This window comes from Streptomyces sp. HD, assembly GCF_028369295.1.
In the GTDB taxonomy this organism is placed as follows: domain Bacteria; phylum Actinomycetota; class Actinomycetes; order Streptomycetales; family Streptomycetaceae; genus Streptomyces.
The window spans coordinates 56,091-170,130 of sequence record NZ_JAQMYP010000010.1; the positions used below are offsets into that span (position 1 = coordinate 56,091).

The 114,040-nt window shown below is 70.4% G+C and carries 101 protein-coding genes and 2 pseudogenes (2 of these 103 only partly in view); 37 read left to right on the forward strand and 66 right to left on the reverse strand.

Features of this window, described 5'->3' with window-relative positions; all coding sequences use genetic code 11:
• Window positions 1-165, forward strand: the 3' portion of a protein-coding gene (locus POF73_RS12375) for a lysophospholipid acyltransferase family protein (RefSeq protein WP_334313595.1). It extends 510 nt beyond the left edge of the window; only the last 165 of its 675 coding nucleotides appear in the window; its start codon lies beyond the left edge, outside the window; the stop codon is at window positions 163-165.
• Between the two features lie 115 nt (window positions 166-280).
• Here POF73_RS12375 and POF73_RS12380 read toward each other — a convergent pair whose 3' ends face one another.
• The 5 genes from POF73_RS12380 to argH all read right to left on the reverse strand — a co-directional run bounded on the left by POF73_RS12380 (window position 281) and on the right by argH (window position 5,983).
• Window positions 281-1,807, reverse strand: coding sequence for an MFS transporter (locus POF73_RS12380; protein ID WP_272114704.1), 1,527 nt, complete (start codon window positions 1,805-1,807; stop codon window positions 281-283).
• The gene (locus tag POF73_RS12385) at window positions 1,804-2,373 is read right to left on the reverse strand and encodes a TetR/AcrR family transcriptional regulator (protein WP_272114705.1); all 570 of its coding nucleotides are present in this window, start codon (window positions 2,371-2,373) and stop codon (window positions 1,804-1,806) included. The genes POF73_RS12380 and POF73_RS12385 overlap by 4 nt, the downstream gene beginning before the upstream one ends.
• Before the next feature lie 91 nt (window positions 2,374-2,464).
• A complete protein-coding gene (locus POF73_RS12390; protein ID WP_272114706.1) occupies window positions 2,465-3,436 on the reverse strand; it encodes an aldo/keto reductase in 972 nt (323 codons plus the stop codon).
• A gap of 63 nt (window positions 3,437-3,499) precedes the next feature.
• Window positions 3,500-4,330 (reverse strand): alpha/beta fold hydrolase, encoded by an 831-nt coding sequence (locus tag POF73_RS12395; RefSeq protein ID WP_272114707.1) that lies wholly within the window; start codon window positions 4,328-4,330, stop codon window positions 3,500-3,502.
• A gap of 222 nt (window positions 4,331-4,552) precedes the next feature.
• On the reverse strand, window positions 4,553-5,983 hold the full coding sequence (argH, locus tag POF73_RS12400; RefSeq protein ID WP_272114708.1) for an argininosuccinate lyase: 1,431 nt from the start codon (window positions 5,981-5,983) through the stop codon (window positions 4,553-4,555).
• Between the two features lie 253 nt (window positions 5,984-6,236).
• On the opposite strand from argH, the gene POF73_RS12405 reads away from it, so the two are divergent.
• The 7 genes from POF73_RS12405 to POF73_RS12435 all read left to right on the forward strand — a co-directional run bounded on the left by POF73_RS12405 (window position 6,237) and on the right by POF73_RS12435 (window position 12,689).
• On the forward strand, window positions 6,237-7,100 hold the full coding sequence (locus POF73_RS12405; protein ID WP_272114709.1) for a hypothetical protein: 864 nt from the start codon (window positions 6,237-6,239) through the stop codon (window positions 7,098-7,100).
• 117 nt (window positions 7,101-7,217) lie between these two features.
• Window positions 7,218-7,805, forward strand: a complete 588-nt coding sequence (locus POF73_RS12410; RefSeq protein ID WP_272114710.1) for a pyridoxamine 5'-phosphate oxidase family protein — start codon at window positions 7,218-7,220, stop codon at window positions 7,803-7,805.
• A 3-nt stretch (window positions 7,806-7,808) separates the two neighbouring features.
• Window positions 7,809-8,510, forward strand: coding sequence for a L,D-transpeptidase family protein (locus POF73_RS12415; RefSeq protein ID WP_272114711.1), 702 nt, complete (start codon window positions 7,809-7,811; stop codon window positions 8,508-8,510).
• Between the two features lie 47 nt (window positions 8,511-8,557).
• Window positions 8,558-9,457: an MBL fold metallo-hydrolase gene (locus POF73_RS12420; RefSeq protein ID WP_272114712.1), complete on the forward strand. Its 900-nt coding sequence runs from the start codon at window positions 8,558-8,560 to the stop codon at window positions 9,455-9,457.
• Between the two features lie 221 nt (window positions 9,458-9,678).
• A complete protein-coding gene (locus tag POF73_RS12425; RefSeq protein ID WP_272114713.1) occupies window positions 9,679-11,061 on the forward strand; it encodes a ferredoxin reductase family protein in 1,383 nt (460 codons plus the stop codon).
• 37 nt (window positions 11,062-11,098) lie between these two features.
• A complete protein-coding gene (locus tag POF73_RS12430; RefSeq protein ID WP_272114714.1) occupies window positions 11,099-11,893 on the forward strand; it encodes an FMN-binding protein in 795 nt (264 codons plus the stop codon).
• Window positions 11,894-11,948: 55 nt separating this feature from the next.
• Window positions 11,949-12,689 carry an FAD:protein FMN transferase gene (locus POF73_RS12435; RefSeq protein WP_272114715.1) on the forward strand — a complete coding sequence of 247 codons (741 nt, stop codon included), beginning with the start codon at window positions 11,949-11,951 and terminating at the stop codon, window positions 12,687-12,689.
• A 106-nt stretch (window positions 12,690-12,795) separates the two neighbouring features.
• On the opposite strand, the gene POF73_RS12440 is transcribed toward POF73_RS12435, so the two are convergent.
• The 5 genes from POF73_RS12440 to argC form a co-directional block, all read right to left on the reverse strand.
• Window positions 12,796-13,350: an arginine repressor gene (locus POF73_RS12440; protein ID WP_272114716.1), complete on the reverse strand. Its 555-nt coding sequence runs from the start codon at window positions 13,348-13,350 to the stop codon at window positions 12,796-12,798.
• Between the two features lie 19 nt (window positions 13,351-13,369).
• Entirely contained in the window at window positions 13,370-14,557 is a 1,188-nt protein-coding gene (locus tag POF73_RS12445) for an acetylornithine transaminase (protein ID WP_272114717.1), read from the reverse strand.
• Window positions 14,554-15,465 carry an acetylglutamate kinase gene (argB, locus tag POF73_RS12450; protein ID WP_272114718.1) on the reverse strand — a complete coding sequence of 304 codons (912 nt, stop codon included), beginning with the start codon at window positions 15,463-15,465 and terminating at the stop codon, window positions 14,554-14,556. The genes POF73_RS12445 and argB overlap by 4 nt, the downstream gene beginning before the upstream one ends.
• On the reverse strand, window positions 15,462-16,613 hold the full coding sequence (gene argJ, locus POF73_RS12455) for a bifunctional glutamate N-acetyltransferase/amino-acid acetyltransferase ArgJ (protein WP_272114719.1): 1,152 nt from the start codon (window positions 16,611-16,613) through the stop codon (window positions 15,462-15,464). Before argJ ends, argB begins: the two co-directional genes overlap by 4 nt.
• A gap of 88 nt (window positions 16,614-16,701) precedes the next feature.
• The gene (argC, locus tag POF73_RS12460; RefSeq protein WP_272114720.1) at window positions 16,702-17,742 is read right to left on the reverse strand and encodes an N-acetyl-gamma-glutamyl-phosphate reductase; all 1,041 of its coding nucleotides are present in this window, start codon (window positions 17,740-17,742) and stop codon (window positions 16,702-16,704) included.
• 111 nt (window positions 17,743-17,853) lie between these two features.
• Here argC and POF73_RS12465 point away from each other — a divergent pair, with 111 nt between their 5' ends.
• Both POF73_RS12465 and POF73_RS12470 read left to right on the forward strand, forming a co-directional pair.
• The gene (locus POF73_RS12465) at window positions 17,854-19,869 is read left to right on the forward strand and encodes a hypothetical protein (RefSeq protein WP_272114721.1); all 2,016 of its coding nucleotides are present in this window, start codon (window positions 17,854-17,856) and stop codon (window positions 19,867-19,869) included.
• 48 nt (window positions 19,870-19,917) lie between these two features.
• On the forward strand, window positions 19,918-21,699 hold the full coding sequence (locus POF73_RS12470; protein ID WP_272114722.1) for an SMI1/KNR4 family protein: 1,782 nt from the start codon (window positions 19,918-19,920) through the stop codon (window positions 21,697-21,699).
• 57 nt (window positions 21,700-21,756) lie between these two features.
• Here POF73_RS12470 and POF73_RS12475 read toward each other — a convergent pair whose 3' ends face one another.
• A complete protein-coding gene (locus POF73_RS12475; protein ID WP_272114723.1) occupies window positions 21,757-24,240 on the reverse strand; it encodes an alpha-L-arabinofuranosidase C-terminal domain-containing protein in 2,484 nt (827 codons plus the stop codon).
• Between the two features lie 137 nt (window positions 24,241-24,377).
• Here POF73_RS12475 and POF73_RS12480 point away from each other — a divergent pair, with 137 nt between their 5' ends.
• Window positions 24,378-24,821 carry a DUF6314 family protein gene (locus tag POF73_RS12480; RefSeq protein WP_272114724.1) on the forward strand — a complete coding sequence of 148 codons (444 nt, stop codon included), beginning with the start codon at window positions 24,378-24,380 and terminating at the stop codon, window positions 24,819-24,821.
• Here the strand turns inward: POF73_RS12480 and POF73_RS12485 are convergent.
• Both POF73_RS12485 and POF73_RS12490 read right to left on the reverse strand, forming a co-directional pair.
• Window positions 24,803-25,396 (reverse strand): histidine phosphatase family protein, encoded by a 594-nt coding sequence (locus tag POF73_RS12485; RefSeq protein ID WP_272114726.1) that lies wholly within the window; start codon window positions 25,394-25,396, stop codon window positions 24,803-24,805. The two genes, POF73_RS12480 and POF73_RS12485, sit on opposite strands and share 19 nt — an antisense overlap.
• Before the next feature lie 185 nt (window positions 25,397-25,581).
• Window positions 25,582-26,016 carry a GNAT family N-acetyltransferase gene (locus tag POF73_RS12490; protein WP_272114727.1) on the reverse strand — a complete coding sequence of 145 codons (435 nt, stop codon included), beginning with the start codon at window positions 26,014-26,016 and terminating at the stop codon, window positions 25,582-25,584.
• Between the two features lie 89 nt (window positions 26,017-26,105).
• Between POF73_RS12490 and POF73_RS12495 the strand changes: the two genes are divergently transcribed.
• Complete coding sequence (locus tag POF73_RS12495) at window positions 26,106-26,738, forward strand: DUF6461 domain-containing protein (protein ID WP_272114728.1); 633 nt, start codon at window positions 26,106-26,108, stop codon at window positions 26,736-26,738.
• Here the strand turns inward: POF73_RS12495 and POF73_RS12500 are convergent.
• Window positions 26,735-28,177, reverse strand: coding sequence for an aminotransferase-like domain-containing protein (locus POF73_RS12500; protein WP_272114729.1), 1,443 nt, complete (start codon window positions 28,175-28,177; stop codon window positions 26,735-26,737). The genes POF73_RS12495 and POF73_RS12500 overlap by 4 nt on opposite strands.
• On the opposite strand from POF73_RS12500, the gene POF73_RS12505 reads away from it, so the two are divergent.
• Window positions 28,176-29,168, forward strand: a complete 993-nt coding sequence (locus POF73_RS12505) for a DMT family transporter (protein WP_272114730.1) — start codon at window positions 28,176-28,178, stop codon at window positions 29,166-29,168. The two genes, POF73_RS12500 and POF73_RS12505, sit on opposite strands and share 2 nt — an antisense overlap.
• Window positions 29,169-29,262: 94 nt before the next feature.
• Window positions 29,263-29,463 carry a DUF1918 domain-containing protein gene (locus POF73_RS12510; protein ID WP_272114731.1) on the forward strand — a complete coding sequence of 67 codons (201 nt, stop codon included), beginning with the start codon at window positions 29,263-29,265 and terminating at the stop codon, window positions 29,461-29,463.
• A gap of 31 nt (window positions 29,464-29,494) precedes the next feature.
• Here the strand turns inward: POF73_RS12510 and POF73_RS12515 are convergent, their stop codons facing one another.
• Window positions 29,495-30,757: a glycoside hydrolase family 10 protein gene (locus tag POF73_RS12515; RefSeq protein WP_272114732.1), complete on the reverse strand. Its 1,263-nt coding sequence runs from the start codon at window positions 30,755-30,757 to the stop codon at window positions 29,495-29,497.
• A gap of 196 nt (window positions 30,758-30,953) precedes the next feature.
• On the opposite strand from POF73_RS12515, the gene POF73_RS12520 reads away from it, so the two are divergent.
• Both POF73_RS12520 and POF73_RS12525 read left to right on the forward strand, forming a co-directional pair.
• Window positions 30,954-31,826 carry a 3-hydroxybutyryl-CoA dehydrogenase gene (locus POF73_RS12520; protein WP_272114734.1) on the forward strand — a complete coding sequence of 291 codons (873 nt, stop codon included), beginning with the start codon at window positions 30,954-30,956 and terminating at the stop codon, window positions 31,824-31,826.
• Between the two features lie 180 nt (window positions 31,827-32,006).
• On the forward strand, window positions 32,007-32,264 hold the full coding sequence (locus POF73_RS12525) for a hypothetical protein (protein ID WP_272114735.1): 258 nt from the start codon (window positions 32,007-32,009) through the stop codon (window positions 32,262-32,264).
• Between the two features lie 29 nt (window positions 32,265-32,293).
• On the opposite strand, the gene POF73_RS12530 is transcribed toward POF73_RS12525, so the two are convergent.
• From POF73_RS12530 to infC, 10 genes and pseudogenes are all read right to left on the reverse strand, one after another.
• Window positions 32,294-32,839: an NUDIX hydrolase gene (locus POF73_RS12530; protein ID WP_272114736.1), complete on the reverse strand. Its 546-nt coding sequence runs from the start codon at window positions 32,837-32,839 to the stop codon at window positions 32,294-32,296.
• A gap of 85 nt (window positions 32,840-32,924) precedes the next feature.
• Window positions 32,925-34,265 (reverse strand): transcriptional regulator, encoded by a 1,341-nt coding sequence (locus tag POF73_RS12535; RefSeq protein ID WP_272114737.1) that lies wholly within the window; start codon window positions 34,263-34,265, stop codon window positions 32,925-32,927.
• Between the two features lie 291 nt (window positions 34,266-34,556).
• Window positions 34,557-35,630, reverse strand: a complete 1,074-nt coding sequence (locus POF73_RS12540) for a PP2C family protein-serine/threonine phosphatase (protein WP_272114738.1) — start codon at window positions 35,628-35,630, stop codon at window positions 34,557-34,559.
• Window positions 35,631-35,880: 250 nt separating this feature from the next.
• Entirely contained in the window at window positions 35,881-38,394 is a 2,514-nt protein-coding gene (gene pheT / locus POF73_RS12545) for a phenylalanine--tRNA ligase subunit beta (RefSeq protein WP_272114739.1), read from the reverse strand.
• Window positions 38,394-39,515 carry a phenylalanine--tRNA ligase subunit alpha gene (gene pheS, locus POF73_RS12550; RefSeq protein WP_272114740.1) on the reverse strand — a complete coding sequence of 374 codons (1,122 nt, stop codon included), beginning with the start codon at window positions 39,513-39,515 and terminating at the stop codon, window positions 38,394-38,396. The genes pheT and pheS overlap by 1 nt, the downstream gene beginning before the upstream one ends.
• Window positions 39,516-39,662: 147 nt before the next feature.
• The gene (locus POF73_RS12555; protein WP_272114742.1) at window positions 39,663-40,799 is read right to left on the reverse strand and encodes a sensor histidine kinase; all 1,137 of its coding nucleotides are present in this window, start codon (window positions 40,797-40,799) and stop codon (window positions 39,663-39,665) included.
• Window positions 40,800-40,852: 53 nt separating this feature from the next.
• A complete protein-coding gene (locus POF73_RS12560; RefSeq protein ID WP_272114743.1) occupies window positions 40,853-41,701 on the reverse strand; it encodes a TrmH family RNA methyltransferase in 849 nt (282 codons plus the stop codon).
• 183 nt (window positions 41,702-41,884) lie between these two features.
• The gene (gene rplT / locus POF73_RS12565; protein ID WP_006141703.1) at window positions 41,885-42,268 is read right to left on the reverse strand and encodes a 50S ribosomal protein L20; all 384 of its coding nucleotides are present in this window, start codon (window positions 42,266-42,268) and stop codon (window positions 41,885-41,887) included.
• Between the two features lie 100 nt (window positions 42,269-42,368).
• Window positions 42,369-42,563, reverse strand: a complete 195-nt coding sequence (rpmI, locus tag POF73_RS12570) for a 50S ribosomal protein L35 (protein ID WP_003977225.1) — start codon at window positions 42,561-42,563, stop codon at window positions 42,369-42,371.
• 110 nt (window positions 42,564-42,673) lie between these two features.
• Window positions 42,674-43,355, reverse strand: a pseudogene (gene infC / locus POF73_RS12575) (translation initiation factor IF-3).
• Between the two features lie 337 nt (window positions 43,356-43,692).
• Between infC and POF73_RS12580 the strand changes: the two are divergent.
• The gene (locus POF73_RS12580) at window positions 43,693-44,070 is read left to right on the forward strand and encodes a DUF1844 domain-containing protein (protein ID WP_272114745.1); all 378 of its coding nucleotides are present in this window, start codon (window positions 43,693-43,695) and stop codon (window positions 44,068-44,070) included.
• Window positions 44,071-44,083: 13 nt separating this feature from the next.
• Here the strand turns inward: POF73_RS12580 and POF73_RS12585 are convergent, their stop codons facing one another.
• Window positions 44,084-44,812 (reverse strand): SseB family protein, encoded by a 729-nt coding sequence (locus tag POF73_RS12585; protein WP_272114746.1) that lies wholly within the window; start codon window positions 44,810-44,812, stop codon window positions 44,084-44,086.
• Window positions 44,813-44,961: 149 nt separating this feature from the next.
• On the opposite strand from POF73_RS12585, the gene POF73_RS12590 reads away from it, so the two are divergent.
• From POF73_RS12590 to POF73_RS12600, 3 genes and pseudogenes are all read left to right on the forward strand, one after another.
• Entirely contained in the window at window positions 44,962-45,945 is a 984-nt protein-coding gene (locus POF73_RS12590) for a serine hydrolase (RefSeq protein WP_272114747.1), read from the forward strand.
• Between the two features lie 9 nt (window positions 45,946-45,954).
• Window positions 45,955-46,539, forward strand: a pseudogene (locus tag POF73_RS12595) (HD domain-containing protein); the annotation flags it as partial.
• Between the two features lie 507 nt (window positions 46,540-47,046).
• The gene (locus tag POF73_RS12600; protein ID WP_272114837.1) at window positions 47,047-47,307 is read left to right on the forward strand and encodes a DUF4253 domain-containing protein; all 261 of its coding nucleotides are present in this window, start codon (window positions 47,047-47,049) and stop codon (window positions 47,305-47,307) included.
• On the opposite strand, the gene mycP is transcribed toward POF73_RS12600, so the two are convergent.
• A complete protein-coding gene (gene mycP, locus POF73_RS12605) occupies window positions 47,304-48,656 on the reverse strand; it encodes a type VII secretion-associated serine protease mycosin (protein ID WP_272114748.1) in 1,353 nt (450 codons plus the stop codon). The genes POF73_RS12600 and mycP overlap by 4 nt on opposite strands.
• Entirely contained in the window at window positions 48,653-50,401 is a 1,749-nt protein-coding gene (locus tag POF73_RS12610; protein WP_272114749.1) for a hypothetical protein, read from the reverse strand. The genes mycP and POF73_RS12610 overlap by 4 nt, the downstream gene beginning before the upstream one ends.
• A gap of 735 nt (window positions 50,402-51,136) precedes the next feature.
• Here POF73_RS12610 and POF73_RS12615 point away from each other — a divergent pair.
• A complete protein-coding gene (locus POF73_RS12615) occupies window positions 51,137-52,339 on the forward strand; it encodes an amino acid deaminase/aldolase (RefSeq protein WP_272114750.1) in 1,203 nt (400 codons plus the stop codon).
• 166 nt (window positions 52,340-52,505) lie between these two features.
• On the opposite strand, the gene POF73_RS12620 is transcribed toward POF73_RS12615, so the two are convergent.
• From POF73_RS12620 to POF73_RS12630, 3 genes are read right to left on the reverse strand one after another with little or no spacing between them, the layout of a single operon-like run.
• The gene (locus POF73_RS12620; protein ID WP_272114751.1) at window positions 52,506-53,288 is read right to left on the reverse strand and encodes a 3-oxoacyl-ACP reductase; all 783 of its coding nucleotides are present in this window, start codon (window positions 53,286-53,288) and stop codon (window positions 52,506-52,508) included.
• The gene (locus tag POF73_RS12625; protein WP_272114752.1) at window positions 53,285-54,673 is read right to left on the reverse strand and encodes an aldehyde dehydrogenase family protein; all 1,389 of its coding nucleotides are present in this window, start codon (window positions 54,671-54,673) and stop codon (window positions 53,285-53,287) included. The genes POF73_RS12620 and POF73_RS12625 overlap by 4 nt, the downstream gene beginning before the upstream one ends.
• 8 nt (window positions 54,674-54,681) lie before the next feature.
• The gene (locus tag POF73_RS12630) at window positions 54,682-56,046 is read right to left on the reverse strand and encodes a glutamine synthetase family protein (RefSeq protein ID WP_272114753.1); all 1,365 of its coding nucleotides are present in this window, start codon (window positions 56,044-56,046) and stop codon (window positions 54,682-54,684) included.
• Between the two features lie 86 nt (window positions 56,047-56,132).
• On the opposite strand from POF73_RS12630, the gene POF73_RS12635 reads away from it, so the two are divergent.
• The 3 genes from POF73_RS12635 (at window position 56,133) to POF73_RS12645 (ending at window position 59,186) form a co-directional block, all read left to right on the forward strand.
• Window positions 56,133-56,879 carry a FadR/GntR family transcriptional regulator gene (locus POF73_RS12635; RefSeq protein ID WP_272114754.1) on the forward strand — a complete coding sequence of 249 codons (747 nt, stop codon included), beginning with the start codon at window positions 56,133-56,135 and terminating at the stop codon, window positions 56,877-56,879.
• Between the two features lie 146 nt (window positions 56,880-57,025).
• Window positions 57,026-58,474, forward strand: coding sequence for an ethanolamine permease (gene eat, locus POF73_RS12640; RefSeq protein ID WP_272114755.1), 1,449 nt, complete (start codon window positions 57,026-57,028; stop codon window positions 58,472-58,474).
• Between the two features lie 25 nt (window positions 58,475-58,499).
• Entirely contained in the window at window positions 58,500-59,186 is a 687-nt protein-coding gene (locus POF73_RS12645) for a gamma-glutamyl-gamma-aminobutyrate hydrolase family protein (RefSeq protein ID WP_272114756.1), read from the forward strand.
• 161 nt (window positions 59,187-59,347) lie between these two features.
• Here POF73_RS12645 and POF73_RS12650 read toward each other — a convergent pair whose 3' ends face one another.
• On the reverse strand, window positions 59,348-60,271 hold the full coding sequence (locus tag POF73_RS12650) for a LysR family transcriptional regulator (protein WP_272114758.1): 924 nt from the start codon (window positions 60,269-60,271) through the stop codon (window positions 59,348-59,350).
• A gap of 34 nt (window positions 60,272-60,305) precedes the next feature.
• Here POF73_RS12650 and POF73_RS12655 point away from each other — a divergent pair, with 34 nt between their 5' ends.
• A complete protein-coding gene (locus POF73_RS12655) occupies window positions 60,306-61,619 on the forward strand; it encodes a TDT family transporter (RefSeq protein ID WP_443049502.1) in 1,314 nt (437 codons plus the stop codon).
• Here the strand turns inward: POF73_RS12655 and POF73_RS12660 are convergent.
• The 4 genes from POF73_RS12660 to POF73_RS12675 all read right to left on the reverse strand — a co-directional run bounded on the left by POF73_RS12660 (window position 61,531) and on the right by POF73_RS12675 (window position 66,288).
• On the reverse strand, window positions 61,531-62,250 hold the full coding sequence (locus POF73_RS12660) for a helical backbone metal receptor (RefSeq protein ID WP_272114760.1): 720 nt from the start codon (window positions 62,248-62,250) through the stop codon (window positions 61,531-61,533). The genes POF73_RS12655 and POF73_RS12660 overlap by 89 nt on opposite strands.
• Window positions 62,250-62,819 carry a helix-turn-helix domain-containing protein gene (locus tag POF73_RS12665; protein WP_272114761.1) on the reverse strand — a complete coding sequence of 190 codons (570 nt, stop codon included), beginning with the start codon at window positions 62,817-62,819 and terminating at the stop codon, window positions 62,250-62,252. The genes POF73_RS12660 and POF73_RS12665 overlap by 1 nt, the downstream gene beginning before the upstream one ends.
• Before the next feature lie 585 nt (window positions 62,820-63,404).
• A complete protein-coding gene (locus POF73_RS12670; RefSeq protein ID WP_272114762.1) occupies window positions 63,405-65,219 on the reverse strand; it encodes an ABC transporter permease/substrate binding protein in 1,815 nt (604 codons plus the stop codon).
• Window positions 65,212-66,288, reverse strand: coding sequence for a quaternary amine ABC transporter ATP-binding protein (locus POF73_RS12675; protein ID WP_272114763.1), 1,077 nt, complete (start codon window positions 66,286-66,288; stop codon window positions 65,212-65,214). The genes POF73_RS12670 and POF73_RS12675 overlap by 8 nt, the downstream gene beginning before the upstream one ends.
• A gap of 258 nt (window positions 66,289-66,546) precedes the next feature.
• Here POF73_RS12675 and POF73_RS12680 point away from each other — a divergent pair, with 258 nt between their 5' ends.
• Window positions 66,547-67,476: a 5'-3' exonuclease gene (locus POF73_RS12680; protein WP_272114838.1), complete on the forward strand. Its 930-nt coding sequence runs from the start codon at window positions 66,547-66,549 to the stop codon at window positions 67,474-67,476.
• Window positions 67,477-67,665: 189 nt separating this feature from the next.
• Window positions 67,666-68,511 (forward strand): siderophore-interacting protein, encoded by an 846-nt coding sequence (locus POF73_RS12685; protein WP_272114764.1) that lies wholly within the window; start codon window positions 67,666-67,668, stop codon window positions 68,509-68,511.
• A 150-nt stretch (window positions 68,512-68,661) separates the two neighbouring features.
• Here the strand turns inward: POF73_RS12685 and POF73_RS12690 are convergent, their stop codons facing one another.
• The 3 genes from POF73_RS12690 to POF73_RS12700 all read right to left on the reverse strand — a co-directional run bounded on the left by POF73_RS12690 (window position 68,662) and on the right by POF73_RS12700 (window position 71,265).
• The gene (locus POF73_RS12690) at window positions 68,662-69,438 is read right to left on the reverse strand and encodes an ABC transporter permease (protein ID WP_272114765.1); all 777 of its coding nucleotides are present in this window, start codon (window positions 69,436-69,438) and stop codon (window positions 68,662-68,664) included.
• Window positions 69,435-70,475: an ATP-binding cassette domain-containing protein gene (locus POF73_RS12695; RefSeq protein WP_272114767.1), complete on the reverse strand. Its 1,041-nt coding sequence runs from the start codon at window positions 70,473-70,475 to the stop codon at window positions 69,435-69,437. The genes POF73_RS12690 and POF73_RS12695 overlap by 4 nt, the downstream gene beginning before the upstream one ends.
• 166 nt (window positions 70,476-70,641) lie before the next feature.
• Window positions 70,642-71,265 (reverse strand): PadR family transcriptional regulator, encoded by a 624-nt coding sequence (locus POF73_RS12700; protein WP_272114768.1) that lies wholly within the window; start codon window positions 71,263-71,265, stop codon window positions 70,642-70,644.
• Window positions 71,266-71,498: 233 nt separating this feature from the next.
• On the opposite strand from POF73_RS12700, the gene POF73_RS12705 reads away from it, so the two are divergent.
• Window positions 71,499-73,052, forward strand: a complete 1,554-nt coding sequence (locus POF73_RS12705) for an amino acid permease (protein WP_272114769.1) — start codon at window positions 71,499-71,501, stop codon at window positions 73,050-73,052.
• Window positions 73,053-73,086: 34 nt separating this feature from the next.
• Here POF73_RS12705 and POF73_RS12710 read toward each other — a convergent pair whose 3' ends face one another.
• Both POF73_RS12710 and POF73_RS12715 read right to left on the reverse strand, forming a co-directional pair.
• Window positions 73,087-74,421 (reverse strand): cytochrome P450, encoded by a 1,335-nt coding sequence (locus POF73_RS12710; RefSeq protein WP_272114770.1) that lies wholly within the window; start codon window positions 74,419-74,421, stop codon window positions 73,087-73,089.
• Between the two features lie 61 nt (window positions 74,422-74,482).
• Window positions 74,483-75,511: a terpene synthase family protein gene (locus POF73_RS12715; RefSeq protein ID WP_272114839.1), complete on the reverse strand. Its 1,029-nt coding sequence runs from the start codon at window positions 75,509-75,511 to the stop codon at window positions 74,483-74,485.
• 650 nt (window positions 75,512-76,161) lie between these two features.
• Between POF73_RS12715 and POF73_RS12720 the strand changes: the two genes are divergently transcribed.
• Complete coding sequence (locus tag POF73_RS12720; protein ID WP_272114771.1) at window positions 76,162-77,103, forward strand: RluA family pseudouridine synthase; 942 nt, start codon at window positions 76,162-76,164, stop codon at window positions 77,101-77,103.
• Between the two features lie 19 nt (window positions 77,104-77,122).
• Here POF73_RS12720 and POF73_RS12725 read toward each other — a convergent pair whose 3' ends face one another.
• The 6 genes from POF73_RS12725 to POF73_RS12750 form a co-directional block, all read right to left on the reverse strand.
• Complete coding sequence (locus POF73_RS12725; RefSeq protein ID WP_272114772.1) at window positions 77,123-78,547, reverse strand: cytochrome P450; 1,425 nt, start codon at window positions 78,545-78,547, stop codon at window positions 77,123-77,125.
• Window positions 78,548-78,665: 118 nt separating this feature from the next.
• A complete protein-coding gene (locus POF73_RS12730; protein ID WP_272114773.1) occupies window positions 78,666-79,286 on the reverse strand; it encodes a GTP-binding protein in 621 nt (206 codons plus the stop codon).
• Window positions 79,267-79,674, reverse strand: coding sequence for a DUF742 domain-containing protein (locus POF73_RS12735; protein WP_272114774.1), 408 nt, complete (start codon window positions 79,672-79,674; stop codon window positions 79,267-79,269). The genes POF73_RS12730 and POF73_RS12735 overlap by 20 nt, the downstream gene beginning before the upstream one ends.
• Complete coding sequence (locus tag POF73_RS12740) at window positions 79,671-80,078, reverse strand: roadblock/LC7 domain-containing protein (protein ID WP_030946521.1); 408 nt, start codon at window positions 80,076-80,078, stop codon at window positions 79,671-79,673. Before POF73_RS12740 ends, POF73_RS12735 begins: the two co-directional genes overlap by 4 nt.
• A complete protein-coding gene (locus POF73_RS12745; RefSeq protein ID WP_272114775.1) occupies window positions 80,075-81,667 on the reverse strand; it encodes a sensor histidine kinase in 1,593 nt (530 codons plus the stop codon). The genes POF73_RS12740 and POF73_RS12745 overlap by 4 nt, the downstream gene beginning before the upstream one ends.
• A 298-nt stretch (window positions 81,668-81,965) precedes the next feature.
• Complete coding sequence (locus POF73_RS12750) at window positions 81,966-82,601, reverse strand: TetR/AcrR family transcriptional regulator (protein ID WP_272114776.1); 636 nt, start codon at window positions 82,599-82,601, stop codon at window positions 81,966-81,968.
• 248 nt (window positions 82,602-82,849) lie between these two features.
• Here POF73_RS12750 and POF73_RS12755 point away from each other — a divergent pair, with 248 nt between their 5' ends.
• The 6 genes from POF73_RS12755 to helR all read left to right on the forward strand — a co-directional run bounded on the left by POF73_RS12755 (window position 82,850) and on the right by helR (window position 93,130).
• On the forward strand, window positions 82,850-83,674 hold the full coding sequence (locus POF73_RS12755) for an urea amidolyase associated protein UAAP1 (RefSeq protein WP_272114777.1): 825 nt from the start codon (window positions 82,850-82,852) through the stop codon (window positions 83,672-83,674).
• Complete coding sequence (locus tag POF73_RS12760; protein ID WP_272114778.1) at window positions 83,671-84,318, forward strand: urea amidolyase associated protein UAAP2; 648 nt, start codon at window positions 83,671-83,673, stop codon at window positions 84,316-84,318. Before POF73_RS12755 ends, POF73_RS12760 begins: the two co-directional genes overlap by 4 nt.
• Window positions 84,315-87,857 carry a 5-oxoprolinase/urea amidolyase family protein gene (locus POF73_RS12765; protein WP_272114779.1) on the forward strand — a complete coding sequence of 1,181 codons (3,543 nt, stop codon included), beginning with the start codon at window positions 84,315-84,317 and terminating at the stop codon, window positions 87,855-87,857. Before POF73_RS12760 ends, POF73_RS12765 begins: the two co-directional genes overlap by 4 nt.
• 17 nt (window positions 87,858-87,874) lie before the next feature.
• Window positions 87,875-89,539: an allophanate hydrolase gene (gene atzF, locus POF73_RS12770; protein WP_272114780.1), complete on the forward strand. Its 1,665-nt coding sequence runs from the start codon at window positions 87,875-87,877 to the stop codon at window positions 89,537-89,539.
• 151 nt (window positions 89,540-89,690) lie between these two features.
• Window positions 89,691-90,947, forward strand: a complete 1,257-nt coding sequence (locus tag POF73_RS12775; RefSeq protein WP_272114781.1) for a glycosyltransferase — start codon at window positions 89,691-89,693, stop codon at window positions 90,945-90,947.
• Window positions 90,944-93,130: an RNA polymerase recycling motor ATPase HelR gene (helR, locus tag POF73_RS12780; protein WP_272114782.1), complete on the forward strand. Its 2,187-nt coding sequence runs from the start codon at window positions 90,944-90,946 to the stop codon at window positions 93,128-93,130. Before POF73_RS12775 ends, helR begins: the two co-directional genes overlap by 4 nt.
• Before the next feature lie 108 nt (window positions 93,131-93,238).
• Here the strand turns inward: helR and POF73_RS12785 are convergent, their stop codons facing one another.
• From POF73_RS12785 to POF73_RS12835, 11 genes are all read right to left on the reverse strand, one after another.
• On the reverse strand, window positions 93,239-96,091 hold the full coding sequence (locus tag POF73_RS12785; RefSeq protein WP_272114783.1) for a DEAD/DEAH box helicase: 2,853 nt from the start codon (window positions 96,089-96,091) through the stop codon (window positions 93,239-93,241).
• 131 nt (window positions 96,092-96,222) lie between these two features.
• Window positions 96,223-97,176 carry a twin-arginine translocase subunit TatC gene (gene tatC, locus POF73_RS12790; protein ID WP_272114784.1) on the reverse strand — a complete coding sequence of 318 codons (954 nt, stop codon included), beginning with the start codon at window positions 97,174-97,176 and terminating at the stop codon, window positions 96,223-96,225.
• A 46-nt stretch (window positions 97,177-97,222) separates the two neighbouring features.
• Window positions 97,223-97,510, reverse strand: coding sequence for a Sec-independent protein translocase subunit TatA (gene tatA, locus POF73_RS12795; protein ID WP_272114785.1), 288 nt, complete (start codon window positions 97,508-97,510; stop codon window positions 97,223-97,225).
• Between the two features lie 258 nt (window positions 97,511-97,768).
• Window positions 97,769-97,963 carry a hypothetical protein gene (locus POF73_RS12800; protein WP_272114786.1) on the reverse strand — a complete coding sequence of 65 codons (195 nt, stop codon included), beginning with the start codon at window positions 97,961-97,963 and terminating at the stop codon, window positions 97,769-97,771.
• A gap of 20 nt (window positions 97,964-97,983) precedes the next feature.
• The gene (locus POF73_RS12805) at window positions 97,984-98,277 is read right to left on the reverse strand and encodes a hypothetical protein (protein ID WP_272114787.1); all 294 of its coding nucleotides are present in this window, start codon (window positions 98,275-98,277) and stop codon (window positions 97,984-97,986) included.
• A gap of 51 nt (window positions 98,278-98,328) precedes the next feature.
• Complete coding sequence (locus POF73_RS12810) at window positions 98,329-99,357, reverse strand: helix-turn-helix transcriptional regulator (RefSeq protein WP_272114788.1); 1,029 nt, start codon at window positions 99,355-99,357, stop codon at window positions 98,329-98,331.
• A gap of 19 nt (window positions 99,358-99,376) precedes the next feature.
• Window positions 99,377-100,330 carry a helix-turn-helix transcriptional regulator gene (locus POF73_RS12815; RefSeq protein ID WP_272114789.1) on the reverse strand — a complete coding sequence of 318 codons (954 nt, stop codon included), beginning with the start codon at window positions 100,328-100,330 and terminating at the stop codon, window positions 99,377-99,379.
• Window positions 100,331-100,496: 166 nt separating this feature from the next.
• Window positions 100,497-100,868: an FKBP-type peptidyl-prolyl cis-trans isomerase gene (locus tag POF73_RS12820; protein WP_272114791.1), complete on the reverse strand. Its 372-nt coding sequence runs from the start codon at window positions 100,866-100,868 to the stop codon at window positions 100,497-100,499.
• 64 nt (window positions 100,869-100,932) lie between these two features.
• The gene (locus POF73_RS12825) at window positions 100,933-101,934 is read right to left on the reverse strand and encodes an FKBP-type peptidyl-prolyl cis-trans isomerase (protein WP_272114792.1); all 1,002 of its coding nucleotides are present in this window, start codon (window positions 101,932-101,934) and stop codon (window positions 100,933-100,935) included.
• A 155-nt stretch (window positions 101,935-102,089) separates the two neighbouring features.
• Complete coding sequence (pafA, locus tag POF73_RS12830) at window positions 102,090-103,451, reverse strand: Pup--protein ligase (protein ID WP_009297738.1); 1,362 nt, start codon at window positions 103,449-103,451, stop codon at window positions 102,090-102,092.
• 9 nt (window positions 103,452-103,460) lie between these two features.
• Complete coding sequence (locus tag POF73_RS12835; protein WP_272114794.1) at window positions 103,461-104,720, reverse strand: MFS transporter; 1,260 nt, start codon at window positions 104,718-104,720, stop codon at window positions 103,461-103,463.
• A 99-nt stretch (window positions 104,721-104,819) separates the two neighbouring features.
• Here POF73_RS12835 and POF73_RS12840 point away from each other — a divergent pair, with 99 nt between their 5' ends.
• Entirely contained in the window at window positions 104,820-105,836 is a 1,017-nt protein-coding gene (locus POF73_RS12840; protein ID WP_272114795.1) for a LacI family DNA-binding transcriptional regulator, read from the forward strand.
• A 128-nt stretch (window positions 105,837-105,964) separates the two neighbouring features.
• Here the strand turns inward: POF73_RS12840 and prcA are convergent, their stop codons facing one another.
• The 6 genes from prcA to arc form a co-directional block, all read right to left on the reverse strand.
• The gene (gene prcA / locus POF73_RS12845) at window positions 105,965-106,735 is read right to left on the reverse strand and encodes a proteasome subunit alpha (RefSeq protein WP_272114796.1); all 771 of its coding nucleotides are present in this window, start codon (window positions 106,733-106,735) and stop codon (window positions 105,965-105,967) included.
• 59 nt (window positions 106,736-106,794) lie between these two features.
• Window positions 106,795-107,640 carry a proteasome subunit beta gene (gene prcB / locus POF73_RS12850; RefSeq protein WP_272114797.1) on the reverse strand — a complete coding sequence of 282 codons (846 nt, stop codon included), beginning with the start codon at window positions 107,638-107,640 and terminating at the stop codon, window positions 106,795-106,797.
• The gene (locus POF73_RS46210) at window positions 107,592-107,825 is read right to left on the reverse strand and encodes an endonuclease VII domain-containing protein (RefSeq protein ID WP_443049503.1); all 234 of its coding nucleotides are present in this window, start codon (window positions 107,823-107,825) and stop codon (window positions 107,592-107,594) included. Before POF73_RS46210 ends, prcB begins: the two co-directional genes overlap by 49 nt.
• A gap of 248 nt (window positions 107,826-108,073) precedes the next feature.
• Window positions 108,074-108,292, reverse strand: a complete 219-nt coding sequence (locus POF73_RS12860) for a ubiquitin-like protein Pup (protein ID WP_030955201.1) — start codon at window positions 108,290-108,292, stop codon at window positions 108,074-108,076.
• A 189-nt stretch (window positions 108,293-108,481) separates the two neighbouring features.
• Window positions 108,482-109,993: a depupylase/deamidase Dop gene (gene dop / locus POF73_RS12865; protein ID WP_443049500.1), complete on the reverse strand. Its 1,512-nt coding sequence runs from the start codon at window positions 109,991-109,993 to the stop codon at window positions 108,482-108,484.
• A gap of 245 nt (window positions 109,994-110,238) precedes the next feature.
• A complete protein-coding gene (gene arc, locus POF73_RS12870) occupies window positions 110,239-112,005 on the reverse strand; it encodes a proteasome ATPase (protein ID WP_190073533.1) in 1,767 nt (588 codons plus the stop codon).
• A gap of 245 nt (window positions 112,006-112,250) precedes the next feature.
• Between arc and POF73_RS12875 the strand changes: the two genes are divergently transcribed.
• Window positions 112,251-112,556, forward strand: coding sequence for a ferredoxin (locus tag POF73_RS12875; RefSeq protein ID WP_272114799.1), 306 nt, complete (start codon window positions 112,251-112,253; stop codon window positions 112,554-112,556).
• 59 nt (window positions 112,557-112,615) lie between these two features.
• Here POF73_RS12875 and POF73_RS12880 read toward each other — a convergent pair whose 3' ends face one another.
• Entirely contained in the window at window positions 112,616-113,194 is a 579-nt protein-coding gene (locus POF73_RS12880; protein WP_272114800.1) for a hypothetical protein, read from the reverse strand.
• A 258-nt stretch (window positions 113,195-113,452) separates the two neighbouring features.
• A protein-coding gene (locus tag POF73_RS12885; protein WP_272114801.1) for a tRNA (adenine-N1)-methyltransferase crosses the window boundary here: on the reverse strand, window positions 113,453-114,040 show its 3' portion. 315 nt of this gene lie beyond the right edge of the window; 588 of the gene's 903 nt are visible here — the last part of the coding sequence; its start codon lies off the right edge, out of view; its stop codon occupies window positions 113,453-113,455.

Here is a 114,040-nt window from a genome sequence, read left to right on the forward strand (position 1 = left end):
ACGGTGCGGTTCGGTGAGGCGATGGAGTTCTCCCGGTACGAGGGGATGGACCGGGACCGTTACGTCCTGCGGGCCGTCACCGACTCCGTGATGACCGAGGTCATGCAGCTGTCCGGGCAGGAGTACGTGGACATGTACGCCAGCAAGGCCAAAGAGGCCGCGTAGCTCCGCCGGTCGGGCCGAGGGGTTCTTGGGGCTTCGGGCTGTTTGTCGACTGCCGGTTCGTGGCGGCCGAGCGCGCCCACGCGGCGGAGCCGCAGTTTGATGCAGCCCCGCGCCCCTAGGGTCGGCCGTCCAGCCGTTGGCCGCGGAGGAGGAACCATGCTGCGACCGCCGCAGTGATCAGCACCGCTGCCCCGACCCCCGCCGCGAGCGCCAAGCCGTCCACGAAGGACTGGCGGGCCGCGTCCAACATCGCCTCTGCCGTCTGCGGCGGCAGCCCCGCCGCCGCTTCCACCGCGCCGCCCAGTGACTCGTGTGCCTCCGTCGGCGTGCCCGCCGGGCCGGTGAAGCCCCGGTATACGCCGGTCACGATCGAGCCCAGTACGGCGATTCCCAGGGCCGCGCCCAGTTCGTACGCCGTCTCGGACACCGCGGACGCCGCTCCCGCCTGCTCCTTCGGTACGGAGGAGAGGATCACGTCGGACGTCACCGTGAAGGAGAAGCCCGCGCCGACGCCGACCACCAGCAGGGCGGCGCCGAGGAGCGGATAGCCCGTCGAGCGGTCGATCACCGTGAGCACGGCCAAGGCGACGCCGATCGCCGCGAGACCGCCGGAGACCACGACCCGTACCGAGAAGCGGCGGGCCGCACGGCCGGCGATCAGACCGGCCACGACCGCGCCGATCGCGGCGGGCAGTTCGGCGAGCCCCGCCTCGAACGGGCCCCTGCCCTGCACGAGTTGCAGGAACTGGGAGAGGAAGAACACCAGGCCGGACAGGCCGAGGATGGTCAGCAGATCGGCCAGCACGGCACCGCTGAAGCCACGGCTGCGGAACAGCCGCATGTCCAGCAGCGGGACCGGCAGGGTGAGCTGGCGGCGGACGAAGCCGTACAGCGCGGCGGCGCCCAGCAGGCCCACGGCCACGGTGGTCCGGGTGAAGCCGTGCGAGGCGGCTTCCTTGACGGCGTAGACGATGGCGACCATGCCTACGAGCGACAGCGTGACGCTGATCAGGTCCCACGGTCCGGGACTCGGGTTTCGCGATTCGGGCAGCAGCTTGATGCCGACGAGGACCAGGACCGCCATGACCGGCAGGTTGATCAGGAAGACCGAACCCCACCAGAAGTGTTCGAGCAGAAAACCGCCCGCTATCGGGCCGATGGCCGTACCGGCGGATGCGGTCGCGCCCCAGATGCCGATGGCGAGGCTGCGTTCGCGCGGGTCGTGGAAGAGGTTGCGGATCAGGGCGAGGGTCGCCGGCATCAGGGTCGCGCCCGCGACACCGAGCAGCGCCCGGGCGACGATCAGCATCTCAGGTGTCGTCGCATAGGCGTTGAGGACGGATACCGCGCCGAACGCCGTGGCGCCGACGAGCAGGATCCGCTTGCGGCCGATGCGGTCGCCGAGGCTGCCCATCGTCACGAGCAGGCCGGCGATCACGAAGGAGTAGACGTCGCCTATCCACAGGAGCTGGGTGCCGGAGGGCTTCAGGTCCTCACTGATGTAGGGGGTCGCCAGGCCGAGGACGGTCGCGTCGACGGCCACCAGCAGCACGGCGAGCACGAGGACGGACAGCGCGAGCCAACGGCCGGGGCGCTTGGTCACCGCCTCGGTCGTCGTCGCCGGCTGCAGGGTGCTGGTCATGATTCCTCTCTCTGTCCAGGGGTGTGATGCCGTAGTGCGCCGCCGAGCAGCAGCTCGACGATCATGTGGGTGAAGTCGTTGCGGGCGACCCTGCCCTCGGAGACCGCCCAGGCCCCGGAGGCCAGCAGGCCGTAGAGCGCCTCGGTGAGCCAGGCCGGGGTGAGGTCGATGCGGAACTCGCCGCTCTGCTGGCCGCGCCGGAAGAGGGCCGCGATGCGCTCGTCGATGCGGGCCCAGCCCGCGTTCTGCTCCTCGCCCTCGAACAGCTGGTTCTCGGTGTAGAGGAACGCGAGCAGTCCGGCCGCCGGCTCGATCTCCCGGACCAGCCGGTGCACGGCGTCACGCGCCGCGCCCTCGTCCAGCCGGGCCGTCTCCAGCGCGGCCTCGCACTCCGCGATACCGAGCGACTCCAGCGCCCGCACGAGAGCTTCCCGCCCCGCGAACTGCCGGTGCAGGGTGGCCCGGCTGATCCCGGCCGCCTTGGCGACCTCGTCCATGGTCGCGGTGGACTTACGGGTCAGCAGGGCTGCGGCGGTGCGCAGTACGTGGTCACGATCGACGGCCATGAGACGAGAGTAGCGCACATGAGACAGTGATGTCTCATCATGGGCATGCGTGACTCATCACTGCTGATCAGCGGGGTTCACAGGGGCCGTGTCAGTGCCAGGGCAGCTGTCCGCGCCGCTCCCAGTACGCGCCCGGCTCCTCGACCAGCCCGGCCAGCCGCTCCAACTGCTCCTCGTCGAGGTCCACGACGGCGGCGTGCAGGTTGGACGCGAGCTGTACGGTCGTCGCCGCGCCGGAGAGGACCACACCGGCCCAGGGCTGACGCAGGATCAGCGCGAGGGCGACGGCGTCGCAGCCGAGCTGTGTCTCCTCGGCGACGGCCTTCAGCGCGTCCGGTGCGTAAGGGTCCGCGAGCCGTCCATTGGCCATGCCTTCCTTCACGATCACCGTCAGCCCGGCGTCATGGGCCTCGGCGAGGGCGGGGGCGGCCGAGGTCTCCAGGGCGTTGTAGGTCGACTGGACGGTACGGAAGAGGGGCTCGCCGTCGACGGTCACCGCCAGGGCGGCGCGGATCGCCGCCGCTTGGGCCGGGCCGCTGGTGGAAAAGCCGATGGTCGTGCCCCGAGTGGCGGCTTCCGCGAGCCTGGCGTGGAGTTCCTTGTCGGTGAGGGCGGGGCTGTCCGGGGTCACCGAGTGGATCTGGTAGAGGTCGAGACGGTCACCGAGGAGGGCGTCGGACTCGGCGCGCTGACGCTCGTACGTCGCGAGACTGTGGTCCTTGACCTCGTGTTTCTCGGCGTCGGTGGTCCAGTCGGCGGTGTAGGTGTAGCCCCATTTGCTGCCTACGACGATGTCGTCGAGGTCGGGTCGGGTGTTCAGCCAGTCGGCGAGGAACTCCTCCGAGCGGCCGTAGGAACGGGCCGCGTCGAAGTAGCGGACGCCCTGGGCGTAGGCGGCGTCGAGGAGTTCATGGGTGCGATGGCGCAGAGCGTCGACGGTGCGCTCGGCCGGGAGGTCGGCCTCCCGGCCGAGATTGATGTAGCCCGGGCGGCCGACCGCGGCCAGGCCCAGACCGAGGTGCGCGGTGGGGGTGGTCGCGGTGGCCAGACGGCTGAAGGGCATGGGGCGCTCCCTGCACGATCGACGGAGGGGGATCCGGCACCAATCTACCCAGCCCCGAGCGGTTCAGCCGGAGCCGAGGCAGCGCGGAACGAAGGCCTGGTCGGCCGGTCCGCCGCGCTTGAGGGCGTTGAGCACCCACTGCTCGACCAGCGGCGACTTGGGAGCCTGGTCGTGCTCGGTGAGGTCGAGCGGGCAGCGGTCCTGGAGCAGCACGTTGGTCACACGGGTGGCCGGGCCGTCGAGGAAGGAGCTGGTGTAGGGCAGCACCACCTCGTCGAAGCGCGTGGCGATCGCCGTGTAGTCGGGGCCCACCGGGGCCTCCGGGTCGGCGTTGAGCTTCTGGAGGAAGTCCGAGCCCGCGGTCTGGTCGACGCATGAGGGGCAGACGGTGGCGCCGGCCACGAGGGCGAGCGGGTTGGTGGTGCCGTGGTTGGAGGGCACGATGCCGACGAGGTCGTCGACCTTGGTCGCGCCGCCGAGGAACTTCACGTAGTAGCGGGGCATCATGCCGCCCTGGCTGTGGCCGACGAGGTCGGCCTTCTGGGCGCCGGTCGCGCCGAGCACGGCGTTCACGAAGTCGCGCAGCTCGGCCGCCGAGTCCGCGATCGGCGCGGTCTCCAGACCGCCGTACTCGAAGGAGAAGACGCAGTAGCCGGCGTCCGCGAGCGCGGGCGACAGGGTCAGCCAGTTCTCGAACGAGGTCTTGAAGGTGCCGTTCACGAGGACCACGGGCTGCGGGTGGGCGGAGTCCGGCTTGCAGGACCAGTTGTTGGCGCCGGGCGGCGGGGTGTCGGCCGCGTCGGCGGCCGGGGCCGCCAGACCGAAGGCGCACAGCGCGGCGACGGCGGCGGTGGCGAGGAGGCGGGCGGCTCGTCTTGTACGTCTTGCGTGCATGACGTCCCTTTCATGCTCGGCAGTGATCGACGGCTGTTCGACATTGCCGAACGGCAAGCGGAATGCTTACCTCCGAGTAGGCGTAAGTCAAGGTTTCGGTCAGTGGCTGAATATCTCGGGGCCTCTCCGGACCCCTCCGAACCTCTCCGGCGACCAGCCGCACCCGGACAGCACGAAGGGCCCGGACGCGACGTCCGGGCCCTTCGGTCGACCGTGAATGCGCTAGACCTGCTTGGCGGTGGCCCACGCATGCTGCGCCGCCACGTCCGCCTTGACCTCGGCCAGTTGGACCGCGACCGCGCTCGGCGCCGTGCCGCCCCGGCCGTTGCGGGAGGCCAGGGCGCCCGGGACGTTGAGGACCGTCCGCACCTCCGGCGTCAGATGGGCGGAGATCTTGGCGAACTGTTCGTCCGTCAGGCCGTCCAGTTCCTTGCCCTCCGCCTCGGCGACCTTGACGCACTCGCCGGCGACCTCGTGGGCGACGCGGAAGGGGACGCCCTGCTTGACCAGCCACTCGGCGATGTCGGTGGCGAGGGAGAAGCCGGCCGGGGCCAGTTCCTCCATGCGCTCGCGGTTGACGGTGAGGGTCGCCATCATGCCGGTGAAGGCGGGGAGCAGGACCTCCAGCTGGTCGCAGGAGTCGAAGACGGGCTCCTTGTCCTCCTGGAGGTCGCGGTTGTAGGCCAGCGGGAGGGCCTTGAGCGTGGCCATGAGGCCCGTCAGGTTGCCGATCAGACGGCCGGACTTGCCCCGCGCGAGCTCCGCGATGTCCGGGTTCTTCTTCTGCGGCATGATCGACGAGCCGGTGGAGAACGCGTCGTGCAGGGTCACGAAGGAGAACTCCTTCGTGTTCCAGATGATGATCTCCTCGGCGATCCGGGAGAGGTTCACGCCGATCATCGCGGTGATGAAGGCGAACTCGGCGACGAAGTCACGGGACGCCGTGCCGTCGATCGAGTTGGCGGCCGACCCGTGCTCGAAGCCGAGGTCCTTCGCCACCGCCTCCGGGTCCAGGCCGAGGGAGGAGCCCGCCAGGGCCCCGGAGCCGTACGGCGACACGGCCGTCCGCTCGTCCCACTGGCGCAGCCGCTCGGCGTCCCGGGACAGGGACTGCACGTGGGCCAGGACGTGGTGGGCGAAGAGCACCGGCTGGGCGTGCTGGAGGTGGGTGCGGCCGGGCATCGCCACGTCCGGGTGGGCCTCGGCGAGGCCGACCAGCGCGTCCTGGAGGTCGGCGATCAGGCCGCCGATGATGCGGGCGTGGTCCCGCAGGTACATCCGGAAGAGGGTCGCGACCTGGTCGTTCCGGGAGCGGCCCGCGCGCAGCTTGCCGCCCAGGTCGGGACCCAGGCGCTCCAGGAGACCGCGCTCCAGGGCGGTATGCACGTCCTCGTCGGCGACGGTGCCCACGAAGGAGCCGTCGGCGACATCAGCTTCGAGCCGGTCGAGCCCGGCGATCATGCGCTGAAGCTCGTCCTCGGTGAGCAGGCCCGCCTTGTGCAGCACGCGCGCGTGGGCACGCGAACCGGCGATGTCGTACGGCGCCAGCCGCCAGTCGAAGTGGACGGACGCGGACAGCTTGGCCAGGGCCTCGGCGGGACCGTCGGCGAAACGGCCGCCCCAGAGCCGTACGTCACCGCTGTTGCTGCTCACTTGCTGCGCTCCTCGGGAGGGTCTGCGTGTGTGGCACCGCCTCCCCGTGGCGTGAACGGGGAGGCGGTCGTCAGGGTAGTGCGACTCGCCACACATTGACCTGCATGATTATGCAGAGCCTTGCATGATTCGTCAATTGGAGCGGATTTCGAGCTGCCCTTGAACGCGGGAAACCGCTTTCCCGTATCTCTCGCCGAACGCAGGCGCCGCGTTCACAACCGACGACACTCCCGAACCCGAGTGAGGCATCCGCATGTCCAGGGCTCTTCCGAAGTACAACAAGCGTCGCGTCGCCTTCATCGGCGGCGCCGCCGCGGTGGCGCTGTCCGGCACGGTGATCGCCGGTTTCGCCCTGGCCGGGGAGACGTCCCGGAGCAGCGGCACGAACGTCCGGACACTGGCCGGACCCGGCACCGTCTCCTGCCCGGACGTGAAGTCGAAGCTCCCGGCGGTCCCCGCGACCGCGAAGGCCGAGGTCGACCGCAATCTGGCACTGCTCAACACCCAGATCCAGGAGGCCAACAAGCGGCTGGTCGACACCGTGGGCCAGGGCGGTCCCAACTTCGCCCAGAACGCGATCGTCGGCCCCCTGAAGGACAAGCGGGTCGCGACCATCAACCGCATCGCGACGGCCATCGGCCGCACGGCCGCCAGACCGCAGGGCCTGGACGCGCTGGCGCCGTGCACCCTCAACGCGAACGGGAACGCGGGCGCCGCGACCCCGAACGCGACGCCGCCCCAGCAGGGCGGCGGCAACACGGGGAACCCCGGAAACGCAGGGAACACCGGGAATGCCGGCAACGCCGGGAATGCGGGCAACGCCGCCGGCTCCATCTCCTGCCCGGACGTGAAGTCGAAGCTCCCGGCGGTCCCCGCGACCGCGAAGGCCGAGGTCGACCGCAACCTCGCGCTGCTCAACACCCAGATCCAGGAGGCGAACACCCGGCTCGCCAACTCGGTCGGCCAGGGCGGTCCCAACTTCGTGCAGAACGCCATCCTCGGCCCGCTGAAGGACAAGCGGGTGTCGACGATCGACCGCATCGCCATCTCCATCGGCCGCACCGCGGCCAAGCCGCAGGGGCTGAACTCGCTGGCCGCCTGCACGCTCAACAAGTGAGGTGACAGGCAGCCATGGCCGCCCCGTTGGCACGCCGACCGGGGCGGCCGTGGTGGCTGCAAGCGGACCTGGCAATTCCTTAGACAGGCGAACGATCCACCTACATACTCGGTGGACGTGGGAAAGACTTACGAACGCATAGACGGCAGGCTCCGCACGTTCATCGAGGAGCAACCCCTCTTCTTCACCGCGACCGCTCCCCTGTCCGCCGAAGGGACGGTCAACCTCTCCCCCAAGGGTCTCAGGGGCTCCTTCGCGATCCTCGACGAACTCACCCTGGCCTACCTCGACTTCGCGGGCTCCAACGCCGAGACCGTCGCGCATCTGCGGGAGAACGGCCGGATCACCCTGATGTGGTGCGCCTTCCAGGGACCGCCCAACATCGTCCGCGTCCACGGCCGCGGTGAGGCCGTCTTCCGCGACGACCCACGGTTCAAGGAGCTGCTCGGCCACTTCCCCGACATCGACCCCTCCCTGCACGGCCTGCGCGCGATCATCGTGGTGCGGGCCGAGGTCATCCGGGACTCCTGCGGCTACGCGGTCCCCCTGATGACGTACGAGGAGGACCGCGATCTGCACGGCAAGCGGTTCGCGCGTGAGGACGACGACTCGCTGAGCGCGTACTTCGCCAAGAAGGAGCACATCGCGACCAGCCTGGATGGCCTACCCGGGCTGCCGTTGCCACTGCCTCCGTCTAGCGTCTGAGCCATGCGCCCCGGTGTCGTCGCCCTAGCGTCCGCGTCCCTCCTCGTGCTCGCCGTCGCGCCCGGCGGCGGGCCCTCGCAGCCGCTGCCCGCGCGCATGGCCGACACCGGGGGCGGCACCCAGCTGATCACCGCCGTGGCCCCCGGGACGGGCTCGACTTCGGGGACGGTCACCTGGTGGGACCGGGTGGACGGGCGGTGGGTCAGGGCCGGTTCGGCCACTGCCCGCTTCGGGGCGAAGGGGCTCGTCGAGGGCGGCAGGCGCAAGCAGGGCACGAACACGACGCCGACGGGGCTGTACGGGCTGCCGTACGCCTTCGGTATCAAGGCGGCGCCGCGCGGGACGGCGTACAAGTACCGCCGCGTCCACAAGGACTCCTGGTGGTGCCAGGACAACGACTCCCGGGCGTACAACCGCTGGACCGAGCCCCTGGCCCGCGACTGCCGAGCCGCCGAGTCCGAGCACCTCGTCTCGTACGGGGCGCTGTACGCGCACGCGCTCGTCATCGGGTTCAACTACGACCGTCCGGTGAAGGAGCGCGGGGCCGGGATCTTCCTCCATGTGAAGGGGCGCGGGGCGACGGCCGGTTGTGTGTCGGTGTCGGCGGACGCGATGAAGCGGATCCTCAGGTGGGCCGATCCGCGGCGGCGGCCGCACATGGCGATCGGGACGGCGAACGGACCGACGGCCGTCACCCGATACTGAAGGGCCATCAGTCCACCTTCGTCGAAGAGAAGGAGAAGCGACCGATCATGTCGACTTCCCCTGCGGCCCCTGCCCCCTCCTGGACCGTCGGCGAGGTCACCGTCCACCGCGTCGACGAGGTCGTCCTGCCGCCCGCGACCGGACCCTGGCTGCTGCCCGACGCCACTCCCGAGGTGGTGGCCGGCCAGGACTGGCTGCGGCCCCACTTCGCCGACCAGAAGAACATCCTGCGCCTCGACAGCCACAGCTTCGCGTTCGTCGTGGACGGGCAGCGTGTGCTCGTCGACACCGGCATCGGCAACGGCAAGGAGCGCGCCAACCCGGCCTGGCACGACCTGCGGACCGACTTCCTGGAGCGCCTGACCGCCGGCGGATTCCCCCCGGACTCCGTCGACCTGGTCGTCCTCACTCACCTGCACGCCGACCACGTCGGCTGGAACACCCGGGACGTCAACGGCGAGTGGGCTCCCGCCTTCCCCGGCGCCCGCTACCTCACCTCCCGCACCGAGCGGGAGTTCTGGGCCACGTACGACATGGACGAGGCGCGCGCGCAGATGTTCCGCGACTCCGTGATCCCGGTCGAGCAGGCCGGTCTGCTGGACCTCGTCGACGTCCCGGCCAAGGGCGTGGACATCGCCCCGGGCCTGCGTCTCGCGCCCACGCCCGGCCACACTCCCGGTCACGTCGCCGTCGAGCTGACCAGCGGGGGTGAGACGGCGCTGATCACCGGCGACTGCATCCACCATCCGATCCAGCTCGCCCATCCCGCCATCGGCGCCTGCGTCGACATCGACCCTCGGCAGTCCGAGGCCACGCGCCGCGAACTGCTCGGCTCTCTGGCCGGCACGGACACCCTCGTCCTGGGCACGCACTTCGCACCGCCCACCGGCGGCCGTGTGATCACACAGGGGGACGCCTACCGGCTGCTGCCCGTTCCCGCAGCCTGACGGACCGTCCGTCCCCACGTGGTGTGCGGCCGGCGCGGCTCCCCGCACTCAACCGGTATCCCTCCTGAAGCCCAGGGAGCACGAGGCGCCAGATGTGCCACCGCTTCTGGGCGAGCACACTCGGCGAGCGCCACTGAACGCACGGACCTCCCCGCACGTATCTCTGGGCCAAGGGACCACGTCAATCACGCACTCCCCTTGCTCCCGTCCCCGGAGGAACCGTGACCACCACGCTCGCGGGCGGCCGTGCCGCCCGACGCCAGACGATGCGCCGCATCCGACCGCGCCGCTCCCCGGCCGTCCCGCTGGTGATCGCCCTATGGGCGGGCGCGGCCGCGGTGCTGTGGCTCTGGTGGGACAACACGCCGTCCCTCGCGGACAACACCGCGAAGATCCTCGCGGCGGGCCGGATCACCGGACTGCTCGCCGGCTATCTGATGGCGCTCGTCGTGCTGCAGATGGCGCGGGTGCCCGCACTGGAACGGCGGGTGGGTTCGGACCGGGTCGCGCGCTGGCACGCGATGAGCGGCCGGTACACGGTCTGCCTGGTCATCGCGCATGTCTTCCTCACCATGTGGGCGTACGCGCTCCAGGCCGGCAAGACACTCGGCGACGTCGTCCAGCAGACGATCGACTCGGTCAACACCCTGCCGGACATGGGCAAGGCGGCGATCGGCACCGGTCTGCTGTTCTTCATCGCGCTCATCTCGATCGGGGGCATCCGCCGCCGCATCCCGTACGACACCTGGTACCACGTCCATCTGCTGACGTACGCGTCCGTGTTCCTGACGTTCTGGCACCAGATCACCACCGGCAACGAGTTCGCCGTCGAGCCCACCGCGAAGACCTTCTGGTACGGGCTGTACGGCGTGGTCACCGCCCTGGTGCTCTGGTACCGGGTCATCACCCCGATCCGCCTGAACCTGAGGCACCGGATGTACGTCGAGGCGGTCATCGAGGAGACGCCCGGCATCGTCTCGGTGCTGATCGGCGGGCGCAAGCTGCACCGCATGGGCGCCGAGGCCGGGCACTTCTTCCGCTGGCGGTTCAAGGCGCCGGGCATGCGGTTCAGCTCCCACCCGTACTCGCTGTCGGCGGCGCCCCGCCCCGACATGCTGCGGATCACGGTCAAGGCGATCGGCGACCACACGTCCCGGCTGCGCGACCTGAGGCCCGGCACCAAGGTGTGGGCCGAGGGGCCGTACGGCGCCATGACCGCCCAGCGCCGCAGCCGGGGCAAGGTGCTGCTGGTGGCGGGCGGTGTCGGGATCACGCCGATGCGGGCGCTCTTCGAGACGCTGCCCGGCGCGGCCGGTGACATCACCCTGCTCTACCGGGCCAACAGCACCCAGGATCTGGCGCTGTGGGACGAGCTCGCGGCCATCGCCGACGAGCGCGGCGCCCGGCTGATGTACGCGGTCAACAGCCCGGACGGCGAGCGGCCCGACATCTCGGCGGAGCGGTTGCAGCAGAAGCTGCCGGACATCGACAAGCACGACGTCTTCATGTGCGGGCCGCCCGGCTTCGCGCAGGGCGTGTACGAAGCACTGCGCGGCGCGGGGGTGCCCGCCCGCCGCATCCATCACGAGTCGTTCGAGATGTGAGCGACGGGACTTCAAGACTTCAGGAGCTGTAGAAGCCATGAGGAAGAGTCACCCCATCCGGCGCGTCGTGCTGGCCGGCGCCGCCACGGTCTCCGGGATCGTGCTGCTGCTGTCGCTGAAACCCGCGACGGACCCGGCGTCCGCACAGGCGGTCGGCGGCGGGGCACCGCCCGCGGCGGCCTCGCCCCAGGGCGGCGCCCAGGCGGCCGGGTCCGGCACGGTCACCGGTGACGCGGCGCAGACCCAGTACGGGGCCGTGCAGGTGCGGCTGACCGTCAGCAACGGCAAGATCACCCAGGCGGAGGCCGTGCAGGCTCCCAAGGGCGGCCGCAGCGACCAGATCACCGCGAACGCCGTGCCCAAGCTCAACCAGTCGGTGGTCGCCGCGCAGAGCGCCGCCATCGACGCGGTGTCCGGGGCGACGTACACGAGCAAGGGCTACAAGGAGTCCCTCCAGTCGGCCATCGACAAGGCCAAGGCGAGCGCGGGCTCGTCGCAGGGGTCGGGATCGCAGGGATCCGGTTCGCAGGGGTCGGGCCAGGGTTCGGGCGCCGCTCAGGCCCGTACCGTCACCGGCAGCGTCGCCCGGACCCAGTACGGGCCGGTCCAGGTCCGGATCACGGTCGCCGGCGGAAAGATCACCAAGGCCGAGGCGGTCCAGGCGCCCAGCGGCGGCCAGAGCACCAACATCACCGGCAACGCCGTACCGAAACTCAACCAGGCGGCCGTGGCGGCCGGCAGCGCCGACATCGACGCGGTCTCCGGGGCCACGTACACCAGCGCCGGCTACAAGGAATCCCTGCAGTCCGCCGTGGACCAGGCCGGTGGCTGACACGGTGGCGGAACCTACACAAGCTCCCGCCGCGGTACGTCATGCGGAGGAGGTCATGGGGACGGTCTTCTCCTTCGACGTCCGCGGCGGGGACCCCAGTGCCGTGCAGTCGGCACTGGAAGCGGCGGTCGCCGGCCTGCACCGGGTCGACGAGGTGTTCAGCACCTACCGCGACGACAGCCAGGTCTCCCGGCTGGCACGTGGTGACCTGACCGTCGACGAGTGCGACCCGGAGGTCGCCGAGGTCCTCGGCCTGGCCGCCGAGGCGGAACGGCTCAGCGACGGCTGGTTCAGCACGACGTACGAGGGGAGCCTCGACCCGACCGGCATCGTCAAGGGCTGGTCGGTGGAGCGCGCGGCCCGCGGCCTGGCGGACGTCCCCGGCGTGGCCGGCGTGAGCGTGAACGGCGGCGGCGACGTCCAGCTCCTGGGCGTACCCGGCCCTCAACGCCCCTGGCGGGTGGGAGTCTCCGACCCCCTGCGCCCGGGCGGCCTCGCGGCGGTCATCTCAGCAGCCGGCCTCACCGAACTGGCGGTGGCCACCTCCGGCACGGCAGAACGCGGCGCCCACATCGTCGACCCCGGCACGGGCCACTCCGCGGTGACGGACCTGGTGGCGGTGACGGTGGTCGCCCCCCATCTGACCTGGGCGGACTGCTGGGCGACGGCGGCTTTCGCGATGGGCTCGCGTCAGGGTCTGCGCTGGCTGGAGTCCTTGCCGGACGTGGAGGCCCTGCTGATCACGGCGGGCGACGAGGTGAGATGCACAGGCGGCCTCGCATCTCGACTGGGGTGACTTGGCCCACTCAGGGGCGCGGGGCTGCATCGATATGCGGCTCCGCCGCGTGGGCGCGACCAGCCACAACGAACCCGCGGCCGGCACACGACAGTCACCACCCCACTCAGTGGCCGTTCTGGGCCAACCTCAACAAATGCTCGGCCAGAGCCTGCCCACCCGTGGGGTTCCGGCTGATCAACATCAGCGTGTCATCCCCGGCGATGGTCCCCAGGATGTCGTGCAGTTCGGCCTGATCAATGGCCGAGGCCAGGAACTGCGCAGCTCCTGGAGGGGTACGCAGGACCACGAGATTCGCCGAAGCCTCCGCGGAGATGAGCAGCTCCTGCGACAACCGCCGCATCCGCTCCTCCTTCGCCGACTCCCCCAGCGGCGCCCGCGGCGTACGAAACCCGCCCTCACTCGGCACCGCGTAGATCAGGTCGCCGTCGTTGTTACGGATCTTCACCGCGTTCAGCTCGTCCAGATCCCGGGAGAGCGTCGCCTGAGTGACGCTCAGCCCGTCGTCCGCGAGCAGCTTCGCCAACTGGCTCTGCGACCGCACCGGCTGCCGGTTGAGAATGTCCACGATCCGGCGGTGGCGTGCGGTCCGGGTCTGCGGCACATGAGGCCCGGCAGCCCCGTTCACGTCGTTCTGCCCGTGGTCCTGCGCCTGACTCATCGTCGTCTCATTCCCAGGTTCATCCGTCCCCGTTGGCCTCGTCCAGGATGCCGGGAAGGGCCTGAAGAAGCGCTTCCACTTCGTCGTCACCGAGGTTCAGCGGCGGCATGAGCCGTACGACATCAGGGGCGGGCGCGTTCACCAGGAATCCGGCGTCCTGAGCCGCCTGCTGCACCTTGGCGGCGAGTGGCTCGGTGAGCACGATACCCAGGAGGAGGCCGCCACCCCGGACATGGCCGATCAACGGATGACCGAGAGCCTCCACACCGTCGCGCAACTTCTCGCTCTGCCGCTTGACGTTCTCCAGCAACCCCTCGTTCGCGATGGTGTCCAGCACGGCCAGCCCCGCGGCGCACGCGACCGGGTTTCCGCCGAAGGTCGTCCCGTGGTGACCGGGCTGCAGCAGCTCCGCCGCCCGCCCGAACGCGACCGTCGCGCCCAGCGGCAGCCCGCCGCCGAGCTGCTTGGCGAGGGTGACGACGTCCGGCAGGACGCCCTCGTGGGCCTGGTACTCGAACCAGTGCCCGGTGCGGCCGATGCCGGTCTGCACCTCGTCGAGGACGAGCAGCGCTCCCGTCGCGGCCGTGATGGCCCGCGCCGCCTTCAGATATCCGGCGGGCGGCACCACGACGCCCAGCTCTCCCTGGATCGGCTCGATGATCACCAGAGCCGTCTCCTCCGTCACCGCGGCGGCCAGCGCCTGCGCGTCGCCGAACGGCACGTGCGTGACCTCACCGGGCAGCGGCAGGAACGGCTCCCGCTTACCGGGCTGGCCGGTCATCGCGAGGGCGCCCATGGTGCGGCCGTGGAAGCCGCCGTCGGTGGCGACGACGTGGGTCCGCCCGGTCAGCCGGCCGATCTTGAACGCGGCCTCGTTGGCCTCGGCCCCGGAGTTGCAGAAGAAGACCTTGCCGTCCCGGCCGAAGAGCTGGAGCAGCCGTTCGGCGAGGGCGAGGGTCGGCTCGGCCATGAAGAAGTTGGAGATGTGGCCGAGGGACGCGATCTGCTTGCCGACCGCCTCGACGATCGCGGGGTGGGCGTGGCCCAGCGCGTTGGTCGCGATGCCGCCGACCCAGTCGAAGTACTGCTTGCCGTCGGCGTCCCAGACCTTCAGCCCCTCACCGCGCACGAGAGGGAGCCGCGGGGTGCCGTAGTTGTTCATGAGCGAGCCCTGCCACCGCTCGGTGTACTCCTGGTTGCCGGTCATTCGGCGTCCCCCTCTGGCGCGTCCGGCACGACCATCGTGCCGATTCCTTCGTCGGTGAAGATCTCCAGCAGGATCGAGTGCTGGACTCGGCCGTCGATGACCCGGGCGGTGGTCACGCCGCCCCGCACGGCGTGCAGGCAGCCCTCCATCTTCGGCACCATGCCGGAGCTCAACTCCGGCAGCAGCTTCTCCAGTTGGGAAGCGGTGAGGCGGCTGATCACCTCGTCGCTGTGGGGCCAGTCCTCGTAAAGGCCCTCGACGTCCGTGAGGACCATGAGGGTTTCGGCGCCCAGCGCAGCAGCGAGTGCCGCAGCCGCCGTATCAGCATTGACGTTGTAGACATGGTGGTCGTCCTGGCTACGGGCGATCGACGAGACGACCGGGATCCGGCCGTCGGCCAGCAGCGCCTCGATCGCGCCCGTGTCGATGTCGGTGATCTCGCCGACCCGGCCGATGTCGACGAGTTCGCCGTCGATCTCGGGCTGGTGCCGGGTGGCGGTGATGGTGTGCGCGTCCTCGCCGGTGATGCCGACTGCGAGCGGCCCGTGCTGGTTGAGCAGACCGACCAGCTCGCGCTGGACCTGCCCGGCCAGCACCATCCGTACGACGTCCATGGCGTCCTCGGTGGTGACCCGCAGGCCGGCCTTGAACTCGCTGACGATGCCGTGCTTGTCGAGGGCGGCGCTGATCTGCGGGCCGCCGCCGTGCACGACGACCGGCTTGAGGCCGGCGTGGTGCAGGAAGACGACGTCCTGGGCGAAGGCGGCCTTCAGGTCCTCGTCGATCATGGCGTTGCCGCCGAACTTGATGACGACGGTCTTGCCGTTGTGCCGGACCAGCCAGGGCAGCGCCTCGATGAGGATCTGGGCCTTGGGGAGCGCGGTGTGCTTGCGCGTCTGATTGCTCATGAGGAGTAGGCGCTGTTCTCGTGGACGTAGTCGGCGGTCAGGTCGTTGGTCCAGATGGTGGCGGTCTCGGCGCCGGCGGCGAGGTCGGCGACGATGTGCACCTCGCGGTAGCGCATGTCGACCTGCTCGCGGTCCTCGCCCACGCCGCCGTTCTTGCAGACCCAGACGCCGTTGATGGCGACGTTGAGCTGGTCCGGCTCGAAGGCGGCCTTCGTCGTGCCGATCGCGGAGAGCACCCGGCCCCAGTTGGGGTCCTCGCCGTGGATGGCGCACTTGAGGAGGTTGTTGCGGGCGATGGAGCGGCCCACCTCGACGGCGTCGTCCTCGGTCGCGGCGTTGATCACCTCGACCTTGATGTCCTTGCTGGCGCCCTCGGCGTCCCGGATCAGCTGCTGGCCGAGGTCGTCGCAGACCTGCCGTACGGCCTCGGCGAACTCCGCGTACTCCGGGGTGACTTCGGCACTGCCCGAGGCGAGCAGCAACACGGTGTCGTTGGTGGACATGCAGCCGTCGGAGTCGACGCGGTCGAAGGTGACCTTGGTGGCGGCGCGCAGGGCCCGGTCGAGTACGTCGTCGTCGAGGGCGGCGTCGGTGGTGATCACGACGAGCATGGTCGCGAGGCCGGGCGCGAGCATGCCGGCGCCCTTCGCCATCCCGCCGACGGTCCAGCCGTCCTTCGTCACGACGGACGTCTTGTGGACGGTGTCGGTGGTCTTGATGGCGATGGCGGCCTTCTCGCCGCCGTGCTCGGAGAGCTGGGCCGCGGCGGTCTCGACGCCCGGGAGCAGCTTGTCCATGGGCAGCAGCACGCCGATCAGGCCGGTGGAGCAGACGGCGACCTCGATGGCGCCCCGGCCGAGCACCTCGGCGGCCTTCTCGGCGGTGGCGTGTGTGTCCTGGAAGCCCTTCGGCCCCGTACAGGCGTTGGCGCCACCGGAGTTGAGGACGACGGCGGAGACCTCACCGCTCTTCAGGACCTGCTCGGACCACAGGACCGGGGCGGCCTTGACGCGGTTGGAGGTGAAGACGCCCGCGGCGGCACGGCGCGGACCGTCGTTGACCACGAGGGCCAGATCCGGATTGCCGTTCTCCTTGATCCCGGCGGCGACCCCCGCCGCCCGGAACCCTCTTGCTGCCGTGACACTCACTGCGTCTCCTTGTTCGCTTCTCCGCCCGTGCAGCGCGGAGGTGCGGCCTTCGTCGTTGTCTGCGGCCCGATGGCTGCACGTGCGTCGCTCACGGTGCGACTCCGATCGTGGAAAGCCCCGCGTTCTCGTGAAACCCGAGGGCAATGTTCATGCTCTGGACGGCGCCGCCGGCCGTGCCCTTGGTGAGGTTGTCGATGGCGCTGATCGCGATGATGCGGTGCGCGGCGGCGTCGAACGCGACCTGCACCTGAACGGCGTTCGAACCGTAGACGGACGCCGTGGCGGGCCACTGCCCCTCGGGGAGGAGATGGACGAAGGGTTCGTCGGCGAAGGCCTTCTCGTAGGCGGCGCGGACGGACTCGCCGGTGACGCCGTCCTTCGCCGAGGCGCTGCACGTCGCGAGGATGCCGCGGGGCATCGGGGCGAGGGTCGGGGTGAAGGAGACGCTCACGGTCTCCCCCGCGGCCGCGCTGAGGTTCTGGATCATCTCGGGGGTGTGCCGGTGGCCGCCGCCGACGCCGTACGGCGTCATGGAGCCCATGACCTCGCTGCCCAGCAGATGGGGCTTGGGCGCCTTGCCCGCGCCGGACGTGCCGGAGGCGGCGACGATCACGGCCTCGGGCTCGGCGAGGCCGGCGGCGTAGGCCGGGAACACGGCGAGGGAGACGGCGGTCGGGTAGCAACCGGGCACCGCGATGCGCTTGGACCCCTCCAGCGCAGCGCGGCCACCCGGCAGTTCGGGAAGGCCGTACGGCCAGGTGCCGGCGTGCGGGGAGCCGTAGAACTTCTCCCAGTCGCCCGCGTCCTTCAGCCGGAAGTCGGCGCCCATGTCGACGACCAGCACATCCGGGCCGAGCTGCTCGGCGACGGCGGCGGACTGGCCGTGCGGCAGGGCGAGGAAGACCACATCGTGCCGCCGGCCTTGGCCGGCCAGCACCTCGGCCGTGGTCTCCTGGAGCACGCGGTCGGCGAGGGGCAGCAGATGCGGCTGCAGCGCTCCGAGCCTCTGTCCCGCGTTCGAGTTACCGGTCAGGGCTCCGATCTCGACCTCGGGGTGCGCCAGGAGCAGACGCAGCAGTTCCCCGCCCGCATATCCGCTCGCTCCGGCCACTGCCGCACGTACCGCCATGGAATCCTCCTCCTAGACGGCATGACTATACGTTTCGATGCACGTTTATGCAATCTCGATGGGTGGGTATGCACGCGGACTGCCGATCATGACGGTAGTAGGGTCCGGCGCATGTGGGAGGGACTCGACGCGGTCGACTGGGCAGGGCTGGAGCACAACTACGGGCCGGCGCAGGACGTACCCGGTCTGCTGGGTCGCTGCGCCGGACCCGATCGGCGGGACGCGGAGGAGGCGGCGGACGACCTGCGCAACCTGCTCTTCCACCAGGGCGGCTGGATCTGCCCCGCCGCCCCGGCCGCACTGCCCTTCCTGCTGCGCCTGGGCGCACGGGCGGACGTGCTGTGCCGGCGTTCGGTATTGGACCTCGTCGCCGTGCTGGCGGCGGAGGCCGGGCGGGTCGCCGAGAAGTACCTGGCTCCGGGCTGGGCGGCGGCCTGGGAGCGGGCCCTGCCCGAGGTGCTCGCGCTGCTCGCCGCCCCCGAGGCGGAGGTCCGGCGGGCGGCAGCCGACACCCTCGCCGACTGCACGAGCCCCGGCGAGCTGATCCTGCCCGCGCTGCTGGACCACTGGCGGACGGAGAGCGACCTCGCCACCCGCCTCGACCTGGTCGTCGCGCTCGGCGCGGCGAGCCGGCGGGAGCCTGCCGGGCCGCGGACCGCCGAGGCCGTCGAGCTGCTGCGTGCGCTGCTGGACGACCCGGAGCCGCAGCTGTGCCTGGCGGCGGTGCGCTCGACGGCGTCTCGCGACCCCGGTCTCGCCGAGCGCCGCGTGGACCTCCTGCTGGCGGCCGTCCGGGACCCCGGCGTGGACGTGTGGCGGCACACCAGTGTCCTGGGAGGCGGGGTGCGAGCCGTCCAGAACTGGGCCGGTGCCCTGCTCGCCGACTCCCCCGCCACGCACACCTCATACGTTCTCCGCCTGCTCGCCGATCCTCCCCAGTCGCGAACGGACCGGACCGGCGGGGCTCCCCTTGCGGACGAGCGGCGGATCGGCGCCCTGGCCCAGGCCGGCGAACTGCTCCACAGGTGGCGCTCACCGGTCGACGCGCTGCTGCCTGCCGTCGCCGCGCGTCTGGACGACCCGAACATCGAGGTCCGCTTCCGGGCAACCGAGCTGCTGGCCTGCGTGGGCCCCGCGGCAGCAGTCCATGCCGACGCGGTCGCCGGCCTTGTGGACGACACCGGCCGACGCGGCACCCGCGCAGGCGAGACCGTGGCCGACGCCTCCCTGTGGGCGCTGGCCAGGATGAACGACGAGCGGTGTGTGCCGGGCCTGGTAGAGCGGTTGGCCGGAGCGCCGTCGACCTTCTCGAAGTACGGCATCCACGCCGGCGGCAAGCACCACTTTCCCTCCCTGCCCGCCCTCCACGAGGTCCTCGCCCTGCTTCCGGACCATGCAGGCGCCCTGCTCCCGGCCGTCCGCGACCGGCTCGGCGCCACCCGGGATGAGCACGAGGCGGCGCGGCTGTGCGAGGTGCTCGCCGCCTGGGGGCACAGGGCGCGGACAGCCGTACCCGCGCTCGTCACGCTGCTGGAGCGCGACGCCGACTGGGTCGCGGCGGCGACGGCCCTGGGCGGGATCGGTGTCGAGCACGCCGGGGCGCGAGACGTCCTGCTCGCGCGGTCCACGGCCGACGACGCGAACGCCCCCCTCGCCGCCTGGGCGTACTGGCGGACGGGAGGCGAGCCGGAACGCGCCCTGGAGGTCCTGGGCCCCGCCGCCACCCAGGATGGCCATCGCCACCCCCATCTGCGCAAACTGGCCGACTTCGGCCCGCACGCCACCGGCCTCGCCGACGGTCTCCGTGCCCTGGCCCGGAGCAAGAACGAGTGGACGAGCGTCGAGGCGGCGCACGCCCTCTGGGCCGCGACCGGCGAGACCGAGATCCCCGTCCGTGCCCTGCTGAGGGCGGTCCGGAGTCTGGCGGACGGCCACTATGTGCCGGTCATGCTCACGGCGGTGCGCCACCTGACCCGGATCGGCCCGGCGGCCCGGCCCGCCGGACGTCTCCTGCGTGGGGTCCCGGATCTCGACCGGCGTCTGTACTACTTCTCCGGCTGGCGCGGCTTCGAGACGGACGAGTCGATCCGGACGGCGGTCGACGATCTGCTCGTGGTCGCCGACTGAGCGGTCCCCGCCTGCGCGCGGTGATCATCGACACGGGACACTTCCGCCATGAACGACACGGAACACGCCGTACGGGACTCCTGGGGCCGTATCGCGGCATGGCTGCGGGGGCACGGGCAGCCGGGGCCGCACCGCGCGGCGGCGGACACGGAACGGCTCGCCGCGGCGGAGGCCGAGCTCGGGCTGCCGATGCCGGAGGACCTGCGGGCGTGGTGGCGGCTCGACGACGTGGCCGCCACCTTCTGGATCCCCCTGGAGTTCGTTCCGGTCGACCTCGGCGAAGCACTTTCGGCGCGGGACATCCTCGTCCAGGTCGCCGGGGACGAGGCCGAGGACACCGGCGGGCTCGCCAACGCGGCGCAGTACTTGCCGGCGCTCCTGCCGATCGCCGACTCACCGGGCGGCGACCACCTGCTCGTCGACCTGCGGCCCGGTCCGACGCACGGTGCCGTCTTCCTGTGGAACCACGAGGAGTGGGGACTGGGCGTGCCCCTGTGGGACTCGGTGACGGAGATGCTCGCGGACACGGCCCGGGCCCTCACCACCGGTGCCCCCGCCCTGACGCGGCACGCCGCACGCGGTGGCACGGAGCGCCCCTGCGTCGCGACGGTCACCGGCGGCCTGGACTGGGACGACGCGGACCTGGACATCGCGGGGTTCACCAGCCCTTGCGCCGATCGCCCGCCGACACCGGTCCCCGTCGACTGGGAAACCGTGGAGGAGTGGCTCGGGGTCAGGCTGCCGGGCGACTACCGACAACTGGCCGACCGGCACGGGCCGTTGGACTTCGGCGAGTACCTCTGGATCCATGTGCCGTGCGCCGACGGGCGGTTCGACTACGGCGACTGGCTGCGCGAGACGCACCGGCAGGCCCGCAGTCAACTCCGGGCGCTGCCGGAGGACGAGCGGCCCCGTGTGCACCCGGAGCCGGGCGGCCTGCTGGCCTGGGGCAGCACCCGCGGCGGCGACATGCTGTTCTGGGACACCTCGGCGTCCGACGACCCCGACGCCTGGCCGGTGGTCCAGCGACACGCCGGCGCGATTCCCGGCAGCGGCCTGCGGGACTGGCACCGGTACGACCTCACCCTCACCGCCTATCTGCGCCACGCCGTCCGCGAGAGCTGGGAGTCACCGACCCCGCCCGGCCCACTGCTGCAACTGCCCGGCACCGTCGCCCGCACCGCCTTCCTGGACGCCGCCCAGCCGTGGACCCCGCCCGCCCCTGTCGATCCCCGCCTCGGCGAGACCGAGCGTCGTGTCGCGCTGGAGACGGGCACCGGCCTGGACGCCCTGCGCCTGCTGACACCGCCGCCGGAGCGGGCGTATCTCGGGGACGGCACCTGGGAGCAGCTGTTCGACACGCTGGGCTCGCGGCTGCCGCGGGAGTACGTGCGGCTGATGGAGGTGTACGGATCCGGCTGCTGGAGTGGGTGGCTGCGCTTCCCCGCGCCGCTGCGGACGGCGGCGCCGCGATTCATGGCGTACGTCGAGGAGACCCTGGAGGCGTACGGGGACCTGAAGGACGGGTCACCGGACTGGTACCCGCTGAACACGTGGCCCGAGCCCGACGGGTTCCTGCCGTTCGCGGACTCCATCGACGGCGATCACCTGGGCTGGCTCACCCGGGGCGAGGATCCCGACGCCTGGCCGCTGATCTTCTGGCCCCGGCACGCGGACCAGGGCCCGGCGCTGCGGAGCGGTCTGGTCGACGTGCTCCTCGCCTGGCAGCGGGGCAGGCTCGTCACACCCGGCCTGTGCACGCAGGACGAGGACGACGACCCCGTGGAGTTCGCCGCCTTCGAGCCCTGGGCCCACCGCGACGAGGGCTGAGCCTACGGATGGCGGGCGCGGGCCGCTGCCACTGGGACAGCGGCCCGCGCCGTGCGGCTACCTCTGCTTGATCCGCAGGAAGGTGACCGAGTTCGCCGGGAAGGTGTACGTGAACTTCGCGGCGACCCCCGAGAAGGTCGACGTGGCCGGGGCGACCGGCGCGTCCGTCTCGGTGTTCACCGCTTCCTGGCCGGCGGCGAGCGTGGTCACCCGGGCCGTGGAGGCGACCTTGGCGCTGCCGAGGTCGATCGCCGTACGGGCCCGGGCGGACTGGGCGTTGACGACCTTGACGATCAGGTCACCGGTCCGGGCGTCCTTGGTGACAACCTGGCGGAACGGCTCGGCCGGCTTGTCGTCGGTGAAGCTGCCCCACTCCTGGCCGTCCAGGTACAGGGTGACCTGACGGCCGCGCACCTTGATGTCGAGGTCGTAGGCACGGCCCGTCTCGATGGACCCGGCCTTGGTCATCAGCGTGCCCTTGCCGCCGTCCACGGCCTGCTCGATCGCGGACTGGGTGTTGTTCCAGCCGCCCAGGTTCCACCAGTAGTAGTTGCCGGTGTCCTTGACGCCGAAGGCGACGAGGAAGCCTTCCTTGCCGGACTTCTTGGTGGCCTTCACATGCAGGTCGTAGTCGTGCCAGGACGGGTCGCCGGCCTGGACCATGGTGTTCTCGGCGGCGTCGTCCGTCTGGACGTACTGGCCGTCCTGGACGCTCCAGCTGCCGCCGCCCGTGTGCTTCCACTTCGAGGCGTCACCGGAGAAGTCGTCGCTCAGCAGCGTCGAGCCGTCGGCCGCGGTGACCTTCACGTCGTCGTACGCGGCGCTGGTCGCCCAGGTCGACAGGCCGACGGCACCGGCGATCGGGCCGCTGACGTTCGGGGTCGTGGTCGCCTTCGAGGGGACCACCCGGTCGCCGACGTTGTTCATGAAGAGCTTCTGGACCTCGTAGTTCGTCGAGTTCCAGGAGGCACGGTTGTTGAACCAGACCAGGTCGGGCCGCCACTGGACGTAGTCCTCGTTGGCGAGCAGCGGGGCGTACGAGGCCAGCTTGACGACGTCCGCGTTGCGCTCCAGGCCGGTCATGAACGCGGCTTCGGCGAGGCCGTTCTTCCAGGCGTTGCCCTGGGAGGCGTACTCGCCGAGGAAGACCTTGGGGCCGCCTCGGTCGTAGGAGTCGTAGCGGTCGTTGTTCTGCAGGAACCAGTTCGGGGTGTTGTAGTAGTGCTCGTCGACCATGCCGACCTTCGCCTCGCGGTTGAGCTTCCAGGCGGTGTCGAAGGTCGTGCCGGAGTCGTCCGGGCCGGAGTTGGAGATGACCGTGATGCCGGGGTACTTCGCCTCGATGGCGGCGCGGAACTGCTTGAAACGGTCGAAGAACTCGTTGGGCAGGTTCTCCTCGTTGCCGACTTCCAGGTGCGTGAGGCGGAAGGGCTTCGGGTGGCCCATCTCGGCGCGCACCTTGCCCCACTTGGAGGTCGCCGGGCCGCGTGCGAACTCGATGAGGTCGAGGGTGTCCTGGATGTGCCGCTTGAGCAGCGCCTCGTCGGTCACGGCCTTGTTCTGGCCGCAGCCGGTCACCAGGGCCGGGACGACGGGCAGCGGCATGGCGCCGATGTCCTCGGAGAAGCGGAAGTACTCGTAGTAGCCGAGGCCGTAACTCTGGTTGTATCCCCAGAAGTTGGCGTTGGTGGCGCGCTGCTCGACCGGGCCTACGGTGTCCTTCCACTGGTAGGAGCGCTTGCGCTGCCAGCCGGAGGCCTCGCTGTAGTCGTCCATGGAGCCGGTGTTGACCAGGCAGCCGCCGGGGAAGCGGACGAAGCCCGGGTGCAGGGCGGCGATCTTCTCGGCGAGGTCCTTGCGCAGGCCGTTCGGCTGGTTCTTGTAGGTGTCGCGGGGGAACAGCGACACCATGTCGAGGGCCGCCGCGTCGGTGGCGGCGACGGCGAGCCGGCCGCGGTTGCTGGTGCGGGTCGCGGTGAAGGTGGCCTTGTACTTGGCCCAGCCGCCCTTGACCGCCACCTGGCGGGCGGGCGCCAGCGTGCCGGCCACGTCCTTGAGGGTGACGGAGAGAGTGCTGCCGCTCTCGGCCCGGGCCCACACCGAGAAGTCGTACCGCTTGCCCTGCTCGATGCGGATCCCGGTGTTGTAACCGGCGTTCGTGACGGCCGAACCGGCGCCCAGGGAGAGGTAGTTGCGGTTGCGCTCGCCCAGCCGGCCGGCGTCGTTCACGACCTGTGCGGTGCCGTCGACCCCCCAGGAGGTGAGGGGTGTGTACGACCGGTTGTCGTCGGTCGAGTACTCGAAGGACCGATTCTGCACGAGCTCGGCGTACAGACCGCCGTCCGCGGCCCGGTTGATGTCCTCGAAGAACACGCCGTACATCGTGTCGTCGATCTTCGCGCCTTGGGTCGCGGGATCGACGGTGATCGCGTAGTCGGTGACGTCCTCGGCGTGCGCGGGCGCCGGGAAGAGGGCCGTCGCCGTCAGGAGGGCGGTGGTCGTCAGGCCTAGTCTCCAGCGGGTGCGGCTGGTGCGTGACATGGATACTCCGCGGCTCGATGTTCGAAATATCAGACAATGATCAGCACTTCGAACGGCAAGATAGGGAGGGCGGTTCGGGAGCGTCAACGGGTCGCGCAGTATCGAAAGTGTCGGAAGCGGCGGGAGGCGAGGGACGGATGGGCGGGTTCTGGCCGGTTCCGGATGCACTGACGTATCTGGCCGGGAGCTGGCGGGTCGAGCGGACCGTGCGCGATCTCGCGAGCGGCGCGGAGGGGGCGTTCTCCGGTACGACGGTTTTCGGCCGACTCGACGACGGAGGCCTCCTGCACCACGAGTCCGGCACCTTCGTCTGGCAGGGCGTCCCGCGGCCCGCCGAACGGACACTGCGCTTCCTGCCGGGCGGGGCGCGCGGCACGGCTGACGTACGGTTCGCGGACGGGCGACCCTTCCACGACCTGGACCTGACCTCCGGGCGGTACATGGCCGACCATCCGTGCTCGGCGGACCTCTACCGGGGCGAGTTCACCGTCCTCGGCGAGGACCGCTGGCGGACGGTGTGGCGGGTGCGCGGTCCGGCCAAGGACCTCGTCCTCACCACCGACTACGCGCGCGAGGGCTGAGCCTGCGCTCCGTCGAAACGGAGGTTCCAGCGACCGGCGCGGCCGGTGACGGTGGTCGTCGACAGGGGGCGTACGTCGATGTTCCAGTAGGTGGCGGGCGGCGCCTTCAACGCGTAGACCAGGGCGGCCCGGATCACGGACGGTTCGGCCACGGCGACGATACGGCCACCGTCCTCCACGGGCCGGGTGTCCAGCCAACCGCCGACCCGGGCGATGAAGGCCAGCAGCGACTCGCCGCCGTGCGGCGTGCCCCGCGGGTTCGCCAGCCAGGCGTCCACCGCCTCCGGCTCGCGGGCCATCGCCTCACCGAGGGTCAGCCCGCGCCAGCGCCCCATGTCGCAGTCACGCAGGGCCAGTTGCACCAGCGGGGCATAGCCGAGGGCATCACCGGTGGCGCGGCTGCGCGGGGTCGGCGAGCAGTAGCGCAGCTCGGCCGCCGCCAGCGGCAGCAGGTCTCCCGCGACGCGCTGTACTTCTTCCCAGCCGGCCTGGTCCAGCGGCCGGGCGTCCTCGAAGCGTTCCGCGAGCAGCGGAGAGCTGCGCGCGGCGGCGACGAACGTGACCCGAAGTGGCATGCGGCGATGGTGTGTCGCCGAAGTGCGCAGGTCAAGAGGCATTGTGGAGGGGTCACCGAGGGTGGACGAAGCCTCACTGCGGGGTCAGGATCAGGCGGACATGTCACTGGAAACGGACCTGTTGGAAGTTCAAGCAGTGCCCACCGGAGGTCAGTCGGGGCCCGCCACGAGTCAGTCGCCGCCCACTAGAAGTAGAGCGCCATCCATTGGTCCGGCTTCTCCAGCGGCGCGAACCCGACCTTCTCGTAGACCGTGTGCGCGTCGTGCGTGGCCAGAAGCATGCGCTTGATCCCGTACGACCGCAGGTGCTCGCGTACGTCCGCGACGAGCGCCGTACCGATCCCCTTGCCGCGCACCGACGGGTGGACGTAAACGTCGCACAGCCACGCGAAGGTCGCCCGGTCGGTGACGACCCGGGCATATGCCACCTGCTGCCCCGAAACCGTCTCGTACACCCCGAAGTTCAGCGACCCCTCGATCGCCCGGTCCTGCTTCTCCCGAGCCCGCCCGATCGCCCAGTACGCGTCGGTGGACAGCCACCGGTGCACCCGTTCGGCGTCGATGCGGTCCGGATCGGCGGAGATCTGGTAGCCCTCGGCGAGGGACGGCGTGTCGGTCATGCGGCGAGATTCGCAGGGCGGCGGGGTGGGCGTCGAGCGGTTTTCGCCGGTGGGCGGGCGTTGTCAGTGGCGGATGCGATGCTGCGGGCATGACTGGGACGACGACTGGGACGACGACTGCGGCGGACTACGGATGGCTCGACGAGAGGTACGAGCACCTGCTGGAGGCTTACTGCGTCACGCTGGTGCGCGGCCTGACTCCGGAGGCACTCCTCACAGAGCTCAAGGCCGAGCCGGAGCCCGGCCTCACCGGCGTGGACGCCTTGAACGAGCCGTGCTTCGACGCGTGGGAGCACTTCGAGGGCGACAGCATGTTCGTCGGTGTCACGACCGTCGGTGACTGGTCGCTGATGGTCGAGTTCAACGGCTACCTCGGGATCACTCCTGAGGCCATGCTCCCGGTCTCGCGTGAACGAAGGGTGGTCTCCCACTACCGCAACATCAACGCGGTGGACCACTTCTACTGGTTCGAGGACGGCGACACACGCCTGCACTTCGAGCCCCTGTTCCCCTACGCGCGCAACGGCAGCCACTGCGACGAACTCCTCACCGAGATGCGGGAGTCGGGCTTCGACCTCCGGGACAGCCAGGACCGTGACTACACCCTGCACACAGAGGCCGCGTTCGCCCTGGCCCACCGCCTCACGGGCATACGTCTGACGCCGGAGCTCTTCGCGTCCGCCGAGTTCACCTGTGGCACAGCCCCGGTGCCCCGCGGCTAGAGCACCTCTTCACAGGCGGTCCGCAACCGCCGTACCCCCTCTCCGATCTCCCTCACCCCCGCCACCGCCGCGAAGCTCAGCCGCACATGCCCGGCCGGCGGCTCCGCGCTGAAGTACGGGCGGCCGGGGGCGATCGCGACGCCTGCGCGCAGGGCGGCGGAGGCCAGGGCGGACTCGTCGGTGCCGTCGGGGAGGCGGAGCCACAGGTGGTAACCGCCGGACGGGATGTGCGGCAGGGCGAGTTCGGGCAGGTCGAGGCGCAGGGCGGCCGTCATCGTGTCACGGCGGGTCTTCAGCTCCGCCGAGATCGACCGCAGATGGCGCGGCCAGGCGGGCGAGCCGACCAGCTCCAGCGCCGCCTCCTGCAACGGTCGCGGCACGAAGAAGGTGTCGACGACCTGGATGGCGCGCAGCCGTTCGAGCACCGGGCCACGGGCGGCGAGCGCGCTCAGCCGGAAGCTCGGTGAGGTCGCCTTGGTGAGTGAGGAGACGTGGACGACGACACCGTCGGGATCGTCGGCGGCCAGCGGACGCGGCAGGGGCCCGGCGTCCTCGTGCACCAGCCGTCGTACGAAGTCGTCCTCCACGACGAAGGCACCGGCCTCGCGCGCGATGCGCAGCACCTCGGCGCGCCGGTCGGGGGCGAGCACCGCGCCGGTCGGGTTCTGGAACAGCGGCTGGCAGACGAACACACGGGCGCCGGTCGCCCGGAAGGCGTCGGCGAGCAGGGAGGGCCGTACGCCGTCCGCATCGACCGGGACCGGGACCGGGCGCAGGCCGGCGGCGCGGGCGATCGCCAGCATGCCCGGATACGTGGGCGACTCGACCAGTACCGGCGCGCCCGGCGGTGCGAGCGCCCGCAGCGCGGTCGTCAGCGCCGACTGGCCGCCCGCGGTGATCAGCACCTCGGCGGCCGTGACGGCACCGCCCGGCCCGCCGATGCCGCGCGCGAACCACTCCCGCAGCTCGGGCAGCCCCTCCATCGGAGGCCTCTCCCACGCCCCGGGCCGGCGGCCGGCCCGCGACAGCGCAGCGGACATCGCCCGCTCCGGCTGCAACGACTGGTGCAGATAACCGCCGTTGAACTCGATGACGCCGGGCGGCGGGGCGGCGAGCGAGACCAGTACCCCGGAGGCGTCCACCGAGCGCGGCACCAGCTCCGTCGCGGCGTCCGCGCTGAGCGTCACCTCCTGCCAGGAGGTGTCCCCGACGGACGCGGCCGGCGTGCGGGGTTCGGCGCGGAACGCTCCGGCGCCGGGCCGGGTGACCACCAGCCCCTCTGCGGCCAGCTGAGCGAGGGCGCGGGAGACGGTCACCGGGCTCACCCGGAACCGCTCGACGAGGACCCGGCTCGACGGCAGCTTTCCACCTGGAGAGTAGCGGTCCAGCTCACGCCGCAGCTGATTCGCCAGTTCACCGACACTGCTACGCTCGTGCATGAGAGCAGAGAATAGCGCTATCGACGGAACACCGATAGCAGTCACCACCCCGGAAGCCACGCCCCCGGGCACCACTCCCCCGGAAACCGCTCCCCGAGCCACCTCGACCGCCGCCCCGGCCGGTTCGGCCAAGGCACCCCTGCGCGGCACCCTCCAAGCCGCCCTCGGTGTCGCGGCCTTCTCCCTCACCTTCCCCGCCACCGCGTGGGGGCTGGAGGGGTTCGGCGCCTGGTCCCTGGTGGCCGTGCGCAGCGTGCTGGCCGCGCTGTTCGCGGGCGGCTGTCTGCTCGCCCTGCGCGTGCCGCTTCCCGACCGCCGGCACTGGGCGGGTCTCGCGGTGGTCGCCGCCGGAGTGGTCCTCGGCTTCCCCCTCTTCAGCACCCTCGCGCTCCAGACGTCCACCACCGCGCACGCCGCCGTCGTGGTCGGCCTGCTCCCGCTGACCACCGCCCTGTTCTCCGCCCTGCGCGTCGGCACCCGCCCCTCGCGCACCTTCTGGACGGCGGCGCTCGTGGGAGCGGCCGCGGTGGCCGCCTTCACCGTGCAGCAGAGCGGCGGTGCCCTGACCACGGCCGACCTGTACCTGTTCGCGGCGCTGCTGGTGTGCGCGGCCGGCTACACCGAGGGCGGCCGGCTGGCCAGGGTGATGCCGGGCTGGCAGGTGATCGGCTGGGCGCTGGTGCTGTGTCTGCCGCTCACCCTTCCGGCCGCCGCGGTGGCGCTGTCGTACGAACCCGTCCGGCTGACCCTGCACGGTGTGGCCGGACTGCTGTGGGTCGCGGCGGGCTCGCAGTTCCTCGGCCTGGTCGTCTGGTACCGGGGCATGGCCGCCATCGGTATCCCGAAGGCCAGCCAGTTGCAGTTGGCCCAGCCCCTGCTCACACTGGTGTGGTCGGTGCTGCTGCTGGGCGAGCACCTGACAGTGGCCGCCCCGCTCACGGCCGCGGCGGTGCTCGTATGCATCGCCGTGACCCAGCGGGCGCGTGGCTGAGCGGGCCCGAACGACCCACTTCCAACCACCGCTCCACGCCGTAGACTCAAGGCCACGGACCGCTGCTCCCGCACCTGGTGAGGAGGCCCAAGAGATGCGTGCAACCGTGGGCGACCAGCTTGTTCAGCACGGCAGGGTGGTCGGACAACACGACAAGGTCGGCGAGATCGTCGAAATCCTGGGCCAGGAGGGCAACCCCCCGTACCGCGTCCGCTTCGAGGACGGGCACGAGGGCCTGTGCTCCCCCGGCCCCGACACCGAGATCCGTCACAGTCACAAGGACAGGGCCAAGTAGCCCGACCGGGCCAAGCAGCCCGACGGGCGGATCAGCGCGGGGTCATGGCCGGCTGCCCGTAGTGGTCGGCCACCACCTGCGCCATGGCGCCGATCCGGTCCGCCGCCAGGTCCTTCGCGGCGAAGTGGACGTGTCCGTACACCTCCGGGTGCTGTTTGGCCAGGGTGAGATGCCGCGACAGCTCGGCCGGGTCCTGCCAGGCCTCGGGCTGCGCCGGGTCACCGGCCTTGTAGAGCGCCTCGCCGACGTACAGCCGCGTCCTGCTGCCCCGCACCGTCTCCGCCCACCAGGGCAGGAGCTTGCCGTAGTCCGCGGCGGCGAAGCCGACGTTCCAGTACAACTGCGGGCAGATGTAGTCGATCCAGCCCTCGCGCACCCACCTGCGGGTGTCCGCGTAGAGATCGTCGTACGTCTGCACGCCCGCCCGTGAGTCGGAGCCGAGCGGGTCGGTGGCGGCGTTGCGCCACACGCCGAACGGGCTGATGCCGAACTGCGTGGTGGGCCGGATCCGCCGGATGCCGGCCGCCGTCTCCAGGATCAGCCGGTCGATGTTGTCCCGCCGCCAGTCGGCCAGGCTCGCGAAGCCGCCGCCGTAACGGTCGTAGGCGGCGTTGTCGTCGAAGGCCTGGCCGGCCACCGGGTACGGATAGAAGTAGTCGTCGAAGTGGACCGCGTCGACCGGGTACTTGTGCACCGCGTCCAGCATCGCCCGCTGCACGAAGGCCCGGACCTCGGGCAGCCCCGGGTTGTAGTAGAGCTTGCCGCCGTAGGTCACCACCCACTCCGGGTGCTTACGGGCCGGGTGGGACTCGGCGAGCCGGGTGGGGTCCGTGTGGTTGGCGATGCGGTACGGGTTGAACCAGGCGTGCAGTTGCAGACCGCGGGCGTGGGCCTCCTCGACGGCCGTGCCGAGCGGGTCCCAGCCCGGGTCCTTGCCCTGGGTGCCGGTGAGGATCTGCGACCACGGCTCGCACGGCGAGGGCCACAGGGCATCGGCGGTGGGCCGCACCTGGAGGATCACCGTGTTCAGGCCGCACTTCGCCGCCCGGTCCAGGTGGGCGATCAGTTCCGCGCGCTGCTCGTCCGCGGTCAGCCCCGGCTTGCTGGGCCAGTCCCGGTTCGCCACGGTCGCCACCCATACACCGCGCATCTCCCGGGTCATCCGGCGCCTGCCCGGATTGCTTCCGTCCGCCATGGCGGCGCCGGCCGCCATCGCGCCGCCTCCCGCCACGAGTGCCGAAAGCGCGGTCGCCGTGAACGCCCGCCGTGACAGCCGTAGCTTTCGGTGGAGCATCTTGTTCGTACCTCCGTGTGCCGTGGTCAGGGGCCCACCCCAGGACAGATCCATGCGTTCCGGACCGGCCCGGCGTCAGCTTTTCATGCGGTACCCGAACGATCGATCAAACTTCGCCGAAGGTAACGTGCAGGTTTGGAGCAGGCGTCGAACCAACGGCGGACTGCCGCAGTCGTGGATCAGCGAAGGGGACGATGTGACCGGCATCTCCGGAGATATTGCACGCGTCGGTGTGGTGGGCTGCGGCCAGATGGGAGCGGGCATCGCCGAGGTGTGCGCCCGCGCCGGCCTGGACGTGAAGGTCGCCGAGACCACCGGCGAGGCCCTGGAGATCGGCCGCACCCGGCTGTTCAGCTCCCTGGCCAAGGCCGCCGAGCGCGGCAAGATCAGCGACGAGGAGCTGGACACCACGCAGGCCCGGCTGTCCTTCACCACGGACCTCGGCGAGTTCGCCGACCGTGACCTGGTGATCGAGGCCGTCGTCGAGAACGAGCAGGTGAAGACCGAGATCTTCCAGGTGCTCGACCAGGTGGTGACCCGCCCGGACGCGATCCTGGCCTCCAACACCTCCTCCATCCCGCTGGTGAAGCTGGCGGTCGCCACCTCGCGCCCCGACCAGGTCATCGGCATCCACTTCTTCAACCCGGCTCCGGTGCAGAAACTCGTCGAGCTGATCCCGGCCCTCACCACCTCCGAGGGCACGATCGCCCGCGCCCAGTCGTTCGCCGAGAAGCTGCTGGGCAAGCACGCCATCCGCGCCCAGGACCGGTCCGGCTTCGTGGTCAACGCGCTGCTGATCCCCTACCTCCTCTCCGCGATCCGGATGTTCGAGTCGGGCATCGCCAGCCGCGAGGACATCGACAACGGCATGGAGCTGGGCTGCGCCCACCCGATGGGCCCGCTGAAGCTGTCGGATCTGATCGGCCTCGACACCGTCGCCTCCGTGGCGCAGAGCATGTACGACGAGTTCAAGGAGCCGCTGTACGCCGCTCCCCCGCTCCTGCAGCGCATGGTGGACGCGGGCCGGCTGGGCCGCAAGACCGGTTCCGGCTTCTACACCTACGGCTGATTACGCGCTGTGGCTGAAATGGGCCCGTCACCCTATGGGTGCCGGGCCCATCGCATTCACACACCGTGTGCGCGCCGGGCTCGCATATGCCCGTCGCACACTCTCCCCACGCGTCCACCAGGCGAGTTGACTCCTCATGCGCATGCAAGAGATGTGACGACTACGGAAAGGAGCGGACTCGTGACCGCCGACCCCGAGCATCCTGTGGTCAATGGAGAACTCGCAGAGTTACGTCGCCGCCTCGATGTCGCGTACGCGCGTGTCGAGGGAGGGCTGAATCTGCTGAGTCACCGAACCGAAGAGACCGACAAGGAACTCGATGATCTGGCCGCACGAATCGTCGCACTGGAACACGCCCGCTGGCCGCTGCCCGCAGTCGCGGCGGTGACCGCGGTAGGTGCGCTCGTCGTGGCGATCTGGCAGGCACTGGGCCATTGAGGCTCCGCAGGACACGGTGGTGGGGGGAATCAGGGCAAGGTGTCCTGACCGAGCCTGAGATGGTGCAGCAGCAGTAACGCGGCCGCCATGTTGGCGGCCGGGACCTCCCCACGGGCGATCATGTCGGGGACGAGCTTGAGGGGGACCCATTCCCGGCGGTCCGACTCGAAGTCGTCCACGGGGTGTCCTACGTACTCGCCCTCGTCGGCCCAGTAGATGTGGTGCCGGGCGTCGGTGAGCCCGTTGGAGGGCTCCACGCTCATGAGGTGGTGCAGGGTTCCCGGCCGCCAGCCGGTCTCCTCCTCCAGCTCCCTGGCGGCCGCATGGACGATATCCTCGCCGTCCTCGACGACGCCCGCCGCGAGTTCCCACCCCCAGCTGTCGGTGATGAAGCGGTGGCGCCACAGGAGGAGGACTTCATTGGCCTCGTTGACCACCGTGGCCACGGCGACCGGCCGCATCCGTATGAGGAAGTGGTCCAGGTGCCGACCGTCGGGCAGTTCCACATCTGCCAGGTTGACGGTGAACCAGCGGTTTTCATACACAGTTTGTTCGTTCTGTTTCGTCCACTGCACGGTTCTGCCACCTTCCGTCGAGTAAGTGGCAATATCGCAGCAGGGACTATGAGGTGTCGGTGTTCGAGAACGCGAGTGCGCCGGCCTACAGCGGTACGCGCAGTGCTCCGTCGATGAGTTCGGCGGCCTCGGCGGTGCCCGCGCTGCCGCTGCGCACCAGGTGTTCACGTACCGCCCGGAGTCTGTCGCGAAGGCGCTGGGACTCCATCCCCCGCGCCTGCTCGGCCATCTGCACCGCCGTGGCCACCGCCTTGTCGGCGTTGCCCTGGCGCAGCTCGATCGTGCTGAGCATGGCCAGCCGGTGCACCCGGCCCCGGTCGTGGGCCGGATTGTCGACGGCGGCCGCCGCATGCTCCCCCGCGGCCGTCAGCTCCCCGAGACTCAGCAGCGCCTCCGCCACCTGGACATTGACGAGGCCGGGCTGGACATAGCCCGTTTCGTCCGGTTCGTATCCGCGGTGGATGCGTTCGGCGGCCTGCTCGGCCCGCCGGATGCAGGACAGGGCGCTCGTGCCGTCGCCGAGGTGGGCGTACGCCTTCGCCTGCATCGCGTACAGGTCGGAGGCCAGGGCCGGGGTGATGTGCTTGCCGGCGGCCCGCAGCGCGGCCTCCGCGAAGGCGACGGACTGCCGGAACTCCCGCATGAACAGCGACTGGTTGACCAGCAGCGCGATCACATACGCGCCGAGCCCCCAGTCCCCGCTCGCCTTGGCCAGCCGCAGCGCCTGGTGGAAGTAGCGCTGCGCGAGCCCGTGCGCATCGGAGTCGTACGCGCAGATCCCGGCGACGGCGACCAACCCGCCGGTGGCACGGTGCAGTTGGCGACCGGTGGCGTCGGTGTAACTGCCCCTCAGCAGCGGGGCGGCCTCCGCGTTGAGGAAGCCGACGATCCGGGTGCGCGTGGCTATGCCGCCCGCCTTCCGGTACATCTGCTCGTAGTGGGTGCGGGCCGCCCGCAGCATCTCGATGTCGGCGAGGGTGACCCGATGCCGGCCCCCGCGCGAGACGTCGACGTCCTCCGGCGGGTTCTCCCACTCCCACACCGGCATGACGGCGGGCGTCCCCGTGACCGCGGGTGCGCCCAGGATGTGCGGCCGCTGCTGCTCGTCGGAGCGCCACAACGCGGTGGCCCGCTCCACGAAGCCGGACAGCGAGGTGGCGTGGGCGGGGGAGGGTTCGCCGGGTACGCCGAGCCCGATGTCGTCGAGCGTGACGGTACGTTGCAGCCGGGCGGCGAGCACCTCGCAGATCAGGTCGGGCACCTGACCACGTGGCCGCTGGCCCTTCAACCACCGTGCGACGGCGGTGTGTTCGTATCTGAGCGCGAGCCCGCGCACCCGGCCTGCCTGATTCACGTGCGCTGCCAGCCCCGCGTGCGAGATCCCGGCCTCGTCCAGGATCGCGTCGAGCAGAGTGTTGGGCTGCATGGGTGCCCCCCGGATCGCTCGGTGCCGTCAGAGTAGTGCGAACCACTTCACACGGGGTGTGAACGGAGTGCCCGAATCCGTAGGGTGCGCGCACTGTTGCGGAGAGTTTCGAACCGGTTGACTGAAATGCCTCGCAAGAGGCCGGCCGGGCCGCCGGCTCCCCCTCGTACAGTGCGGCGGCCCGCATCCGCGCCGTCCGCCCAGCTGCCTGCCCGACACTCCGTGGCGGGGCGGACGGCGTCGCCGCGCCGACGCTGCGCTTGCTACGCCGGGTGACTGGTCGCCGTTGCGCTAAAGGTGGTTGGTCGGCTGCGGGTTGTGTGTAGCTGGTCGCGCAGTTCCCCGCGCCCCTAGGGCAGCACAGTCGACCCTGGTTCGGTCGTTCCGTAGGACCAATAGAGCTATGTCGTCGGCCTGCCTTCCCCTGGTGTGACGGAGAAGGGCCTCGAAGAGTGTGCTCAGGATCGCCTCCGGGGCGATCGGCTCCTGTCGTACGGCGTCGATGAGCGCCCCCTGCAGGGAAAAGAACCGGCCTCTCGCGTCTCTCGCGTCCTCGACGCCGTCCGTGTACAGGACCAGGGAGTCGCCGAGGAGCAGGGAGCCGCACGGCAGCGGGGCCAGTTCGGTGGGGAGCGGGAACGGGCCCAGGGGCGGCAGGGGATCGGCTCGGGCAAGGGGCTCGACCTCTCTCCCGCTCAGCAGATAAGGCCAGGGGTGACCGCAGTTGAGGGCGGTGATCTCGCCGTCCCGGCCGATCTCCAGCAGCAGGACGGTGACGAACTCCTCGGCGACCGGGGTGTCGGGCTCCAGGCCTGAGGAGGGGTGCTCGTCACGGGCACGCTCGCGCAGATGGCGGGCCAGGGCCCGGTCCAGTCTGCGCAGCACCCTGCCCAGGTCGGGTTCGTCGTGGACCGCCTCACGGAAGCTGCCGAGGATCGCGGCGACGGTGCCCATGGCCGCGATGCCGTGGCCGCGTACGTCGCCCATCACCGCCCGTACGCCGTGCTCGGTGGCGATGACCTCGTACAGGTCGCCGCCGACACAGGCACTGCGATCCGCGGACAGCTGTGCCGCCGCGACGTTCAGCCCGTCGATGCGCCCGGGCAGCGGGCGCAGCAGCGCGCTCTGCGCGGCACCGGCGACCTTGCGGACCTGCCGCAGCTCCCGCACCAGGGCCTGCCGGACGTGCAGGACCAGACCGGTCCCCACGGCGAAGAAGACGGCACTGGTGACGATCCGAGCGCCGAGGCTCTCCTGCTGGGCGAGCGGGCAGGTCAGCTTGTACGTGACCGCCGCCGCACCCCAGGCGGTGGGCAACCCCAGCGCCAGCACCTTCCGGGGAAGCCGAGCCTTGATACGGAACATTCCGATGGCCCCCCAATAGGCCCTGACAACGCAGAATCGGACCGGCCTCGAATGGCCGGTCCGATTCTGTCGAGAGATAGTCCGGAAGTACCAGATCACCCGGAGAAGTCACCCCATTGAGTGAGGTGACCACAACGCGCCCGATGGGGGTGTGGGGGCATGCCCCCACAAGGAGCGCGGGGAACTGCGCGAGCAACCACGGCCAACCCGCAGCCGCCCGACAACCGCAGTCCCCCACCCGTTGGGCGCACTAGCCCCGCAGCACCGCTCCTGTACGCTCGCCCGCGAGGGCCACCGCCGCGTCCCTGGCAGCCGACGCCTCATCGACGGTCAGCGTCCGGTCACCCGCGCGGAAGCGCAACGCGTACGCCAGCGACTTCTTGCCGTCCCCGAGCTGCTCGTCGTTGACGTACACGTCGAACAGCCGGATGCCCTCAAGGAGTTCACCCGCCCCCTCACGCAGCGCGGCCTCGACCTCCACGGCCGGTACCGGCTTGTCCACGACGAGGGCGACGTCCTGCGTGGCCACAGGGAACGTGGAGATGCTCGGCGCCTGGGGCGTGCCGTCGCCGACCTGCTCCAGGGCGTCCAGGTCCAGCTCCATCGCGCAGCTGCGCGCAGGCAGACCCAGCGCCTTCAGAACCCTCGGGTGCAGCTCACCGGCGTGACCGATGACCCGCTCGGTGCCTTCCACGCCGATCGCCAGCGCGGCGCACCGGCCCGGGTGCCACGGCCCGTACTGCCCGGCCCGCACGATCAGCTCGGCCCCGGCCTCACGGGCGACGACCCGCGCCGCCTCGATCGCGTCGGCCCAGTCGGCCGGACGGCCCTTGCCCCACCAGCCGGCCTGCTCCCGCGCGCCGGCGAGGACGACGGCCACATGCCGCGGCTGCTGCGGCAGCACGGCGTTCAGCGCGGCGATCTCCTCGCCGGTGGGACGGCGGTCGACCGGCAGATGACCGGCGGCGCCCTGCTCCTCGCGCGGCTGGAAGACCAACCCGGTCTCGAACAGCGCCAGGTCGTGCGAGCCCCGCCCGTCGTTGCGCCGCAGCGCGCCGAGCAGCCCCGGCAGCAGCGACGTACGCAGCGCGGGCTCCTCGTCGTTGAGCGGGTTGACCAGCTTGACGACACGGCGGGCGGGGTCGTCGGCGGCCAGGCCGAGCTGGTCGAAGACCTGCTCGCTGACGAAGGGGTAGTTCGGCGCCTCCACGTAACCGGCGCCGGCCAGCGCGCGGCCGACCCGGCGGTGCAGCCGCTGACGGTGGGTCAGGCCACGGCCGGAGGGCAGCTTGGGCAGCGTGGAGGGCAGGTTCTCGTAGCCCTCCAGGCGGATGACCTCTTCGGCCAGGTCGTTCGGTTCGAGGAGGTCGGGCCGCCAGGAGGGCACGGTGACGATCAGCTCGTCCTGCCCGTACACGTCGCAGCCGATCTGCTGGAGTCGGCGTACGACGATCTCGCGGCCGTACTCGACGCCGGCGACCTTGTCGGGGTGGTCGGCCGGGATGGTGATGGTGTGCGGCGCGGAGGGTGTGATGACCTCGGTGACACCCGCCTCGGCGGTACCGCCCGCGAGCAGCACCAGCAGGTCGACGGTCCGCTGGGCCGCCGCGGCTGCCGCCGCCGGGTCGACGCCGCGCTCGAAGCGACGGGACGCCTCGGAGGACAGCTTGTGGCGGCGGGCCGTACGCGCGATCGCGACCTGGTCGAAGTGGGCGGCCTCGATGACGATCTCGGTGGACGCGTTCTCGACGTTGTCGTGATCGGCGATCTCCGTGTTGGCGCCGCCCATGACGCCCGCGAGGCCGATCGGGCCGCGCTCGTCGGTGATGACCAGGTCCTCGGCGTGCAGCTTGCGCTCCACGCCGTCGAGGGTGACGAGCTTCTCGCCCTCCTCGGCCCGGCGCACACCGATGGTGCCCTGGACCAGATTGCGGTCGTAGGCGTGCAGCGGCTGGCCGAGCTCCATCATCACGTAGTTGGTGACGTCGACGGCGAGCGAGATCGGGCGCATGCCGACCTTCTGCAGGCGGCGCTGCAGCCAGATCGGGGAGCGCGCCTCGGGGCTCAGGCCGGTCACCGTGCGGGCGGTGAAGCGGTCGCAGCCCATCGGGTCGGAGACCTGCACCGGGTAGCCGAAGGCGTTCGGGCCGGGCACGTCGAGCAGCGCCGGGTCGCGCAGCGGGAGGCCGTAGCCGATGGCGGTCTCGCGGGCGACGCCGCGGATGGACAGACAGTCGCCGCGGTTGGCGGTGACGGCGATGTCCAGGACCTCGTCGACCAGCTCAAGGAGCTCGATGGCGTCCTTGCCGACCTCGGTCTCGGGCGGCAGCACGATGATGCCGTGCGTACCGTCGTCGCCCATGCCCAGCTCGCTGGTGGAACAGATCATGCCGTGCGAGACCCGGCCGTAGGTCTTGCGCGCGGCGATCGCGAAGCCGCCGGGCAGCACGGCACCCGGGAGTACGACCACGACCTTGTCGCCGACCTGGAAGTTCCGGGCGCCGCAGATGAGTTCCTGGGGCTCGCCGGTGCCGTTGGCCTGGCCGACGTCGACGGTGCAGAAGCGGATCGGCTTCTTGAACTCCGTCAGCTCCTCGATGGTCAGCACCTGGCCGACCACGAGCGGGCCCTTGAGGTCGGCGCCGAGCTGCTCGACCGTCTCGACCTCAAGCCCTGCCGCGACCAGCTTCTCCTGGACGTCGCGGCCGGTTTCCGTCGCCGGCAGGTCGACGTACTCCCGCAGCCAAGAAAGCGGGACCCGCATCAGATCTCCATCCCGAACGGCCGGGTGAACCGGACGTCACCCTCGACCATGTCTCGCATGTCTTCGACGTTGTGGCGGAACATCAGCATCCGCTCGATGCCGAACCCGAAGGCGAAGCCGCTGTACTTCTCCGGGTCCACGCCACAGGCGGTGAGCACCTTGGGGTTGACCATGCCGCAGCCGCCGAGCTCGATCCAGCCCTCGGAGGAGCAGGTACGGCAGGGGCGGTCGGGGTTGCCGACGGACTCGCCACGGCAGACGTAACACACCATGTCCATCTCGGCGGACGGCTCGGTGAACGGGAAGAAGTTCGGCCGCAGCCGGGTCTTCATGCCCTCGCCGAACAGGGACTGGACCATGTGGTCCAGGGTGCCCTTGAGGTCCGCCATGGTCAGGCCCTCGTCCACGGCGAGCAGCTCGACCTGGTGGAAGACCGGGGTGTGCGTGGCGTCCAGCTCGTCGGTGCGGTACACCCGGCCGGGGCAGATCACATAGACCGGCAGCTCACGGTCGAGCAGCGAGCGGATCTGCACGGGCGAGGTGTGGGTGCGCAGCACGACGCCGGACTCGGTGCCGCCGTCCGGGCCCTGGACGAAGAAGGTGTCGGCCTCGCCGCGGGCCGGGTGGTCCGGGCCGATGTTGAGGGCGTCGAAGTTGAACCACTCGGCCTCGACCTGCGGGCCCTCGGCGACCTCGTAGCCCATGGCCACGAAGATGTCCTCGATGCGCTCCGAGAGCGTGGTGAGCGGGTGCCGGGCGCCGGCCGGTACACGGTCGTGCGGCAGCGTGACGTCCACCGCCTCCTCGACCAGCACGCGCTGGTCCCGCTCGGCCTCCAGCTCGGCCTGGCGGGCGGCGAGGCCCTTGTTCACCGCGCCGCGGGCCTGGCCGACGAGCTTGCCTGCGGCTGCCTTGGCGTGCGGGGGCAGGGCGCCGATCTCGCGGTTGGCGAGGGCCAGCGGGGACGTGCCGCCGGTGTGGGCGACCTTGGCCTCCTGGAGCGCGTCGAGGGAATCCGCGGCGGCGAAGGCGGCGAGCGCCTCGTCCCGCATGCGCTCGATCTCTTCCGGTTTCAAGGCCTCGACCTCTACAGGGTCGTACGACTTATTCGGTGCCGACATCTCTTCCCGTGCTTCCGATTGGCTGGCGGATGGTCCCCGTACCGACTCGTGGACAGATCGTCACGGTTTTTGGGACACAAAGGTGCCAAAGGCCGAGTCTAACGGGGTTGAGGAATGCGAATGCGCCCGTGGGGCTCGGTCCGGCTCTCAGGTGAGATACGCCGGTGCCGCCACGGGCAACGTAAATCGGAACTGTGCGCCGCCACCGGGGGCGCGGCCGACCTCGATGGCGCCGCCGTGCGCCTCGACGATGCCCTTGACGATGTAGAGCCCGAGGCCCGTGCCACCGCGCTTGCTGCCCCGCCAGAAGCGGGTGAAGACGCGGTTCATGGACTCCTCCGGGATGCCGGGCCCCTCGTCGCTCACGGTGATCGACGTGCCGATGTCCTCCCCTTCGCGGGGGGACGCCGTGGCCGTGATGTCAATGGTGACTGTTCCGTCGCCGTGCCGCACGGCATTTTCGATGAGGTTGCTGAGCACCTGGTCGATCTTGTCGGGGTCCGCCCACAGGTCGGGCAGCGGCTGCTCGATGCGCAGCAGGAACCGGTCGGCGGGCTGACCCGCGGCGACGTACGCCTGGATGTGCCGCCCCACGGCCGCCCCGATGTCGACGGGCTGGCGCCGCACCTCAAGCCGTCCGCTGTCGATCCGCGAGATGTCGAGCAGCTCGGCGATGAGCCGGGTGACGCGGTCGGCGTCGGCGTCGACGGTCTCCAGCATCAGCCGCTTCTGGTCGTCGGTGAAGCGTTCCCACTTGGCGAGGAGGGTGGCGGTGAAGCCCTTGACGGAGGTGAGCGGAGAGCGCAGCTCATGGGCCACGGTCGCGATCAGCTCGGCGTGACTGCGCTCGGTGCGGCGGCGGGCCTCGGTGTCGCGCAGGGAGACGACGACGCGGCGGACGGGTCCGGTCGGCTCGGCACGGACGTACCGCACCGAGACGAGCACCTCACGCCCGCCGGGAAGGAGGAGGTTGCGCTCGGGCTGCCGACGGCGGATGGCGAGGCCCCCGTACGGATCGGTCAGCTGCCACCAGCGCCGCCCGTCCAGGTCCTCTAACGGCAGGGCCTTCTCCAGGCGCTGCCCGAGGGCGTCGTCGGCGCGGACGGCGGTGATGCGCTCGGCGGCGGCGTTGAAGCAGATGACGTGCCCGTGCTCGTCGGCGACGACGAGGCCGTCGGGCAGATCGTCGGGATCGACCCCGAACTCGGCGGAATCACCGGACCGGGCCCCGGACGGCCGCGGCACCCGACGTGCTCCCGGTGCGCTGCTCGCGCCGACACTCATCCCCGTACCCCACCTCTCACGACGGCTTTGGGGCCCCCGAGCTGGTCACCCTACTAGGCCTTGGTGACGGAGCGGCACCCTCCGGAGGCGCGCTGTGCACGGGCCGACGCATAGAGACATACGGCGGCGGCGGTGGCGAGGTTCAGGCTCTCGGCCTTCCCGTGGATCGGGACGCGCACGACGGCGTCGGCCAGCGCGCGGGTCTCCTCCGGGAGCCCCCATGCCTCGTTGCCGAACACCCAGGCGGTGGGCCCGCCCATGGTCCCCTTGTCGAGCTCGTCGTCGAGATCGTCGGTCCCGGCGCCATCGGCGGCGAGAATCCGCACCCCGGCGTCCTTGAGCCCGGCCACCGCCCGCTCCACGGGCACCCCGACGGCGACGGGAAGGTGGAACAGCGAGCCGACGGAGGCCCGCACGGCCTTGGGGTTGTAGAGATCGACGGAGGCGTCGGTCAGTACGACGGCCTCGGCACCGGCGGCATCGGCGCACCGCAGCACGGTCCCGGCGTTCCCGGGGTCCCGCACATGCGCCAGTACGGCGACGAGCTTGGGCCGGGCGGCGAGGATCTCCTCGAAGGGGGTGTCGACGAACCGGCAGATCCCGACGAGCCCCTGGGGCGTGACGGTGGTGGAGATGTCGGCGATCACCTGCTCGTCGGCAAGATGCACACGGGCACCCGCCGCCCGGGCCTCCCCCACGATGTCGGCGTACCGCTCCGCGGCCTCGACGGTCGTGAACAGCTCCACGAGCGTGGACCCGTACGCCGCCGCCTCCCGCACGGCCTGCGGCCCCTCCGCGAGAAACAGCCGCTCCTTGCCCCGGAAGTTCCGCTTGGCGAGCCGCCGGGCGGCGGAGACGCGGGGGGAACGGGGGGAGATCAGCTCGGGGATGACAGGAGGCATTCGGTTCACCTAACTCTTTCCGCCGCAACGGCGATCAACCACGACGGCGGACCTGGGGGTCCCCCCACGCCCTTAAGGCAGTGGGGGAGGTGCCGCACCCGCCCGCACCACGACATGCAACGGACCCGCAGGCACAAGCCCACGGGTCCGTTCAGTCACGTCGACTCAGGCCGAGTGCAGCGGTCACGCAGCCTTCGGCGCGTTGACGTCGCTCGGCAGCGCCTTCTGGGCGACCTCGACCAGCGCGGCGAACGCGTTGGCGTCGTTCACGGCCAGCTCGGCCAGGATCTTGCGGTCGACCTCGACGTTCGCGGCCTTCAGACCCTGGATGAAGCGGTTGTACGTGATGCCGTTGGCGCGGGCAGCGGCGTTGATGCGCTGGATCCACAGCTGGCGGAAGTCACCCTTGCGCTTCTTGCGGTCGTTGTAGTTGTAGACCAGCGAGTGGGTGACCTGCTCCTTGGCCTTGCGGTACAGGCGCGAACGCTGACCGCGGTAGCCGGAAGCCTGTTCGAGGATCGCCCGGCGCTTCTTGTGGGCGTTCACTGCCCGCTTGACGCGTGCCACTTTTTACTCCTTGTAGCGGGGCCGTGGTTGGACTCACACGGCCCGGAATCGATTGGGTCCCGGTCCAGACGTACGGCGCTCAGGCGGAGCGCCGCGTACGTCACTTGCCGAGAAGCTTCTTGATCTTCGCGGCGTCGCCCGGGGCCATCTCGGCGTTGCCGGTCAGGCGGCGCGTCACGCGGGACGACTTGTGCTCAAGCAGGTGGCGCTTGCCGGCGCGCTCACGGAGCACCTTGCCGGAGCCGGTGATCTTGAAGCGCTTGCTGGCACCGCTGTGCGACTTGTTCTTCGGCATAGCGCCGTTCTCTCCTCGTCAGTGGCGCTCCGGTGCCCGGTCGTGAAACCGGGCACGGTGGAGCGTCGCTCTTGTATCGGTTACGTCCTGGGGACTCGCGTCCCCCGGGATCACGCCTCGGCGGAAGCCTCGGCAGGCGCCTCGGTCTCCACGGCGTTCTCGGCCTCCGCGGCGTTCTGCGACTTGCCGGGGTTGGCCTTCGCGTCTGCCTTGCGGGCTTCCTGCGCCTGGCGGGCCTCGGCCATCGCCTCGGTCTTCTTCTTGTGCGGACCGAGAACCATGATCATGTTTCGGCCGTCCTGCTTCGGGTTCGACTCGACGAAACCGAGGTCCTGGACGTCCTCCGCGAGACGCTGCAGCAGTCGGTAGCCGAGCTCCGGCCGGGACTGCTCGCGACCACGGAACATGATCGTGATCTTGACCTTGTCGCCCTGCTTGAGGAACCGGACGACGTGACCCTTCTTGGTGTCATAGTCGTGCGGGTCGATCTTCGGCCGGAGCTTCATCTCCTTGATGACCGTGTGCGCCTGGTTCTTGCGCGCCTCACGGGCCTTCATGGCCGACTCGTACTTGAACTTCCCGTAGTCCATGAGCTTGCACACGGGCGGACGGGCGTTCGCCGCGACCTCGACCAGGTCCAGGTCGTACTCCTGCGCAAGCTCCAGTGCCTTGGCCAGCGGGACGATGCCCACCTGCTCGCCACTGGGACCGACAAGTCGCACCTCGGGAACGCGAATCCGGTCGTTGATGCGGGGCTCGGCGCTGATGGATCCTCCTCGGTTAGCACCACACGGCGGTCTGGCGGACAGCCGCGTATGTCTCTTTTCCGTAGACCTAACCGCGCCGAAGCACAAAAAATGCCCCGGACGATCACAGGCGGGGCTCCAAAACACTGCCGGAGCACCGTCGCGATGATCGCGGGGCGCAATTTCGGGCGACTCCATCGTCCGTACGGAACGATGGGGGCGCCTGACCGGGGTGACCCGCCGTCCAGAAGGACAGCCAGGTGGGAGATCGGAGCCTCCACTTGTGGGCTGGACACATACGTCTCCAGCCGGTCGTTACACAAGGTTAGCAGCAACCCGGGGGCGGCGCTAACCGGCGGGCACCGGGGCCTATCGTGTGAGGCATGAGTGACACCTCCCCCTCGGACAGCCCCGAGACGTCCGGCCCGACGGACTTCGACGCCATGACCCGCGACATCGCCGAGGTCCCGGCGGTCGAGGTGATCGTGACGGTCGCCGTCAACCTGATGAGCGCCGCCGCCGTGAAGCTCGGCCTGACCGAGGAGGGCGACAAGTACAAGGACCTGGACGAGGCCCGCAAGCTGATCCACGCCCTCGCCGGTCTGCTGGACGGCAGCGCGACCGAGATCAGCTCCTTCCACGCGGCCCCGCTGCGGGACGGCCTCAAGTCGCTGCAGCTGGCCTTCCGCGAGGCGTCGATCGTCCCGGACGAGCCGGGTCAGGGGCCGGGCGAGAAGTACACCGGCCCGATCTACGGCTAGTTCGGCGACTGTTTCATCGTACGTACAGGGGCTCGCCCGGAGGTGTCGTCCCGGCCGGCAGCAGTGCCAGGTCGAGGCCGCGCACCAGGCGGGCCCTCAGTGCGTCGTCGGCGGCGAGCCGCGCGGCGACGGCGCGGGCGGCCTCGGCGGGTGCCGCGGACGCGTCCAGTACGAGGGCGAGGGTGCCGTCGGCCTGTCCGGGGCCGAGGTGGGCGCGGAGCACGGCGGGCTCGGCGGCCACCGCGGCCCGCACCGCCTCCCGCACGGCCGGGTCGGCCAGCGGGTCGGTCGTCGCACGCCCCTCGGCGAGCGCCAGCAGGGCGCGCCGGGTCAGCTCGTAGGGCACCGGACCGGCCATGTCCAGGACGATCGTGTCCGCCTTCTCGTGCGCCGCCGCCTGCAGGGCCTGGTGCAGGGGTACGGCGACGGGGCGGGCCGCCGGGTCCCAGCGGGCGAGGGAGTCGGTGGACGTGAAGGCGGGCAGGGCGGTGCGGTTGCCGGCCTTCAGGGTCGGTACGGCCATGTCGCTGGTCTTCTCGTGACGCAGCCCGTTCTCGTCCTCCTCGACCTCGCCGAGCACGGCCACGACGGGGACGAGCAGCCGGGCGTCCTTGAGGGCCGCCAGGACGGGCCCCTCGGCGGTGCGGTCCTCGGCCCAGGCGGCGAGCGCGGCGCTCAGCCGGGGGTCGGCCGCGCCGTCGTCGTCGGAGAAGGGAGAGTCGGGAATGTTCTTGTTCGCCACGGTCACCGACCCTATCGGGGGGATGCTGCTGCGCTTGTGCGGCCCCGGAAACCCGGCTGTGACGCCCCTCCCCGGAATCCCGGTTTCTCTGACAGACATCTAACGTCCGTCTAACGGCACACACAGACACGGCCCCGACGATCGCGGGCATGGAGTCCTTCAGAGCTCGCCGCGGCCGCCGCGCTCGCCTGTCCCGACACCGCTCCCTGCTGTACGGCGCCCTCGCCACCGTGGTCGTCCTGGGCGGTACGGCCGCCGGGACCGCGTATGTGAAGGCGCGGGCCTACTCCGGTGGGAGGGCCGTATCGTCGGCGGCGTCGTCTTCGGCGGTGGCGAGCGAGGAGGCTTCGGTGGAACCTGTGGTGCGGCCGACGGTGGACGCGGTGGACCACGACGAGCTGCTGGCGAGCGCCGTGAAGGCGATCGACGTCCCGGACGGGGTCGAGCTGTCGGTGGCGGTCCTGGACCTGGAGTCCGGTGAGGGCGCCTCGTACGGCGACGGGGCTTTCGATACGGCGAGCATCGTGAAGGTCGACATCCTGGCGGCGCTGCTGCTCAGGGCGCAGGACGAGGGGCGGGAGCTGACGGCGGCGGAGAAGTCGCAGGCGACCGCGATGATCGAGAGCAGCGACAACGCCTCCGCGTCGCAGCTGTGGCGGACGATCGGGCAGGCGGCGGGGCTCGACGCCGCGAACGAGCGCCTCGGGCTCGCGGAGACCGAGGGCGGCGAGGGGATGCTGTGGGGGCTGACGCAGACCACGGCCGCCGATCAACTCAGGCTGTTGCGGCAGGTGTTCGGGGAGGAGGCGTCCGAACTGAGCGGGGCCTCGCGGACGTATCTGAGCGGGCTGATGGAGCGGATCGCGGTGGGGCAGCAGTGGGGGGTGTCGGCGGCGGCCGACGGCTCGGCGTGGGCGCTGAAGAACGGGTGGCTGCCGCGTACGGCGACCGGGCTGTGGGACATCAACAGCATCGGGCGGGTGACGGCCGACGGCCGTGACTATCTGGTGGCCGCGCTGTCGGACGGCAACGCGACGCAGGCGCGGGGTGTTTCGCTGGTCGAGGCGGCGTCGGTGGCGGCGGTGTCGGTGTTCGTCGGGCAGGACGCGTCCGCGGCGGCGGCGTATCAGTAGCCTGACGCGGTGCCGTCGTCAGACAAGCTGTCCCGTGCCCTGTCCGACCCCGTCGACCCGCCGCTGCGGCCGCTCCCGGCGTCTGTGGCGGACCTTCTTCGTTCCCTGGGCGCGCCGCCGCGTCTGGCCGCCCATCTGCGTGCCGTCCACGATGTGGCCGTTCAGCTGGTCGACTGGGTGGAGCAGCGGTATCCCGATCTGGACGTCGACCGCGAGGCCGTCCTGTTCGGGGCGGCGACGCATGACATCGGCAAGGCGGTGCACGTCGCCGAGTTGTCCGGTCCCGGGTCCTCGCACGAAGAGGCGGGGAGAGAGCTGCTGTTGGCCCACGGCTTCGCACCGGAGCTGGCCCGGTTCGCCGGCACTCACAGCGCCTGGGCGAATCCGGCGGTGACGCTGGAAGACCTGCTGGTGAGTACGGCGGACAAGATCTGGAAGAACAAGCGCGTCCCGGAGCTCGAAGACCTCGTCGTCGCCCGGCTGGTGCGAGCCACGGGGCGGGAGGGATGGGAGGAGCGTCTGGCCGTTGACGAGTTGCTTGAGCGCATCGGCGGCGGAGCCGACCACCGGCTGGCCTTCCAGGGGTCCTTCCCGGCGCCGGGGACGGGTTTCACCGAAGGGGCGGAACACCCCGTGGTCCGGTTCCTGCGCGAGGTCGCCGTGGACGTCGGCATCGATGCCCCTGAGGTGGAGCGCACGGTCACCCCGGGCAATCTTGACCTCTACGGGCTCAGGTGCCCGGACGCCGGACTCGGGGACGCGCTGTGGCGACGGCTGCGGGCGCTTCACCGGGACACCGGGCTCTGGCCGTTCCTGAGTCATTGGTCCCCGACCGAGTGGGAGTGGGAGGAGGGGCGGACTGCGGAGCCGCGGCCGGCCGGCTCCGGAGTGCTGGCGGCGATCGTCGCCTCCCGGGAGGGGGCCGTCCACGAGTCGGAGTTGGGCGCGCTCGCGCCGTATGCGCGGGGCGAGCTCCTCGCGCGGAGATTCACGCACGTGCCCGGCGGGATCTGGGTCTGCCTGATCGAGACGGACCTGCCGTCCACGCTCCCCCAGCTCCTGCACGCGCCTTGCACCCCGGGCTGGGGCTCCGACGGGCCGGTGCCGGAGCTCGGCTACGACCGGCATCAGGCGGTGCTGCGGGAGTGGGAGATCCGCTACGGCGCCGTTCTGTACTACCTGGCGTGCACCGACACGCTGGTGCTGGAGGTCGAGCGGCCGCCGACCGACCGTGCCGAGATCGCGCGGGTGGCGGTCGAGCAGTACGCGTACTGCTTCGATCTGGACCAGGTGGTCGGCGGCCCCGAGGAGGTCGCGGTACGCCAGGTGCCCTCCGGGCACTGGTTCTTCTGGTGGGACTAGAAGTGGTGGCTTCGGCGGCGGCCGCGCAGGACCACGAACGCCGAGATCAGCAGGAGGCCGCCGGCGGTGCCTGCCAGTGCGGCGGTCCAGCTCGACGTGTCGTCGTCGGACCTGGCGGCGTCGGGGCCCGGGCCGAAGTACTCCTCGCCGTAGGCCGCCGGCTTGAGGTCCTTCGACTTGATGGCCGAGGCCTTCTTGATGGCGGCCGCCGGGTCGATGAAGCCGTAGCCGCGTGAGTCGTCGCGGCCGTCGGCGGGGGCGTCGCGGGCGGTGTCTTCGAGGAGCTTCTTGATCTGGGCGGGGGTCAGGCCGGGGTGGGCGGCCTTGATGAGGGCGACGGCTCCGGAGACGAAGGCGGCCGCGGCGCTCGTGCCCCAGCCCTCGTAGTACTTGTGGTCGGGGTCGGCGATGACGACGTCGACGCCGGGGGCGCTGACCGTGGCGTACCAGCGGCGGGTGGAGAACGACGCGCGGGTGCCGTAGCGGTCGACGGCGGTCGCGGCGATGACGCCCGGGTAGGCGGCGGGGTACGAGATGTGGTCGCCCTTCTCGCCGCCGTTGCCCGCGGAGGCGACGACGACGGAGCCCTTGCTCAGGGCGTACTGGACGGCCTCGTCCTCGCCGGCCTCGGGGTGGGCGGACTTGGAGTCGTCGCCGAGGGAGAGGTTGATGACGTCGGCGCCGTGGTCGGCGGCCCAGCGGATGCCCTCGGCGAGGGCGTTGCCGCGGGTGCTGCGGGCCTTGGCACGGGAGGGGTCGCCGTCCTCCAGGATGACGCGGACGGGGAGGATCTTGGCCTCGGGGGCGATGCCCATGACGCCGTCCCCGTTGCCCGCGCCGTGTCCGTGGCCCGCGATGATGCCGGCCATCGCGGTGCCGTGCCGGGCCCAGGGGCGGTCGCCGCGCTGAGCGCCGAAGCCGACCATGTCCTTGCCTTCGAGGACGTTGCCGGCGATGTCGGGGTGGTCGGACTCGACGCCGGTGTCGAGGACGGCGACGGTGACGCCCGCGCCCTTGGTCGTCTGCCAGGCCTCCTGGGTGCGCATGGCATCCAGGGCCCACTGCCGGGCACGTATCGAGTCGGCGTGTGCGGCGGTGGGCGGGAGGAGGGCGAGGCAGGCGCCGAGGAGGACGGCGAGAGGGCCCGTCCGGCGGGCCAGGAAGGTCCGGCGGTTCGTGCGGGCCGGACGGTTCGTGCGGGCCGGACGGTTCGTGCGGGCCGGACGGTTCGTGCGGGCCGGGCGGTTCGTGGGGGCCGGGCGGTTCGTGGGGGTCCCCGTGGTGTTCGTGCGGGTTCCCGTGGTGTCCCTCCGGGGCGTGGTCGCCTCGTTGCTCATGTCGGTGATCATGACGACTGCTCCGTGGGCGGGCCGACGTTCTTGCGCAGGGCGCGTTCGACCCGGTCGGCGAGGCCCTGTGCCTCGTGGCCGAGGCCGGCCTGGGCGACGTCCGAGGTGGTGCCGGAGCGCATGGCCTCCTCGGCGGGCTCGGGCTCGTCGACGGTGCGGTCGTCGGCCCAGCCGGAGACGGCGTAGACGACGACGGGGGCGTCGGTCAGGACGGAGACGGTCCAGGAGGCGCGCTGTTCGTCGCCGAAGCCGGCGGCGAGGGTGCCCTTGGCGGCGTAGGGGCGGGGCATCAGGTCGGTGCGGCGGTCCAGGCCCTCTTTGGCGAACCGGCTGTCGAGCGAGCGCATGGCGGCCGCGTCGCCCGTGGTGAAGAGCAGGCCGACGGTGGTGACGTAGCTCTGGGTGGCGTCGATGTAGGTGGCCCGCAGGAGGCGCTCGCAGCCGACGGGGTCGAGGGCCTTGCGCAGGAGCGGGTCGAAGGCCTGCGCACAGCCGCTGTCCGGGGCGACGGCGACCCGCGTCCAGGTGCGGTCGGCGCCACCGGGGCCGGCGCCCTTCCCGATCACCGTGCGCGGGAACAGCTGGTCCACAGGGACGCTGTGCCACAGGGTCCCGGCCGCGGCGAAGGTGTCCTGCGCATCGCCGTCGCCCGGTTCCCCGATCAGCCAACTGCCGGTCAGGGCCCCGCCGATGAGGCCGAGTCCGAGTACGACGCAGGCGGCGGCCATCGCGATCCGGGGCCGGATCCGCACCCCGAGGGGACGCGGTCGCGCCTGCCCGTCGTACCCCTCGGGCTCCCCGAACGACACGACGGGCCGCCCGGCACCCGGCGTCATGGGTGCGCTCCAGGAGAGGTTGGGGTCGGGCGAGAAGGAGGCGGTGCCGTGGCCGTTCGTGGGGTGACCCGTGGCGGGGGCGGGCGCGGTGGAGGGCGGCCCGGCGGGGGCCGACCCTGCTGTGGCAGGCGTGGCGGGAGCGGGCCCGGCGGGGGCCGACCCAGCTGTGGCGGGCGTGGCAGGAGCGGGCCCGTCGGGGGTGGAGCCCGCGTATCCGCCGCCCGTCGGGGCGTGCCCGGTCGACGGCTCGCGCGCGGGAGGCACCGGGGCCGATGCGCCGGGCCGCGCGGGCGGGGGGACGGAACCGGAGCGGTGACCGGACTCGGCGGGGCCGGAGCCCGGACGACCGGTCGACGTCGGGGGCCTGCCGGTGGAACCCGGCGCGGGCCCGCTGCCCGGCCTGCGCGGCGTGCCGGTGGAACCCTGCGTGGGCCCGCTGCCCGGCCGGTGGGACGCGTCCGTGGAACCCTGCCCGAGCCCGCTGCCCGGCCGGCGCGGCGCGTCCGTGGAACCCTGCGCAGCTCGCGTGCCCTGCTGCGGAGGTCGGTGCGCCGAACCCCGGGTGGAGGACGGGCGGTTGTCGGACTCGGGGGACGGCTCGGCGGGGATCGGCCGGAGCCGGAAGGTGGTCTCCGCGGCGGTCTCGGCGGGGGCGCCGCTACGGCGCGACGTCGGGGGCCGCTCGGCCGGACGGGACGGTATGCCGCCGGGGCCGGTCTGCCCGGCGCCCTCCTGATGCAACGATCCGCCACTCTCCGCATGCCCGGCCGCAGGCGGCGCGTCCGGGAAGCGTGCCGAGGCCCTGGGCGGAGGCGGGAAGGTGGGGGCGGCGTCTGCGGGGGCCGGGGTGTGCAGGTTGGAGGTGCGGGGCGACGTGGGCGACGCGCCGGAGGCACCGGGCGCAGACACCGGCGGCACTGCGCCCGACCCACGAGGCGTAGGCATCGGTGACCCCGCACCCGACCCACGAGGCGTGGACATCGGTGACCCCGTACCCGACCCACGAGGCGCAGACACCGGCGGCACTGCGCCCGACCCACGAGGCGTAGGCATCGGTGACCCCGCACCAGACCCACGAGGCGTGGACAGTGGCGGCATCGGGCCGGGGCCCCGCCGTGGGGACCCGTCCGGTGCCGAGCCCGGTCCACCGACGACGCCGCCAGGCACCGAGCCCTCCGTTCGTGAACCCTCGTCGGCGCCCCATGCGGGCTGTGTGCCCGGGGCATCCGTGCGGTCATCCTGCGCGGCGCCGGCCGTCGGCGGCTCCGCGGGTCTCGGCGGGGTCGACGGGCGGGGCGGGGCGGTGGGCGGCGGGGGCGTCGAGGGACGCGGGGGAACGGGGGCGCGCCGCGCTTCCGTGCTCATGCACCCCCCGTTTCCTCATGTCCGGGCCCGCTCCCGTACGCGGGCCGTCGTTCCGTGTGCCGCTGCCCTGCCCGGCACGGACTCGTCCGACCAGGCACGCATACCCGCACGGGCGGAGCGTCATCCCGGCGCGGTCGACCGGCAGTGGGCGTTCCACACATGCGTGCGCGTCACTCTACGGGTTGATGCAGGGCGAACGGGAACCAGTCCGCGACCGCGTGTGCATCTGCCCGGAACGTCCCCCTACCCTGCGGTAATCCCGTCTGGCAGGCTGCGTTCATGACTGCGCGCGCCGCCGACCGGGCCCGTTACGACCGGGCCACCGCCCATCTCGACGCCCCTCTCGCGATCGTGGACCTGGACGCCTTCGACGCCAACGCGGACGACCTGCTCCGCCGCGCCGGCGGCAAGCCGATCCGGGTCGCCAGCAAGTCCGTACGCTGCCGGGCCCTGCTGGAGCGGGTCCTCGCGAAGGACGGCTTCGCGGGGATCATGTCCTTCACGCTGGCCGAATCCCTGTGGCTGGCGCGCTCCGGGTTCGACGACATCCTGCTCGCCTACCCGTCCGCCGACCGCGCCGGGTTCGCCGAGCTGACCAGCGACCCCAAGCTGGCCTCCGCCGTCACCGTGATGATCGACGATCCGGCGCAGCTCCGGTTCATCGACGACGCCCGGGACGGGGGCCGCGAAGTGGTGCGGGTCTGCCTGGAGTTGGACACCTCGCTGAAGCTGCTCGGCGGGCGGGTGCGGGTCGGCGCCCGGCGTTCGCCGCTGCACTCCCCCGCCCAGGTGGCCGACATGGCCCGTACGGTCGTCCGGCGGCCGGGGTTCGAGGTCGTCGGGATCATGGCGTACGAGGGGCACATCGCCGGGGTCGGGGACTCGATCGCGGGGCGGCCGCTGCGGTCGCGTGCCGTACGGCTGATGCAGGCCGCCGGGCGTCGGGAGCTCGCCGAGCGGCGGGCCGAGGTGGTGCGGGCCGTACGGGCCGTTGTGCCGGGGCTGGAGTTCGTCAACGGCGGCGGGACGGGCAGTGTGCAGCACACGGCCGCCGAGGACGCCGTGACCGAGATCGGGGCCGGGTCGGGACTGTACGTGCCGCGGCTGTTCGACAACTACACGTCCTTCAGCGGGCGTCCGGCCGCGCTGTTCGCCCAGCCCGTCGTGCGCCGGCCGGGGGTCGGGGTGGTGACCGTCCTCGGTGGCGGGTACCCGGCCTCGGGTGCGGCCGGGCCCGACCGGCTGCCGGTGCCGTATCTGCCGGAGGGGCTGCGGTACGACCCCCAGGAGGGACCCGGCGAGGTGCAGACGCCGCTGCTCGGCTCCCCCGCCGACGATCTGCTGATCGGCGACAAGGTGTGGTTCCGGCACGCCAAGGCCGGTGAGCTGTGCGAGCGGTTCGAGTCGCTGCACCTCGTGGAGGGGGACTCGGTGACGGGGACGGTGCCGACGTATCGGGGAGAGGGCCACACGTTCCTCTAGCGCGCGGCCCTCTCCCAGGGGCCGGATACCTTGGTTGAACCTTCCCCCAAGAGGGCATCGTTCTCGGCCATGCACTGCGGCCTGACCCAGCTGTCGAGCAACGGCAGAGAGATGCCGCTGAGTTGGTCCAGGCCCACCGTGTTCACCCCCGCCACCGCAGGGCGGCCTACAGCGGTGTGACGTAGGCCCCCGAGATTCCGCCGTCGACCAGGAAGTCGGTGGCGTTCACGAACGAGGAGTCGTCGCTGGCCAGGAAGGCGACGGCGGCGGCGATCTCCTCGGCCTCGGCGAAACGGCCGACCGGGATGTGCACGAGTCGGCGGGCGGCGCGCTCCGGGTCCTTGGCGAACAGTTCCTGGAGGAGGGGGGTGTTGACCGGTCCCGGGCACAGGGCGTTGACCCGGATGCCGTCGCGGGCGAACTGCACGCCGAGCTCGCGGGACATGGCGAGGACGCCGCCCTTGGAGGCCGTGTACGAGATCTGGGACGTGGCGGCGCCCATCCTCGCCACGAACGACGCGGTGTTGATGATGGAGCCCTTCCCCTGTTGCCGCATGTAGGGGATGGCTGCCTTGCAGCACAGGTAGACGGAGGTGAGGTTGACCTCCTGGACGCGCTTCCAGGCCTCCAGGCCGGTCTCCAGGATGGAGTCGTCGTCGGGCGGTGAGATGCCGGCGTTGTTGAAGGCGATGTCGACGCTGCCGTAGGTGTCGTACGCCGTCCTGAACAGCGCCTCGACCTGCTCCGGGTCGGTGACGTCGACCTTGACGAAGATCCCGCCGACCTCCTCGGCCGCCGCCTTGCCGCGCTGTTCGTCCACGTCTCCGCAGACGATGTGCGCGCCCTCGGAGGCGAGCCGGCGGGCGGTGGCGAGGCCGATGCCACTGCCGGCGCCGGTGATGACGGCGGTACGGCCGACGAGGCGACGGCACACATTTGCTTCGGTCACTGTGCGGGGCCCTCCGTGCTGATGAAGACGTTCTTGGTTTCGGTGAAGGCGGTCAGGGCGTCCGGGCCCAGCTCACGGCCGATGCCGGACTGCTTGAAGCCGCCGAACGGGGTCCAGTAGCGGACGCTGGAGTGGGAGTTGACGGACAGGTTGCCCGCGCGGACGGTCTGCGAGACGCGCAGGGCGCGGCCGACATCACGGGTCCAGATGGAGCCGGAGAGGCCGTAGTCGGTGGCGTTGGCCAGCCGGATCGCCTCTGCCTCGTCCTCGAAGGGGAGGACCACGGCGACGGGACCGAAGACCTCCTCGACGGCCACGCGCGCGTGCGGGTCGACGCCCGTGAGGACGGTCGGCGGGAACCAGAAGCCGGGGCCCTCGGGGGCCTTGCCACGGATGCCGTCGGCGCCCCGGTCGACGTACGAACGCACGCGCTCCAGCTGGACCTTGGAGATCAGCGGGCCCATGTCGGTCTTCTCGTCGGCCGGGTCGCCGACCGTCACCGCCTCGATCGCTGGGCCGAGCAGCTCCAGGAACCGGTCGTAGGCGGAGCGCTGGACGAGGATGCGGGTGCGGGCGCAGCAGTCCTGGCCGGAGTTGTCGAGGAAGGACATGGGAGCGGCTGCGGCAGCGGCTTCGAGGTCCGCGTCGGCGAAGACGATGTTGGGGCTCTTGCCGCCGAGTTCGAGGGTGACCCGCTTGAGGAGCGCCGAGCCCTTCGCCAACACCTGTTTGCCCACGGCCGTCGACCCGGTGAAGACGATCTTCGCGACGCCCGGGTGCTCGACGAGCGCGTTGCCCGCGACGGGACCATGGCCGGGCAGGACCTGGAACAGGCCTTCCGGGAGGCCCGCCTCCAGCGCCAGCTCCGCCAGCCGCAGAGCCGTCAGCGGGGTCGTCTCGGCGGGCTTGAGGAGGACCGCGTTGCCGGCCGCGAGCGCGGGGGCCGTGCCCCAGGCCGCGATCGGCATCGGGAAGTTCCAGGGGGCGATCACGCCCACGACGCCGAGCGGTTCGAGGATCGTCACGTTCAGGCCGCCGGGGACCGGGATCTGGTGTCCGAGCAGCCGCTCCACTCCCCCGGCCGCGTAGTCGAGCAGATCGCGGACGTTGCCCGCCTCCCAGCGGGCGTTGCCGACGGTGTGCCCCGCCTCGCGGACCTCCAGCCGGGCGAGTTCTTCGAGGTGTTCGTCGACGGCGACGGCGAACCGGCGCAGCAGCCGGGCGCGTTCGCCGGGGGCGAGGGCGGCCCACGCGGTCTGCGCCAACGCGCCGCGTGCGACGGCGGCGTCCACGTCGGCCGCGGTGGCGGCCGGGACGGTGGCGACGACCTCCTCGGTGGCGGGGTTCAGTACTTCCAGTACGTGCTCGGAAGACTCGGAAGACAAGAAGGGCCTCACATGCGTTCGAAGGAGCGGCGCAGCTCCCAGTCGGTCACCGCGGCGTCGAAGGCTTCCAGCTCGACGCGCGCCATGTTGCGGTAGTGGGCGACGACCTCGTCGCCGAAGGCGGCCTTGGCGATCGGGCTGTTCTCCCAGAGCTCGGCGGCCTCGCGCAGGGTCGTGGGGACGTGCTCGAAATCGGCGGCGTAGGCGTTGCCGGGACAGGGCTCGGGCAGCTCCAGTTTCTGCTCGATGCCGTACAGACCGGCGGCCACCAGCCCCGCCACCGCGAGGTGCGGGTTGACGTCGCCGCCGGGGAGCCGGTTCTCGAAGCGCATCGAGCGGCCGTGGCCGACGACGCGCAGGGCGCAGGTGCGGTTGTCGTAGCCCCAGGCGACGGCGGTCGGGGCGAAGGAGCCCGGCTGGAACCGCTTGTAGGAGTTGATGTTGGGGGCGTAGAGGAGGGAGAAGTCCCGCAGGGCGGCCAGCTGCCCAGCGAGGAAATGGCGCATGACCTCCGACATGCCGCCTTCCCCGTCCCCGGCCATGGCGTTGTTGCCGGCGGCGTCCGCGAGCGAGAGGTGGATGTGGCAGGAGTTGCCCTCACGCTCGTTGTACTTGGCCATGAAGGTGATCGAGACGCCCTCCTGGGCGGCGATCTCCTTGGTGCCGGTCTTGTAGATGGCGTGCTGGTCGCAGGTGACCAGGGCGTCGTCGTACTTGAAGGCGATCTCGTGCTGCCCGGGGTTGCACTCGCCCTTGGCGGACTCGACGGTGAGGCCGGCGCCCGCCATCTCGTTGCGGATGCGGCGCAGCAGCGGCTCGATGCGCCCGGTGCCGAGCACCGAGTAGTCGATGTTGTACTGGTTGGCCGGGGTCAGTCCGCGGTAGTTCGCGTCCCAGGCCTGCTCGTAGGTGTCCTTGAAGACGATGAATTCGAGCTCCGTGCCGACCTTGGCCGTGTACCCGAGCTCGGCGAGGCGCTCCAGCTGGCGGCGCAGGATCTGGCGCGGCGCGGCGACCACGGGTGAGCCGTCGTTCCAAGCGAGGTCGGCGACGAGCATGGCGGTGCCGGGGTTCCAGGGCACGCGGCGCAGCGTGGCCAGGTCGGGGTGCATGGCGAAGTCGCCGTAGCCGCGGTCCCAGGAGGACATGGCGTAGCCGTCGACGGTGTTCATCTCGGTGTCCACCGCGAGGAGGTAGTTGCAGCCCTCGGTGCCGTGGTGGAGCACCTCGTCGAGGAAGAAGCGGGCGGCGAACCGCTTGCCCTGGAGCCGCCCTTGCATATCGGGGAAGGCCAGGACGACAGTGTCGATCTCACCGCTCGCGACGAGGGCATGCAGCTCCTCGACGCTCAGCGGGGGTGTGCGGTCTGCCACGGGAGAGCCTCCATTCGGCTACTTCGGTCAGCCGGGAGCCATAAGGTATTGCGCAGGACCATTGATTGGGAAGGGGGTCGGGCCACATGTCGCAGACGGACACGGAGCACGGGGCGCCCGGGGCCGACGACCGGCTGACGTCGGTACTGCGGCCGGTGCGGGCCGGCAACGGTTTCGAGGAGGCCCTGGAGCAGATCCTCCAGGTCGTCCGGCTCGGCCTGGTGCCGGGCGGCGAGCGACTGCCCGCGGAGCGCGAGCTGGCCGACCGGCTGGGGATCAGCCGGGTGACGCTGCGCGAGGTGCTGAAGGTGCTCCAGGACCAGGGCCTGGTGGAGTCGCGGCGCGGGCGCTACGGCGGAACGTTCGTCCTGCCGCGCCCGCAGACCCCGGGCGAGGACGAGCTGCGCCGCCGCCTGAAGGACGTCGACGTCGAGGACACGCTGCGCTTCCGCGAGGTGCTGGAGGTGGGGGCGGCCGGCCTGTGCGCGGCGCACGGGCTGGACGAGGCGCAGGCGGAGCGGCTGCGCGAGGCGCTGGTCCGCACGCATGACGCGCCGCTCGCCGAGTACCGCCGGCTGGACACGCTGCTGCACCTGACCCTCGCCGAGCTGTCCGGCTCGCCCACGCTCACCGCCCAGTACGCGGCCGTCCGCGCGAGCGTGAACGACCTGCTCGACTGCATCCCGCTGCTGGTGCGCAACCTGGAGCACTCCCAGCGCCAGCACGCCGCCCTGGTGGAGGCGGTGATCGAGGGCAACGCCGAGTGCGCGCGGGAGATCATGCGCGAGCACTGCGGGGGCACGGCGGCGCTGCTGCGGGGCTTCCTCGGCTGAGCCGGATTTACCGGCGTTTAACGCAAGGGTATTGCCTTCGAGCGGCCCACCCGGCAAAGGTATGGATCCATTCCATTGAGCCGGAGCTCGGTCGACCCCACCGTGCCCGGAAATGCCCGGTGTCCATCGCACGTGGGGAGTTGGCCATGTCCCTGGAATCCACGAACACACCACCCGCCGCCCCGGAGGCGGACGACTATCTGGAACGCAGAACGCTGCGCCGCGGCAGCGCCGGCTGGGTGCTGCTGACCGGCCTCGGTGTCGCCTACGTCGTCTCCGGCGACTACTCCGGCTGGAACTTCGGCCTCGCAGAGGGCGGCTTCGGGGGCCTGGCGATCGCCATGGTGCTCATGGGCGCGATGTACACCTGCATGGTCTTCGCCCTCGCCGAACTGTCCTCGATCCTGCCGACGGCGGGCGGCGGCTACGGCTTCGCCCGCCGCGCCCTCGGCCCCTGGGGCGGCTTCCTCACCGGTACGGCGATCCTCATCGAGTACATCCTCGCGCCCGCCGCCATCGTCATCTTCATCGGCGACTACGTCGAGTCGCTGGGTCTGTTCGGCCTGGAGTCCGGCTGGCCGGTGTACCTGGTCTGCTTCGCGATCTTCCTGGGCATCCACCTCTGGGGTGTGGGCGAGGCACTGCGCTTCAGCTTCGTCGTCACCGGCATCGCGGTGGCGGCCCTGATCGTGTTCGCGCTCGCGGCGCTGCCCGACTTCTCCTTCGGATCGCTGGACGACATCCCGGTCGACACGTCGGCGGCGGGCTCGAACTCCTGGCTGCCCTTCGGCCTGCTCGGCATCTGGGCGGCGTTCCCCTTCGGGATGTGGTTCTTCCTGGGCGTCGAGGGCGTGCCCCTGGCCGCCGAGGAGACCAAGGAGCCGGCCCGTACGCTGCCCAAGGCGATCCGCTGGTCGATGGGCATCCTGGTGGTGCTGGCCGTGGTGACCTTCTTCGCGGCGGCCGGGGCGCGCGGCTCGGCGGCGGTCCAGGAGGCGGGCAACCCGCTGGTCGAGGCGCTCCAGCCGAACGGCGAGCCGACGACGCTGAGCCGGATCGTGAACTACGCGGGTCTGGCGGGCCTGGTGGCGTCGTTCTTCTCCCTGATCTACGCGGGCTCGCGCCAGCTGTTCGCCCTGTCCCGCGCGGGCTATCTGCCCCGCTTCCTGTCCCTCACCAGCAGCCGCAAGGCGCCCTACCTGGGTCTGCTGGTGCCGGGCACGATCGGCTTCCTGCTGGCGGCGCTGTCGGGGGACGGCGCGCGGATGCTGAACATCGCGGTCTTCGGCGCGACCATCTCCTACGCCCTGATGTCCCTGTCGCACATCGTTCTGCGCCGCCGTGAGCCGGAGCTCGCGCGGCCGTATCGCACGCCGGGTGGGGTGCTGACGTCGTCGGTGGCCCTGGTGCTGTCATGCGCGGCACTCGTGGCCACGTTCCTGGTGGATGTGACGGCGGCGTTGATCGCGCTGGCGGTGTACGTGGTCGCGATCGGGTACTTCGGCCTGTACAGCCGTAAGCGCCTGGTGGCGACGGCGCCGGAGGAGGAGTTCGCGGCGCTGGCGGCGGCCGAGGCAGAGTTGACCCGGGACTGAGGTGGCGAGCGGTGAGGGAGTTGCTGTGGCCAGGCCGTTGATCGGTGTCAGCACCTATCTGGAGTCCGGTGTGCGCTGGGGCGTGTGGGAGCTGGCGGCGGCACTGTTGCCGGCCGGTTATCCACGGCTGGTGCAGCGGGCGGGTGGCCTGGCCGCGATGCTCCCGCCGGACGACCCGGCGCAGGCTGGGGCGGCCGTGGCCCGGCTGGACGGGCTGGTCATCGCGGGGGGACCGGATGTGGAGCCGGTGCGGTACGGCGCCGAGCGGGAGCCGCGTACGGGGCCTGCGGCGCGGGAGCGGGACGCGTGGGAGCTGGCGCTGATCGACGCGGCCCTGGCGGCCGGGACGCCTCTGCTGGGGATCTGCCGGGGCATGCAGCTGCTGAACGTCGCCCTCGGGGGCACGCTCGTGCAGCACATCGACGGGCATGCGGAGGTGGTGGGCGTGTTCGGCAGCCACGGTGTGAAGCCGGTGCCGGGGAGCCTGTACGCCGGTCTCGTGCCGGAGGAGTCGTCCGTGCCGACGTATCACCATCAGGCCGTGGACCGCCTCGGTGAGGGCCTCGTCCCGACCGCGCACGCGGCGGACGGGACCGTGGAAGCCGTGGAACTGCCGTCGGCCGACGGGTGGGTGCTCGGCGTGCAGTGGCATCCGGAGATGGGGGAGGATCTGCGGGTCGTGCGGGGGTTGGTGCGGGCGGCCGGCGGCTGAGGAACGGATTCCCGCCCCCCGCTGAATTCACCACTCGCCGGCGGTGAGGCTTTTCAGCCCGTCCGGCGTTTGAGGACGAGGCCCTTTCGGGGCCGAAGCGGGGGTCTGGGGGCGGCAGCCCCCAGGGAGGGGACGGGTAGGGGCGGCGGGGGCGAGGAAAATTACCCCCGCGTCAGCGACAGCAGGTCACGCGCCGGGCCCACCGGGCGGTGCCCCGTCGGCCAGACCGCGCGGAGGTCCCGTGCCAGGGAGACGTCGGCGAGCGGGATGCTCACCAGGCGCCGCATCGACAGCTCCTCCCCCACCGCCAGCTCACTCAGCACCGCCGGCCCCGCCCCACTCACCGCCGCCGCCTTGACCGCCGTGGTCGACGACAGCTCGATCAGCGGCCGGGCCAGCCCGCCCAACGCCGCATCCAGCACCTGCCGCGTCCCCGACCCCTTCTCCCGCAGGATCAACGGCGTGGCCGCCAGTTCCGACGCCGCCAGCGCCCGCCGCCGACGCGACCAGGCGTGCCCCGGCGCCGTCACCACGATCAGGTTGTCGTGGGCGATGACCACGGAGTCCAGCCCGGTCGGGGCCGTCAGCCCCTCCACGAACCCCAGATCCGCCTCGTCCGCCAGCAACCGCTCCGCCACCGCCGCCGAGTTCCCCGCGAGCAACGACACCGCGGTGTCCGGCCGCTGGGCCCGCAGGGCGAGCAGCCACCCCGGCAGCAGATACTCGGCGATCGTCATGCTCGCCGCCACCCGCAGCCGGGAGTCCCGCCGGTCCCGCAACGCCTGCGCCCCCGCGTCGAACGCCTCCGCCGCCTCCACGATGCGCCGCGCCCAGTCCGTCACCAGCGCCCCGGCGTCGGTGAGACGCGAGCCCCTGGGCGAGCGGTCCACCAACGCCACCCCGAGCAGCCGTTCCATCGACCGGATCCGGCTGCTCGCCGCAGGCTGAGTGATCCCCAGCTCACGCGCCGCCCCACCGAGACTGCCGAGCCTCGCCACCGCCAGCAGCAGCTCCAACGCGCCGAGATCCGGGACCCGGTGCGCCACGGACCCCCCGCGCAACTGCCCCTCCGCCGCCTCTGTCATAAACCCAGTTTATGTCGCCATAGAGGAAGACTCCCTGGCGGGAGCCGACCTCCGAAGCGACCCTGAGCGCATGGTCACCGCCGTCCGTCACCTCGGACCCATCCGTCGCCTCGGAGCTTTCCGCCACCCCGGATCCAGCCGTCGCCTCGGGCCTGTCCGCCAGCCCGGATCCAACCCTCACTCGGGACCCGCGAGACTCACCCGTCACCCGCGCCCCCTCCCCCACCTCGCACCCCTCCGTCACCTCGGCCCCAACTGGTACGCCGCCGTCATGGGCACCGCCGCCGTGGCCACCGCCGGAGCCGCGCTCCCCCTCCGCCTCCCCGGCCTGCGCACCGCCTGCACGGCCGTCTGGGCACTCTCCCTCGCACTCCTCCTCACCCTGCTCGCCGCCCGTGCCCTGCACTGGACGCACCACCGCGACCAGGCCCGCGCCCACCTCCACGACCCGGCCGTGGCGCCCTTCTACGGCTGCCTGTCCATGGCCCTGCTGGCCGTCGGCGGCGGCGCAATGACCGTCGGCCGGGACTGGATCGGGACCGGGGCGGCGGTCGCACTCGACGCCGTGCTGTTCGGTGCCGGTACGGCCGTCGGGCTGGCGGCCGCCGTCGCCGTGCCGTACCTCATGGCCGTACGCCATCGCATCGAGCCGTCGCAGACCACGCCCATATGGCTGCTGCCCCTCGTCGCGCCGATGGTGTCGGCCGCGCTCGGGCCGCTGCTGGTACCGCATCTGCCGCCCGGGCAGGCGCGGGAGACGCTGCTGCTCGCCTGCCTCGCGATGTTCGGGCTCAGTCTGCTGGCCACCCTGCTGATGCTGCCGCTGGTCTTCGCCCGGCTGATCACCGGCGGGCCGCTGCCGCTCGTGCTCACCCCGTCCCTGTTCCTGGTCCTGGGTCCGCTCGGGCAGTCCACCACCGCCGTCGGCATGTTCGCGGACGTCGCCCCCGGCGTGGTCCCGGCGCCGTACAGCGGCGGCTTCGGTGTTCTCGCCGTTCTCTACGGGGTGCCCGTGATGGGGTTCGCGCTGCTGTGGTTCGGGCTGGCCACCGCCCATGTCCTGCGGGCCCGGCGGCACGGGATGGGGTTCGCGATGACCTGGTGGGCGTTCACCTTCCCGGTCGGCACGTGCGTCACCGGTGCCGCGGCGCTGGCCCGGCACACCGGGCTCGTCGTGTACGACTGGCTCGCCGTCGGGCTTTATGCCGTGCTCGTCGTGGCCTGGGCCGCCGCGGCCGTCCACACCACCCGCGGGGTGGTCAGCGGTGAGCTGCTCGCAGGGCCCGCGTCAGCGCCCGCGGCGCCTCGGCCAGTGACGGGCCGTACCAGGTCAGGTGCCGTCCGCTGACCAGCGCGCAGGGCACGCCGGGGAACGCCTCCGGGCCGTCGTCGGCCGTGAAGCGGTACGGCTCGTCGGGGAGGACCACGACGTCCGGGGCCGCCGCCAGCAGTTCGTCCAGGGGGATGCGCGGGTAGCGGTCCTCGTGCGTCGCGTAGAGGTGGTCCACTCCGAGGCGGGCCAGCACGTCGCCCGCGAAGGTGTCGCGGCCCAGCACCATCCAGGGGCGCCGCCAGATCGGGACCACGGCCGTCGTACGGCGATCCGGGGGCGGCAGCGACGACCAGGTCTCCTCCGCCTCGTCCAGCCACCGCGGGCGGGCCGTCGCTCCGCAGGCGTCCAGCACACGGGCCAGCTCGCGGAAGGCCTGCGGTACGTCCCGTACCTCCGTCACCAGGACCTCGATGCCGGCCGCGCGCAGGACGGCCAGGTCGGGCTCGCGGTTCTCCTCCTCGTTGGCGATCACCAGGTCGGGGGCGAGAGCGAGGATCCTCTCGGTCTTCGGGTTCTTGGTGCCGCCGATGCGGGTGACGTCCAGGTCGGCCGGGTGGCTGCACCAGTCCGTCGCGCCGACGAGGACACCGGGGGCCGACACCGCCACGGCCTCCGTCAGGGACGGCACCAGGGAGACGACGCGCATCAACGCCCCGGCCGGTCCCGGACGGCCTCGATGTGTTCCGCCACCGCGACGACGACCACGCGGGTGTCCGGCACGGTCGCCCGCCAGCGGTGGCGGACCCCGCCGGTGAGGTACAGGGTGTCGCCGCGGCCCAGACGGTAGGCGCGGCCCTCCGCCTCGATCTCCACGGCGCCGTCGGCGACGTACATCAACTGGTCGTTGCGGTACTGGAATTCACGGCCCGCGTCATGGTCGCCGGTGAACTCCGAGGCGTGCATCTGATGGTGACCGCGCACCAGTGAACGCACGCGTGGTTCGGGTCCCAACTCGATCCCTTCGGCCCGGACCACGTCGACGCTGCACGCCGGGTCGGCCGCGGCGAGCAGTTCGACGGCGGTGGTACGCAAGGCGTCGGCAACCTTTTCGAGGGAGCTTCTGCTGGGGCGGGCCCGGTCGTTCTCGACCTGGCTGAGGAAGGGCACGGACAGGCCGCTGCGCTCGGCCACGACGGCGAGGGTGAGCTCCAGCGCCCGGCGTCGCCGCCGTACGGCCGCGCCCACTCGGAGAGGCTGTTCTTTGTGGTCGCCCATCGCTCCGGCTCCCTCCTTCGCTCGTCGGTCCACTGTCCTCGCGCCCGCCGTGCGGCGCACACCTTCTGTTGAGTTCCTTGCACCCTACGCATGTTCGGCAAACCGTTTCATGCGCCCGTCACATCGACGGCACATCGTGGGGAGTACGACCCATCGGTTCGCGCCAGCGGTCCGCGTCGGCGGATCGGCTCCCCGGAGGTGCGGGGCGCCCCCGTGCCGCCCTTGACTCCCGCTCAGCGTAGGAGAGCCGCCCCACTGTTCAAGGCGTCGACGGCCTCTGGTGTTCCCCGGTGTCCCCTCCTCCCCTCCGGGTTGCGGGCCTGGTCACAGGGGTGATCGAGGGCCGCGCGCCCGGTCGTGAACTCGGCGCCCGGCGGGGGGAGTTGGCGGGGCCGGGTTCAGGTGGTGGGATAGCGCTGCGTGGTTGGCCGGATCCTACTCGTAGGCATGCCCTATGACTATGCGGGCATGCAGCGAGGGGTGGGCCAGGCCGTACGTGAGGGGAAAACGTACGACGCGACCCACCCCTCGGGGCGGCGGCCCGGGGCCGTCAGGTCACCCGACCGCCTGGCTCTTGTGCTGCGGCTAGCTCTTCTGCTCCGATCCGGCGACCGGCGCCCACTTGTCCAGCAGACCCGGGTTCTGCTTCAGCCAGGTGCGGACGGCGTCCTGCTCCTTGCCCTTGCCTGCCTTGGTGATCTGCGACTCCAGGCCGGTGAGCTGCTGCTCGGTCATGGAGAAGTCCTTCAGCCACTTGCCGACCTCGGGGTTGTCCGAGGCGAAGCCCTTGCGGGCCAGCGTGTGCACGCCGTCGCCCTTGCCCCAGGCGCCCTTGGGGTCCTTGAGCTTCTTCAGGTTGTAGTCGCTGTAGGCCCAGTGCGGCGACCAGAGGGTGACGACGACCGGCTCCTCCTTGGCGTACGCGCGCTTGAGCTCGGCCAGCATGGCGGGCGTCGAGCCGTCCACGACCTCGTACGTGCCGTCCAGGCCGTACTCCTTGAGCACCTTGTCCTTGAGCAGGCCCATCATCCCGGCGCTCGGCTCGATGCCGATGATCTTGCCCTTGAACTCGGAGGACTTGCTCTTCAGGTCCTCCAGGGAGTTCACGTCCTTCATGTACGACGGGACGGTGAGCTCCAGCGAGGTGGGGCCGTACCAGGAGCCCAGGTCGTCCAGCTGGTTCCCGTACTTCTTCCAGTACTCGGCGTGGGTGGTGGGCAGCCAGGAGTCCGTCTGGAAGTCGATCTGGCCGGTGGCGACGCCCGTGTAGAGGGGGCCCGCGGCGTACTGCGTGGTGGTGACCTCGAAGCCGCGGCGCTCCAGCAGTTCCTTCCAGAGGAACGTCGAGGCGATGCCCTCGTCCCACGGGATGTACCCGATCTTGATCTCCTTGCCCTTGCCGACGTTCGTGGCGGAGGCCTCGGCGGTGCCGGAGGAGGGGCCGAAGACACCCAGGCCGCCCGCGACCAGGGCCAGGACGGCCACGCCTGCGACCGCGACGACGGGGCGCGGGCGGTACTTCCAGACCTTGGTGCCGCCCGCGGCGCGGGCCTTGGCCGCGGCACGGCGGCCGAGCGGGGAGATCTGCTCACCGAGCGCGCCGGTGATGCGGTCCAGGTAGATCGCGAGGACGACGATGCCGACGCCCGCCTCGAAGCCGAAGCCGATGTCGAGCTGCCCGATGGCCTCGTTGACCGCGCCTCCGAGGCCGCCGGTGCCGACCATGCCGGCGATGACGACCATCGACAGGCTCAGCATGATCACCTGGTTGATGCCCGCCATGATGGTCGGCAGGGCCAGCGGCAGTTGGATGCGCAGGAGCTTGTCGCGCGGCGTGGTGCCGAACGCCTCCGCGGCCTCGACCAGTTCGGCGTCGACCTGCCGGATGCCGAGCTCGGTCATCCGGACGCCGGGGGCGAGCGCGAAGATCAGGGTGGCGATGACGCCGGCGGCGATGCCCAGGCCGAAGAAGAGGATGGCCGGGATCAGCAGCACCATCGACGGCATCGTCTGGAGCAGGTCCAGGACGGGCCGTACGGCAGCGCCGACCGTCTTGGAGCGGGCCGCCCAGATGCCCAGCGGGACCGAGATCACCAGAGCGATGACGGTGGCGACCAGGACGAGGGCCAGCGTCGACATGGCCTGATCCCACAGATCCAGCGAGTCGATCAGCGCGAACCCGGCGAAGGCGAGGACACCGCCGGCCAGGCCGCGCAGCCACCAGGCAAGCACGGCGAGCATGCCCGCGAGGAGCATGGGTTCGGGGGCCGTGAGGACGGCGTTGACGCCGTCGTACATGCCCTCCACGACCGCCTTGATCGCGTCGAAGAGCCAGCCCATGTGGGCGACGAGCCAGTCCACACCGGAGTCGACCCAGTCACCGAGATGCAGCCTAGGCACGGGCGATCACCTTCCCGTCCGGGTTGTCGCAGGGCTCGGGTTCGGCCGTCTCGTCGCCGAGGAAGCCGACCAGCCGCTGCCGCTCCACGACTCCGACGACCTTGTTCGCGTCGTCCACGACCGAGACGCGGTGCGGCAGCCGGGCACTGATGGCGCACAGCTCCGTGAACGGCGTCTCGGGGGTCGCGGTCTCGCAGGCGCAGAGCGGGGCGTCCGCGGTGACGTCGGTGTCCATGAGGGCGCCCGCGGTGAGTACCCGGGAGCGGTCGACGTCCTGGATGAAGGAGGCGACGTAGTCGTTTGCCGGGCGCAGGAGGATGTCCTCCGCCGAACCGGTCTGGACGATCCGGCCGTCGCGCATGACGGCGATGCGGTCGCCGAGGCGCATGGCCTCGTTGAGGTCGTGGGTGATGAAGACGATCGTCTTCTTCAGGGTGCGCTGCAGTTCCAGCAGTTGGTCCTGCATGTCACGGCGGATCAGCGGGTCGAGCGCGCTGAAGGACTCGTCCATCAGCAGCAGGTCGGCGTCGGTGGCGAGCGCGCGGGCCAGGCCCACGCGCTGCTGCATCCCGCCGGACAGCTCGTCGGGCCAGGACTTCTCCCAGCCGGCCAGACCGCACAGCTGGAGGGCCTCGGCGGCGCGCTTCTCCCGCTCGGCGCGGGGCACGCCCTGGACGGCGAGGCCGTAGGCGGCGTTCTCCAGGACGCTGCGGTGCGGGAACAGCGCGAAGTGCTGGAACACCATGCTGATCTTCTTGGCGCGGACCTCACGCAGCTCGCGGTCGCTGATCGCGGTGAGGTCCTGGCCGTCGAAGCGGACGTGACCCGCGGTCGGCTCCAGGAGCCCGTTGAGCATGCGCAGCAGCGTGGACTTGCCGGATCCCGACAGGCCCATGACGACGAAGATCTGGCCGGGCTCCACGGTGAAGGAGGCGTCGATCACGGCGGCGGTGATCCCGTCGGCGCGCAGCTCCTCCCGGTCGGCTCCGTCACGGAGCCGCGTTACGGCCTCGTCCGGTCGTCTGCCGAACACCTTGTAGAGATGTTCGGCCTCAAGCCTGGATGACACGGGTACCTCTTGTCTCGACGGCAAATGAAGGGAGTGACGGGCGCGGCAGTTGAACATGCAAGCGACGTCACTCCGATCGCGCACCTGCCCGGCTTCTCCAGGCACAAACGCACAAGTGGTCCAGGCCACAGAAATGGCATACGACGCAACCTGTTGCGCAGCGGAGTGCTCCGCAGGGCCGGTGGCAGTGCGGCGCGGCGGGCCCTCTGTCGTGCCGTACGGCTTGCTGCGCGGGCCGTGTCAGTGCCGTACGGCATGATGCGTGGCGTGACCGGACGACTGATGCTCCTTGACACCGCCTCGCTGTACTTCCGCGCCTATTTCGGCGTCCCAGACTCCGTGAAGGCCCCGGACGGCACGCCGGTGAACGCCGTGCGCGGACTCCTCGACTTCATCGACCGCCTGGTCAAGGACCACCGCCCGGACGCGCTGGTGGCCTGCATGGACGCCGACTGGCGGCCTCAGTGGCGGGTCGACCTGATCCCCTCCTACAAGGCGCACCGCGTCGCCGAGGAGCGCGAGGCGGGGCCGGACGAGGAGGAGGTGCCGGACACGCTGTCGCCGCAGGTGCCGGTCATCGAGGCCGTTCTGGACGCGCTCGGCATCGCACGTGTGGGCGTCGAGGGATACGAGGCGGACGACGTGATCGGCACGTTCACCGGGCGGGCCGAGGGGCCGGTCGACATCGTCACCGGCGACCGCGACCTCTACCAGCTGGTGGACGACGAGCGCGGGGTGCGGGTGCTGTACCCGCTCAAGGGCGTGGGCACCCTCCAGCTCACCGACGAGGCCTGGCTGCGCGAGAAGTACGGCGTCGACGGCCGTGGGTACGCGGATCTGGCGCTGCTGCGCGGCGACCCGAGCGACGGCCTGCCGGGGGTGCCCGGGATCGGCGAGAAGACGGCCGCGAAGCTGCTGACCGAGTTCGGCGACCTGGCCGGGATCATGGCGGCGGTCGACGACCCGAAGGCGAAGCTGACGCCGTCGCAGCGCAAGCGGCTGGACGAGTCGCGGCCGTACGTCGCCGTCGCGCCGAAGGTGGTGCGGGTCGCGGACGACGTGCCGCTGCCGGACGTCGACACCGCGCTGCCGCGCACGCCCCGGGATCCGGCGGGGCTGGACGAACTGGCGCTGCGGTGGGGACTGGGCGGTTCGCTGCAGCGGCTGCTGGTGACGCTGGGGGCGTGACGACGCCGGGGGCGCATCGACACAGGGGCGGTGAAGCGCGCCCCGAGTGAGTGCATGGGGTTCCTGACGCGGGGAATTCGTTCCCTGTGTGCGCGAAATGCACCCTTTCATGAACGAGTCGTAGCGGCATTCGCCGGAGGGAGATGCTAACTTAGGTAAACCTAAGCTTTGGAACGAGGGAGGCCAGTGATGGCACTACGCTCTGCCCGCAAGCCGCGGAAGCCCCACTCCGCGCAGGTCGTCCGTACCCAACGGCTGACCCCGCACATGCAGCGTGTGGTGCTGGGCGGTGAGGGGCTCGCCGAGTTCATGGCGGACACCTGCACCGATCACTATGTGAAGATCCTCTTCTCCCCCGAAGGCGTGAGCTACCCGGAGCCCTTCGATCTGGAGCGCATCCGCGAGGAGATGCCGCGCGAGCAGTGGCCGGTGACACGGACTTACACGGTGCGGGCCTGGGATCCCGAACATCGCGAGCTGACGCTCGATTTCGTACTCCATGGCGACGAGGGCCTGGCCGGCCCCTGGGCGATGCGCACCCAGCCGGGCGACCTCGTCCGGTTCATGGGCCCCGGCGGCGCCTACGCCCCCGATCCGGACGCCGACTGGCATCTGCTCGTCGGTGACGAGAGCGCGTTGCCCGCGATCGCCCGCACCCTGGAGTCGCTGCCCGCCGGCGCCACGGCGTACGCCTTCGTGGAGGTCTCCGGCCCCGAGGAGGAGCAGAAGATCGACTCCGATGTGGAGGTGATCTGGCTGCACCGCGGCTCCCGTCGCGTCGGCGACGCCCTGATCGAGGCCGTTCGCTCGCTGGACTTCCCCGAGGGCCGGATGCAGGCGTTCGTGCACGGCGAGGCGCACTTCGTGAAGGAGCTGCGCCACATGCTGCGGGTCGAGCGCGGCGTCCCCCGGGAGGATCTGTCGATCTCCGGCTACTGGCGCCTCGGCCACAACGAGGACGGCTGGCAGGCCTCCAAGCGGGACTGGAACGCACGGATCGAGGCGGAGCAGGAGGGGACCGCGCCGGCGGCGTAGCCCTGGATGGACTTCCGGAAGGGGCGGCATCTTCGAAGGTGCCGCCCCTTCGGCCTGCCCGGGCGCTTACTCGCACCGCGCCCGGGTACTGCGCCCGGGCGCTCCCCCTTCACCTCGCCCGAGTACTCCCCTTACACCGCACCCGGCCGCTCACACCGACCGCTGGTAGGAGCGGAACGTCCGGATGGACAGCCATACCGCAGCGACCGCCAGCGCCAGCAGGCCGCCACCCCGGATGAGCACGTCACCCCAGTCGGGCTGGGCGGACATCGCCGAACGGCCCGCGACCATCGCCCAGTTGAGCGGGTTGAAGTCGGCGACGCGCCGTATCCAGTCGGGCATCTGCGACGGCGCCATGAAGGCGGAGGACAGGAAGGTCAGCGGCAGCAGCAGGAAGGTGTTGATGCCGATGATCGACTCACGCTCCCGCACCAGCATGCCCAGCGCGTTGGACAGCGCCCCGAAGATCGTCCCGAGCAGGACCGCGGCCAGGACCAGGACGACTATGCCGCCGATGCCACCCGGGTAGTCGGCGCCGCCGAGCAGGCCGAGCAGCACGATCACGACCGACTGCAGGGCGGTGACCAGGCCGTTGTTGACGACGTTGCCGTTCATCAGGGCGGCCCGGCTGACCGGCGTGGTCAGGAAGCGGTCGAGGGTGCCCCGCTGGATCTCGTCCAAGGTGGCCATCCCCGCCCACATGTTGGAGCTGAGGGCGCTCATCACCACCACGCCCGGCACCAGGTAGTCGAGGTAGGAGGTGGTGCCGAAGCCGCCGAGCTCGACGACCTTCCTGAAGAGGCTGCCGAACAGGAACAGCCAGATCACCGGCTGGATCAGGGTGATGATCGCGTATGCGGGCTGCCGTGCGAACACCATGAGTTGACGCTGCGTCATGTACCAGGTCTGGGTGACCGCGGTGCTCATCGCGCACCCCCGGTCCCGGCGAGGACGCGGTCCTCGGCACTGGCGGCTTCTTCGGCCTCCGAGTAGCGGCGGCCGGCGTAACGGAGGTAGACGTCGTCCAGGGACGGGCGGGCGACGGTAGCGGTGGCGACGCCGACCCCGGCGTGGGCGAGCGCGGCGAGGAGCGCGGGCATCGCGGCGGCTCCTTCGTCGGCGCGGACGCTGACGCGGCGCCCGTCGACCAGCACCTCGTGCACTCCAGGCAGCCCGCCGAGGGCGCCCTTGAGCAGTGTGCGGCCCGCTTCACCGATGGCGCCGCGCAGTTCCACATGGACGGCGTCGCCGCGGAGTTCGCCCTTGAGCGAGTCCGGGGTGCCCGCCACGACGATCCGGCCGCGGTCGACGATGGCGATGCGCTCGGCGAGCCGGTCGGCCTCCTCCAGATAGTGCGTGGTGAGCAGGACGGTCATGCCGTCCTCACCGGCCAGCCGCCCGATCTCGTCCCACATCGTGGCCCGGGTCTCGGGGTCGAGGCCGGTGGTGGGCTCGTCGAGGAAGAGCACCTCGGGGCGGTGCACCAGGCCGAGGGCGACGTCGAGGCGGCGGCGCATCCCGCCGGAGTAGCCCTTGACGGGGCGGTCGGCGGCGTCGGTGAGCCGGAAGCGGTCGAGCAGCTCGGCGACACGACGTCCGAGGTCGGCGCGGCCCAAGCCGTAGAGCCTGCCCTGGAGTAGGAGGTTCTCGCGGCCGGTGGCGACCGGGTCGGCGCCGGAACTCTGGGCGACCACACCGATCGCGCGGCGCACCCGGTCCGGCCGGCTCAGCACGTCGTGGCCGGCGACGGTGGCCGAGCCCGAGTCGGGCCGGGCCAGGGTGGTGAGGATCTTGACGGTGGTGGACTTTCCGGCACCGTTGGGGCCGAGGAGGCCGAAGACGGTGCCCGGCTCGACGGTGATGTCCATGCCGTTGAGGGCGGTCACCTCGCCGTAGGTTTTGATGAGTTGACGTGCCTCGACCGCGGGCGCACGGGTGGCCCTGCTACTGGTACTGGTACTCATGACGACTGCTCTCCTGATGAGCGGACTCGTGATCGTTCCGCGTGAGCAGCACCGGGCTATCCTGGGTGTGCCGCACCTCGATGACCCGGTTTCTGCCGCACGGCGGATCCGTTTCGGGGTTCGAGACCCCGGTGGAGCTGCTGCAACAGCCCCGCCGGGGTCTTTCTCATGTCGTGAACTCGGCCGGCAGCTCCCCCGTCTCGTGGAAGCGCCGCCACGCCTCGACGCCTGGCAGCTCGCCCTTCCTGGTCTCGTCGAGGAAGCCGCGGACCCACTCCGCCTGCGCCTCGACCATGTGCAGTTGGTACTCGACCTCGACGAGGAAGAGACGTGGCAGCGTCTCGCAGAGCTTCTCCAGCACGCCCCGGCCGCTCGCCACCTGCACCTCCAGCGAACTCAGCCGCATCTCCAACAGCCGCACCACCTCGTCGGGAGGGAGCGCCGCCATCAGTGAGAGCGCCGTCTCGAAGATCGGGTACTCCTTCGCCGGGACGGCGAGCAGGTCGGACAGCCACTCGGCCATCTCCTCGCGCCCGGCCTCGGTGAGCCCGTAGATCGTGCGCTCGGGGCGGTTGCCCTGGCGTTCCACACCGGTCACCTCGACGAAGCCGTGCTTCTCAAGGTTCTGCACGACCGTGTAGAGCGAGCCGTAGTTGATCTTCGTGCTGGTGTCCTTGCCCTGGCTGCGCAAGGTCTGGGCGATCTCATAGGGATGCATCGGCTTCTGCCAGAGGGTCGTCATCACGGCGAGCGCCAGCGGGTTGGTGAGCTTGCGGCGCTTCCCCGCCATGGTGACCACCTCGCTTCCGAATATCCGTAGCCGAACATATCGCGACTCACTCCGAAGCGTCAAGAGACACGATGTATCTCGAATACGGGTTGCCACAAGACCCCTGCGACATCCACCGTGAGGACCTCGGCCCACCCCAGACATGGGCACGTCATGCGAACGAAACAGCCCCTCCCTAATTTCTGTCGCCCGACAGGAACCCTCGCGCCGCTGTGCGAAAGCAGGTTGCCGCTATGACGAGCACCGCCCCCGCCGCCCCTCGCCCCGACCCGCCGCTGGACCCTGACGAGCGCGCCCTCGCCGGATTCGGGTACCGCCAGGAACTGCACCGCAGCCTCGGCCGGTACGCGTCGTTCGCGGCGGGCTTCTCCTTCATCTCCGTCCTGACGACCGTCTTCCAGTTCTTCGCCTTCGGGTACGCGTTCGGCGGCCCCGTCTTCTTCTGGGCCTGGCCGGCCGTGCTCGTCGGGCAGTTGCTGGTGGCCCTGTGCTTCGCTGAGCTGGCCGCGCGCTATCCGATCTCGGGCGCGATCTACCAGTGGTCCTCGCGGCTGTCGAACGTCACCTTCGGCTGGTTCGCCGGCTGGATCATGGTGATCGGGCAGATCGTGGTGGTCGCGGCGGCAGCGCTGGCACTCCAGATGGTGCTTCCCGCACTGTGGTCCGGCTTCCAGCTGATCGGCACCGACCCCGCACCCACCTCGGCGGACGGCGCGGCCAACGCGGCGCTGCTCGGGGTGATCCTGCTGGCCCTCACCACGCTCGTGAACCTCCTGGACAACCGGGTGCTGTCGCTGGTCAACCGGGTGGGGGTGACCGCCGAGATCATCGGCGCGGTCCTGATCATCACGCTGCTGCTGACCCACTCCGAGCGCTCCCCCGGCATCACCTTCCACACCGAAGGCGCTGCCCAGTCAGGTCTGTTGGGGGCGCTGCTGGTCGGCTCGTTCACCGCGGCGTACGTGATGATCGGCTTCGACAGCGCGGGCGAGATGAGCGAGGAGACACACAACCCGCGCCGCACCGCGCCCCGCACGATCCTGACCGCGCTGGGCGCGGCCGGTCTGCTCGGCGGACTGCTCGTGCTCGGCGGGCTGCTCGCCGCGCCCAGCCTCACGGACGGCCGGCTGGCGGTCGACGGGCTGAGCTACGTCCTGACGAGCAGCCTGGGCGACGGTCTGGGCCGCGCACTGCTGGCCGACGTGGTGGTGGCGATCACGGTGGCGACCCTCGCCATCCAGACGGCCGCCTGCCGGATGCTGTTCTCGATGGCCCGCGACGGCCAACTGCCCTTCTCCCACCGCCTGGCGAAGGTATCCCCGCGCACCGGCATGCCCAACGCGCCCGCCCTGGTGGTCGGTGTCCTCGCGGCGGCCCTGCTGCTGCTCAACTTCGCCTCACCGGAGGCGTTCCTGGCCATCGGCACGACCTGCATCGTGATGCTGTACCTGGCGTACGCGATGGTCACCGGCCCGCTGTTGGTGGCCCGTCTGCGCGGCCGCTTCGCCGCCGAGGGCACCGACGAGACGGGCGCCCGGCTGTTCTCCCTCGGGCGGTGGGGTGTTCCGGTCAATGCCCTTGCACTGCTGTACGGCCTTGCCATGACCGTCAACCTCGCGTGGCCGCGGGCTGCGGTGTATGACCCGGCGGGTGGGCATTGGTACTTCCAGTGGTTCACGGTGTTGTTCTTGCTGGTCACGGTCGGGGGTGGGGTCCTGTACCGGCTGTGGAGGACACGACGGGCGCGCTCGGCGCCGGAGGGGGTTCTTCCGCCGAGGCGCGGTTGAACCCCTTCACGGTTCCGCAGCCTCTTCAAGACGGTCAGATGCTCCCTCCGGACACTCGAACCTGGAGCTTGTGAGGATTCAGGGTCACACGGGGTTCGATGTGCGGCCGTTGAAGGTCGGCGTGCGAGAGCCGCCATCGGGCCACGATCGTGGACAGGGCCATTGTGGCCAAGATCAGCGCATAGTTGTCGCCTATGCACTTGCGCGCCCCTCCGCCGAACGGAATGAAAGCGCCGCGCACCTGTTGCTGCTCGGGAAGCCACCGGTCGGGATCGAAGGCGCTGGGGCGCGGATTGAATCGTGCATCGTGGTGGATGAGATACGGGCTGTAGATGAGGGTGGTGTCGGGGGGGATCACCGCGTCCGCCAGCCGGGATTCGGTCGTGGTCGTTCGAGTCAAGATCCATCCGGGAGGGTAGATACGCAGTGTCTCGGTGATGACCCGGCGTGCCAGGTCGAGCCGGGGGAGATCTTCCCAAGTGGCGGTTCGGGTGCCCAGCACATCGGCCGTTTCGGTGCGCAACCGCTCTTGGACATCGGGGTGTTGGCACAGGAGATGCGTAGCCCAGGTCAGAGCCACTGCGGTGGATTCGATGCCGGCGACGAGCAGGGTCATGATCTGAGCGTGGATCTCGTCGTCGCTGAGGCCTCCTCCCGTGTCGTCCTGCGTCTTGAGGAGCATCGACAGCACATCGCCATGGGTCTCACCGTCTTGCCGGTACAAGCTGATGGTCTTGCTGACAGCGGCCCATGCTCGGTTGCGAGCCCGCTCGTATCGCAAGTTCGACGGGAGGGGCAGACGGCGCAGCAAAGGCGGGAAGACAGCCTGCTGATAGATGCCCCGGAAGATGTCCGGCAGACATTCCTTGACGGTCTCCACGGCGGGTCCCGCGGCTTCGGCCGTGAACAGCGTTCGAGCGATGGTGTCACTCGCGAGGGTGTACATCTGCGCGTCCACACCAATGGTTTGTCCGCCGCTCCAGCTGCTGGTGAGCGCGTCGATTTCCTCGGTCATGATGGCGGCGTATTCACGCAGGCAAGTACGGGAGAAGGCCGGCTGCACGCTGCGTCGCTGTCGCCGGTGGGCACTGTGGGGGCACGATGCAAGGCCGTCTCCGAGGGCATTTCCAATGCGTTCGATGATGGGCCCGCCCTTGTCGTACGTGCGGTCGTGCAGGAGAACTTGCTGGACGAGCTCGGGTCGGCAGACCACGACGGCCCTTTGTGGACCTAACCGTATCTGCACCAGATCACCGTACGAGGGGAGGGTGTTCAGGAAACGCAGCGGGTCACGGAGCAGGGGAACCAGATGCCCGACGATCGGCAGTGCCCCTGGAGCGTGCGTGATGCCTGTATGGTCCGTTGCCATGGTGTATTTGGCCCTTCTTGTCGATCCAGAAAGCCGGGGATTGCTCACTGGTCAACCCCGCTTACGCCGAAGCACGCACCTGACTCGGAAGCAGCATCTCCAGATGAGCATGCTGTTGATCCGACTCGCCTGAGGTTGCGGGGATTCTGTAACGGGTGGTGTTCCCGTACCACTCCAGGCACCCATTGGTCCACTGCCGCATTCCGGCAGTGACCTTCAGGATCTCTTCACGGATGCGGGGTGGCACGCCACGACTCGCCAGGAAGGGCAAGAGCTGCTCCTCGGCGGCCAGGAAGTCGGCCACACGCCTCCGAAGCTTGGCAACAGCCGATTCGATGGCTTCCTGCAGCGAGATTCCAGCGGCATGCTGCATTACGATGACAACGTTGTGGAAATCGCCACGCTTGTTGTCCAGGTGAACCGAATGCAAGTCATTCTGCCAGGCGACTACATCGCTCGCGGCCTCGATGATCTCCCGGAAGAGCCCTGTCTCGTAAACGTCCGCGGGCACTTCGGTTTCCAGGCTGAGTTCAACCAGATCGAAGCCGAACTCCATGCCCACGGACAATCGCCTGGTCTGAGTAAAGCTTTCGATCCCCGGAGGAGTGCCACGGAACCGGTTCTCGGATTCCTCGGCGAACCCTTGGAAGAAAAGATCCAGGTGCCGGTTCAGCCTTCCGCGAAGCGCCGGGGAGAGTCTTTCAGCGGTGCGGATGGAAAGATCTGTGAGCGCCTCGGTGAAGGGAGTCCGTTCTCGTGCGGGGGCAGGATCTTCTCCGGTGTTGATGATTTCCATCAGACGTCGGTGGACCGGAGCCCAGGCTCCCGGGGCGTCGTAGACCTTCAACGTGTGCAGATCGTCCAGGATGAAGGTGACGAAAAGCCAGTCCGCGCAAAGGCATAGATCTCGGAAAGAGGCTTCCGGATAGGTCCAGGCGACAAAATGCCCGTAGCCTGCCTCCAACCGCTCCCGGCCGCCCTGCGTCTCTGTCAGCCCGAGGCTCTCCCCGACTGAGCGGACGTACTCCTCGATCTTCTGGGTGTACGGGCTTACGGTCGGGCGGTTGGGCTCCGGATACGTCGGGATCATGGCGAGCACCAGGTCCTCCAGGTCTATGGCGCCGGAGTTGCTAAGGCGGATGAGTTTCGGTCGGATTGCCAGCGCTCACAGCGAGAAGCGTGTGCCCCGGTCGGCGACGACGGGACGAGCGGAGGCATGGCTTCCCCTTCTGTGATGGCGCGAACCGTACGTGCCGCCTTCGGCGGTACGCCCTTCAATCACATCGCAGTTGAGTCCGCACCGGAAGTGGGCACCATCGATCGAGTCGTGAACGCTTTTGACTCCTGTGAGCCCGGTAACGGGCTGAGAGGCAACGTCCGCCGGCGGTGTGCCGGCCCCGGGACACACGGCATCGGACGAATCCAGCCGCCGCCGACGGGCGAGAACGGCGCGTCGAGAGGGCAGACTGACAGCTGAGCGGTGGCCATGGCGGCTCCCACGAGGTCCACGTCATCGGAACAACGGCACTTGCAAGACCATGGAGCGGCGCGGACCACTCCCAGTAGACGCAGGCCCGCCGCACGGGACAAGCGATCGAGTGGGGGCGCGTAGGGGCACAATGGCGGTCGCGTAAGCACATCGAACAGTCGGTTTACCGCACGCACCGGTCAACGTGCTCGTGCGCCGGAGCCTGTGGCACTCGGTCCGGAGGCGGAATGCGCCCCGTACGCTTGATCGTGATGAGCCGCCGAACTCCGCCCCCGCCCTCTCCCCTGCCCCAGCGCGAAGGGGTGGATCCCGTGCGTGTGCGATTGCCGGCCGAGGACGCGTGGGCGACCGTGCGCGATCACCTCGTGATGCGGCTCGCGGCCCGGGCCGGGGTGATCGACGAAATGCTCGACGCGGGGCAGATCGTGGACGCCGCCGGGCGTCCGGTGCCGCGGGACATGGCGTACGTGCCGGGTATGTATGTCTGGTTCCACCGGGAGCTGCCCGACGAGGAGCAGGTGCCGTTCGAGATCGATGTCCTGTACCGGGACGAGCACCTGGTGGTGGCCGACAAGCCGCACTTTCTGGCCACCACCCCGCGCGGTAGCCACGTGACCGAAACAGCACTGGCCAGGCTGCGGCGGCAGTTGGGCATCCCGACGCTCGGCGCCGCGCACCGGCTGGACCGGCTGACGGCCGGGCTGGTCATGTTCACCGTGCGGCCCGAGGAGCGCGGCACCTACCAGACGCTGTTCAGCGACAAGCGGGTGGCGAAGGAGTATGAGGCAGTGGCCCCGTACGACCCCGCACTGGGCCTGCCGCGCACCGTGCGCAGCCGGATCGTCAAGGAGCGCGGGGTGCTGGCGGCCCGCGAGGTCGAGGGCGAGCCGAACGCCGTCAGCCGGGTCGAGTCGCTGGAACACCGGAACGGGCGTGCCCGATACCGGTTGACACCGCATACCGGGCAGACGCACCAGCTGAGGGTGCACATGAGCGCCTTGGGAGTGCCGATCCTCGGCGATCCCCTGTATCCGGTGGTGACCGGCCCCGTGGCGGCCGGTGACTTCCGGCGTCCGCTTCAACTGCTGGCGCGGATGCTGGAGTTCACCGATCCGGTCACGGGGCACGAGCACCGGTTCGTCAGCCCGCGTGTGCTGCGGGCCTGGTCGTCGTACGAGGAGTGGGCCAAGTAGCCCCGGTGCCCCGGTCGGCTCAGTCGCCGCGCCACCAGCGCAGGAGGCGCCGGAACACGCCCGGCCGACGGGCCGGTTCGGGCATCGCCGCCTGCGTCGGAGCAGCGGGCTCCGCAGCCGTGGGCTGTGGCTGCGGCGAGCTGGCCTGCCAGTTGGTCGCGCGCTGCTGCGTCGCAGGGTTGATGGAGGGGCGCTGCATGACGTCCTGCTGGGGCTTGGGCGCGAACTTGACCGGCAGTTCCACCAGGTGCCGGTTCATGATGGAGGACCGCCAGCGCAGCTCGTGCTCCTCGCAGGCGAGTTGGGCATCCGGGAGTCGGGTCAGCAGCGCGTCCACGCCGACGTCGGCGATGGCGCGGCCGATGTCCTGGCCCGGGCACTCGTGAGGGCCGCCGCCGAAGGCGAGGTGCGAGCGGTTGCCCTGCATGTTGGCCTTGAGGTCGGGGCGGACTCGCGGGTCCACATTGCCCGGCGCGATGCCGAAGAGGAGACCGTCGCCCTTGCGGATGCGCTGGCCGCCCAGTTCGGTCTCCTGCTTGGCGACGTAGGGAAAGATGGAGCTGAACGGCGGCTCGTCCCACAGGGACTGCTCGACCGCCTCGGGCACCGTCATCTCGCCGCCCTTGAGCTGGGCGCGGAACCGCGGGTCGGTGAGTACCACTCGCAGTACGTTGGCGAGCAGGTTGGCGGTGGCCTCGTACGAGACGATCAGGACGACGCGCAGGTGCTGGCCAACCTCCTCGTCGGTGAGGCGCGCCGGGTGGTTGATCAGGTGGCTGGTGAAGTCTTCCTTGGGTTCGGCCCGGCGGCTGACGGTGAGCCGCATCAGGACATCCATGACGTACGCGTTGCTGGCGATGGCGGTCTCGGTGCCCTTGAGCATGTCGCGGGCGGCCTGCACGATCCGGTCGTTGTATTCGTCCGGCATGCCGAGGATCTCGCACATCACCGCCATCGGCAGATGCTCGGCGAACTGGCTGACCAGATCGGCCCTGCCCTCCTCGCAGAACCTGTTGACGAGGTCCTGGGTCGCGCGGTTGATGTAGCGGCGGATACCCCGGTGGTCGATGGTCGACATGGCGCCGGTGACCGCGCCGCGCAGCCGCAGGTGCTCGTCGCCCTCGGCATGGCAGCAGATGGGCTGCCAGGCGAAGATCGGCATGAGCGGGTGGTCGGGCTTGATCGTGCCGTCCTGCAGGGCGGTCCACAACCGGGTGTCACGGGAGAACTGCGAGGGAGTACGCACCGTGTGCAGGTTCTCGGCGTGGCCGAGCACCACCCAGATGGGCACGTCCTCGTGCAGCAGTGCGGGAGCCACGGTGCCGTGCTCGGCACGGAGCTTCTCGTACACGTCCCCCAGGTCCTCCGCGTCGGGGCCGTACAGCCGGCGCAGCCCACCGGGGACGATGCCGTGCGCGGGGCAGCCGGGGGGCGGGGTGGCCATGGGCTCACCCGTACCGGTCGGGAAGAGAGATTCAGGCGTCACGATGGTCGCTCCGAAGCTGAAGTGGTTCCGGTGTGCAGAAAAGAGGTGAGGGGGTTCGGCTCGGTCGGTGCGTGGCTCACGCGGGAGCCTTCGACGTCGCCAGGGCATGCAGGAAGTGCATGAGGGTCATCAGGACGTCGCGGCTGGAGGCCCGGCGGCGACAGTCGACTTCCACGATGGGGATCTCCTCGGGCAGGTCGAGTGCCGTACGGAGTTCGGAGAGGGCGTAACGAGGCGCGTCCGGGAAGGTGTTGACGGCGACCACGAAGGGCACTCCGCACTCCTCCAGCCGTCCAATGACGTCGAAGCTGACCTCCAGGCGGCGGGTGTCGACCAGCACCACCGCACCCAGCGCACCCTCGAACAGCCCGTTCCACAGGAACCAGAAGCGTTCCTGACCGGGGGTGCCGAAGAGGTACAGCACGAGCTGCTCGGTGATGCTGATGCGGCCGAAGTCCATCGCGACGGTGGTGGCCGTCTTGGTGTCCGAGCCGAAGTTGTCGTCGACGCCGATGCCGGCCTGCGTCATGGTCTCTTCGGTGGTCAGTGGCCTGATCTCACTGACCGAGCCGACCATGGTCGTCTTGCCGACACCGAAGCCGCCCACGATCACGATCTTGACCGCGGCCTCGGCCGTGTGCGGCAGCTGGTCCTCGGTCCGTGGACCGGGAATGATCTCAGAGCCTTTGAAGTCCATGCATCACCGCTTCGAGAAGTGAACGGTCGGCGACGGCCTGGCGCACGATCGGGGCGCGCGCCGTCACCAGTCCGGCCGTCAGCATGTCGGTGAGCAGGACCGTCATCATGCTGAACGGCAGGTTGAGATAGGCCGAGAGCTCGACCACGGACAGAGGGGCGGTACAGAGCCGGAGCAGCGCCGACTGCTCCGGGGTGGCGGAAGGCGGGGGGTCGGCGCGCGCCACGATTAACGTGACGAGGTCGATGTCGCCGTCACGCTCGCCGCCGTCCGGGCCGGCCACCACGAAGAGCCGTTCCGGTTGCTTCTGCTCCCCGGGCTTGGCGGCGGGCGGTGGCAGGGGCGGTTGTTCCTTCGGGAATCGCCGCTGGCGTTGCGGAGGAGTCATACGGTCTGCCCGTTGCGGCGGGGCGGACTGGTGAGGTGGGCGCCGATGCGGGCGACGAGGTCGGACATGCGGTTGCTCATCCGCCCGGGTTCGGCGAACGTGTCGGACAGCACGGCGAGATAGGCGTTGGCGCCGGCGGCCATCAGATAGAAGTAGCCGCCATTGATCTCGATCAGGACCATCTTCATCTTGCCGTCGCTCTTCGGGATCTCCGAGGCGACGGCGCTCGCCAGGCTCTGCAGGCCGGCGCAGGCCGCGGCGACGCGGTCGGCGGTGTCCGGATCGCCGCCGTACCGGGCAATGCGCAGTCCGTCGGCGGAGAGCACCACGATCATCTGGATGCCCGGTACGCCGTCGTGGAGCTCCTTGAGCATCCAGTCGAAGTTGGCGCGCTGCTGGATCACTTGAGGTCCCCCTCGTCATCGGCCTCGGGGCGGGCCGGTTGGGTTCGCGGTTTGAGAGTGAGCGGGTCGGGCTTGTCCTTGAGCCCGTTCCAGAACGCCTCGACCCAGGCTCCGGGTACGGGCTCGTCCTCCGCCGGCTCGGGCTCGGGCTCGGCATTGCGCGACGACCAGATGGTGGGCCGGCCCTCGCGTTCGGCCTGCTCGATGGCCGCCTGCTCGGCGAGCCGCTTGCTGAGCGGCGTCTTGACCCGGCTGCGGCGCTGCGGCAGCCCGTTGGCGGTCCATTCGGTGACGACGGGGACGTCGTCCTCCAGGGAGACCGCGGCAGGGAGCTTCGGGCTGGTGGGACGGCGCTTCTTGGGGGCGCGCTTGGGACCTTCGAGCGCGTCGGGGTCGTCGGCCTTGGGTGCCGACCCGGCGCCGATGCCATGGGCGAGTCCGGGCGCGGGGTCGGTGGTCATCATGTCGCGCGGCACCACGAGGACGGCACGCACGCCGCCGTACGCGGAGGACCGCAGTGAGACCTGCATGTCGAAGGCGGTGCACAGACGGCCGACGACGGCCAGGCCCAGGCGCGGGGACTCGCCGAGGTCCTGGAGGTCGGTGCCCTGCTTGGCCTGTTCGAGCATGCCCTCGACCCTGGCGCGGGCCTCCTCGCTGAGGCTGACGCCGGCGTCCTCGATCTCGATCGCCACACCGGTCTGCACCTCGGTGGCGGTGACGTGCACCTTGGTCTGCGGCGGCGAATAGCGGGTGGCGTTGTCGAGGAGTTCGGCCGCGGCGTGGATGATCGGCTCGACGGAGACGCCGGCGATGTTGACCTTGGCGATGGAGTCCAAGCTGATCCGGCGGTACTCCAGGATCCGGGACATGGCGCCGCGCAGCACGCTGTACAGCGGGACGGGTTCGGGCCACTGCCGGCCCGGCCGACCGCCGCCGAGAACGGAGATGGAGTCGGCGAGGCGGCCGATCAGCATGGTGCCGTGGTCGATGCGCAGGAGGTCGTCGAAGACCTCGGGGTTACGGCCGTGGTCCTCCTCCATCTCCCTCAGTTCCACGGCCTGTTGGTGGACGATCGACTGGACCCGGCGGGCGATGTTGACGAAGGAGCGCTGGGCGGAGTCGCGCAGGGCCTCCTCGTGGTCGACGATGTCGAGCATCGACTCCACCAACCCGAGCTGCACCCGGGAGAGGCGGGTGTACGACGGGTCGATCTCACCGAGGTCGCGCATCACCTCATAGGGTGAAGCGCCACAGCGCAGCCGGTGGATCGCGGCGGGGGTGATCTCCGTGGCGAGCCGGGTCATCTCCTCGTCGTGGGCGGCGACGCGCCGTTCCAGATACGCGGTGTGACGGGCGTGTTCGGCCCGCAGGTCCCGCAGTACGCGGCCGCGACGCACCGCTTCGGCCGCGGATGCCAGCACCAGCAGCAAGGCCACGGCACCGCACACGCCGACGGCCGTCCGAGCCGGCTCCGTCACTACGGCGACGGCGGCTCCGGTTGCCGCGGCCATCACTATGGCGGGCAGCAACAGGACGCGCGCGTACGGAAGTTCACGGCGACGGGTCGGGGATTGAACGCTCACCATGTGGGCCCTCTGAAATGAATCGGGTGGGTGTAGGCGGAGCTTGCAGCGGGGTACTTCATGGGTATGTCGGAATCTTCTGCATGTTTGGGAACAAGCGCACGAATACGCCTCAACTCGGCGCGCTGCGGGCGAGCTTAGTCCGACCGGATCATCGCCGTGTCATATTCAGCAAGCACCTGAAATGGGGTGCGCGCCAGTAGTACCCTCGGCTCCATTTATACGCTTGGCATACATTCGAACACGGCGCGTTACGGCGTGCGGACGTGCGAAAGACACTCACCGTGACGGGTGAGAACGTTCAGATTCCGGCGATGCGCAGCGCCGCGTCCGCCGTCGCCTCGGCGAACACGGACACCGGGCGCTCCGGATCGGAGCGGTGGACGAGGATGACGCTCTCGATCAGCCCGAAGACCAGATCCGTACGCAGATCCAGCTCGCCCTTCGCGAGCGCGCCGCCCGCGGCCGTGGCGGCGAGCAACTGGCGGTAGGCGTCCTTGAGTTCGGCGCGCACGGCATGGAAGCCGGCGAATCGTTCGGCGCGCACCTCGGGCAGCAGGTACAGCCCGCCGAGGTTGTGCGGTCCGGCGCACAGCAGCTCCACGTCGGCGCGGCACAGCTTTCGCAGCCGCTCCTCGGCCGGGGTCGTGTCGTCGGCGAGGAGCTCACGGGCGTACGCGAGCGAGGGCGTGACCGTGGACTCCAGGAGTTCGGCGAGGAGTTCCTCCTTGCCGGAGACGTAGTGGTACATCGACGCCTGGCGCATGCCCGCGCGCTCGGCGACGGCGCGGGTGGTGGTGGCGGAGTAGCCCCGGGTGGTGAACAACTCGGCGGCGGCCGCGAGGAGTTCGGCACGCGGCTCCAGCCCGCTGTCGGGCCGCCGGGCGACCCGCGGCCGGCCGACCCGTCGGCTTCCCGGCCCACCTGACGTACCCATGGGTTCGATCCTCGCACACCGGGGCGTACGGCGATCTTCGCGACGGCTCGGGTGGCGGGCGGCGCCGCCGTGCGGGACCTGCGACTTGCGTGAAGGCGGCGGGGGCCGGGTAGGCAGCGGGCGCCCCGGTAACCGCTCGGCAACACCCCGGCAATCCCCCCGATCCACCCCACCCCTAATTTCTGTCGAGCGACAGAAAAGGACCCGGAGACCGACACCCGACGACACCCGAGCCGGAGGTCCCGCGCATGGCGACAGAGACCACTCACGGAGCCCGCGACCACGCCCGCGCCCAGGAGGGAAGCCGGGCCGAGACGATGCCCGTCGTACCCGCCCGGGACTGGCCCGAGCCGCCGTGTGCGGCGGAGCATCTGGTGTGGGCCGAGACGGTGGCGGGCGGCAACTACACGCACAAGGTGCTGGCCCGCGGCACGGAGCTGCGGCTGACCGATCCGCGCGGCGACGCCTGCGCGCATCTGCTGCTGTACGCGGCCGACCGCCCCTGGGAGCGGCTGAACGTCGCCGACACGGTGAAGGTGCAGTGGAACGCCTACCTGGGCGAGGGCCGTCTGCTGCTGTCGGACCAGGGCCGCGTCCTCGCCTCCGTGGTGGCCGACACCTCCGGGCGGCACGACGCGCTGTGCGGCACCTCCACCCTCGTACGCAACACCGGGCGCTACGGCGACGGCACCCCGCACTCCTCCTCCCCCGCGGGCCGCGAGCTGTTCAAGGTGGCCGCCGCGAAGAACGGCCTGGAGCCCCGGGACCTGCCTCCGTCGCTGTCCTTCTTCCAGGGCGTGGAGGTACGCGAGGACGGCACCCTCGACTTCACCGGATCGGCCGGTCCCGGCGGCAGCGTGACCCTGCGCGCCGAGCAGGACGTGACCGTGCTGATCGCCAATGTGCCGCATCCGGCCGACCCCCGGCCCGAGTACGTCAGCACCCCGCTGGAGGTGCTCGCCTGGCGTGCGGCGCCGACCGGACCCGAGGACCCCCTGTGGGAGGCCACGCCCGAGGGCCGCCGTGCCTTCCTGAACACCTCCGAACACCTCGCCGCGAGGGGGATCGCATGAGCAGGACCACCACCGTCGTTCCCGCCCGTGCCGCCTGGTCGTCCGTGATCCGGACCGGCGCGACCCTGGCCATCGCCGACCTGCACGGCAACCAGGCCGTCGACTTCCTCGTGTACGACGCCCACGACACGTCGGTCCGCTACAGCGCCCCCGACACGATCCACGCGCAGGGCGGCATCTTCCTCACGTCGGGAAGTGTGCTGATGTCCAACGAGCACACCCCGCTGATGACGGTCGTCGCCGACGAGGTCGGCCGGCACGACACCGTCGGCGGTGCCTGCTCCAAGGAGTCGAACACCCTTCGGTACGGCCATCACACCTGGTCGCAGCACGCGTGCGTGGACAACTTCCTCGCCGAGGGCGCCAAGTACGGCCTGGGCAAGCGCGATCTCGTCTCCAACGTCAACTGGTACATGAACGTGCCGGTCGAGAAGGACGGCACCCTCGGCATCGTCGACGGCATCTCGGCGCCGGGGCTGTCGCTGACCCTGCGCGCCGAGCGCGACGTCCTCGTCCTCGTCTCCAACTGTCCGCAGATCAACAACCCCTGCAACGGATTCGACCCGACGGCCGTGCAGATGACGATCACGGAGCCGGGCGCCGGAGCCGCGGCGGGCCGGCCGGGCGAGGCGGGCGGCGCATGAGCTTCGGCACGCTGCTCGTCGCCAACCGGGGCGAGATCGCCGTCCGGATCATCCGCACGGCCCGTGAACTGGGCCTGCGCACGGTGGCGGTCCACTCCGACCCGGACCGCTCGGCACCCCACGTCCGGCTCGCCGACAAGGCGGTACGGCTCGGCCCGGCGCCCGCGAAGGAGTCGTATCTCGACGCGGACCTGGTGCTCAGGGCGGCCAAGGACAGCGGGGCCGGTGCGATCCATCCGGGTTACGGCTTCCTGTCCGAGGACGCGGCGTTCGCCCGGCGCTGCGAGGACGCCGGGATCGTGTTCGTCGGACCGACGCCCGGGCATCTGGAGCTGTTCGGCGCCAAGCACACGGCGCGGGCCGCAGCGCAGGCGGCGGGCGTGCCGCTGGCGCCGGGGACGGGTCTGCTGGGTTCGCTCGCCGAGGCACTCGAAGCGGCCCGGGTCATCGGCTATCCCGTCATGCTGAAGGCGACCGGGGGCGGGGGCGGTATCGGCTTGTCGGCCTGCCGGTCCGCCGATGAACTGACCGCGGCCTGGGAGCGGGTGCGGCGGATGGCGGCCGCCGCCTTCTCCGCCGACTCCTCGTCAGGTGTCTTCCTGGAGCGGCTGGTCGAGCGTGCCCGCCATGTCGAGGTGCAGGTCTTCGGCGACGGCGAGGGCACGGTCGTCACCTTCGGCGACCGGGACTGCACCCTGCAACGGCGCCACCAGAAGGTCGTGGAGGAGGCCCCCGCACCCGGACTCCCCCCACAGGTACGCGACCAACTGACCTCCTGCGCCCGCGACTTGTGCGCCTCCGTCGACTACCGCTCCGCGGGCACCGTCGAGTTCGTGTACGACGCCGCCCGCGAGGAGGCGTACTTCCTGGAGGTCAACACCCGCCTCCAGGTCGAGCACCCGGTCACCGAGGAAATCTACGGCGTCGACCTGGTCGCCTGGATGCTCCGCCTGGCCCGTGGCGAACGCGACGTCGTCCGCGCCCCCGGCGCCCCGCGCGGCCACGCCGTCGAGGCCCGCCTCTACGCCGAGGACCCGTCACGCGAACACCGGCCCGGCGCGGGCCTGTTGACGAGGGTGGAGTTCCCGAGCGGGATACGGGTCGACGGCTGGGTCGAGACGGGCACCGAGGTGACGACGTCGTACGACCCACTGCTCGCGAAGATCATCGCGTACGGCCCCGACCGCGCGCACGCGCTTCAGCGGCTGGACGAGGCGCTGGCCCGCACCCGTGTCGACGGCATCGAGACGAACCTAGGCCTGGTGCGGGCAGCACTGACCGACCGGGATTTCCGCGAGGCCGCCCACTCGACGGCTACCCTCGCGACCGTGACCGACCCGACGCCCCGTATCGAGGTCGTCTCCGGCGGCACCCTCACCACCGTGCAGGACTGGCCCGGCCGCACCGGCCACTGGCAGGTCGGCGTGCCCCCCTGCGGCCCGATGGACGATCTGTCCTTCCGGCTCGGCAACCGGGCGCTCGGCAATCACGAGGGCGCGCCGGGGCTCGAATGCACGCTCCAGGGACCGACGTTGAGGTTCACGCACCCCACCACCGTGTGCGTGACCGGCGCCCCGGCTGCGGTCACCGCCGACGGTACGGCGGTGCCTCAGTGGGAACCGGTGACAGTGCCGGCCGGGGCCGTACTGGAGGTCGGACCACCGGCCGAGCACGGCCTGCGCACGTACGTCCTCGTCGCCGGCGGCCTCGACGTCCCCGCCTTCCTGGGCAGTGCGAGCACCTTCACGCTCGGCCGGTTCGGCGGGCACGGCGGACGTGCGCTGCGGCCCGGCGACGTACTGCACGGCGGGACGGTCACCGAGGGGACGCCGGTTCCGCTGCCGGACCGCCCGTCCTTCGGCGCCGTATGGCACGTCGGGGCGGCCGAAGGACCGCACGCCGCACCGGAGTTCTTCACCGAGGCCGACATCCGCGACTTCTACGCCGCCGACTGGAAGGTCCACTTCAACTCCGCCCGGACCGGCATTCGGCTCGTCGGCCCACGGCCGCGCTGGGCACGCGCCGACGGCGGTGAGGCGGGTCTGCACCCGTCCAACATCCATGACACGCCGTACTCCGTCGGCGCCGTCGACTACACCGGGGACATGCCGGTGCTGCTCGGCCCGGACGGCCCGTCGCTGGGCGGGTTCGTGTGCCCGGCGACGGTGATCAGCGAGGAGCGCTGGAAACTGGGGCAGCTGCGGCCGGGCGACCGGGTGCGGTTCCGGCCCGTGCGGGTCGACGGATCGCCGCGCCCGGCGATCGTCGACGGCGGTGTGCTGGCCCGGGACGGCGATGTGACGTACCGCCGCAGCGGGGACGACAACCTGCTGGTCGAGTTCGGGCCGATGCAGCTGGACCTGGCGCTGCGGATGCGCGTCCACGCGCTGATGGAGGCGGTCACCGAGACGGACCTGGACGGGATCACCGACCTCACCCCGGGCATCCGCTCCCTGCAGATCCAGACGGACCCGCGCAGGCTGCCCCAGCACGAACTCCTCGCCGAAGTACGGGAGACGGTGGCCTCCCTGCCGCCCACCGACGAACTCGTCGTCCCCTCCCGCACCATCCACCTCCCCCTGTCCTGGGACGACCCGGCCACCCGCGAGGCCATCGCCCGCTACATGGCCGGCGTGCGCGACGACGCGCCCTGGTGCCCCTGGAACATCGAGTTCATCCGCCGCGTCAACGGCCTCGCATCGGTCGAGGACGTGTACCGCACGGTCTTCGACGCGGAGTACCTGGTCCTGGGGCTGGGCGACGTCTACCTGGGCGCCCCGGTGGCGACCCCGCTGGACCCACGGCACCGTCTGGTGACCACCAAGTACAACCCGGCGCGCACCTGGACCGCGGAGAACTCGGTCGGCATCGGCGGCGCCTATCTGTGCATCTACGGCATGGAGGGCCCCGGGGGCTACCAGTTCGTGGGCCGTACGACCCAGGTGTGGTCGGCGTGGCAGCAGCGCGGGGCGTTCGAGCCGGGGTCGCCCTGGCTGCTGCGGTTCTTCGACCGGATCCGGTGGTACCCGGTGGACGCCGAGGAGCTGCTGGAGCTGCGGGCGGACATCAAGTCCGGGCGCTTTGTGCCGCGCATCGAGGAGGGCACCTTCTCGCTCGCCCGGTACCAGGCCTTCCTGGCCGAGAACGCCGGGTCGATCGCGAAGTTCCGGGCCCGGCAGCGGGCCGCCTTCTCGGCGGAGCGGGACGCCTGGGAGGCGGCCGGCGAGTTCGCCCGGGCGGAGGAGCAGACGGCACCGATCGCACCCGCGGTGGAGGTGACCGTCCCGGTCGGCGGGCGGCTGGTCGAGGCCGAGTTCGCGGCGTCCGTCTGGCAGCTGAGCGTCCGGCCGGGTGACGAGGTGGCGGCCGGACAGCCGCTGCTCGCCCTGGAGGCGATGAAGATGGAGTCCAGGGTGCACGCGCCGGTGACCGGCGTGGTCGTGGAGGTCCTGGTCGGGCCCGGCGATCAGGTCGAGGCGGGGACGCCCCTGGTGGTCCTCTCGCCGGCCACCGACTCCCCTGCCGGATCCGTGAGTTGACAGTCAAGGAGCACCGCATGTCCACCGCCCTCCTGCGCGTCCGCGCCGCCTACGCCCGCATCGAGGCCGTGGACCGCCCCGAGATCTGGATCGACCTGCGCCCGCAGGAGGAGGTCGAGGCGGAGGCCCGGCTGATCGACGAGCGGGTGTCCGCCGGAGAGCGGCTTCCCCTCACGGGGCGCCTGTTCGCGGCGAAGGGCAACATCGACGTCGCAGGCCTGCCCACGACCGCGGGCTGCCCGTCGTACGCCTCTCACCCGGTGGCCGACGCCCCGGTCGTCGCCCGCCTCCGCGCGGCCGGGGCGATCGCGCTCGGCACCACGAACCTGGACCAGTTCGCGACGGGCCTGGTCGGCACCCGCTCCCCCTACGGCGCCGTCCGGGGCGCCCACGACCCGTCCAGGATCAGCGGCGGTTCCAGTTCCGGCTCGGCCACCGCGGCGGCGCTCGGCATCGTCGACTTCGCGCTCGGCACCGACACCGCGGGCTCGGGCCGGGTCCCGGCCGCCTTCAACGGCATCGTCGGCCTCAAACCGACCCGGGGTCTCGTCCCGGCACAGGGCGTCGTCCCGGCCTGCGCGTCCCTCGACTGCGTCACGGTGTTCGCGCGGACGCTGCCGGAGGCCGAGCAGGCCCTGTCGTTCATGGCGTCCCCGCCCGGCCGCGCCCTGCCCCCGCTCCCGCAGCGCACACCGGGGCCGTGGCGCGTCGCAGTCCCGCCCGTGCGGCAGCTCGGCGAGCTGGACCAGGGCTGGGCCGAGGCGTACGAGGCAGCGGTACGGCAGCTGCGCGCCGCCGGCGCCGACATCCGCACCATCGACCTCACCCCCTTCACCGAGGCCGCCGCCATGCTGTACGAGGGTGCCTTCGTCGCCGAGCGCTACACGGCCGTGGGGAGCTTTGTCGACAAGGCGCTGGCGGCGGGCGACGACACCCTCGATCCCACCGTCGCCGGCATCATCAGCCGCGCCCGCGACATCCCGGCCCACCGGCTCTTCGCCGACCAGGACCGGCTGGCCGCGCTGCGCGCCCGCGCCGAGGCCGAACTCGCGGACGCGGACGCCCTGCTGCTCCCGACGGCGCCCGGCCACCCCACCCTCGCCGAGGTGGCCGCCGACCCGCTGGGGGCCAACGCCCGGCTGGGCCGCTTCACCAACTCCACCAACCTCTTCGACCAGGCCGCGGTCGCCGTCCCCGCCGGTGAGGTGAACGGCCTGCCCTTCGGCGTGATGCTGATCGGCCCCGCGTTCACGGACGAACGGCTGTCCCGGATCGCCGCCCTGCTCCATCCCGAGGTCCGTCTCGCCGTGGTCGGCGCCCACCTCTCCGACCAGCCCCTCAACCCCCAACTCCGCGCCCTGGGCGCCCGGTTGGACCGTACGACCGCCACGGCGCCCGTGTACCGCCTGCACGCCCTGTCCACGACGCCGCCCAAGCCGGGCCTGGTCCATGTCGGGGCCGGCGCGGAGGGTGCCGCGATCGAGGCCGAGGTGTGGCGGCTGCCTGCCGAGGGGCTGGGACGGCTCCTCGCCGAGCTGCCCCGTCCGATGGCGCTGGGGCGGGTGGAGCTGGCGGACGGCAGCCATGTTCCCGGGTTCCTGTGCGAGCCGGCGGCGCTCACGGATGCCGAGGACATCACGTCGTACGGGGGCTGGCGGGCGTATCTCGCGGGTGGCCGCTGACGAAGGAGGCCGGAAAACAACAAGGGCAAGGAGGTCACGCTCTCCTTGCCACTCTTAACTTATAGCGCACTGGGGGGCTTGCGGCAAGGCCCCCGTCGTACCGCAGAATCTCCAGCCGTAGCGAAAATTCGCAGAAGGTGGGGATCGCACAGTGCGTGTGTTGTTGTCGACGTACGGGTCGCGCGGGGACGTCCAGCCGATGGCGGCGCTGGCGGTGCGGTTGCGGGAACTCGGAGTGCAGGTGCGGGTGTGCGCGCCGTCGGACGAGGAGTTCGCGAAGCTGCTGGCCCGGGTCGGCGTGGAGCTGGTCCCGGCCGCCGACCCGGTGCGGACGCTGGTGACGGGGACGAAGACGATGACGCCGGAGGGGCTGCCGCAGCGGGCGGCGGCGTTGGCCGCCGCGCAGTACGAGGTGGTCGCCGCGGCGGCCGAGGGATGCGACGCGGTGGTGGCGACCGGCCTGGTCCCGGCCGTGGCGGGCGCGCGGGAGGTGGCCGACGATCTGGGCGTCCCCTTCGTGTACGTGGCCTACTTCCCGACCATGCTGCCGTCGCCGCACCATGCCCCGCACCCGCTGCCCGGCCGTCCGCTCCCCGCGGACGTGGTCGACAACCGGGTGCTGTGGGACTTCAACGCCCAGAGCTTCAACGCCCTGTACGGCCCGGGGATCGACGCTCTGCGGGAGTCGGTCGGCCGCCCGCCGTTGGACGACGTCATCAGCCATGTCTTCACCGACCGGCCGTGGCTGGCGGCGGATCCGGTGCTGGGCCCGTGGCAGGAGCCGGCGGACCTCGGTGTCGTGCAGACCGGCGCGTGGATCCTGCCGGACGAGCGCCCGCTGCCGACCGACCTGGTGGACTTTCTGGAGGCCGGTGCGCCGCCGGTGTACGTCGGCTTCGGCAGCATGCCCATGCGAGAGTCGACGGACGTCGCCCGGGTGGCCGTCGAGGCGGTCCGCGCGCAGGGCCGTCGCGTGCTCGTCGGGCGCGGCTGGGCGGACCTGGCGCTGGTCGACGACCAGGACGACTGCTTCGTCGTCGGCGACGTCAACCACCAGGCGCTGTTCCCCCGCGTGGCCGCCGTCGTGCACCACGGCGGCGCGGGTACGGCCACGACGGCCGCCCTGGCCGGGGCGCCTCAGGTGGTGGTCCCCCAGCTGGTGGACCAGCCGTACTGGGCGGGCCGGGTGGCCGAGCTGGGCATCGGCGCGGCACACGACGGCCCGACCCCGACCTTCGAGTCCCTGTCGGCCGCCCTCAAGGTGGCCCTGGCCCCCGGGACCAGCACCCGAGCGACCGCCGTCGCCGCCACGATGCGCACCGACGGCGCGGAAACGGCAGCGAAGCTGCTGCTCGAATTGATCAGCCGGGAAACGCGCCCCACCACAGATCGGAGCCACTCCCTGTGAACCCCCTGACCACCAGCGCGTTCGCCCTGCCCGACCGCCTCTCCGCCAAGTCCGACCCGGCGCTGATCGCCGACGACGAGCGGTACTTCACGGCGCTCGGAGAGTGCCTGGAGCAGTCGATCGCCGAGGTGTCCGACCTGCTCGACGCCGCGCGCAGGGCGCCCGGCGGCCTGGGCCGGCACGCGATGGACCGGGACACCGAGGTCCACCGGCTGACCGCCCGGCTGCGCGCCCTGCGCCGCTTCGGCCTGGACCTGTGCCTCGGCCACATGGTCGGCGCGGACGACGCCGAGCCCGTGTACATCGGACGGCTCGGCCTCACCGACCGCGAGGGCCGCCGGCTGCTGGTCGACTGGCGCTCCCCCGCGGCCGAGCCGTTCTTCGGCGCCACCCACGCCAACCCGATGGGGCTGGCGAGCCGCCGCAGGTACCGCTGGACCGACGGCCGGATCGGCGACTACTGGGACGAGGTATTCACCCCGGACGGGCTCGAACGGCATGCCGCGCTCGACGACCAGTCCGCCTTCATCGCCAGCCTGGGCAGCAACCGGTCGCCCCGGATGCGCGATGTGCTCGGCACCATCCAGGCCGACCAGGACGCCATCATCCGCGCGGGATCACGCGGCGCACTCGTCGTCGACGGCGGCCCCGGCACCGGCAAGACGGTCGTCGCCCTGCACCGCTCCGCCTACCTGCTGCATGCCGACCCCCGCCTCGGTCACCGTCGGGGCGGCGTACTGTTCGTCGGCCCGCACCGGCCGTACCTGGCCTACGTCTCCGATGTCCTGCCCAGCCTCGGCGAGGAGGGCGTGCAGACCTGCATCCTGCGGGACCTGGTCGCCGAGGGAGCGACGGCGGGCGTCGAGGCCGACCCCGAGGTGGCCCGTCTGAAGTCGTCCGCGGAGCTGGTGAAGGCGATCGACAAGGCCGTCCGCTTCTACGAGGAGCCGCCCGCCAAGGGCATGACGGTCACCACCCACTGGTCCGACGTCCGGCTGAGCGCCGGCGACTGGGCCACGGCGTTCGACGCCGCGGAGCCCGGTACGCCGCACAACGAGGCACGCGAGCAGGTCTGGGAGGAACTGCTCACCATCCTGGTGGACAAGCACGAGGGCAACGCCTCGGGGGACGACGGCGAGGTCTCGACGGAGCTGCTCCTGAGGTCGCTGCGGCAGAACAGGGACCTGCTCACGGCCTTCAACCGCGCGTGGCCCCTGCTCGAAGCGAGCGACCTCGTCTCGGACCTGTGGTCGGTGCCGGCGTACCTGCGGATGTGCGCGCCCTGGCTCGGCAGCGACGAAGTCCAGAAGCTGCAGCGCGCCAACCCTCAGGCCTGGACGGTGTCCGACCTGCCGCTCCTGGACGCGGCCCGGCAACGGCTCGGCGACCCGGAGGAGGCCCGGCGCAGGCGCCGGCACGCGAGCATCCTGGCCGCCCAGCGCGAGCGCATGACCCAGGTCGTCGACAACCTCATCGAGGCCACGTCCCTCTCCGGCGCCGACACCGACGACGGCGAGGGCCTGGTGACGATGCTGCGGGGCCAGGACGCCCAGGTCAGCCTGGTCGACGAATCCGAACTCACCACCACCGACCCGGACCTGCTCGCCGGCCCGTTCGCCCACATCGTCGTGGACGAGGCCCAGGAACTCACCGACGCCGAGTGGCAGATGCTGCTGCTGCGCTGCCCGTCCCGAAGTTTCACCATCGTCGGCGACCGTGCCCAGGCCAGGCATGGCTTCACCGAGTCCTGGCAGGAACGCCTGAACCGCATCGGCCTCGCCCGGATCGACCTGGCCTCCTTGAGCGTCAACTACCGGACGCCGGAGGAGATCATGGCCGAGGCCGAGCCGGTCATCCGTGCCGCGCTGCCCGACGCGAACGTGCCGACGTCGATCCGCAGCGGAGGCATCCCCGTCGTCCACGGCTGTGTGTCGGACCTCGACTCGATCCTGGACAACTGGCTTGCCACGCATGCGGAGGGAACCGCCTGCGTCATCGGCGACCCCGCCTTCCGCCCGACGGACCGAGTCCGGTCACTGACACCGGAACTCTCAAAGGGCCTGGAGTTCGACCTGGTTGTCGTGGTGAACCCGGAGAAGTTCGGCGAGGGAATCGAGGCAGCGGTGGACCGCTATGTGGCGATGACGCGTGCAACTCAGCAGTTGGTCATCCTCACGTCTTGACCGACGACGCGTCCCACGCCGGTGAGGGGCACGGGGCCGCATCGACATGCGGCTCCGCCGCGTGGGCGCGACAAGCCGCAGCGAAACCCGCGCCCGCCCGCGAACAAGTCACCCCACCGACGAGTAGGCGACAACTCCCCGCAGCAGCATTTCCACAGCCTTCCGCGCATTCTTCGCCACAGTCGACCCCTCCACAGGAGATGCCGCCGAAATCTGCCCCAGCACATCGATCACCTGCTTGCACCACCGCACAAAGTCCCCGGCCGGCATCTCAGCCTCCCGAAGCACCTCGTCCAGCCCCTTACCACTGGCCCACATGTACGCGGCCCAGGCAAAGCCGAGGTCCGGCTCACGCTGCCCGACCCCCTCGGTCTGGTTGATCCGGAAATCCTCCTCAAGGGCGTCCAGCCGCCCCCAGATCCGAACCATCTCCCCCAGCGCGGCCTTGGCCTTGCCGGACGGCAGCTTCGGCGCCATCGCGTCGTCCCCGACCCGCGCCTCGTACACCAACGCCGAGACACAGGCGGCCAGTTCGGCCGGGCCGAGGCCCTCCCACACCCGCTCTCGCAGGCATTCGCTGGCCAGCAGATCGAGTTCGCCGTACAGCCGGGCGAGCCGCTTGCCGTGCTCGGTGACCTCGTCGCCGCGCAGATAGTCCAGCTCGGTGAGGAGCGCGACGATGCGGTCGAAGGTGCGCGCGATGGTGTTCGTGCGGCCTTCGATACGGCGCTCCAGCTGCGAGGTGTCCCGCAGCAGCCGGTGGTAGCGCTCGGCCCAGCGGGCGTGGTCCTCACGGTCGCTGCAGCCGTGGCAGGGGTGCGCGCGCAGTGCCTTGCGCAGCCGCTCGATCTCGCGGTCGTCGGCCGCCTGGGAGCGCCGCTTGCGCTGCCGCTCCGGCGAAATGTGCCCGGCCTTGGTGCGCAGCGCGGAGGCGAGGTCCCGACGGGACTGCGGGGAGCGCGGGTTGAAGGACTTCGGGATCCGCATCCGCTCCAACGCCTCGACGGGCACCGGGAAGTCGATGGACGCCAGCCGCTTGACCTGCCGTTCGGCGGTCAGGACGAGCGGGCGCGGCCCGTCGTGGTGCTCGAAGCCGCGGTGGCCGTTGGACCGCCCGGCGGGCAGCCCGGGGTCCAGCACCAGGGCGAGACCTGCGTACTTGCCGGTCGGCACATGGATGACGTCGCCGGGCTTGAGTTTCTCCAGCGCGACCGCGGCCTCCGCACGCCGCTGCGCCACTCCCTCCCGGGCCAACTCGTTCTCGCGGTCCTTGAGTTCGCGACGCAGTCGCGCGTACTCCTCGAAGTCCCCGAGGTGGCAGGTCATGGACTCCTTGTAACCGCTGAGCCCTTCCTCGTTGCGCTGCACCTGGCGCGAGATCCCGACGACCGACTTGTCGGCCTGGAACTGCGCGAAGGACGTCTCCAGCAGCTCACGCGACCGGTGCCGGCCGAACTGCTCGACGAGGTTGACCGCCATGTTGTACGACGGCTTGAAGCTGGACCGCAGTGGATAGGTCCGGGTGCCGGCGAGCCCCGCGAGGTGCTCCGGGCTCATCCCCCGCTGCCACAGCACCACGGCATGGCCCTCGACGTCGATGCCACGCCGCCCCGCACGCCCCGTCAGCTGGGTGTACTCGCCCGGGGTGATGTCGGCGTGCTGCTCGCCGTTCCACTTGACGAGCTTCTCCAACACCACCGACCGCGCGGGCATGTTGATGCCGAGCGCGAGCGTCTCCGTGGCGAACACGGCCTTCACCAGGCCGCGCACGAACAGTTCCTCGACGACCTCCTTGAAGGTCGGCAGCATGCCCGCGTGGTGAGCGGCTATGCCGCGCTCCAGGCCCTCCAGCCACTCGTAGTAGCCGAGGACGTGGAGATCCTCGGTCGGGATGGAGGCGGTGCGCTCCTCGACGAGCGCACGCACCTTGTCCCGCGCCTCCTCGTCGTTCAGCCGCAGTCCCGCGTACAGGCACTGCTGTACGGCGGCCTCGCAGGCGGCGCGGCTGAAGATGAAGGTGATGGCGGGCAGCAGGCCCTCGGCGTCGAGCCGCTCGATGACCTCGGGACGCCCCGGCGTCCACACCCGGGAGCGCTGTCTGCGCTCCCGCTCCCGGTCGGCCTCGCGCATGGCGCGCCCGCGTCTGCGGTCCTGGTAGGACGGCCGCTGGGCCTCCATGCGGGCCAGCCGGGTGAGGTCGGGGTTGACGGCCTTCTTGTGGCCCTCGCCCTCCTCGAACAGGTCGTACATCCGGCGCCCGGCGAGCACATGCTGGAACAGCGGCACGGGCCGGTGCTCGGAGACGATCACCTCGGTGTCGCCGCGGACGGTGTCGAGCCAGTCGCCGAACTCCTCGGCGTTGGACACGGTCGCCGACAGCGAGACGAGGGTGACCGACTCGGGAAGGTGGATGATCACCTCTTCCCATACGGCGCCGCGGAAGCGGTCGGAGAGGTAGTGCACCTCGTCCATGACCACATAGCCGAGGCCGAGGAGGGTCTGCGATCCCGCGTACAGCATGTTCCGCAGCACCTCGGTGGTCATCACGACCACGGCGGCGTCGGGGTTGACGCTGTTGTCGCCGGTGAGCAGTCCGACCATGCCGTTGCCGTAACGGCGGCACAGGTCGGCGTACTTCTGGTTCGACAGCGCCTTGATGGGCGTGGTGTAGAAGCACTTCTTGCCCTGCATCAGGGCGAGGTGGACGGCGAACTCGCCCACGATCGTCTTGCCGGAGCCGGTGGGCGCGGCCACCAGGACGCCTTTCCCCGCCTCAAGCGCCTGGCACGCCTCGATCTGGAAGGGGTCGAGGCCGAAGTCGTACATCTCGCGGAAGGAGGCGAGCGCGGTGGCCTGCTCGGCAGCGCGCTTGCGTGCTGCCGCGTACCGCTCGGCCGGTGAGAGGTCCTCTGTCATCGTGCTTTCGAGCGTACCGGGCCCCACTGACAACAGGACGATCATTATCCGGATCGCCTCTGCGTCAACCGGGGATCCGCACAGCTCACGGCCGCACAGTCCCCGGCCGCACAGCGCATGCGACGGCGGCCCGGACCATGCCGTCCGGGCCGCCGTCGCACTTGCTCAGGGTCGTCTCAGGTGACGTCGTCGTAACCGTTGACCCGGTCCCGCTCCGATGTCGCCTGCTCGGGCAGCGCACGGCTCGCGGAGACCGTTTCGACCTCGCCGATGTCCTCGGGGGTCAGGTCCAGGTCGGAGGCCTCGTCGTCGGCGGGGCCCTCGGCGTCACGGCGGGCGCGCCGCTTGTCGTTGAGGAGGGCGATGCCGGCCGCGGCGAAGTACAGGATCCAGATGGGGCCCGCGAGCGCCAGCATGGAGATCGGGTCCGTGCTGGGCGTGGCGACGGCGGCGAAGACCGTGATGCCCATGATCATCCCGCGCCACCAGCCGGCGATCTTCTGGCCGGACAGGACACCGCCGAAGTTCAGCATCACCAGCAGCAACGGCAGTTCGAAGGAGAGGCCGAAGACGACGATCATCCGCATGATCAGATGCAGGAGGTCATCGAGGGGCAACTGGTTGTCGCTGCCGATGATCGAGAATTCGAGCATCACCGACGCCATCTTGGGCAGCGACCAGTAGGCGAAGTAGGCGCCCATGAGGAACAGCGGGAATCCCGCGCCCACGAAGGCCAGGCTGTACTTCTTCTCGTGGCGGTGCAGGCCGGGCGCCACGAAGCCCCAGAGCTGGTAGAGCCAGACCGGGGTGGCCATTACCACACCCGACGACAGGGCGACCGTGAGGGCCAGGGTGAACGGGCTCAGCAGACCGTTCTGCACGATACGCGCGCACTGCGTGGTGTTGGGGTCCTTGGCCAGCTCGGCGAAGCTGTACTCGCATCCCACCGCGCGGAGGATGGGATCCGTGAAGAACTGAATGATGTCCTTGTAGAAGAAGGCCGCGACGATCGTCGTGACAAGGATCGCGAGCAGGCTCTTGACGAGCCGGTTGCGGAGCTCGCGCAAGTGCTCCGCGAGGGGCATCCGCCCCTCGGGATCCTTCTCCTTCTTGCGGGCAGACTTGAGCAACCCACGTCCTCATCTCGTGCGGAGGCCGGAGGTGTCCGGCCCTGCGTCAGCGCTTGGTCGTGTCCGTCGGCTCGTTGACCGGGCGCGAGCTGGTCACGTCGCCGGGGGAGGCCTGGATGGTGCGCTGAGCCTGGGGCTGCTGGTCGCCGTTGTTGTTCGGCGGGTCGGCCGGGGCGGCGGACTTGTCCTCGTCCTTCATCGCCTTGGCCTCGCTCTTGAGGATGCGGGCCGACTTGCCGAGGGAGCGGGCCATGTCCGGGAGCTTCTTGGCACCGAACAGCAGGATGATGACGACGAGGATCAGAATGATCTCGGTGGGGCCGAGCCTACCCATAGCTGTATACCTTCTTCACCGAGGCGACATGGTCCGAATACCCGGCAGGTCGGACATTCATCCGACCACCGTGCTGCCAGGGATCGTAACGCTCAGGGGTGAACGCAGGACAATCCCTGTGCATACTCCCAGTCCGCGGACCCGCGCCTCGCTCTCGGGCCGCAATTCAGCAGCGTACCTGGCAGGGCCAGCGGGTTGACAGGGCGAAGTGGCCCAAAACGCACACGTCGGCGGACTCACACCGAATCCTTGGGCGCACTACAGCGAGTCCACAGCCCGGGCCGCGCTCACGGTCGCCCGCTCCAGGTCGTCGGCCGCCCGGCTGATCCGTCGCGCCGAGTCGGAGACCTGCCTGGCGAGGCGCTGCGCCTCCAGGAAGACCCGCACGGCGAGCACGCCGAGGACGACGAGACCCAGGAAACCCACAGCTACCGCGAACATCGGCCAGAACATGACGCCGAGCCTAGACCGTCCTACACAGTGGAGTGCAGCCGCAGGGTGCTGACCCCGCCGCCGGTCAGCAGCTCGACGATCCGCTCCCCGGCCGGCTTGCGGACGGAGGTGCCGCAGTCGGGGCAGGTGAAGGAGTAGAACGTCGTCCGGCTGGTCGCGCCGATGACGAGCCTGAGGGCACTCGCGCCGAGTTCGAAGCTGCCCCGGCAGTCCGGGCAACCGGCCTTGAACACCACGGGGGTCACGCTTCTCATCCCCGCGAACGCGGACGCCACCGTCACTTCCCGCACCCCGGACGTCGCCGACTCGCTCAAAGCCCCTGCTCCCGCCTGTCGCACTGCTGGTCCGACTGCCTGCTGCCTGTCCTACTGTCCGTCGCCCACCGGGCGCGCCCCGTGAGCGTCCTGCGCCTCGATGCCGTCGTACGCCGCCAGCGCCTCGCGGGCCGCCTGGCGAGCACTGTCAGCCAGCTCGGGCGGCGACACGATCCGGCCGTCGCGGCCGAGCCGGAGCGCCAGGCGCCGCAGCGACGCCGGGTCGGGCGTGCGCAGGGAGATACGCAGCCCGCCGTCGGCAAGCTCATCCGCGCTGTCGTGCGGGTAGTACTCGGCGACCCAGCGCCCGCCCGGACCGACCTCGACGACGACCTCCGGATCCTCGGCGGCGGGCTGCACCAGCCCCTCGGACAGGTCCCGCAGCTCGATCTCGGGCGGCGCGGCCGGCTCGTCCAGGATCTTGATCTCGGCGACCCGGTCGAGCCGGAAGGTGCGGCGCGCCTCGGAACGCCGGCACCAGGCCTCGACGTAGGTGTGCCCGACGCTGACGAGCCGGATGGGGTCGATCTCGCGCTCGGTGAGCTCGTCGCGCGCGGGCGAGTAGTAGCGGATCCATAGCCGGCGGCGCTCCGCGATCGCCCGGTCGACGTCGGCGAAAACGCCGCCCTCGGACTCGAAGGTCACCGACAGCCGGGAGCTGGCGCCCGCGGTCTCGCCCGCCGCGGCCTCCACCTTGGCGGTGGCGCGCAGCAGCGCCTGCCGGTCGCCCTCGCGCAGCCCGGGCAGGGTAGAGACCGCACGGGCGGCCACCAGCAGCGCGGTCGCCTCGTCGGCGGCCAGCCGCAGCGGCTCCGCCGTCTCCTCGCCGAGGGCGGCGGGGTTGTGCCACCAGATGCGCTCGCCGTCGGTGTCGATGTCGAGCAGATCGCCGCCGCGGAAGCTGGTGCCGCACATGGGCAGCACATCGAGGTCGGAGACCAGCTCGTCCTCGGTGATGCCGAAGGCACGCGCCACGTCCTCGACCCGGGCTCCGGGGCGCTCCTTCAGATAGGTCACCAGCGAGAGCATCCGCCGGGTCTGGTCGATGGCGTTCACTGGCCTGACCGGTTTGCCTGCCACTGTCCTGCTCCGCTCCCCCTCAGCCCTTGGCCACGGCACGCAGCCGGTCCACCACGTCGGCCCGCAGCTCCGCGGGCTCCAGGACCACCACATCCGGCCCGAACTCCACCAGCCAGGCATCCAGCCCATGGCCGTACGGAATCTCCAACTCGTCCCAGCCGTCCCCGAGTTCCCGCACCGAGGTGGCCTTCGCCCGAAGGGGGTACCCGGCGTCCGTACGCAGCCGGATCAGCGCGGAACGGTCCGCGGTCTCCCCCGCCCAGCTCGCCACGGTCTCCCGCACGGTGACCACATCGGGCACCGGAACCGTGAAGCGGGTGCCGCGCGAGCGCACCTTGCCGGTGATCCGGGACAGCCGGAAGACCCGCTCGGCGCCCCGGTCGCGGTCCCAGCCCGCCAGATACCAGTGGCCGCGCCAGCACTCCAGCGCCCACGGCTCCACATGCCGCGTCTCGGGGCGGGCGGCGGTGGCCTTGCGGTAGTCGAAGACGACCGGACGGCGGTCCCGGCACGCCAGCATCAGCGGCTCGAACGCGGCCTCGTGCACCGGGATACGAGGCTCCAGCGCCCCGTGCGCCTCATACGGGTCGACGTCCTCGGGCAGCCCCGCCGCACGCAGCTTCTGCAGGGCGCCGCTGGCCGCGCCCGCCAGCCGGGCCTGCTGCCACACCTTCGCGGCCAGCCCCAGGGCGGCGGCCTCCTCGGCGTCCAGGGTGATCGGCGGGAGGCGGTTGCTGTCGCGGCGGGCCAGATAACCGACCTCGCCGTCCAGGTTCTCCACCGTCTCGATGACCAGGCCGAGCTCGCGCAGATCATCCTTGTCGCGCTCGAACATCCGGTTGAAGGAGTCGTCGCTGCCCGCTTCGAGATAGGCCTCGATGGACTCACGCAGCTCGCGCTTGCTCAACGGCCGCCGCGTCCCGAGCAGACACAGCGCCAGGTTCATGAGCCGCTCGGCCTTGGCAATGGCCATCGACGCCCTTCGCCTTCCCTATGGTGCTTACGACGGATGACCGTACCGCCCCGAAGTGGCACGGCAAAAGCCGAGGGCCCACGCCCGGACAGGCATGGGCCCCAGGTAGTCGGGACCGGTCGTACGCCGGCTCGGGTCCGGTCGTACGCCGATCACGCGCGACGATTCAGACGCCGAGCAGGTCGACCACGAAGATCAGGGTCTCGCCGGGCTTGATCGCCGGGGTCGGGCTCTGGTTGCCGTAGGCGAGGTGCGCCGGGATGGTCAGCTGGCGACGGCCGCCGACCTTCATACCCTGCACGCCCTGGTCCCAGCCCTTGATGACCCGGCCGCCGCCCAGCGGGAAGCGGAACGGCGTACCGCGGTTCCAGCTGGCGTCGAACTCCTCACCCGAGCTGAAGGCCACGCCCACATAGTGGACGGTGACGGTCTGACCCGCCTGCGCAACCGGGCCGTCGCCCTCCCAGATGTCCTTGATCTCCAGGTCCTTCGGGGGCTCGCCGCCCGGGAAGTCGATCTCGGGCTTGTCGATGCTCACGTCTTCTGCTCCATGCTTGTCGTGAAAAGGCAACGTTCCCAGTCTTTCATCACCTGGGGCGGCGTCACATCTTCGCCAGGATGTCCACCGAGAACACCAGGGTGGCGCCCTTGGCGATGCCGCTGCCCTGCGGCGGGTTGTCGCCGTAGCCCAGGTCCGGCGGAATGACGATGAGGACCCGGCTGCCGACCTTCTTGCCGGTCAGGCCCTGCGACCAGCCCTTGACAACCTTCTGCAGCGGGAACGACACCAGCTGCTTGTTCGCGTACGTCGAGTCGAACTCCTTGCCGGTGTCCCACTGCAGGCCCTTGTACTGCACGAGCACGGTGTTCTCGGCGGTCACCTCGTCGCCGTCGCCCTCGATGACGTAGTTCGCCACCAGCTTCTTGGGCGGGTCCGACTTGGGGATCTCCAGGGAGGGCGCCTTGCCGTCGGTGTTGGTGCCGACCTTGGGCAGGTCGGTGTTGTCCTGCGCGACCTCCGTGCCCTTGGCGGAGCTCTTCGTGTTGAACGTCTTCTGGATGTCCACCACGAACACCAGCGTGTCGGTGCCCTTGATCCCGGCCTGCGGCTCACCCTGCTCGCCGTAACCCCAGGTCGGCGGCACCGCCATCTGGACGCGGCTGCCGGTCTTCTTGCCCGTCAGCGCGTACCGCCAGCCGTCGATGATCCGGCCCTGGGACAGCTGGATGAGCAGGGGCGTCTTACGGTCGTAGGAGTTGTCGAAGACCTTGGCCGTGGACCAGATCTGACCGAGGTAGTTGGCCTGGATGTAGTCGTTCTCGACGACCGTCGTGCCGTTGCCCGCGATGACCGTCTTCACCGCGAGGTCCTTCGACGGATCGCCGCTGCCCTTGGCGACCGTCGGCTTCTCGTCGAACTTCGTGCCCGCGGTGATCGCCGGCAGCGGACCGTCCACGATCTTCGGCGACGGCGCTGCCGACTCCTGCGGAGTCGACGGCGACGCGCTGTCGCTCGCCTTGCTCGAATCGTCCTTGTCGTCGCCGCATGCGGCGAGCGTGACCATTCCTGCGGGTACGGCAATGAGGAGTGAGCGACGGCGCACGGTGGGGGCCTCGTAATCAGTCGATCTTGTGGATGGCGTGCGCGCAACTCTACGGCGTGAGAAGGGCGCCGTACGGGAAACGTACGGCGCCCGTGTTGCGTTCCGGCAATTCCTGCGGAACCTGACACTCACTCATGCCGATCACATACGGGTCGTCACATACCCGCGATCAGCTTCTCCACCCGGTCGTCCACCGAACGGAACGGGTCCTTGCACAACACCGTGCGCTGAGCCTGGTCATTGAGCTTCAGGTGCACCCAGTCGACGGTGAAGTCCCGGCGCTGTTCCTGGGCCCTGCGGATGAAGTCGCCGCGCAGCCGGGCCCGAGTGGTCTGCGGCGGAACGGACTTGCCCTCGAAGATCTTCAAGTCGTTGCAGATACGCGCCGCTTGACCCTTCTTCTCCAGCAGGTAGTACAGGCCACGACGCCGGTGGATGTCGTGGTAGGCGAGGTCTATCTGCGCGACCCGCGGGTGCGACATGGTCATGTTGTGCTTGGCCCGGTACCGCTCGATGAGCTTGTACTTCATCACCCAGTCGATCTCGGTCCCGATCCGGTCGAGGTCCTCGGCCTCGATCGCGTCCAGCGTGCGGCCCCACAGCTCCAGGACCTGCTCGACCGTCCCCGTACGGATACCGCGGCGCTCGCAGAAGTCCACGGCCTTCTCGTAGTACTCGCGCTGCACTTCCAGCGCCGAGGCCTCCCGGCCACTGGCCAGACGCACCTTGCGCCGGCCCGTGATGTCATGGCTGACCTCGCGGATCGCCCGGATCGGGTTCTCCAGGGTCAGATCCCGCATCACCGTGCCCGCCTCGATCATGCGCAGCACCAGGTCGGTCGCGCCGACCTTCAGCAGCATCGTCGTCTCGGACATGTTCGAGTCGCCCACGATGACATGCAGGCGACGGTAGCGCTCGGCATCCGCGTGCGGCTCGTCACGCGTGTTGATGATCGGCCGGGACCGGGTCGTCGCCGAGGAGACGCCCTCCCAGATGTGCTCCGCGCGCTGACTGACGCAGTACACGGCCCCGCGCGGGGTCTGCAGAACCTTGCCCGCACCGCACAGCAACTGGCGCGTGACGAGGAACGGAATGAGGATGTCCGCCAGCCGGGAGAACTCCCCGTGCCGCGCCACGAGATAGTTCTCGTGGCAGCCGTAGGAGTTGCCGGCCGAGTCGGTGTTGTTCTTGAAGAGGTAGACGTCGCCCGCGATTCCCTCCTCGTGCAGGCGTCGTTCCGCGTCTACCAGGAGTCCTTCCAGAATGCGTTCGCCGGCCTTGTCGTGGGTGACCAGTTCGATCACGTTGTCACATTCGGGTGTCGCGTATTCCGGATGTGAGCCCACGTCGAGATAGAGGCGGGCGCCGTTCCGCAGAAAGACATTGCTGCTGCGGCCCCATGACACGACACGGCGGAAGAGGTACCGCGCCACCTCGTCAGGCGACAGGCGGCGCTGTCCCCTGAACGTGCACGTGACGCCGTACTCGTTCTCCAGCCCGAAAATGCGGCGGTCCATGACTGAACATTACGCCCGATCCCCTGAGCTGAAACGGGGTTCGACAGCACGGTTTGGATCATTTTCCGATGAAGCCGCAACGACCGCACCCCTGCCGGGAGCTGCGAGGACCCGTCCGGTGCCCAGCAGGACCAGCAACGACACGGCCCCCGCGGCACCCGGCACGGCGAACCCCCACAGGGCTCCGCCCGCCTCGACGACCGGCCCCGCCAGACCCGTTCCGACCGACGCGCCCACGGTGAACGTCGTCACAAGCCACGAGAAAGCCTCGGTGACCGTCCCACGCGGCGCGTGCCGGTCGACCAGCACGAAGGCACACGCGATGCACGGCGCCAGGAACACACCGGCCAGCACACTCAGCAACGTCATGGCGACCACACCCGGCATCAGCGTCAGCGGCAGGTAACACACCGCCAGAAGCGCCACCAGCACCCGTAGTCGCCGCGCCGGCTCCCCGCCCCACTGCCGCGCCCCGTACACCGTGCCACCCACCAGCGCGCCCAGCCCCAGACCCGCCATCAGCCAGCCGTACACCGCGTCACCGCCGTTGTCGTCCGCGTACGACACCGCCGCGACCGCGATCGACCCCATCGCCACACCGACGAACAGGAACGCGGCCAGCAACGCCACCAGCCCCGGCGAACGCAGCGCCCCCAGCCAGTGCGCCTCACGCGGCGCCGAACGCCACGCGCGCGAAGGCTGCGACACGACCACCGACAGTGCGCCCAGCACCCCGACGACGTTCAGCACGAGCAGCGCCGCCTGCGCCGACCACAGCGACGTGCACAGCGTCAGCAGCAGGGGGCCGACGGTGAACATGACTTCCTGCGCCACCGCGTCCATGGCGTACGCCGTGTGCACCTGCTCCTCCTTGGGGAGCACCGACGACCACAGCGCCCGCAGGCCGCCCTCCAGCGGCGGCGTGAACAACCCGGAGGCCGCGACGGCCGCGTACGCGAGCGGCAGCGGGCCGATGCCCACGAACGCGAACACGGCCATCGCCAGCGCCGAGGCGACCGCGGCGGGCAGTTGCACCCGCGGCTGGCCCAACAGGTCCACCAGCCGCCCCAGCAGCGGCTGCCCCACGGCGTTGGCGACCCCGTACACGGCCGCCAGCCCCCCGGCCAGACTGTACGAACCCCCCTCCGCCCGTACGAACAGCATGATGGCGAGCGCGGCGACAGCGTTCGGCAGCCGACCCACCAGCGTGCCGACGAGCAACCGGGCGGCATGCCTCGCCCTGAGGATCTCCACGTATGCGCCGGTCATCGGCCGCGCCGCCCCTCCGCTGAAGTTTTACGTATAACGTCGTCCGTCATACGTACCATGTGCGCTGTTCACCAGTCCAGACGAAGGAGTACGCCGACGGTGGCACACGGCAGCACACGCCCCACCAGCCGGGACGTCGCCCAAGCCGCGGGCGTGTCCCAGGCCGCGGTCTCCCTCGTTCTCGGCGACAAATGGCGCGGCCGCGTCTCGGAGACCACAGCCGAACGCGTACGCCAGGCAGCCCGCGAACTCGGCTACCGGCCCAACCTCGCCGCCCGCAACCTCCGCCTCGGCCGCACCCGCACCGTACTCCTCGTCGTCCCCGCCCTCACCACCGAATTCTTCGCCGGCGTCTACACCGGCGCCGCCCGCATCGCCGCCCGGCACGGCTTCGGCGTCGTCCTCTACCCCTCCCCCGAAGGCATCGGCCCCGCCCGCGACCCCTTCGCCTCCGCCCAGGCCGCCCTCGACGGCGTCATCGCCTCCTCCATGGCCGCCGACGCCCTCACCGCCATCCACGGCGACCAGCTCCCCCTCGTCATGCTCGACAGCGACCCGCAGGGCAGCCTCGGCGCCGCCACCGTCAACCTGGACATCGCGGACGGCGTACGACAGGTCGCCGAACACCTGCTCAGCCTCGGCCACCGCCGCATCCTCCACCTCGCCGCCGACGTGGCCTCCTGGACCTTCGAAGCACGCGCGCGTGAGCTGGCCGCACGGATCGGCGAGGTACCCGGCACATCCCTCCTCACGGTCAGCGCCCCCATCTCCATCGACGGCGCCCTGACCGCCACCATGACCGCACTCTCCGCCAAGGGCCCCCGCCCCACCGCCATCGTCTGCGACGACGACAAACTCGCCGCCGGCGCCTACAAAGCCGTACGCCGCCTCGGCCTGCGCATCCCCGACGACATCTCCGTCACCGGCCTCGACGACCTCGCCCTCGCCACCGCCATCGACCCCGAACTCACCACCGTCCGCCTGGACGCCGAACTCTTCGGCGAACGGGGCATGCAAGCCCTCCTGGCGGTCCTGGAAGGCCGCGCACCGGAAGCAGGCGACATTCCCGTCGAGCTCGTCGTACGAGGCTCCACAGCGCCACCCAGCGCGCCCTGAACACCACCGCGAAAACGCCCTGTGCCCCGGCCGAAAGATCGGACCGGGGCACAGCGCGGGCGAAACCAAACAGAACCAGCGGACGAAAGCTGAGGGCTGGGACTGGGACTGGGACTGGGACTGGGGGACTACTCCTCGGAACTGTCCGAATCCTCGGAGCTCTCCCCGTTGTCGGCACTCTCGGCCTCGGTGGCCGCACCACCGGCCTCCAGCAGCCGATCCAGCTGACGGCCGACGATGCGCTTGAACTTGCGCGACTGCGGACGCGTACGGTCCAGCACCGCGACCTCAAGCCGCTCCGCGGGAATCTCCCGCTGCGTCCCGTTCGACTCACGGGACAGAGCCTGAACGGCCAGCTTCAACGCCTCGGCGAGGCTCATGCCGTCCTGATGACGCTGGTCGAGATAGTTGCTGATCAGCTCGGCATTACCACCGACCGCCACCGAACCGTGCTCATCCACGATCGACCCGTCATGCGGCAACCGATAGATCTGGTCACCCTCCGGCGTCTCACCCACCTCGGCAACGACCAACTCCACCTCATACGGCTTCTCGGCCGCCGAGGAGAAGATCGTGCCCAGCGTCTGAGCGTAGACATTGGCCAGACCACGCGCGGTCACGTCATCACGGTCATAGGTGTACCCACGAAGATCGGCATACCGCACACCGCCGATCCGCAGGTTCTCGTACTCGTTGTACTTACCGGCCGCCGCGAAGCCGATCCGGTCATAGATCTCGCTGAACTTGTGCAGCGCACGGGACGGGTTCTCGCCGACGAACACGATGCCATCGGCATACTGCAGCACAACCAGGCTGCGACCACGGGCGATGCCCTTGCGGGCGTACTCCGCCCGGTCGGCCATGGCCTGCTGGGGTGAGACATAGAACGGCGTCGACACCGGTTATCCGTCCCTTTCTGTCGAAGTCACAGGATCACCTTGGTAAGACCGAACCGTCGCTACAGCAGCGCGGCCCGCGGGCCGTCGGGCTGCTCCAGACGCCGCTCCAGGATCGAACGGGCGATCTCGGAGGACTCGTCATCGCCGAGCCGACGGAAACCGTCATCGGTGATCACCGTGACGATCGGGTAGATCCGGCGGGCGACATCGGGACCACCGGTCGCCGAGTCGTCGTCAGCCGCGTCATACAGGGCCTGCACCACCAGCGTCGTGGCCTCGGCCTCACTCAGGTCATCACGGTAGAGCTTCTTCATGGCCCCGCGCGCGAAGATCGACCCCGAGCCGGTGGCGGCGTACCCCTGCTCCTCGGAACGACCACCGGTGACGTCGTACGAGAAGATCCGTCCCTTCTCCCGGTCCACGTCATACCCGGCGAAGAGCGGCACCACAGCCAGCCCCTGCATCGCCATGCCCAGATTGGACCGGATCATGGTCGACAACCGGTTCGCCTTGCCTTCGAGTGACAGCTGAGCGCCTTCAACCTTCTCGAAGTGCTCCAGCTCCAACTGGAAGAGCTTGACCATCTCGACGGCGAGACCGGCGGTGCCGGCGATACCGACAGCCGAGTACTCGTCCGCCGGGAAGACCTTCTCGATGTCGCGCTGGGCGATGACGTTGCCCATGGTGGCGCGGCGGTCACCGGCGAGCACGACGCCCCCAGGGAACGTCGCGGCGACGATGGTCGTGCCATGCGGCGCCTCGATCACGCCCTGCGTGGGCGGGAGTTGACGCTTACCGGGCAGCAGCTCCGGCTGGTGGTCCGAGAGAAAGTCCATGAACGAGGACGACCCAGGCGTCAGGAAGGCAGCTGGTAGACGCCCGGTGCTACGAGTGTTGGCTTCCACGCGATTCCTTCCAAGTAAGCGGCGGCCCGGCGGACGGCGTCGGGGTCGTCCCCCAACTTGCCGATGGCCGAATTGCAGTTGAAGCACAGTACGCCACGGACCCTACCCGTCTTGTGGCAGTGATCCACATGAACGGCCGGGGCCCTGAGACAGATCACGCGGAGGCCCGTCTGAGAGGCCACCATCTCGTCACGTCCGGCTTCGGTGAGGCCGTAATGGCGCTTGAGGTGACCCGCACGTCCCTTCGCCGCCCGACACGCCTTGCAGCTCGTGGACAGGCCGTCGGAGGCCGTGGCATTTCGATGCCACCCGTCACGGGCCGATTTGTTCCGGGCGAAGGCTGCCCGCGGTTTGGCCTCTTTGCACCGCGAGCAGCACTTCACGCCTTCTTCGCTATCCACCTTTAGAGCCCCCGCGGCCTTCGATTCGAAGGCTACTCGCCGCCCTTCTGAACGAAGCTTCGAACGAAGTCCTCCGCATTCTCCTCAAGGACATCGTCGATCTCGTCCAGAACCGAGTCGACGTCATCGCTCAGCTTCTCTTGCCGCTCCTTGAGGTCCTCAGAAGCCTGCGTCTCTGCCGCCTGCTCCTCGACCTCCTCAGTAGAGCGCGTGGCCTTCTGCTGTCCGCCGCCGGTGTCCTTGGTTGCCATATCCCTCACCCCGCTCAGTTCGCCCGACATGGTCGACAGGTCGGCTTTCCTGCCGATCGGTGATGATCAGACCCTACAAGCCGGGTCTGACATCGGCCCCGCAGTTTCTCCAACGTACGGGGGCCACCTCGATGATTCCCGGCGGCCGGGTTTTCCACCCTGTCCGGCCGGTACCTTCCGGGTGTCCGGTCAGCCGCCTGACAGGACCCTGACCAGGTCTTCTGCGGTGCGGCAGCGGTCCAGGAGCTCCTTGACGTGATTTCGCGTTCCGCGAAGCGGTTCGAGGGTTGGAACGCGCTGGAGTGAGTCCCGCCCGGGCAGGTCGAAGATGACCGAGTCCCAGGAGGCGGCGGCGACGTCGTCGGCGTACTGCTCCAGGCAGCGGCCGCGGAAGTACGCGCGTGTGTCCTCCGGCGGCGTCGCCTTGGCCTGTTCGACGGTTTCCTCGTCCAGGAGTCGCTTGATGCGTCCGCGAGCCGCGAGGCGGTTGTAGAGGCCCTTCTCGGGACGTACGTCGGCGTACTGGAGGTCGAGGAGGTGGAGCTTGGCGGCGTCCCAGTCGAGGCCGTCGCGGCGGCGGTAGCCCTCCATGAGCTCTCGCTTGGCGACCCAGTCCAGTTCGCCGGCGAGGCTCATCGGGTCGCGTTCGAGGCGGTTGAGGGTGTCCTCCCAGCGGCTCAGGACGTCCTTGGTCTGTTCGTCGGCGTCGGCGCCGAAGCGCTCCTCCACGTATTTGCGGGACAGCTCGTAGTACTCCATCTGGAGCTGGACCGCGGTGAGTGTGCGGCCGCTGCGCAGCGTGACCAGGCGCTGCAGGGACGGGTCGTGCGAGACCTGGTGGAGGGTGCGTACGGGCTGGTCGACGGCGAGGTCGACGGCGATGAAGCTGTCCTCGATCATCGACAGGACGAGGGCTGTGGTGCCGAGCTTGAGGTAGGTGGAGATCTCCGAGAGGTTGGCGTCGCCGATGATCACATGGAGGCGGCGGTATTTCTCGGCGTCGGCGTGGGGCTCGTCGCGGGTGTTGATGATCGGGCGCTTGAGGGTCGTCTCCAGTCCTACTTCGACCTCGAAGTAGTCGGCGCGCTGGCTGAGCTGGAAGCCGTGTTCGTGGCCGTCCTGGCCGATGCCGACGCGGCCGGCTCCGGCGAAGACCTGGCGGGAGATGAAGAAGGGGGTGAGGTGGCGCACGATGTCGGAGAAGGGGGTTTCCCGCTTCATGAGGTAGTTCTCGTGCGTGCCGTAGGAGGCGCCCTTGTTGTCGGTGTTGTTCTTGTAGAGGTGGATCGGCTGGGCGCCGGGCAGCTGGGCTGCCCGTTCGGCGGCTTCTGCCATGATGCGTTCGCCGGCCTTGTCCCAGAGGACGGCGTCGCGTGGGTTGGTGACCTCGGGGGCGCTGTATTCGGGGTGTGCGTGGTCGACGTAGAGCCTTGCGCCATTGGTGAGGATGACGTTGGCCAGGCCGATGTCCTCGTCGGTGAGCTGGCTGGCGTCGGCGGCCTCGCGGGCGAGGTCGAAGCCTCGCGCGTCCCGCAGCGGGTTCTCCTCCTCGAAGTCCCAGCGGGCCCGGCGGGCCCGGTGCATCGCCGCCGCGTAGGCGTTGACGATCTGGGATGAGGTGAGCATGGCATTGGCGTTGGGGTGCCCGGGGACGGAGATGCCGTACTCCGTCTCGATGCCCATTACTCGCCGTACGGTCATGCGGCCCTCCTTGCCCGGCGGCACCCTCGGTCATGGGCGCCGCACAAGTACCGCTGGCGCTCGGTTGCGTGTGCGGTGCCCGTCCCCGCACTGCGCGACTCGGCGGTACGGAAGAGCCTAGAACGCCTTTGCGCTGGTGGGGAGATCATTTGCGTCATTGCCTTGCACGCCTTGTGGTCCGGTGGTGGCCGGAAAAACAGTGGGCTGCGGATACCCGGTGAGGGCACCCGCAGCCGCCCTGTCTTTTACAGGTACTGACCGGTGTTGGCCACCGTGTCGATGGAGCGTCCGGTGTCCGCGCCCTGCTTTCCGGTGATGAGGGTGCGGATGTAGACGATCCGCTCGCCCTTCTTTCCGGAGATCCGGGCCCAGTCGTCCGGGTTGGTGGTGTTGGGCAGGTCCTCGTTCTCCTTGAACTCGTCCACGCATGCCTGGAGGAGGTGGGAGACGCGCAGGCCCTTCTGGTTGTGTTCGAGGAAGTCCTTGATCGCCATTTTCTTGGCGCGACCCACGATGTTCTCGATCATGGCGCCGGAGTTGAAGTCCTTGAAGTAGAGGACTTCCTTGTCGCCGTTGGCGTAGGTGACTTCCAGGAAGCGGTTTTCCTCGGATTCGGCGTACATCTGCTCGACGGCGGTCTGGATCATGCTCTGGACCGTGGTCGCCTTGCTGCCGCCGTGCTCGCCGAGGTCTTCGGAGTGCAGCGGGAGGCGTTCTGTGAGGTACTTGCCGAAGATGTCCTTGGCGGCCTCGGCGTCGGGACGTTCGATCTTGATCTTCACGTCCAGGCGGCCGGGGCGCAGGATGGCGGGGTCGATCATGTCCTCGCGGTTGGAGGCGCCGATCACGACCACGTTCTGCAGGCCTTCGACACCGTCGATCTCGGCGAGCAGCTGGGGGACGATGGTGTTCTCCACGTCCGAGCTGACGCCCGAGCCGCGGGTGCGGAAGAGGGATTCCATCTCGTCGAAGAAGACGATGACGGGGGTGCCTTCGCTGGCCTTTTCACGCGCACGCTGGAAGACGAGGCGGATCTGCCGCTCGGTCTCACCGACGTACTTGTTGAGGAGCTCGGGGCCCTTGATGTTGAGGAAGAAGCTCTTGCCGGCGGCCACTCCGGTCACTTCGGCGACCTTTTTGGCCAGTGAGTTGGCGACGGCCTTGGCGATGAGTGTCTTGCCGCATCCGGGCGGCCCGTAGAGCAGGACGCCCTTGGGCGGGCGCAGTTCGTGCTCCTTGAACAGGTCGGGGTAGAGGTATGGCAGCTCGACGGCGTCGCGGATGGCCTCGATCTGGCCCCCGAGGCCGCCGATCTGCTCGTACCCGATGTCGGGTACCTCTTCGAGGACGAGCTCCTCGACCTCGCTCTTGGGGACGATCTCGTAGACGTAGCCGGAGCGGGGTTCGAGCAGCAGGGCGTCACCGGGGCGGATGTTCACGCCGCGCAGCGGCTCGGCGAGCCGTACCACCCGTTCCTCGTCGGTGTGCCCGAGTACCAGGGCACGCTCGCCGTCCTCAAGGATCTCCTTGAGGGTGACGATGTCGCCGACGCTCTCGAACTCCATGGCTTCGACCACGTTGAGCGCTTCGTTGAGCATTACTTCCTGGCCGCGCCGGAGGTCGTCGAGTTCGACGCTCGGGCTGACGTTCACGCGGAGTTTGCGGCCTCCGGTGAAGATGTCGGCGGTGCCGTCCTCGTTGGCTTGCAGGAAGACACCGAAGCCGGCCGGTGGCTGTGCGAGCCGGTCGACTTCTTCCTTGAGGGCCACGATCTGGTCGCGGGCCTCACGGAGCGTGTTCGCGAGTCGCTCGTTCTGTGCGGATACGCCGGCCAGGTTGGTCTGCAGCTCGACGATCCGCTCTTCGAGAATCCTCGTGTGTCGCGGAGAGTCGGCGAGCTTGCGTCGCAGGACGGCGATCTCCTGCTCAAGGTAGGCAATCTGCCCGGCCGGGTCCTCGGACCCTCGTCCCGGGCGGATGCCGCGGTTCATGTCGTCGTCGTGGGCTGCCACGGTCCTCACCTCCTCCAAGGGGAGCTGGACGCTTCCAGACCCTACCTGGGTGGGTGTCGATTGAAACCCCTAGATCACAAAGACGGTCGGGGTGTGTCCGATCTTCACCCTTGCGCTCTCCCTCACGCCAGGGGAATACCCACCGCACATGATTGGAACCCAGGCAGAGGTAGGGTCAAAGGGTTCAACACCCGTCAGAGCTGGCCGGATTCCCGTACGGCTCGGGGCAGGAAGCGGTAGGAGAGATGAGCGTGGAACAGGCGGCCGGGGTCGAGGGTGAGGCGCTGGAGGTCTGGATCGATCAGGATCTCTGTACCGGTGACGGGATCTGTGCCCAGTACGCCCCTGAGGTGTTCGAGCTGGACATCGACGGTCTGGCCTATGTGAAGGGCTCGGAGGACGAGCTCCTGCAGGCCAAGGGGGCGACAACGCCCGTGCCGCTGCCGCTTCTCACGGATGTGGTGGACTCGGCGAAGGAATGTCCGGGCGACTGCATCCACGTACGTCGGGTTTCGGACAAGGTCGAGGTGTTCGGCCCGGACGCCGAGTGACCTTGCCTGTACGGGCTGTTACGACTGTCTGATTTCTCACAACGGTCGGTGGCGTGGGGTCAGACGCTGTGTGCACCGGAGGGTGTCGAGCGGACGAACGCGCCATTTTTCCACTGCCACTTCGCGCTGTTCCTCACGTCGGGGCAGCAGCGCGGCACGTCCTCGGTGGAGTAGCCGAGGAGGTCGGTGACGACGGCTTCGTCACGCACGGCGATGTCACTGACGGTGATGCCCTCTTTGGGGTTCACGAGGGTCGCGACGACGCGGGGCGCGTTCGTCCCGGCGCCCTGGGTGAGGACGTAGACACCGTCGGGCGGGGTGCCCATGGGGGAGTCGCAGTGCACGACGGCCACGGTTTCGGGGCTGCCGTCGCCGTCGAGGTCTCCGGTGGCCTTTTTGACCACGACCGCTTTCACGGGGCCGCATTCGAGCGGGAAGTCGACGTGCGCCGGGTCGGGGGGTGTGGTGACCGTGGTGGGTTTCTTCGCGTCCGGGCCGGCTGTCTGGGCCGCTGTCGCCGAGTTGGGCTGCAGGACCGAGGAGAGGGCCACGACTGCGGCGACCGCTGTGGCGGTGGCGAGCCAGTGGATCGGTCGGGTGTGGGTGTGTGCCAGTTCCGGGACGGCGGATTGCTGCACTAGGAGCGTCTCCTGTGAGGGCTGTGCCGGTGGGGGGGGTGGCCAGCATGGTGCCATACGTCACAGTGCGGGGGAACGGCGGGGGTGTGTAGTTACGGTGCCGGATGTCTGGCGGTCGGGGGTGCACGGGGGGCGTGTGGGGCTCGCAGGTGTCGCTTGTATGCCCTGCGTCAACGGAAAGGCGCTGTGGTCGAGTTCTGCGGGGGTTCCGGGAACTCGGCCACAGCGCTTGTACGTTGGTTGCGGCACCGGGCCGTCTCAGCGGCCGGTGCCTCCGTCGGCGTTGGGGCCTTCGTAGTCCTCGCCGTAAGCGCCCTTGGCGGGGCGGCGGCGGCGCATGGGTGGCTCGACTCCGTCGGCGAGGCGGCGGGCGGTGAGCAGGAAGCCGGTGTGGCCGATCATCCGGTGGTCGGGACGGACGGCCAGGCCCTCGATGTGCCAGTTGCGGATCATCGTCTCCCAGGCGGTCGGCTCGTTGAAGCAGCCGATCTCGCGGATGGACTCGACGGTCCGGGCGAGCTGGGTGGTGGTGGCGACGTAGCAGCAGACGATGCCGCCGGGGACGAGTGCCTTGGAGACGGCCTCCAGGCATTCCCAGGGGGCGAGCATGTCGAGGATGACGCGGTCGACGTCGGTGTCGGACAGGTTGTCCTGGAGGTCGCCCACGGTGAGCTGCCAGGCGGGGTGGGGGCCGCCGAAGTAGCGCTCCACGTTCTGCTTGGCGATGTCGGCGAAGTCCTCGCGGCGCTCGTAGGAGTGCAGCATGCCCTGGTCGCCGATGGCGCGCAGCAGGAAGCTGCTGAGCGAGCCGGAGCCGACGCCGGCCTCGACGACGCGGGCGCCGGG

Bases quoted from the DNA above. Each gene is read 5' to 3' on its own strand.
- POF73_RS12505 (WP_272114730.1), top strand. From the start codon at position 28,176: ATGAGAGCAGAGAATAGCGCTATCGACGGAACACCGATAGCAGTCACC.
- POF73_RS12700 (WP_272114768.1), bottom strand. From the start codon at position 71,265: ATGGCGGGGAAGCGCCGCAAGCTCACCAACCCGCTGGCGCTCGCCGTG.
- POF73_RS12745 (WP_272114775.1), bottom strand. From the start codon at position 81,667: ATGGTGAGCGTTCAATCCCCGACCCGTCGCCGTGAACTTCCGTACGCG.
- POF73_RS12680 (WP_272114838.1), top strand. From the start codon at position 66,547: ATGCGTGGCGTGACCGGACGACTGATGCTCCTTGACACCGCCTCGCTG.
- POF73_RS12710 (WP_272114770.1), bottom strand. From the start codon at position 74,421: ATGGCAACGGACCATACAGGCATCACGCACGCTCCAGGGGCACTGCCG.
- POF73_RS12755 (WP_272114777.1), top strand. From the start codon at position 82,850: ATGGCGACAGAGACCACTCACGGAGCCCGCGACCACGCCCGCGCCCAG.
- POF73_RS12500 (WP_272114729.1), bottom strand. From the start codon at position 28,177: ATGCACGAGCGTAGCAGTGTCGGTGAACTGGCGAATCAGCTGCGGCGT.
- POF73_RS12510 (WP_272114731.1), top strand. From the start codon at position 29,263: ATGCGTGCAACCGTGGGCGACCAGCTTGTTCAGCACGGCAGGGTGGTC.
- POF73_RS12665 (WP_272114761.1), bottom strand. From the start codon at position 62,819: ATGGGCGACCACAAAGAACAGCCTCTCCGAGTGGGCGCGGCCGTACGG.
- POF73_RS12835 (WP_272114794.1), bottom strand. From the start codon at position 104,720: ATGACCGGCGCATACGTGGAGATCCTCAGGGCGAGGCATGCCGCCCGG.
- POF73_RS12690 (WP_272114765.1), bottom strand. From the start codon at position 69,438: ATGAGCACCGCGGTCACCCAGACCTGGTACATGACGCAGCGTCAACTC.
- POF73_RS12685 (WP_272114764.1), top strand. From the start codon at position 67,666: ATGGCACTACGCTCTGCCCGCAAGCCGCGGAAGCCCCACTCCGCGCAG.
- POF73_RS12800 (WP_272114786.1), bottom strand. From the start codon at position 97,963: ATGTTCTGGCCGATGTTCGCGGTAGCTGTGGGTTTCCTGGGTCTCGTC.
- POF73_RS12440 (WP_272114716.1), bottom strand. From the start codon at position 13,350: ATGAGTCAGGCGCAGGACCACGGGCAGAACGACGTGAACGGGGCTGCC.
- POF73_RS12635 (WP_272114754.1), top strand. From the start codon at position 56,133: ATGTCGCAGACGGACACGGAGCACGGGGCGCCCGGGGCCGACGACCGG.
- POF73_RS12750 (WP_272114776.1), bottom strand. From the start codon at position 82,601: ATGGGTACGTCAGGTGGGCCGGGAAGCCGACGGGTCGGCCGGCCGCGG.
- POF73_RS12705 (WP_272114769.1), top strand. From the start codon at position 71,499: ATGACGAGCACCGCCCCCGCCGCCCCTCGCCCCGACCCGCCGCTGGAC.
- POF73_RS12560 (WP_272114743.1), bottom strand. From the start codon at position 41,701: ATGCCTCCTGTCATCCCCGAGCTGATCTCCCCCCGTTCCCCCCGCGTC.
- POF73_RS12875 (WP_272114799.1), top strand. From the start codon at position 112,251: ATGAGCGTGGAACAGGCGGCCGGGGTCGAGGGTGAGGCGCTGGAGGTC.
- POF73_RS12785 (WP_272114783.1), bottom strand. From the start codon at position 96,091: ATGATCGTCCTGTTGTCAGTGGGGCCCGGTACGCTCGAAAGCACGATG.
- POF73_RS12465 (WP_272114721.1), top strand. From the start codon at position 17,854: ATGTGGGAGGGACTCGACGCGGTCGACTGGGCAGGGCTGGAGCACAAC.
- dop (WP_443049500.1), bottom strand. From the start codon at position 109,993: ATGACCGTACGGCGAGTAATGGGCATCGAGACGGAGTACGGCATCTCC.
- POF73_RS12475 (WP_272114723.1), bottom strand. From the start codon at position 24,240: ATGTCACGCACCAGCCGCACCCGCTGGAGACTAGGCCTGACGACCACC.
- POF73_RS12495 (WP_272114728.1), top strand. From the start codon at position 26,106: ATGACTGGGACGACGACTGGGACGACGACTGCGGCGGACTACGGATGG.
- POF73_RS12405 (WP_272114709.1), top strand. From the start codon at position 6,237: ATGTCCAGGGCTCTTCCGAAGTACAACAAGCGTCGCGTCGCCTTCATC.
- POF73_RS12615 (WP_272114750.1), top strand. From the start codon at position 51,137: ATGACTGCGCGCGCCGCCGACCGGGCCCGTTACGACCGGGCCACCGCC.
- POF73_RS12760 (WP_272114778.1), top strand. From the start codon at position 83,671: ATGAGCAGGACCACCACCGTCGTTCCCGCCCGTGCCGCCTGGTCGTCC.
- POF73_RS12730 (WP_272114773.1), bottom strand. From the start codon at position 79,286: ATGGACTTCAAAGGCTCTGAGATCATTCCCGGTCCACGGACCGAGGAC.
- POF73_RS12415 (WP_272114711.1), top strand. From the start codon at position 7,809: ATGCGCCCCGGTGTCGTCGCCCTAGCGTCCGCGTCCCTCCTCGTGCTC.
- POF73_RS12715 (WP_272114839.1), bottom strand. From the start codon at position 75,511: ATGATCCCGACGTATCCGGAGCCCAACCGCCCGACCGTAAGCCCGTAC.
- POF73_RS12765 (WP_272114779.1), top strand. From the start codon at position 84,315: ATGAGCTTCGGCACGCTGCTCGTCGCCAACCGGGGCGAGATCGCCGTC.
- POF73_RS12395 (WP_272114707.1), bottom strand. From the start codon at position 4,330: ATGCACGCAAGACGTACAAGACGAGCCGCCCGCCTCCTCGCCACCGCC.
- rpmI (WP_003977225.1), bottom strand. From the start codon at position 42,563: ATGCCGAAGAACAAGTCGCACAGCGGTGCCAGCAAGCGCTTCAAGATC.
- POF73_RS12515 (WP_272114732.1), bottom strand. From the start codon at position 30,757: ATGCTCCACCGAAAGCTACGGCTGTCACGGCGGGCGTTCACGGCGACC.
- POF73_RS12695 (WP_272114767.1), bottom strand. From the start codon at position 70,475: ATGAGTACCAGTACCAGTAGCAGGGCCACCCGTGCGCCCGCGGTCGAG.
- POF73_RS12860 (WP_030955201.1), bottom strand. From the start codon at position 108,292: ATGGCAACCAAGGACACCGGCGGCGGACAGCAGAAGGCCACGCGCTCT.
- POF73_RS12725 (WP_272114772.1), bottom strand. From the start codon at position 78,547: ATGGCCACCCCGCCCCCCGGCTGCCCCGCGCACGGCATCGTCCCCGGT.
- tatA (WP_272114785.1), bottom strand. From the start codon at position 97,510: ATGGGTAGGCTCGGCCCCACCGAGATCATTCTGATCCTCGTCGTCATC.
- mycP (WP_272114748.1), bottom strand. From the start codon at position 48,656: ATGATCACCGACATGAGCAACGAGGCGACCACGCCCCGGAGGGACACC.
- POF73_RS12420 (WP_272114712.1), top strand. From the start codon at position 8,558: ATGTCGACTTCCCCTGCGGCCCCTGCCCCCTCCTGGACCGTCGGCGAG.
- POF73_RS12385 (WP_272114705.1), bottom strand. From the start codon at position 2,373: ATGGCCGTCGATCGTGACCACGTACTGCGCACCGCCGCAGCCCTGCTG.
- POF73_RS12720 (WP_272114771.1), top strand. From the start codon at position 76,162: ATGAGCCGCCGAACTCCGCCCCCGCCCTCTCCCCTGCCCCAGCGCGAA.
- eat (WP_272114755.1), top strand. From the start codon at position 57,026: ATGTCCCTGGAATCCACGAACACACCACCCGCCGCCCCGGAGGCGGAC.
- argC (WP_272114720.1), bottom strand. From the start codon at position 17,742: ATGGCGGTACGTGCGGCAGTGGCCGGAGCGAGCGGATATGCGGGCGGG.
- argB (WP_272114718.1), bottom strand. From the start codon at position 15,465: ATGAGCAATCAGACGCGCAAGCACACCGCGCTCCCCAAGGCCCAGATC.
- POF73_RS12590 (WP_272114747.1), top strand. From the start codon at position 44,962: ATGGAGTCCTTCAGAGCTCGCCGCGGCCGCCGCGCTCGCCTGTCCCGA.
- POF73_RS12435 (WP_272114715.1), top strand. From the start codon at position 11,949: ATGGGGACGGTCTTCTCCTTCGACGTCCGCGGCGGGGACCCCAGTGCC.
- POF73_RS12660 (WP_272114760.1), bottom strand. From the start codon at position 62,250: ATGCGCGTCGTCTCCCTGGTGCCGTCCCTGACGGAGGCCGTGGCGGTG.
- POF73_RS12735 (WP_272114774.1), bottom strand. From the start codon at position 79,674: ATGACTCCTCCGCAACGCCAGCGGCGATTCCCGAAGGAACAACCGCCC.
- POF73_RS12815 (WP_272114789.1), bottom strand. From the start codon at position 100,330: ATGGCCATTGCCAAGGCCGAGCGGCTCATGAACCTGGCGCTGTGTCTG.
- POF73_RS12580 (WP_272114745.1), top strand. From the start codon at position 43,693: ATGAGTGACACCTCCCCCTCGGACAGCCCCGAGACGTCCGGCCCGACG.
- POF73_RS12470 (WP_272114722.1), top strand. From the start codon at position 19,918: ATGAACGACACGGAACACGCCGTACGGGACTCCTGGGGCCGTATCGCG.
- POF73_RS12485 (WP_272114726.1), bottom strand. From the start codon at position 25,396: ATGCCACTTCGGGTCACGTTCGTCGCCGCCGCGCGCAGCTCTCCGCTG.
- POF73_RS12390 (WP_272114706.1), bottom strand. From the start codon at position 3,436: ATGCCCTTCAGCCGTCTGGCCACCGCGACCACCCCCACCGCGCACCTC.
- pheT (WP_272114739.1), bottom strand. From the start codon at position 38,394: ATGCGGGTCCCGCTTTCTTGGCTGCGGGAGTACGTCGACCTGCCGGCG.
- POF73_RS12380 (WP_272114704.1), bottom strand. From the start codon at position 1,807: ATGACCAGCACCCTGCAGCCGGCGACGACGACCGAGGCGGTGACCAAG.
- POF73_RS12535 (WP_272114737.1), bottom strand. From the start codon at position 34,265: ATGCAGCCCAACACTCTGCTCGACGCGATCCTGGACGAGGCCGGGATC.
- POF73_RS12445 (WP_272114717.1), bottom strand. From the start codon at position 14,557: ATGACCGGCAACCAGGAGTACACCGAGCGGTGGCAGGGCTCGCTCATG.
- pafA (WP_009297738.1), bottom strand. From the start codon at position 103,451: ATGGACCGCCGCATTTTCGGGCTGGAGAACGAGTACGGCGTCACGTGC.
- POF73_RS12555 (WP_272114742.1), bottom strand. From the start codon at position 40,799: ATGAGTGTCGGCGCGAGCAGCGCACCGGGAGCACGTCGGGTGCCGCGG.
- POF73_RS46210 (WP_443049503.1), bottom strand. From the start codon at position 107,825: ATGGTGGCCTCTCAGACGGGCCTCCGCGTGATCTGTCTCAGGGCCCCG.
- POF73_RS12490 (WP_272114727.1), bottom strand. From the start codon at position 26,016: ATGACCGACACGCCGTCCCTCGCCGAGGGCTACCAGATCTCCGCCGAT.
- pheS (WP_272114740.1), bottom strand. From the start codon at position 39,515: ATGTCGGCACCGAATAAGTCGTACGACCCTGTAGAGGTCGAGGCCTTG.
- POF73_RS12540 (WP_272114738.1), bottom strand. From the start codon at position 35,630: ATGTTCCGTATCAAGGCTCGGCTTCCCCGGAAGGTGCTGGCGCTGGGG.
- POF73_RS12650 (WP_272114758.1), bottom strand. From the start codon at position 60,271: ATGACAGAGGCGGCGGAGGGGCAGTTGCGCGGGGGGTCCGTGGCGCAC.
- POF73_RS12430 (WP_272114714.1), top strand. From the start codon at position 11,099: ATGAGGAAGAGTCACCCCATCCGGCGCGTCGTGCTGGCCGGCGCCGCC.
- POF73_RS12480 (WP_272114724.1), top strand. From the start codon at position 24,378: ATGGGCGGGTTCTGGCCGGTTCCGGATGCACTGACGTATCTGGCCGGG.
- atzF (WP_272114780.1), top strand. From the start codon at position 87,875: ATGTCCACCGCCCTCCTGCGCGTCCGCGCCGCCTACGCCCGCATCGAG.